At 72.3% G+C, this 112433-nt stretch carries 108 protein-coding genes, 1 tRNA gene and 1 pseudogene (1 of these 110 running past the window's edge); 19 read left to right on the top strand and 91 right to left on the bottom strand.

The window, feature by feature from the left end:
* The first annotated feature begins 202 nt into the window (after positions 1-202).
* The 3 genes from E7Z53_RS10870 to E7Z53_RS10880 all read left to right on the top strand — a co-directional run bounded on the left by E7Z53_RS10870 (position 203) and on the right by E7Z53_RS10880 (position 2086).
* On the top strand, positions 203-844 hold the full coding sequence (locus tag E7Z53_RS10870; protein ID WP_109243779.1) for a 5-formyltetrahydrofolate cyclo-ligase: 642 nt from the start codon (positions 203-205) through the stop codon (positions 842-844).
* Between the two features lie 63 nt (positions 845-907).
* Positions 908-1240, top strand: coding sequence for an FmdB family zinc ribbon protein (locus tag E7Z53_RS10875; protein WP_017833359.1), 333 nt, complete (start codon positions 908-910; stop codon positions 1238-1240).
* 129 nt (positions 1241-1369) lie between these two features.
* Positions 1370-2086 (top strand): SAF domain-containing protein, encoded by a 717-nt coding sequence (locus tag E7Z53_RS10880; protein ID WP_109243782.1) that lies wholly within the window; start codon positions 1370-1372, stop codon positions 2084-2086.
* Here the strand turns inward: E7Z53_RS10880 and E7Z53_RS10885 are convergent.
* The 13 genes and pseudogenes from E7Z53_RS10885 to groES form a co-directional block, all read right to left on the bottom strand.
* Complete coding sequence (locus E7Z53_RS10885) at positions 2055-2336, bottom strand: hypothetical protein (protein ID WP_109243778.1); 282 nt, start codon at positions 2334-2336, stop codon at positions 2055-2057. The genes E7Z53_RS10880 and E7Z53_RS10885 overlap by 32 nt on opposite strands.
* Positions 2326-6120, bottom strand: a complete 3795-nt coding sequence (locus tag E7Z53_RS10890; RefSeq protein ID WP_176337758.1) for a hypothetical protein — start codon at positions 6118-6120, stop codon at positions 2326-2328. Before E7Z53_RS10890 ends, E7Z53_RS10885 begins: the two co-directional genes overlap by 11 nt.
* A 132-nt stretch (positions 6121-6252) precedes the next feature.
* Positions 6253-7860, bottom strand: a complete 1608-nt coding sequence (gene guaA, locus E7Z53_RS10895) for a glutamine-hydrolyzing GMP synthase (protein WP_176337759.1) — start codon at positions 7858-7860, stop codon at positions 6253-6255.
* 23 nt (positions 7861-7883) lie between these two features.
* A complete protein-coding gene (locus E7Z53_RS10900; protein WP_017833355.1) occupies positions 7884-8468 on the bottom strand; it encodes a DUF3817 domain-containing protein in 585 nt (194 codons plus the stop codon).
* Positions 8461-9435 (bottom strand): SURF1 family protein, encoded by a 975-nt coding sequence (locus E7Z53_RS10905; RefSeq protein ID WP_017833354.1) that lies wholly within the window; start codon positions 9433-9435, stop codon positions 8461-8463. The genes E7Z53_RS10900 and E7Z53_RS10905 overlap by 8 nt, the downstream gene beginning before the upstream one ends.
* A 101-nt stretch (positions 9436-9536) precedes the next feature.
* A complete protein-coding gene (locus E7Z53_RS10910; RefSeq protein ID WP_017833353.1) occupies positions 9537-10658 on the bottom strand; it encodes a GuaB3 family IMP dehydrogenase-related protein in 1122 nt (373 codons plus the stop codon).
* A 34-nt stretch (positions 10659-10692) separates the two neighbouring features.
* On the bottom strand, positions 10693-12255 hold the full coding sequence (gene guaB, locus E7Z53_RS10915; RefSeq protein WP_176337760.1) for an IMP dehydrogenase: 1563 nt from the start codon (positions 12253-12255) through the stop codon (positions 10693-10695).
* A 42-nt stretch (positions 12256-12297) separates the two neighbouring features.
* Entirely contained in the window at positions 12298-14397 is a 2100-nt protein-coding gene (locus E7Z53_RS10920) for an acyltransferase family protein (RefSeq protein WP_369597976.1), read from the bottom strand.
* 195 nt (positions 14398-14592) lie between these two features.
* Positions 14593-15177 (bottom strand): annotated as a pseudogene (locus E7Z53_RS20350) (SGNH hydrolase domain-containing protein); the annotation flags it as partial.
* A 12-nt stretch (positions 15178-15189) separates the two neighbouring features.
* Entirely contained in the window at positions 15190-16695 is a 1506-nt protein-coding gene (locus E7Z53_RS10925; protein ID WP_369597977.1) for an acyltransferase family protein, read from the bottom strand.
* A complete protein-coding gene (locus E7Z53_RS10930) occupies positions 16692-18761 on the bottom strand; it encodes an acyltransferase family protein (protein ID WP_109222025.1) in 2070 nt (689 codons plus the stop codon). Before E7Z53_RS10930 ends, E7Z53_RS10925 begins: the two co-directional genes overlap by 4 nt.
* 173 nt (positions 18762-18934) lie before the next feature.
* Positions 18935-20542 (bottom strand): chaperonin GroEL, encoded by a 1608-nt coding sequence (gene groL / locus E7Z53_RS10935; protein ID WP_035924783.1) that lies wholly within the window; start codon positions 20540-20542, stop codon positions 18935-18937.
* A gap of 158 nt (positions 20543-20700) precedes the next feature.
* The gene (groES, locus tag E7Z53_RS10940) at positions 20701-20997 is read right to left on the bottom strand and encodes a co-chaperone GroES (RefSeq protein WP_017834525.1); all 297 of its coding nucleotides are present in this window, start codon (positions 20995-20997) and stop codon (positions 20701-20703) included.
* 431 nt (positions 20998-21428) lie between these two features.
* On the opposite strand from groES, the gene E7Z53_RS10945 reads away from it, so the two are divergent.
* The 7 genes from E7Z53_RS10945 (at position 21429) to E7Z53_RS10975 (ending at position 28868) form a co-directional block, all read left to right on the top strand.
* Positions 21429-22424 carry a siderophore ABC transporter substrate-binding protein gene (locus E7Z53_RS10945; protein WP_095650567.1) on the top strand — a complete coding sequence of 332 codons (996 nt, stop codon included), beginning with the start codon at positions 21429-21431 and terminating at the stop codon, positions 22422-22424.
* An 81-nt stretch (positions 22425-22505) separates the two neighbouring features.
* Positions 22506-23492, top strand: coding sequence for an ABC transporter permease (locus tag E7Z53_RS10950; RefSeq protein WP_035924791.1), 987 nt, complete (start codon positions 22506-22508; stop codon positions 23490-23492).
* Positions 23485-24552, top strand: coding sequence for an iron chelate uptake ABC transporter family permease subunit (locus E7Z53_RS10955; RefSeq protein WP_017834522.1), 1068 nt, complete (start codon positions 23485-23487; stop codon positions 24550-24552). Before E7Z53_RS10950 ends, E7Z53_RS10955 begins: the two co-directional genes overlap by 8 nt.
* Positions 24549-25304, top strand: coding sequence for an iron ABC transporter ATP-binding protein (locus E7Z53_RS10960; RefSeq protein ID WP_017834521.1), 756 nt, complete (start codon positions 24549-24551; stop codon positions 25302-25304). The genes E7Z53_RS10955 and E7Z53_RS10960 overlap by 4 nt, the downstream gene beginning before the upstream one ends.
* Before the next feature lie 42 nt (positions 25305-25346).
* Positions 25347-26618, top strand: coding sequence for a class I SAM-dependent methyltransferase (locus E7Z53_RS10965; RefSeq protein ID WP_176337761.1), 1272 nt, complete (start codon positions 25347-25349; stop codon positions 26616-26618).
* Between the two features lie 49 nt (positions 26619-26667).
* Positions 26668-27813 carry a glutamate--cysteine ligase gene (locus E7Z53_RS10970; protein ID WP_035924797.1) on the top strand — a complete coding sequence of 382 codons (1146 nt, stop codon included), beginning with the start codon at positions 26668-26670 and terminating at the stop codon, positions 27811-27813.
* 59 nt (positions 27814-27872) lie between these two features.
* A complete protein-coding gene (locus E7Z53_RS10975) occupies positions 27873-28868 on the top strand; it encodes a 2-hydroxyacid dehydrogenase (protein WP_095650568.1) in 996 nt (331 codons plus the stop codon).
* 15 nt (positions 28869-28883) lie between these two features.
* Here E7Z53_RS10975 and tsaD read toward each other — a convergent pair whose 3' ends face one another.
* From tsaD to alr, 5 genes are read right to left on the bottom strand one after another with little or no spacing between them, the layout of a single operon-like run.
* Entirely contained in the window at positions 28884-29981 is a 1098-nt protein-coding gene (gene tsaD / locus E7Z53_RS10980) for a tRNA (adenosine(37)-N6)-threonylcarbamoyltransferase complex transferase subunit TsaD (RefSeq protein WP_109268105.1), read from the bottom strand.
* Positions 29978-30457, bottom strand: coding sequence for a ribosomal protein S18-alanine N-acetyltransferase (gene rimI, locus E7Z53_RS10985; protein WP_109268253.1), 480 nt, complete (start codon positions 30455-30457; stop codon positions 29978-29980). The genes tsaD and rimI overlap by 4 nt, the downstream gene beginning before the upstream one ends.
* 32 nt (positions 30458-30489) lie before the next feature.
* Positions 30490-31167, bottom strand: coding sequence for a tRNA (adenosine(37)-N6)-threonylcarbamoyltransferase complex dimerization subunit type 1 TsaB (tsaB, locus tag E7Z53_RS10990; protein ID WP_176337762.1), 678 nt, complete (start codon positions 31165-31167; stop codon positions 30490-30492).
* A 40-nt stretch (positions 31168-31207) separates the two neighbouring features.
* The gene (gene tsaE, locus E7Z53_RS10995; protein WP_017833346.1) at positions 31208-31747 is read right to left on the bottom strand and encodes a tRNA (adenosine(37)-N6)-threonylcarbamoyltransferase complex ATPase subunit type 1 TsaE; all 540 of its coding nucleotides are present in this window, start codon (positions 31745-31747) and stop codon (positions 31208-31210) included.
* Entirely contained in the window at positions 31744-32985 is a 1242-nt protein-coding gene (gene alr, locus E7Z53_RS11000; protein WP_369597978.1) for an alanine racemase, read from the bottom strand. The genes tsaE and alr overlap by 4 nt, the downstream gene beginning before the upstream one ends.
* 70 nt (positions 32986-33055) lie before the next feature.
* On the opposite strand from alr, the gene E7Z53_RS11005 reads away from it, so the two are divergent.
* The gene (locus tag E7Z53_RS11005) at positions 33056-34348 is read left to right on the top strand and encodes a glycosyltransferase (protein ID WP_368826638.1); all 1293 of its coding nucleotides are present in this window, start codon (positions 33056-33058) and stop codon (positions 34346-34348) included.
* Positions 34345-35133, top strand: coding sequence for a phosphatase (locus E7Z53_RS11010; protein ID WP_176337764.1), 789 nt, complete (start codon positions 34345-34347; stop codon positions 35131-35133). The genes E7Z53_RS11005 and E7Z53_RS11010 overlap by 4 nt, the downstream gene beginning before the upstream one ends.
* Positions 35134-35200: 67 nt before the next feature.
* Here E7Z53_RS11010 and E7Z53_RS11015 read toward each other — a convergent pair whose 3' ends face one another.
* The 11 genes from E7Z53_RS11015 to E7Z53_RS11065 form a co-directional block, all read right to left on the bottom strand.
* Entirely contained in the window at positions 35201-36286 is a 1086-nt protein-coding gene (locus E7Z53_RS11015) for an inositol-3-phosphate synthase (RefSeq protein WP_176337765.1), read from the bottom strand.
* Positions 36287-36402: 116 nt separating this feature from the next.
* Positions 36403-37080: a LysE family translocator gene (locus E7Z53_RS11020; protein WP_176337766.1), complete on the bottom strand. Its 678-nt coding sequence runs from the start codon at positions 37078-37080 to the stop codon at positions 36403-36405.
* Between the two features lie 19 nt (positions 37081-37099).
* Positions 37100-38125, bottom strand: coding sequence for an aldo/keto reductase (locus E7Z53_RS11025; protein WP_052132817.1), 1026 nt, complete (start codon positions 38123-38125; stop codon positions 37100-37102).
* 106 nt (positions 38126-38231) lie between these two features.
* Positions 38232-40106, bottom strand: a complete 1875-nt coding sequence (gene treZ / locus E7Z53_RS11030) for a malto-oligosyltrehalose trehalohydrolase (RefSeq protein WP_095650577.1) — start codon at positions 40104-40106, stop codon at positions 38232-38234.
* A 5-nt stretch (positions 40107-40111) separates the two neighbouring features.
* Positions 40112-42469 (bottom strand): malto-oligosyltrehalose synthase, encoded by a 2358-nt coding sequence (treY, locus tag E7Z53_RS11035; RefSeq protein WP_035924827.1) that lies wholly within the window; start codon positions 42467-42469, stop codon positions 40112-40114.
* 84 nt (positions 42470-42553) lie between these two features.
* Positions 42554-44740, bottom strand: a complete 2187-nt coding sequence (gene glgX / locus E7Z53_RS11040; protein ID WP_176337767.1) for a glycogen debranching protein GlgX — start codon at positions 44738-44740, stop codon at positions 42554-42556.
* Positions 44741-44875: 135 nt separating this feature from the next.
* Entirely contained in the window at positions 44876-46444 is a 1569-nt protein-coding gene (locus tag E7Z53_RS11045) for an NAD(P)H-hydrate epimerase (RefSeq protein WP_176337768.1), read from the bottom strand.
* Positions 46441-46812 (bottom strand): holo-ACP synthase, encoded by a 372-nt coding sequence (locus E7Z53_RS11050; protein WP_035924832.1) that lies wholly within the window; start codon positions 46810-46812, stop codon positions 46441-46443. The genes E7Z53_RS11045 and E7Z53_RS11050 overlap by 4 nt, the downstream gene beginning before the upstream one ends.
* A 77-nt stretch (positions 46813-46889) precedes the next feature.
* Positions 46890-48776 carry a glutamine--fructose-6-phosphate transaminase (isomerizing) gene (gene glmS, locus E7Z53_RS11055; RefSeq protein ID WP_095650580.1) on the bottom strand — a complete coding sequence of 629 codons (1887 nt, stop codon included), beginning with the start codon at positions 48774-48776 and terminating at the stop codon, positions 46890-46892.
* A 124-nt stretch (positions 48777-48900) separates the two neighbouring features.
* Complete coding sequence (locus tag E7Z53_RS11060) at positions 48901-50046, bottom strand: mannitol-1-phosphate 5-dehydrogenase (protein ID WP_035924835.1); 1146 nt, start codon at positions 50044-50046, stop codon at positions 48901-48903.
* On the bottom strand, positions 50046-52121 hold the full coding sequence (locus tag E7Z53_RS11065; protein WP_176337769.1) for a PTS mannitol transporter subunit IICBA: 2076 nt from the start codon (positions 52119-52121) through the stop codon (positions 50046-50048). The genes E7Z53_RS11060 and E7Z53_RS11065 overlap by 1 nt, the downstream gene beginning before the upstream one ends.
* A 172-nt stretch (positions 52122-52293) precedes the next feature.
* Between E7Z53_RS11065 and coaA the strand changes: the two genes are divergently transcribed.
* The 3 genes from coaA to mscL are packed head-to-tail and all read left to right on the top strand — an operon-like array spanning position 52294 to position 54494.
* Positions 52294-53250, top strand: coding sequence for a type I pantothenate kinase (gene coaA / locus E7Z53_RS11070; RefSeq protein ID WP_031282962.1), 957 nt, complete (start codon positions 52294-52296; stop codon positions 53248-53250).
* On the top strand, positions 53250-54092 hold the full coding sequence (locus tag E7Z53_RS11075) for a M15 family metallopeptidase (protein WP_176337770.1): 843 nt from the start codon (positions 53250-53252) through the stop codon (positions 54090-54092). Before coaA ends, E7Z53_RS11075 begins: the two co-directional genes overlap by 1 nt.
* 9 nt (positions 54093-54101) lie before the next feature.
* Positions 54102-54494 carry a large conductance mechanosensitive channel protein MscL gene (gene mscL / locus E7Z53_RS11080; protein WP_109268113.1) on the top strand — a complete coding sequence of 131 codons (393 nt, stop codon included), beginning with the start codon at positions 54102-54104 and terminating at the stop codon, positions 54492-54494.
* An 82-nt stretch (positions 54495-54576) separates the two neighbouring features.
* On the opposite strand, the gene glmM is transcribed toward mscL, so the two are convergent.
* The 34 genes from glmM to rpsJ form a co-directional block, all read right to left on the bottom strand.
* A complete protein-coding gene (gene glmM, locus E7Z53_RS11085) occupies positions 54577-55932 on the bottom strand; it encodes a phosphoglucosamine mutase (protein WP_031282958.1) in 1356 nt (451 codons plus the stop codon).
* A 131-nt stretch (positions 55933-56063) separates the two neighbouring features.
* Entirely contained in the window at positions 56064-56570 is a 507-nt protein-coding gene (gene rpsI / locus E7Z53_RS11090; protein WP_031282957.1) for a 30S ribosomal protein S9, read from the bottom strand.
* A gap of 33 nt (positions 56571-56603) precedes the next feature.
* Complete coding sequence (gene rplM / locus E7Z53_RS11095; protein ID WP_017833326.1) at positions 56604-57047, bottom strand: 50S ribosomal protein L13; 444 nt, start codon at positions 57045-57047, stop codon at positions 56604-56606.
* Positions 57048-57342: 295 nt separating this feature from the next.
* Positions 57343-58311, bottom strand: a complete 969-nt coding sequence (locus tag E7Z53_RS11100) for a tRNA pseudouridine synthase A (RefSeq protein WP_035924851.1) — start codon at positions 58309-58311, stop codon at positions 57343-57345.
* A gap of 104 nt (positions 58312-58415) precedes the next feature.
* On the bottom strand, positions 58416-59177 hold the full coding sequence (gene rplQ / locus E7Z53_RS11105) for a 50S ribosomal protein L17, sunset domain variant (RefSeq protein ID WP_035924856.1): 762 nt from the start codon (positions 59175-59177) through the stop codon (positions 58416-58418).
* A gap of 67 nt (positions 59178-59244) precedes the next feature.
* Positions 59245-60252: a DNA-directed RNA polymerase subunit alpha gene (locus tag E7Z53_RS11110; RefSeq protein WP_017833323.1), complete on the bottom strand. Its 1008-nt coding sequence runs from the start codon at positions 60250-60252 to the stop codon at positions 59245-59247.
* 137 nt (positions 60253-60389) lie between these two features.
* On the bottom strand, positions 60390-60794 hold the full coding sequence (gene rpsK / locus E7Z53_RS11115) for a 30S ribosomal protein S11 (protein ID WP_017833322.1): 405 nt from the start codon (positions 60792-60794) through the stop codon (positions 60390-60392).
* A gap of 82 nt (positions 60795-60876) precedes the next feature.
* Entirely contained in the window at positions 60877-61245 is a 369-nt protein-coding gene (rpsM, locus tag E7Z53_RS11120) for a 30S ribosomal protein S13 (protein WP_017833321.1), read from the bottom strand.
* Between the two features lie 168 nt (positions 61246-61413).
* The gene (rpmJ, locus tag E7Z53_RS11125; RefSeq protein ID WP_017833320.1) at positions 61414-61527 is read right to left on the bottom strand and encodes a 50S ribosomal protein L36; all 114 of its coding nucleotides are present in this window, start codon (positions 61525-61527) and stop codon (positions 61414-61416) included.
* Positions 61528-61582: 55 nt separating this feature from the next.
* Positions 61583-61804: a translation initiation factor IF-1 gene (gene infA / locus E7Z53_RS11130; RefSeq protein WP_017833319.1), complete on the bottom strand. Its 222-nt coding sequence runs from the start codon at positions 61802-61804 to the stop codon at positions 61583-61585.
* Positions 61805-62068: 264 nt separating this feature from the next.
* A complete protein-coding gene (gene rlmN, locus E7Z53_RS11135; protein WP_031282953.1) occupies positions 62069-63241 on the bottom strand; it encodes a 23S rRNA (adenine(2503)-C(2))-methyltransferase RlmN in 1173 nt (390 codons plus the stop codon).
* A 50-nt stretch (positions 63242-63291) separates the two neighbouring features.
* Positions 63292-64128, bottom strand: a complete 837-nt coding sequence (gene map, locus E7Z53_RS11140; protein WP_176337771.1) for a type I methionyl aminopeptidase — start codon at positions 64126-64128, stop codon at positions 63292-63294.
* A 117-nt stretch (positions 64129-64245) separates the two neighbouring features.
* A complete protein-coding gene (locus E7Z53_RS11145; RefSeq protein ID WP_017833316.1) occupies positions 64246-64809 on the bottom strand; it encodes an adenylate kinase in 564 nt (187 codons plus the stop codon).
* Positions 64810-64894: 85 nt separating this feature from the next.
* Positions 64895-66205: a preprotein translocase subunit SecY gene (gene secY, locus E7Z53_RS11150; RefSeq protein WP_031282952.1), complete on the bottom strand. Its 1311-nt coding sequence runs from the start codon at positions 66203-66205 to the stop codon at positions 64895-64897.
* Positions 66206-66473: 268 nt separating this feature from the next.
* Positions 66474-66962 carry a 50S ribosomal protein L15 gene (rplO, locus tag E7Z53_RS11155; RefSeq protein WP_017833314.1) on the bottom strand — a complete coding sequence of 163 codons (489 nt, stop codon included), beginning with the start codon at positions 66960-66962 and terminating at the stop codon, positions 66474-66476.
* 2 nt (positions 66963-66964) lie between these two features.
* A complete protein-coding gene (gene rpmD, locus E7Z53_RS11160) occupies positions 66965-67174 on the bottom strand; it encodes a 50S ribosomal protein L30 (protein ID WP_017833313.1) in 210 nt (69 codons plus the stop codon).
* Entirely contained in the window at positions 67174-67905 is a 732-nt protein-coding gene (rpsE, locus tag E7Z53_RS11165) for a 30S ribosomal protein S5 (RefSeq protein WP_176337772.1), read from the bottom strand. The genes rpmD and rpsE overlap by 1 nt, the downstream gene beginning before the upstream one ends.
* Positions 67902-68273, bottom strand: coding sequence for a 50S ribosomal protein L18 (gene rplR, locus E7Z53_RS11170; protein WP_017833311.1), 372 nt, complete (start codon positions 68271-68273; stop codon positions 67902-67904). The genes rpsE and rplR overlap by 4 nt, the downstream gene beginning before the upstream one ends.
* A gap of 2 nt (positions 68274-68275) precedes the next feature.
* Entirely contained in the window at positions 68276-68812 is a 537-nt protein-coding gene (gene rplF, locus E7Z53_RS11175) for a 50S ribosomal protein L6 (RefSeq protein WP_031282950.1), read from the bottom strand.
* 23 nt (positions 68813-68835) lie between these two features.
* Positions 68836-69234: a 30S ribosomal protein S8 gene (gene rpsH, locus E7Z53_RS11180; RefSeq protein ID WP_017833309.1), complete on the bottom strand. Its 399-nt coding sequence runs from the start codon at positions 69232-69234 to the stop codon at positions 68836-68838.
* 85 nt (positions 69235-69319) lie between these two features.
* Entirely contained in the window at positions 69320-69889 is a 570-nt protein-coding gene (rplE, locus tag E7Z53_RS11185; RefSeq protein ID WP_017833308.1) for a 50S ribosomal protein L5, read from the bottom strand.
* Positions 69889-70233, bottom strand: a complete 345-nt coding sequence (gene rplX / locus E7Z53_RS11190) for a 50S ribosomal protein L24 (protein WP_017833307.1) — start codon at positions 70231-70233, stop codon at positions 69889-69891. The genes rplE and rplX overlap by 1 nt, the downstream gene beginning before the upstream one ends.
* Before the next feature lie 2 nt (positions 70234-70235).
* Positions 70236-70604, bottom strand: coding sequence for a 50S ribosomal protein L14 (gene rplN, locus E7Z53_RS11195; protein WP_017833306.1), 369 nt, complete (start codon positions 70602-70604; stop codon positions 70236-70238).
* 355 nt (positions 70605-70959) lie between these two features.
* Entirely contained in the window at positions 70960-71250 is a 291-nt protein-coding gene (gene rpsQ, locus E7Z53_RS11200) for a 30S ribosomal protein S17 (RefSeq protein ID WP_017833305.1), read from the bottom strand.
* Positions 71247-71522 (bottom strand): 50S ribosomal protein L29, encoded by a 276-nt coding sequence (gene rpmC, locus E7Z53_RS11205; RefSeq protein WP_017833304.1) that lies wholly within the window; start codon positions 71520-71522, stop codon positions 71247-71249. The genes rpsQ and rpmC overlap by 4 nt, the downstream gene beginning before the upstream one ends.
* A gap of 2 nt (positions 71523-71524) precedes the next feature.
* Positions 71525-71941 (bottom strand): 50S ribosomal protein L16, encoded by a 417-nt coding sequence (gene rplP, locus E7Z53_RS11210; RefSeq protein ID WP_017833303.1) that lies wholly within the window; start codon positions 71939-71941, stop codon positions 71525-71527.
* Complete coding sequence (gene rpsC / locus E7Z53_RS11215) at positions 71942-72793, bottom strand: 30S ribosomal protein S3 (protein ID WP_017833302.1); 852 nt, start codon at positions 72791-72793, stop codon at positions 71942-71944.
* Positions 72794-73159, bottom strand: coding sequence for a 50S ribosomal protein L22 (rplV, locus tag E7Z53_RS11220; RefSeq protein WP_017833301.1), 366 nt, complete (start codon positions 73157-73159; stop codon positions 72794-72796).
* Between the two features lie 53 nt (positions 73160-73212).
* On the bottom strand, positions 73213-73494 hold the full coding sequence (gene rpsS / locus E7Z53_RS11225) for a 30S ribosomal protein S19 (protein ID WP_017833300.1): 282 nt from the start codon (positions 73492-73494) through the stop codon (positions 73213-73215).
* A gap of 12 nt (positions 73495-73506) precedes the next feature.
* Positions 73507-74346 (bottom strand): 50S ribosomal protein L2, encoded by an 840-nt coding sequence (rplB, locus tag E7Z53_RS11230; protein ID WP_017833299.1) that lies wholly within the window; start codon positions 74344-74346, stop codon positions 73507-73509.
* A gap of 30 nt (positions 74347-74376) precedes the next feature.
* A complete protein-coding gene (gene rplW, locus E7Z53_RS11235; protein WP_017833298.1) occupies positions 74377-74682 on the bottom strand; it encodes a 50S ribosomal protein L23 in 306 nt (101 codons plus the stop codon).
* Positions 74679-75302: a 50S ribosomal protein L4 gene (rplD, locus tag E7Z53_RS11240; RefSeq protein ID WP_017833297.1), complete on the bottom strand. Its 624-nt coding sequence runs from the start codon at positions 75300-75302 to the stop codon at positions 74679-74681. The genes rplW and rplD overlap by 4 nt, the downstream gene beginning before the upstream one ends.
* A gap of 7 nt (positions 75303-75309) precedes the next feature.
* Positions 75310-75966 carry a 50S ribosomal protein L3 gene (gene rplC / locus E7Z53_RS11245; protein ID WP_017833296.1) on the bottom strand — a complete coding sequence of 219 codons (657 nt, stop codon included), beginning with the start codon at positions 75964-75966 and terminating at the stop codon, positions 75310-75312.
* 16 nt (positions 75967-75982) lie between these two features.
* A complete protein-coding gene (gene rpsJ / locus E7Z53_RS11250; RefSeq protein ID WP_003803825.1) occupies positions 75983-76291 on the bottom strand; it encodes a 30S ribosomal protein S10 in 309 nt (102 codons plus the stop codon).
* A 491-nt stretch (positions 76292-76782) separates the two neighbouring features.
* Between rpsJ and E7Z53_RS11255 the strand changes: the two genes are divergently transcribed.
* Complete coding sequence (locus tag E7Z53_RS11255; RefSeq protein ID WP_017833295.1) at positions 76783-77166, top strand: VOC family protein; 384 nt, start codon at positions 76783-76785, stop codon at positions 77164-77166.
* Positions 77167-77253: 87 nt separating this feature from the next.
* Here E7Z53_RS11255 and tuf read toward each other — a convergent pair whose 3' ends face one another.
* The 26 genes from tuf to E7Z53_RS11385 all read right to left on the bottom strand — a co-directional run bounded on the left by tuf (position 77254) and on the right by E7Z53_RS11385 (position 108250).
* Positions 77254-78444, bottom strand: a complete 1191-nt coding sequence (gene tuf / locus E7Z53_RS11260) for an elongation factor Tu (protein WP_017833294.1) — start codon at positions 78442-78444, stop codon at positions 77254-77256.
* A 159-nt stretch (positions 78445-78603) separates the two neighbouring features.
* Positions 78604-80718 (bottom strand): elongation factor G, encoded by a 2115-nt coding sequence (gene fusA / locus E7Z53_RS11265; protein ID WP_031282946.1) that lies wholly within the window; start codon positions 80716-80718, stop codon positions 78604-78606.
* Positions 80719-80787: 69 nt separating this feature from the next.
* The gene (gene rpsG, locus E7Z53_RS11270; protein WP_017833292.1) at positions 80788-81258 is read right to left on the bottom strand and encodes a 30S ribosomal protein S7; all 471 of its coding nucleotides are present in this window, start codon (positions 81256-81258) and stop codon (positions 80788-80790) included.
* Entirely contained in the window at positions 81258-81632 is a 375-nt protein-coding gene (gene rpsL, locus E7Z53_RS11275) for a 30S ribosomal protein S12 (RefSeq protein ID WP_017833291.1), read from the bottom strand. Before rpsL ends, rpsG begins: the two co-directional genes overlap by 1 nt.
* Positions 81633-81945: 313 nt before the next feature.
* Positions 81946-82758: an IclR family transcriptional regulator gene (locus tag E7Z53_RS11280; RefSeq protein ID WP_035924877.1), complete on the bottom strand. Its 813-nt coding sequence runs from the start codon at positions 82756-82758 to the stop codon at positions 81946-81948.
* A gap of 76 nt (positions 82759-82834) precedes the next feature.
* Positions 82835-83512 (bottom strand): 3-oxoacid CoA-transferase subunit B, encoded by a 678-nt coding sequence (locus E7Z53_RS11285; protein WP_095650585.1) that lies wholly within the window; start codon positions 83510-83512, stop codon positions 82835-82837.
* A gap of 1 nt (position 83513) precedes the next feature.
* Positions 83514-84206 carry a 3-oxoacid CoA-transferase subunit A gene (locus E7Z53_RS11290; protein WP_035924883.1) on the bottom strand — a complete coding sequence of 231 codons (693 nt, stop codon included), beginning with the start codon at positions 84204-84206 and terminating at the stop codon, positions 83514-83516.
* A gap of 50 nt (positions 84207-84256) precedes the next feature.
* The gene (locus tag E7Z53_RS11295; RefSeq protein WP_017833287.1) at positions 84257-85450 is read right to left on the bottom strand and encodes a thiolase family protein; all 1194 of its coding nucleotides are present in this window, start codon (positions 85448-85450) and stop codon (positions 84257-84259) included.
* A 71-nt stretch (positions 85451-85521) separates the two neighbouring features.
* Entirely contained in the window at positions 85522-85956 is a 435-nt protein-coding gene (pcaC, locus tag E7Z53_RS11300; RefSeq protein WP_176337773.1) for a 4-carboxymuconolactone decarboxylase, read from the bottom strand.
* On the bottom strand, positions 85953-86786 hold the full coding sequence (locus tag E7Z53_RS11305) for an alpha/beta fold hydrolase (RefSeq protein ID WP_176337774.1): 834 nt from the start codon (positions 86784-86786) through the stop codon (positions 85953-85955). The genes pcaC and E7Z53_RS11305 overlap by 4 nt, the downstream gene beginning before the upstream one ends.
* Complete coding sequence (locus E7Z53_RS11310; protein WP_109222010.1) at positions 86783-88228, bottom strand: lyase family protein; 1446 nt, start codon at positions 88226-88228, stop codon at positions 86783-86785. Before E7Z53_RS11310 ends, E7Z53_RS11305 begins: the two co-directional genes overlap by 4 nt.
* A 91-nt stretch (positions 88229-88319) precedes the next feature.
* Positions 88320-88904, bottom strand: coding sequence for a protocatechuate 3,4-dioxygenase subunit alpha (pcaG, locus tag E7Z53_RS11315; protein ID WP_017833283.1), 585 nt, complete (start codon positions 88902-88904; stop codon positions 88320-88322).
* Positions 88897-89718: a protocatechuate 3,4-dioxygenase subunit beta gene (gene pcaH, locus E7Z53_RS11320; RefSeq protein ID WP_017833282.1), complete on the bottom strand. Its 822-nt coding sequence runs from the start codon at positions 89716-89718 to the stop codon at positions 88897-88899. The genes pcaG and pcaH overlap by 8 nt, the downstream gene beginning before the upstream one ends.
* 158 nt (positions 89719-89876) lie before the next feature.
* A complete protein-coding gene (locus E7Z53_RS11325; protein WP_017833281.1) occupies positions 89877-91076 on the bottom strand; it encodes a 4-hydroxybenzoate 3-monooxygenase in 1200 nt (399 codons plus the stop codon).
* A gap of 135 nt (positions 91077-91211) precedes the next feature.
* Positions 91212-91976, bottom strand: a complete 765-nt coding sequence (locus E7Z53_RS11330) for an IclR family transcriptional regulator (RefSeq protein ID WP_017833280.1) — start codon at positions 91974-91976, stop codon at positions 91212-91214.
* 149 nt (positions 91977-92125) lie between these two features.
* The gene (locus E7Z53_RS11335) at positions 92126-96010 is read right to left on the bottom strand and encodes a DNA-directed RNA polymerase subunit beta' (protein ID WP_176337775.1); all 3885 of its coding nucleotides are present in this window, start codon (positions 96008-96010) and stop codon (positions 92126-92128) included.
* A 61-nt stretch (positions 96011-96071) separates the two neighbouring features.
* A complete protein-coding gene (gene rpoB, locus E7Z53_RS11340) occupies positions 96072-99581 on the bottom strand; it encodes a DNA-directed RNA polymerase subunit beta (RefSeq protein WP_017833278.1) in 3510 nt (1169 codons plus the stop codon).
* A 276-nt stretch (positions 99582-99857) separates the two neighbouring features.
* Entirely contained in the window at positions 99858-102686 is a 2829-nt protein-coding gene (gene gcvP / locus E7Z53_RS11345) for an aminomethyl-transferring glycine dehydrogenase (protein WP_176337776.1), read from the bottom strand.
* Positions 102687-102884: 198 nt separating this feature from the next.
* Positions 102885-103268, bottom strand: a complete 384-nt coding sequence (gene rplL / locus E7Z53_RS11350; RefSeq protein ID WP_017833276.1) for a 50S ribosomal protein L7/L12 — start codon at positions 103266-103268, stop codon at positions 102885-102887.
* Between the two features lie 98 nt (positions 103269-103366).
* On the bottom strand, positions 103367-103891 hold the full coding sequence (gene rplJ, locus E7Z53_RS11355) for a 50S ribosomal protein L10 (protein ID WP_017833275.1): 525 nt from the start codon (positions 103889-103891) through the stop codon (positions 103367-103369).
* A gap of 299 nt (positions 103892-104190) precedes the next feature.
* Complete coding sequence (locus E7Z53_RS11360) at positions 104191-105342, bottom strand: GNAT family N-acetyltransferase (RefSeq protein ID WP_035924897.1); 1152 nt, start codon at positions 105340-105342, stop codon at positions 104191-104193.
* Positions 105343-105487: 145 nt separating this feature from the next.
* The gene (gene rplA / locus E7Z53_RS11365) at positions 105488-106195 is read right to left on the bottom strand and encodes a 50S ribosomal protein L1 (RefSeq protein ID WP_017833273.1); all 708 of its coding nucleotides are present in this window, start codon (positions 106193-106195) and stop codon (positions 105488-105490) included.
* An 89-nt stretch (positions 106196-106284) separates the two neighbouring features.
* Positions 106285-106716, bottom strand: a complete 432-nt coding sequence (rplK, locus tag E7Z53_RS11370) for a 50S ribosomal protein L11 (RefSeq protein WP_017833272.1) — start codon at positions 106714-106716, stop codon at positions 106285-106287.
* Between the two features lie 146 nt (positions 106717-106862).
* A complete protein-coding gene (nusG, locus tag E7Z53_RS11375; RefSeq protein ID WP_176337777.1) occupies positions 106863-107711 on the bottom strand; it encodes a transcription termination/antitermination protein NusG in 849 nt (282 codons plus the stop codon).
* 84 nt (positions 107712-107795) lie between these two features.
* Positions 107796-108068 (bottom strand): preprotein translocase subunit SecE, encoded by a 273-nt coding sequence (gene secE, locus E7Z53_RS11380; RefSeq protein ID WP_017833270.1) that lies wholly within the window; start codon positions 108066-108068, stop codon positions 107796-107798.
* Between the two features lie 109 nt (positions 108069-108177).
* Positions 108178-108250, bottom strand: a tRNA-Trp gene (locus tag E7Z53_RS11385).
* Positions 108251-108533: 283 nt separating this feature from the next.
* Between E7Z53_RS11385 and E7Z53_RS11390 the strand changes: the two genes are divergently transcribed.
* Positions 108534-109739 (top strand): pyridoxal phosphate-dependent aminotransferase, encoded by a 1206-nt coding sequence (locus E7Z53_RS11390; protein WP_176337778.1) that lies wholly within the window; start codon positions 108534-108536, stop codon positions 109737-109739.
* Positions 109736-110083, top strand: a complete 348-nt coding sequence (locus E7Z53_RS11395) for a hypothetical protein (protein ID WP_017834232.1) — start codon at positions 109736-109738, stop codon at positions 110081-110083. The genes E7Z53_RS11390 and E7Z53_RS11395 overlap by 4 nt, the downstream gene beginning before the upstream one ends.
* An 84-nt stretch (positions 110084-110167) precedes the next feature.
* On the opposite strand, the gene ppk2 is transcribed toward E7Z53_RS11395, so the two are convergent.
* Positions 110168-111079, bottom strand: a complete 912-nt coding sequence (gene ppk2 / locus E7Z53_RS11400) for a polyphosphate kinase 2 (RefSeq protein ID WP_035924909.1) — start codon at positions 111077-111079, stop codon at positions 110168-110170.
* A gap of 190 nt (positions 111080-111269) precedes the next feature.
* Between ppk2 and E7Z53_RS11405 the strand changes: the two genes are divergently transcribed.
* Positions 111270-112301, top strand: coding sequence for a 6-phosphofructokinase (locus E7Z53_RS11405; protein WP_017834233.1), 1032 nt, complete (start codon positions 111270-111272; stop codon positions 112299-112301).
* A gap of 95 nt (positions 112302-112396) precedes the next feature.
* Here E7Z53_RS11405 and ygfZ read toward each other — a convergent pair whose 3' ends face one another.
* Positions 112397-112433, bottom strand: partial view of a CAF17-like 4Fe-4S cluster assembly/insertion protein YgfZ gene (gene ygfZ / locus E7Z53_RS11410; protein WP_017834234.1) — the final stretch only. It continues 1052 nt past the right edge of the window; the window shows 37 of its 1089 coding nt (coding positions 1053-1089); the start codon falls outside the window, past its right edge; its stop codon occupies positions 112397-112399.

The following is a 112433-nucleotide window of genomic DNA, read 5'->3' on the forward strand; positions in this document are numbered from 1 at the left end:
GACGGCCTTCCGGACCGTCCGGGGGTTGCTGTTTCCACTCATGCGCTCAGGCTAACGGATCGGCGGCTCCCGCCAGGGGATTCCCGGCCGGGCACGCTTGCCCGCCGCGGTGGTGCGCGGCTAGCCTCGCACCACCGGCCCGGCAGGGTCGGCGCGTCCGGGGCCACCCGGGCCGAGCGTCGGACGAGGAGCGGACACGACGATGACCGACCCCCGCGGTCCCGCCGAGGCCAAGACCCGGTTGCGCCGGCAGCTCGTGGCGGCCCGCGCGCGGCGCTCCCGGGCCGCCCGCGAGCACGCCGCCGTGGCCTTCGACCGGCACCTGACCGAGCTGCTGGCCGACCGCCCGCACCTTGACGTCGCCGCGTACCTGCCGCTGGCCACAGAGCCGCCCCTCGAGCCCGCTCTCGTCACGGCTCACCACCGCGGCCACCGGATCTGGGTGCCCGTGTGCGAGCCCGGGCGCCGGCTCTCGTGGGCGCGGTGGACGCCGGACACCCCCGAGCGGTCCGGCGGCGCGGGCGGACTGCGCGAGCCCGTGGGCGCCCGCCACGGCGCGGAGGTGATGCACGCGGTGGGTCTGCTGCTGGTGCCCGCGCTCGCCGTGGCGCCCGGCGGCGCGCGGCTGGGCTTCGGCGGCGGCTACTACGACCGCTTCCTCGCCACGCTGCCGCGCACGGCGCACCCGGAGCTGCGCACCGTGGTGTGCGTCTTCGCCGACGAGGTCCTCCCGGCCGGGTCCGTGCCGGTCGAGGAGCTCGACGCCCCCGTGCCGCTGGCCCTCACGGAGAACGGGACCGTGCGGCTGGAGGGGCCCCCCGGTCCGGCGCGGGGAACACGGTAGAATCGGCAGTCGACCCCTTCGAGTGCCAACGAGCGCGCTCGTCGACCCTTCCCAGGAGGACCCATGCCCGTCTACGCCTACGCCTGCAAGGACTGCGGCCACGCGTTCGACATCCGCCAGTCGTTCAGCGAGGACGCCCTGACCGTCTGCCCGGAGTGCGACGGGGGCCTGCGCAAGAAGTTCAACACGGTGGGCGTGGTGTTCAAGGGCTCCGGCTTCTACCGCAACGACTCGCGCTCCGGCGGCGCGGACTCGGGCGCCTCCACGTCCTCCACGTCCTCCGCGTCCTCCACCGCCGAGCCGGCGGCGCCGGCGAAGACGGCGACCCCGGCGACCGCCGGCGCGGGCGCGTCCTCCTCGTCCGCCTCCGCGACCGCGGGCGGGTCCTCCGACTGAGCCGGTCCCCGGACGCCGCCCCGGCGTCCGCACTGCACGGGAGGCACCTCCCGGGCGGCGCTGCCCGCCCCTCCCCAGGCGGCCCCGGAACGGCGGGGTCCCGGGCACCCGGCCCGTAGCGTGCCCGGCATGAGCCGCCGCCCCCGGACCGTCCGACGCCGCTACCCGCTGTCCCTGCACCTGCGCTCGGCACTGTCCCGGCGCCGCCGGCTGGTGGCCGCGCTGCTCCTCGGGCTCGCGGCGGCCCTGGTGGTCCTGCGGCTCGGCCCGCCCCAGACCAGGACGGTGCCGGTGGTCACCGCCGCCGAGGCGCTGCCCGCGGGCACGGTGGTCACCCCGGAGCGGCTCGCGGTGGCCGCCTATCCCCACGGGCTGGCGCCGGAGGGTGCCGTGGCCGACCCCGCGGAGCTGTCCGGGCGCGTCCTGGCGGGCGCCGCGGGCCCCGGGCAGCCGCTGACGGAGACCGCGCTCGTGGGCCCGGGACTGCTGACGGGACAGGACGGGGGCGTCACGGCGGTGACGCTGCGCATCGACGACCCCGGTGTGCTGCGGCACGTGCGCGCGGGCGACCACGTGGACGTCGTCCACCTGCCCGACGGCGCCGCGCCGGGCGGGCGTCAGGTCCTGGGCAGGGGCCTGCCCGTGCTGTGGGTCTCCTCCGCGGACCCCGGTGGGGACGGCGGTCTGCTCGCCGGGCCCGGCACCTCCGAGGAGGAGGGACTGCTGGTGGTGGGGGCCCCGCACGAGGGCGCCGCGCAGCTCGCGGGCGCGGGCGGCACCGGGCGCACCACCGTGGTCCTCGTCCCGGCGCCGGTCAGTCCCAGTGCGGAGGCCGCTGGGCCCTGAGCCAGTCCTCGTGGGCCCGATCGGAGGCCTCGTCCGCCCGGTCCGCGTCCGCCGCGGACGCCCGCCCGTCCAGGCCGGGCAGGCGCGGCTCCGCCCCGGTGGACGTGCCGTCGGTGAACGTGCCCCCGGTGGCACGCCTCGGCCCGCGCCGGCGGGGGCGCGGGGCGGCGGGCACGTCCCGCCGGGGGGCGCGGTCCGGCTCGGCGGGCCCGGGGTCCCCGCCGGACGCCGGGCCCGGCTCAGCCGGCACGGTCACCCCGCTGCGGGGCGGCGGGCAGGCCGAGATAGCGCCGGATCAGCTCGGCGACGGTGTCCGGGTCGGTGAAGACCTCGATGGTCCACAACGTGAGGTAGTTCCAGCCGGTGCGCTCGAGCTGCTGGGGCCGCAGCCGCGAGCGCTCCCGCACGGACAGGGCGGCGTTCTCCGGCGAGCCGTCGGACTGCCCGGCCACGGGGATCCGCAGCGGCCGGCCCTCGGCACGGGTGCGGCCCGGGACCACGGCCCCCGCGGACAGCGACTCCGTGCCGGCCCAGGCGACCAGGTCGAGGACGCCCGCGTAGTCCAGCCGCACCGAGGCACCGCGCTCCACCAGCCGGCGGGCGAGGTCGACCACCAGGGCGTCGTCGTGGGTGTCCCGGGCCTCCTCCTCCCCCGGCGGCAGGCCGCCGAGGTGCGCGGCGAGCACACGGGCGAAGTCCCGCGCGCCGTGCTGGAGGCCCTTGCCCTCCATCTCCCCCGGGTGCAGGGAGGTCACGATGCGGGTGCTGTGGCGGGCCCGGGTCATGCCGAGCACGAAGTGCTGGCGGCCGTGCCGCTCCGACAGCGCCCCGAGGTACGGCACGGTGCGCCCGTTGGCCGTCTTGCCGAAGCCCAGCGAGAAGATGACGGTGTCCCGCACGATGCCCGCCGCCCGGTGCAGGTCGACCACCCGGAAGGACTCGGGGCCCGGGGCGAAGAAGGCCGCGGCGGCGGGCTCCTCGCGCATCCGCTGCCGGACGGCCTGCGCGATCCGCGCGGCGTGCACCGCGCTGGCCGTGACCACGGCCAGGGACCGGCGCGGGTGGCGCGCGGCGTGCTCGAAGACGAGCTCCACGACGCGCCGCACCTCGGCGGCGGGCGCCTGGATGCCCTCGATCCCGGCGGTCAGGGCGCCCACGCCGTCCGGGACGTACTCGACGTCGAGGACGGGGGTGGCCCCGGTGACGGATTCGCCGTGCGGGAGCCTGCTCAGGCGCCCGCCGTAGAACTGCTCGTTGAGGTGGCGGAAGACCTGCTCGTCCATGGACCGGTACACGGTCCGCAGCGTCCGCTCCGGCACCACGCGGGAGAGGGCGTCGAAGGCGCTGTCCACCTCGACCACCGGCTGGGCGCCCGGGGCGGGGACCGCGGTGGGCGCCACCGTGAACGGCTGCGGGCGGCCCAGGTGCGGGTCCCCGAACGCGATGACCTGCCGGCACCGGGTCAGCGCCGGCAGCACCGCCGCGAGCGGGGAGCTCTCGGCGTCCAGCACCACCACGGCGTCGAAGTCGTGGTCCTCGGGCAGCGCCGCGGAGAGCACCAGGGGGCTGGCCGTCCAGACGGGCACCAGCGAGCCGATCAGCTCGCCCGCCGAGGCGCTGACCTCCTCGAGCGGGGCGGCCCCGGCCCGGAGCATGCGGCGCAGGGCGGCCGCCGCGCGCGGGGAGCGCCGGACGGTGCGCTGCCAGCGGTCGGCGAGCTCCCAGAGGAGCCGGCCGGCCCCGGAGGCCACGTGCGCCGCGTCGGCGCGGCGGAACACGGACTCCACCTTGCGCAGGGTGTGCCCCTCCGGCATCGCCAGGAAGTCGTCGCCGGTGATCATGGCCTCGAGCGTGGACTGCCACCACGCGAGGTCGAACTCCCCGGAGACCTCCGCGCGGGGCACGGTGCGCCGGACGAGGTCGTCCACGAGCTCGCCGAGGCCCTGGCCGCGCAGCTCGTCGAGCAGGACGGTGCGCTCGGGCAGCACGGCGAGGTTCTCCTCGTCGTTGATGAGCCCGTCCAGGGTCTCGCGCAGCCGGTCGATCGGCAGCCCCAGGAGGTCGGCGCCGGTGGACGAGCCCTCGAGGGCGATGGCCAGGCCCTCGAGGTCCTCCACGAAGCGGGCCTGCACGGCCGCGAGCTCCTCGACCCGCTCGGAGACGACCGGGTGCGTGGACGAGGTGGCCCACTCCCGCCACCGCTCCCGCTCCGACTGCACGCGCAGCAGGGCGGCGTGCAGATCCGAGAGGTGCACCCCGTGCCGGATGTACTCCTTCGCGGCCTTGCGCAGCCGTGAGCGCTGCAGCCCGGTCATCTCGATTCCGTGCTCCCGCCGCCAGCCCGACCCGGCGGTCGCGGCGACCAGGTCCGTCACGGGCCGGTCGTAGATGTCGGGCGTGAAGCGGGTCAGGGAATCCTGGACCTCCTGCAGCAGCCGCAGCTGCCGGCCCCACTCGGGCACGGTCGTGCCGCCGCGCAGCCCGCTGGTGGCCAGGACGTGCCGCATCCCGGTCTCGAGGGTGGTGAGCTCCAGGAGCAGGGACTGGGCCAGCCGGTGCGCCTGCCGGGCCTCGTCCTCGTTGACCAGGCGCGCCCCGGTCCAGGGCCCGGCCAGGGTCCCGGCGTCGAAGGCCCCGAGCTCGGCGGCGCGCTCGAGCCGGGCGACGGCGTCGCCGCGCTCCGTGACCGCGTCGAGCACGGAGCGCGGGAACCGCACGGCCGTGGCGGGCGCCGGCCGGCGGGAGGTCAGCTCGGCGAGCGCCTGCACGGCCCGGTACGGGGAGACGGACCACCGGGGCCGCACGGTGTGCAGGGACCGCAGGTGCTCGGCGAGCTGGTCCCGGCTGGTGCGCAGCGTCTCGTGCAGCTCGGCGAGGTCCGGGCGCTCGGCGCGCTCGTTGCGGGCCACCGCCCGGACGAGCTGCTGGGCCACGTCGGCGTCGCTGAGCTGGGAGGACAGCGGCAGGACGGCGGTGCCCAGGCCCAGCCCGTCCATCCGCCGCCCGAACGCGGCGAGCGTGGTGCGCCGCTCGCCCAGGACCAGGACGGTCCGGCCGGCGGCCACGAGGGTGCCCACCGTGTTGACGGCGGTGTCGAGCTGCCCGGTGCCGGGGGCCGCGGTCACCACGAAGGAGTGGCCCTGGGCGGCGAGGTCGAGGACCTCCTGCTGGGGGCCGTCGGCGTCGAGCAGGAGGAGCTCGTCGGCGGGGTCGCGCTGGTCCAGCGGGGGCGCGTCGTCCGTGATCTCCTCGACCTGGGGGATCCGTCCGACCGCGGAGTCCTTGAGCCGGGCGAGGTCCCGGACCACCGCGGTGCGGGCCACGACCGACAGGTCGGCGGGCCGGTCGTGCAGATCGGCGAACGTGGAGACGAGCAGCTTGTGCTCGACGTGCATCCCGGGCACCGCCCCGGCGAGGGTGCGCAGGGTCTCGAGGGCGGGGGCCGGGTCGAGCCGGCGGGTGCCGTAGGCGAGGCGGGCGAGCTCGCCGGAGGTCAGGTCCACGCCGTGGTCCGCGGCCAGCCGGCGGACCATGGCGGGGTTGAGCCGGGCGGGGCCGACGAGCTGGAGCTCGAAGTCGTCGAGGTCCGGGCGCGGCTTCAGGGCGAGGGGCGCGAGCAGGACGGGGGCGATCCAGCGGCGCTGTCCGGCGCCGGTCGGGTCGGAGCCCCGGGGCCGGGCGAGCCAGGAGGCGGTGCCGGCGGCGAGGTACGCGGCGTCCAGCCCGTGGTTGACCGACAGCTCGTGGGTCTTGGTGCGCAGGGACCGGGCCGCGCGCACGGCGTGCCCGTAGGCCTCGGGGTCGTGCACGATCGTGGACAGGCGGGTGGGGCGGCCCATGAGCAGCTGGGCCTGCCCCGAGGAGTTCGCCTCGGTGAGGTCGATGCAGACGTTGTCGACCTGGTTGAAGTCCAGCAGCGTGTCCGGGCCGGTGTAGGCGTCCATCTGGCGGGTCCAGGGCTGCAGCGAGACGCGCGGGGGCTGCGCCCGGGAGGTGTCCGACTCCTGGGGGGTGCGGTCGGCTCCGATCGACATGGTTCTCCTCCTGCGCCTCGGCCCGGGGGCCGGGCACCGCTCACGCACGGGTCGAGCGGTCCGTGCGGACCGCTCGACCCCGGCTGCTCGTGTACCGCCCGTGCGGGGCGGGCCCTGGGCCCGCCCCCGGGCCTACTCCCACTCGATGGTGCCCGGGGGCTTGGACGTGACGTCCAGGACCACCCGGTTGACCTCTTCGACCTCGTTGGTGATGCGGTTGGAGACGCGGGCCAGCAGGTCGTAGGGCAGGCGCGACCAGTCGGCGGTCATCGCGTCCTCGCTGGACACGGGACGCAGCACGATGGGGTGCCCGTACGTGCGGCCGTCGCCCTGCACGCCCACCGAGCGCACGTCCGCCAGGAGCACGACCGGCATCTGCCACACCTCGTCGTCGAGCCCGGCGCGGGTCAGCTCCTCGCGGGCGATGGCGTCGGCGCGGCGCAGGACCGCGAGGTTGGCCTCCGTGATCTCCCCGATGATGCGGATGCCCAGCCCGGGGCCGGGGAACGGCTGGCGGCCCACGATCTCGTGGGGCAGGCCGAGCTCGCGCCCCACGGCGCGGACCTCGTCCTTGAACAGCGTGCGCAGCGGCTCCACGAGCTCGAACTGCAGGTCCTCGGGCAGCCCGCCCACGTTGTGGTGGCTCTTGATGTTGGCGGTGCCCTCCCCGCCGCCGGACTCCACCACGTCGGGGTAGAGGGTGCCCTGGACGAGGAAGCGCACGGGCTCGCCCTCCCGGGCGGCGGTCTTGGCGACCTCCTCCGCGGCGGCCTCGAAGGAGCGGATGAACTCCCGGCCGATGATCTTGCGCTTCTGCTCGGGGTCGGTGACGCCGGCGAGCGCGGTGAGGAAGCGCTCCTTCTCCTCGGCCACGTAGAGGTTGACGCCGGTCGCGGCCACGAAGTCCTGCTCGACCTGCTCGGCCTCGCCCTCGCGCAGCAGCCCGTGGTCCACGAACACGCAGGTGAGCTGGTCGCCCACGGCCCGCTGGACCAGGGCGGCGGCCACGGCGGAGTCCACGCCGCCGGAGAGACCGCAGATCACGGACGCGGAGCCGACCTGCGCGCGGATCCGCTGGACGTGCTCCTCGATGATGTTGCCGGTCGACCAGGTGGGCTCGACCCGGGCGCCGTCGAAGAGGAAGTGCTCGAGCACCTGCTGCCCGTGCACGGAGTGCTTGACCTCCGGGTGCCACTGCACGCCGTAGAGCCGGCGGGCGTCGTCGGCGAACGCGGCCACCGGGGTGGTCTCCGTGGAGGCGAGCACCTCGAAGCCGGCGGGGGCCTCGACGACCGAGTCGCCGTGGCTCATCCACACGGTCTGGGTGCCCGGGGAGCCCTCCAGGATGGAGGCCGTGGGACCGCCGACGGCGGTGGCGGTGGTGGCCCCGTACTCGCGGGCGCCGGTGTGCGCGACGGTCCCGCCGAGGGCCTGCGCCATGGCCTGGAAGCCGTAGCAGATGCCCAGGACGGGCACCCCGGCCTCGAAGAGCGCCGCGTCCTGCTGCGGTGCGTCCTCGGCGTAGACGGAGGAGGGGCCGCCCGAGAGGATGATCGCCGCCGGGTTCTTGGCGAGGATCTGCTCGGTCGACCAGGTGTGGGGGACGATCTCGGAATAGACACTGGCCTCGCGGACCCGGCGGGCGATCAGCTGCGCGTACTGCGCGCCGTAGTCGACCACCAGGACCGGGCGCTGCTCCAGATCGGTGCGGGTCTCAGCTGTTTCGGTCACGCCCTCCATCCTAGGCCAGGCGCGGGGAGGGCTCAGTACCGCTTCGCGGCCTTCGGGTTGGCGCGCAGCTCGGCGGTGGTGGAGGCGTGGATCTTGCGCTCCACCACGAAGGACAGGAACGGCACCACGCCGCCCAGGGCCATCACCACGAGCTGCGGGAAGGGCCAGCGCATGAGCGTCCAGATCCGGAAGCAGGAGATGAGGTAGACCACGTAGAACCAGCCGTGCACGATGAGGATCCACGTGGAGATGTTGACCCCGCCCGCGAGGTTCTCGAGCTCGAGGTCCTGCCAGCCGAGGGCCACGGTCTCCCCCGTGGCCCGGTCGGTGCCGCCCGCGACGAGGTCGTAGCCCAGTCCGTAGCGGGTAATCATCTCGGCCACGAGCAGCAGCAGGAAGGTCCCGGAGATCCATGCACAGACCATGTAGAAGCCCAGGGCCCCGCGGATCTGGGCCTCGGTGCCCCCGAAGCGGCGGCGCGGCTGCAGGGCGGCCGCCCGGCGCGGGACGCGGCCCGGGGACGCCGCCTCCGCGGGGCGGGCGTCCGGCGGGAGGGAGACCCGCACCCCGTCGGTGCGGTCCTTCGGGGCGGGGGTCGGCTGCGTGGGTTCAGTCATGGTGGGCTCCGGTCCTGTCCTGGGTCCTGTCGTGGGTGCTGGGCTCGCCGGCCCGGGCGCCGGGCTGGTCGTCGAACCAGTAGTACTCCCCCGCCTCGGGGTCGTAGTAGTAGTAGCGCCCGGCCGCCTCGTCGTAGTAGTACTCGCCCTCGAAGTAGAAGTACTCCTCGGGGTTCTGCTCGCGCTGCCACTCGTCGCGCACGAACCGCCACCAGATGTAGAGGGCGAACCCGGCGAAGACCACCCACTCGACCGCGTAGAAGAGGTTGAGCAGGTTCACGGACTCGTCCGTGGGCTGCTGGTCGATGTCGAGCCGGGACAGCCCCGGGCCGAGCAGCGCGGCGTCCGGGGCGAGGGTCCCGTCCCCGGCGAGCTGGAACGGCGCGGACGCGGGGTTCTCGGCGAAGGCGGCCAGGTACCCGGACCACAGCGGGGCGTCCCAGCGGTTGGTGAGCTGCGCCGGGGACACCGTGCCCACCTGCCCCGCGGGCAGGTCCGCGCCGGGCACCGGGCCCTCGGCGGGCAGGTACCGGCCGACGACGTCGACGGCGCCCGCCGGCTCCTCCGGCACGGCGGCGGGGTCGGCGGTCCAGCCGCGGGCCACCGCGAGGGTGAGCTCCCCGCCGGCGTCCGGCCACAGCTGCCCGGTGTCCGGGACGTCGAGGGCGGTGACGGCCCACCAGCCCTCCGTCCCGTCCTGCAGCCGGCCCGGGACCAGGACGGTGGACCCGTCCCGGTAGTCGCCGGTGACGGTGACGAGCTGGTCGGCCTGCGCGGCGGTCACGGGGGCGCCGGCCTCAGCGGCCTCGGTGAGCGGGACGGCCACGTCCTTCGCGGGGTCTGCGACCGTGCGGGACTGCTCGCTGGACTCCAGCTGCCACTGGCTCAGCAGCACGAAGCCCACGGCCAGCCCGAGGCTCACGATCAGGGCGAGGATCGAGCGGGGGCGCAGGGCGGTCGTGAGCACCCGTCAAGGCTAGTGCGCCTTCCTGGGCGTTCGCCAGTTGCGGCGGGGGCCCGTGCCGGGCCGGCGGGGCGCGGCACTGGCCCCCGCGGGGCGGTCGCGGGTCAGCCGCGGATGACCACCTCGGCGCGCTGGAACTCCTTGAGCTCCAGGTACCCGGTGGTGGCCATCGAGCGGCGCAGCGCGCCCACGAGGTTGGAGGTGCCGTCCACGTGGCGGGACGGCCCGAAGAGCACCTCCTCCAGCGGGCCCACGGTGCCCACGCGGGTGCGGAGCCCGCGCGGCAGCTGCCCGTGGTGGGCCTCCGCGCCCCAGTGCCAGCCCTGCCCGGGCGCCTCCTCCGTGCGGGCCAGCGCGGTGCCGAGCATCACGGCGTCCGCGCCCATGGCGAGCGCCTTCACGATGTCCCCGGAGACCCCCACGCCGCCGTCGGCGATGACGTGGACGTAGCGCCCGCCGGACTCGTCGAGGTAGTCCCGGCGGGCGGCCGCGACGTCGGAGATCGCCGTGGCCATGGCCGCGTGGATCCCCAGGGTGTTCTGGATGCGCATGGACGCGCCGCCACCGAAGCCCACGAGCACGCCGGCCGCGCCCGTGCGCATGAGGTGCAGCGCCGGCGTGTAGCCCGCGGCGCCGCCCACGATGACCGGGACGTCGAGGTCGTAGATGAACTTCTTGAGGTCCAGCGGCTCCTGGTTGCGGGAGACGTGCTCCGCGGAGACCGTGGTCCCGCGGATCACGAAGACGTCCACGCCGGCGTCCAGGACGGTGCGGTAGTGCTCCACCGTGCGCTGCGGCGTCAGGGACCCGGCGACGATGACGCCCGCCTCGCGGATCTGCGCCAGCCGGGCCGTGATCAGCTCCGGCTGGACGGGCGCCTCGTAGAGCTCCTGCATCCGGCGCGTGGACGCCGGGGCGTCCTCGCCGGAGAGCGCCGCGATCTCGTCGAGCACCGGCTGCGGGTCCTCGTAGCGGGTCCACAGCCCCTCGAGGTCCAGCACGCCCAGTCCCCCGGCGCGGCCGAGGGCGATGGCCGTCTCCGGGGACGTCGCCGAGTCCATCGGGGCGCCCAGGAACGGGATGGAGAACCGGTAGGCGTCGATCTGCCAGTCCGTGGACACGTCCCGGGGGTCGCGGGTGCGGCGGGAGGGGACGAGGGCGATCTCGTCCAGGGAGAAGGTGCGGCGGGCGCGTTTGGAGCGGCCGATCTCGATGTCGTAGCTCATGGTGTCCTTTCCGAACGGTGCTGCGGACGGTCGCTCAGCGCTGGTAGTTGGGGGCCTCGACGGTCATCGTGATGTCGTGCGGGTGGGACTCCTTGAGCCCGGCCGGCGTGATCCGCACGAACCGGCCCTCGTGCTTGAGCTCCTCGACGGTGTGGGCGCCCACGTAGAACATCGTCTGGCGCAGGCCGCCGTCGAGCTGGTGGACCACGGCCGAGAGCGGGCCGCGGTACGGGACCTGGCCCTCGATGCCCTCGGGGATGAGCTTCTCGTCACTGGCGACGTCGGCCTGGAAGTAGCGGTCCTTGGAGTAGGAGGTGTTCTTGCCGCGGGACTGCATGGCCCCCAGCGACCCCATCCCCCGGTAGGTCTTGAACTGCTTGCCGTTGACGAAGATCAGCTCGCCCGGGGACTCGTCGCAGCCCGCGAGCAGGGACCCGACCATCACGGAGTCCGCGCCGGCCACGAGCGCCTTGCCGATGTCGCCGGAGTACTGGAGGCCGCCGTCGGCGATCAGGGGCACGCCCGCCGGGATCGCCGCCTTCGCCGCCTCGTTGACGGCGGTGATCTGGGGGACGCCCACGCCGGCGATGATGCGGGTGGTGCAGATCGAGCCGGGGCCCACGCCCACCTTCACGGCGTCCGCGCCGGCGTCCACGATGGCCTGCGCGCCGTGGCGGGTGGCCGCCTGCCCGCCGATGACATCCACGTGCGCGGTGGCGGTCTCCGCCTTGAGCCGGGCGATCATGTCCAGCACGCCCTGGGAGTGCCCGTTGGCGGTGTCGATGAACAGGGCGTCCACGCCGGCCTCGACGAGGGTCATGGCCCGCTCGAAGCCGTCGCCGAAGAAGCCGACGGCGGCGCCGACGCGCAGCCGGCCCTCGTCGTCCTTGGTGGCGTGGGGGTACTGCTCGGCCTTGGTGAAGTCCTTGATCGTGATCAGGCCGGTGAGCCGGCCGGCGTCGTCGACGAGCGGCAGCTTCTCGATCTTGTTGGTCGCCAGGAGCCGGTGCGCGTCGTCCTTCGCCATCCCGACCTTGCCGGTGATCAGCGGCATGGGCGTCATGATCTCGTGCACCCGGCGCCGCGGGAACTCGCTCTCCGGCAGGTACCGGGTGTCGCGGTTGGTGATGATCCCCAGCAGCTTCTGCTCGGCGTCCACGACGGGCAGCCCGGAGACCCGGTAGTAGCCGCAGAGCCGGTCCAGCTCCTCGAGGGTCGCCGCCGGGGAGATGGTGACGGGGTCGGTGATCATCCCGGACTCGCTGCGCTTCACCCGGTCCACGTGCTCGGCCTGGTCCTGGATCGAGAGGTTGCGGTGGATCACGCCGATGCCGCCCTGGCGGGCCATCGCGATCGCCATCGAGGACTCGGTGACGGTGTCCATGGCGGCGGACAGCAGCGGCACCTCCAGGTCGATTCGCCGGGACAGGCGGGTGCGCGTCGACGCCTCGGACGGGATGACGTCCGTGTTGCCGGGCAGCAGCAGCACGTCGTCGTAGGTCAGCCCGGTGAACCCGAACGGGTCCTCGGACAGGGCGGTGGGGACGGCGGTATCCGACACGGTGGGGCCTTTCAGCTTCGAGGGAGTCGCGATCATTCTACGGGCCGGGTCCCGGCCGGCGGACGGCTGTGGCCGCGCTCACGACCCCGCGGGGAACCCGGCCCCGTCCGCGCGCAGGGCCTCCTCGACGCGCTCTGCGAACAGGGGCGCCAGGCTCCGCACGTACTCGACGGTGAGGTGGTTGTTGTCCCAGTACGTGAACACGTTGCCGATGACCGGGACGCAGGTGCCGTCCGGGCAGATGAGGTCCCCCATGTCGACCATCGTGACCCGCGGCAGCTCGGCCACCGGGGCCAGCGGGCTGTCCGGGCCCAGGATGACGTGGGAGGCGGCGCACTCGGGGGCGTCGGCCCCGTGGTCCGCGGCGCAGCGCGCGGGGACGAAGTCGAACCGGGCGTTGTCGCGCAGGCCGAGGACCTGGATGCCGCGCTCCGCCAGCCCGCGGATGCGCTGCTCCATCCCGTGGGTGAACTGCTCCTGGTCCTCGTCCGTGCTGCGGGTGCCCTGCACCAGCACCAGGTCCGGGTCCACGGCCTCCACCACGGGGTCGGCGCCCTCGAGCCAGCGCGCGCACGCCTCGTGGTCGGCCACCTGCTCCTCGGGCAGGGCGTACAGGCAGTTGCCGCGGATGTAGGTGACCACCCGCCAGTCGTTGCGCTCGGCCAGGAGCTCGACGGCGGGGATCCACTGGTGCACGTGGCTGTTGCCGATCACCAGCATCGTGGCGGCGGGCTCGGGGTTCGGGACGGTGTCGAAGCACCACTGCCGGAAGCGCTCGCCGACCCCCGTGCCGGGCGGGCAGGGCTCGCCGAGCGACGGCTTGGCGTACGGCTCCCCGGTGATCACGGGGACGGTCTCGGCGTCCGGGTCGCCCTCGTACCGGAAGCCCGGCAGCAGGGCCGCCGCCCCGGGGTTGTTGCGGTCGGCCGACGCCGCGATCTCCACCGCCCGCCGCTCCTCGGCCACCCGGGCCGCGGTCACCGGGACCGCGACCGCCGCCAGGCACACCACAATCACCGCGGCCAGCCGCAGCCGGGACCGCTCGGGCCAGGCCCAGCGCTTGAGCGGGTCCTCGACCAGCCGGGTGGCCAGCACCGCGAGCACCAGGCAGACCAGCACGATCGCGACCCCCGACCGCGGCCCGGCCATGGGCCGGTCCCGCAGCACGAGGTAGGTGACCAGCACGGGCCAGTGGATCAGGTACAGCGCGTAGGCCGAGTCCCCCAGCCGCACCAGCGGCGCCGAGGCGAGGATCCGGTCCAGCCCGAAGCGCGACCCGGACTGCCCGGCCACGATGATCGCCGCGGCCGAGAGCAGCGGCCACAGCGCGATCCACCCGGGGAACGCCCCCTGCACGTCGACCAGCACCCCCACCGAGACCATGCTCACCAGACCGGCCCAGCCCAGGACCACGCGCGCCCTGCGGCCGGGCCGCAGCCAGGGCACCGCGAGGGCCAGCAGGGACCCGAGGGCGAACTCCCACAGCCGGGTGCGGGTGTCGAAGTAGGCGAACTCCTGCTGGACGGCCGTGCTGTGCACCGACCACGCCAGGGAGGCCGCGAAGACCACCCCGAAGACGACCGCCAGCACCGGCACGGGGCTCCACCGGGTCCGCCGGGAGATCAGCCAGGCCGCGGCGAAGACCAGCGGCCACAGCAGAAACACCTGTCCCTGCACCGACAGGGACCAGAAGTGCTGGAACGGCGAGGCGGTCGAGTGGTCGGCGGCGTAGTAGTCCACCGCGTTGAGCGCCAGCGCCCAGTTCTCCGCGTAGAACACCGAGGCCAGCGCCTCGGCGCGCCACTGCCCGGCGTCGTAGCCCGGGTAGAACAGCTCCACCAGCACCAGGGTGCCCAGGATCGTGAGCACCGCCAGCGGCAGCAGCCGCTTGAACACGTGCAGCCAGTACCGCCCCAGGGCCAGCGGCCTCCCCGCCTCGAGCCTGCGCACGAAGGACAGGGTCAGGAAGAAGGCGGAGATCAGCAGGAAGATGTCCACGCCCCCGGAGACCCGCCCGAGGAACACGTGGTAGACCACCACGAGCAGCACCGCCACCGCGCGCAGGCCCTGCACCTCGGGGCGGAAGCCCGAGTACCGTCCTGCCCGCCGCCGGGCCGCGTCCCCACGGTCGGCGGTCCCGGCGGACGGTTGCGGGGCGGCGGCGTGCACGGTGGCCACGGGGGCACCTCCAGGAGGGAGCGTCCCGGACGCGGCCGCGGAGCGGCGCCGGGAGGGGGAGCGGGGGGATGCGGAGCGAGGGGGCGGGGCCGGGGGCGCCCGTCGCGACCCTATCGCACGACCGGCGCCGCGCGGGGCACCCGGCGCTCCGTCACCGGGCGGCGCCGGGGGCCGGCGGCCGGGGACGGGCGGTCGTCAGGGGCGGAGGCCGTCGGTGGCGAGGGCCTCCCGGAACCGCTCGCCGAAGACCGGGGCGGCGCTCTCGGAGTAGACCCGGCTGAGGTGGTCGTCGTCCCAGTACACGTAGACGTTGCCGACGACCGGCGGGCACCGCCCGTCCGGGCAGATCAGGTCGGTGAGGTCCAGGGTCGAGTAGAGCGGCAGCTCGCGGGCGAGCGGGAGCGCGGGATCGGGCGTGCCCACCATGGGGTGCGCGAAGGTGCACCGGGGGTCGTCCTCCCCGTTCGCCACCGCGCACTCGGCCGGCGCCTCCGGGAAGCGGGGGGTGTCGCGGATCCCGACCACGGGGATCCCGCGGTCGGTGAGCTCGCGGACCCGCTGCTCCAGCCCGGGCCGGAGGACCTCCCCCTCCAGGTCGGTGAAGGTCGACTGGACGACGACGAGGTCGGGGTCGGCGGTGCCGATCATCTGCTCGGCGCCCTCGAACCACGCCCGGCAGCTCTCCGAGCCCGGCTGGTCCTCGGCGGCGGCGTAGAAGCAGCCCGGCTGGATCCAGGTCAGCACCCGCCACCGCTCGGCCTCCGCCAGGGGCCGCAGCGCGGGGAGCCAGTGCTACAGGTGGCTGTTGCCGAGCACGAGCACCGTCCGCTCGGGGGCCTCCTGCGCCACGCTCTCGTGGCAGAAGCGGAGGAGCTCCTCCGGCAGGTCGAGGTCCTCGGGGCAGGCCTCGCCGAGGGAGGCCGGCTGCCTCGGCAGGTCCTCCGGCAGGGGCAGGGTCGGGGCGTCCGGGTCGCCGCGGAACTCGAAGCCGGGCTCGAGGACGGCGGCCCCGGGGTTGTTCCGGACGGCCTCGGCCTGGATCCGCTCGGCACGCCGGTCCTCGAGCTGCTGCCAGGCGAGCACGGGGGCTGTGACCAGGGCGAGACAGAGCACCACGACCCCGGCGAGGCGCCGCTTGTTCTGCTCGGGCCAGGCCCACTTCTTGAACCGGTCCTCGACCAGCCGGGTGGCCAGCACGGCGAGCACCAGGGAGACGACGATGATCACCACCCCCGACCGCGGCCCGGCCATGGGCCGGTCCCGCAGCACGAGGTAGGTGACCAGCACGGGCCAGTGGATCAGGTACAGCGCGTAGGCCGAGTCCCCCAGCCGCACCAGGGGCCGCGAGGCGAGGATCCGGTCCAGTCCGAACGGGGACCCGGAGCGGCCGGCCACGATGATCGCCGCGGCCGAGAGCAGCGGCCACAGCGCGATCCACCCGGGGAACGCCCCCTGCACGTCGACCAGCACCCCCACCGAGACCATGCTGAGCAGCCCGGCCCAGCCCAGGGCCACGCGCGCGGTCCGCGGCGGCCTCAGGTAGGGCAGGGCGAGGGCGAGCAGCGACCCGAGGGCGAACTCCCACAGCCGGGTGCGGGTGTCGAAGTAGGCGAACTCCTGCTGGACGGCGGTGCTGTGCACGGACCAGGTCAGGGAGGCCACGAACACGGTGCCGAACATCGCGACCAGGACGGGGACCGGCCGGAGGCTCCCCCGCCGCGTGAGCAGCCAGGCGGCGGCGAAGATCAGCGGCCACAGCAGGAACACCTGCCCCTGGACCGACAGGGACCAGAAGTGCTGGAACGGCGAGGCGGTCGAGTGGTCGGCGGCGTAGTAGTCGACGGAGCTCAGCGCGAGCGCCCAGTTCTCCGCGTAGAGCACCGAGGCCAGCGCCTCGGTGCGCCACTGCCCGGCGTCGGAGCCGGGGTAGACGGCGGCCACCAGGACGAGGGTGCCGAGGATGGTGAGCACCGCCAGCGGCAGCAGCCGCTTGAACACGTGCAGCCAGTACCGCCCCAGGGCCAGGGGCCTTCCCGCCTCGAGCTTGCGCACGAAGGACAGGGTGAGGAAGAACGCGGAGATCAGCAGGAACACGTCCACGCCCCCGGAGACCCGGCCGAGGAACACGTGGTAGACCACCACGAGCAGCACCGCGACGAACCGCAGCCCCTGCACCTCGGGGCGGAACCCCGAGTACCGGGCCACCCGCCGGGCCGTGTCCGGCTCGACGCCCCCGGGGCCGTCCGGGGAGGCGGCCCCCGGGTCCGGGCGCGGGGCGCCGGCCTGCACCGTGCTCACGAGGACACCTCCTGGAGGAGCGTGCCGGGGAGCCGGGTCTCGAGGGCCGGCGCCATCGTCCGCGCGTAGGTCCACGTGAGGTGGTGCGGGTCGAAGAAGACGTGCACGTTGCCCACCACGGGACGGCACAGTCCCTCCGGGCAGATGAGGTCGGTGAGGTCGAGCGAGGCGAAGCCGTTCCGGTCCCGCAGGGCGTCGGCCGGGTTGACGGGCGCCAGGACCTGCTCGACGGGCACGCGGCACCGGTCGGCGTCCTGGCCGTGGCGCACGGCGCACTCGTAGGGGTTGAAGTCGAACCGGGGGTTGTCCCGGAAGCCGACGACGTCGATGCCCTGGCCCGTGAGGCGGTCGACCAGCTCCGGGAACCCCCCGACGAGGGCCTCGGCGGGACCGTCCATCCGGGCCGCGTAGGTCGAGGTCGTCATGACCGCGTCCGGGGCGAGCCGCTCCACGTACTCGATCGCCGCGTCGTTGCCCTCGTGGCACGCGTCCCCCTCCGGGCGCACCGCGAAGGCGCAGCCCGGCTGCAGCACGGCGACGAGCTGCCAGTTGCGCTCCTCCGCGAGGGGGATCACCGCGCCCATGAACTGCTCCATGTGGGAGTTGCCGACCACCGCGATCGTCCGCTCGGGGTCCGGCAGGGCCGGGGTCTGGCGGCAGTACTGCTCGAGGACCTCCTGCTCGGGGGCGAACGCCCCGGAGCAGGGCTCGGGCAGCCCGACCCACTCGTCGCCCAGCGCGGAGGCGAGGGGCAGGGTGGGGGCGTCCGGGTCGCCCCGGAACTCGAAGCCCGGGTCCAGCACCGCCGCCCCGGGGTTGTTGCGGGCGGCGTCCTCCGCCAGCGCGGCCGCCCGCCGTGCGTCGGCCTGCTGCCACACCAGCACCGGCACCGCCACGAGCGCCAGGCTCACCGCCACCGACGCGGCCAGCCGCCGCTTGTCCCGCTCCGGCCACGCCCACCGCTGGAACGGGCGCTCCACCAGCTTCGTGGCGGCCACCGCCAGCAGCAGGGAGACCAGGATGATCGCGACCCCCGACCGCGGCCCGGCCACGGGCCGGTCCCGCAGCACCAGGTAGGTGATCAGCAGCGGCCAGTGCACCAGGTACAGCGCGTAGGAGGCGTCCCCGAGCCGCACCAGGGGCCGGGAGGCGAGGATCCGGTCCAGGCCGAGGGGCGAGCCGGACTGCCCGGCCACGATGATCGCCGCCGCCGAGAGCAGCGGCCACAGGGCGATCCAGCCGGGGAAGGCGCCCTGCACGTCGATCAGCACCCCGACCGAGACCATGCTGAGCATCCCGGCCCAGCCCAGCACCACCCGCGCCGCCCGCGGCGGGTGCAGGTACGGCACCGCGAGGGCCAGCAGGGACCCGAGGGCGAACTCCCACAGCCGGGCCCGGGTGTCGAAGTAGGCGAACGCCTGGTCCGTGGCGGTCGTGTGCACCGACCAGGCGAGGGAGGCCGCGAGGACCAGCCCGAAGAGCACCGCCAGCACCGGCACCGGCCGCCGCCGCCCGCCCCGGCACACGAGCCACGCCGCCCCGAACACCAGCGGCCACAGCAGGAACACCTGGCCCTGCACCGACAGGGACCAGAAGTGCTGGAACGGGGACGCCGTGGAGTCGTCGGCGGCGTAGTAGTCCACCTCGGCCAGCGCCAGCGCCCAGTTCTCCACGTAGAGGACCGAGGCCAGCGCCTCCGTGCGCACCCGGTCGATCCGCGCCTCCGGGAAGAACCACCACGCCAGCAGCAGGGTGCCCAGGATCGTGAGCACCGCCAGCGGCAGCAGCCGCTTGAACACGTGCAGCCAGTACCGCCCCAGCGCCAGCGGCCTCCCCGCCTCGAGCTTGCGCACGAAGGACAGGGTCAGGAAGAACGCCGAGATCAGCAGGAAGATGTCCACTCCCCCGGACACCCGGTCCAGGAACACGTGGTAGACCACCACGAGCAGCACCGCGACGAAGCGCAGCCCCTGCACCTCCGGACGGAACCCGGCGTACCGGGCCACCCGCCGGGCCGTGTCCGGCTCGACGCCGGTGGGCGTGCTCTGCGCACCGAGGGTCGTCATGGGCATCTCCTGGGAACACCGTGCCGCCGGGGGCGCGGCAGTGGTCGTGCGGACCCCCGCACTCTACCGGAGGCGCCGGGGCGGCCCCCGGAGACGGCGACGGACCCGCCCCACCGGTGGTGGGACGGGTCCGCGGGGCGGGCCGGCTCGGCGCCGGCCGTCAGTGCCGGCCGTCAGTGCTGGTGGCCGTGGCCGTGCCCCTCGTCCTCGGCGGGCTTGTCCGTCACGAGCGTCTCGGTGGTCAGCACGAGCGCCGCGATGGACGCGGCGTTCTGCAACGCCGAGCGGGTGACCTTGACGGGGTCGATGATGCCGGCGCCGACCATCTCGACGTACTCGCCGGTGGCGGCGTCGTAGCCGTGCCCGGCCTCGAGCTCGGCGACGCGGGAGGCGACCACGGCCCCGTCCTGACCGGCGTTCTGGGCGATCCAGTACAGCGGCTGCCGCAGCGCGCGGCGGACGATGCCGAGCGCGGTCGCGGCGTCCCCGGTGAGCCCGAGGTCGGACTCGTCGAGGACCTTCGCGGCCTGCACGAGGGCGGTGCCGCCGCCGGCGACGATGCCCTCCTCGAGGGCCGCGCGGGTCGCGGAGACGGCGTCCTCGATGCGGTGCTTGCGCTCCTTGGCCTCGACCTCGGTGGCGGCGCCGACCTTGATCACGGAGACCCCGCCGGCCAGGCGGGCGAGCCGCTCCTGGAGCTTCTCGCGGTCCCACTCGGAGTCGGTGCGCTCCACCTCGGCGCGGATCGTGGCGACCCGGTCCTGGATCTCGGCCGGGGTGCCCCCGCCGTCGACCAGGGTGGTGGTGTTCTTGGTGACCGTGACGCGCCGGGCGGTGCCCAGCTGCTCCAGGGTGACCTGGTCGAGGCTGATGCCCAGCTCGCTGGTGATGAGCTGGCCGCCGGTGAGGACGGCGAGGTCCTGCATGATCGCCTTGCGGCGGTCGCCGAAGCCGGGGGCCTTGAGGGCCACGACGTCGAGGGTGCCGCGCAGCCGGTTGACCACGAGGGTGGACAGGGCCTCGCCCTCGACGTCCTCCGCGATGATGGTCAGCGGCTTCTTGGCCTGGAGGACCTTCTCCAGCACGGGCATGAGCTCGGGCACCGAGGAGATCTTGCCCTGGTACAGCAGCACCAGGGAGTTCTCCATGACCGCTTCCTGGCGCTCGGCGTCGGTCACGAAGGACGGGGACAGGTAGCCCTTGTCGAACTGCATGCCCTCGGTGACGTCGAGCTCCACCTCGGTGCTCGAGCCGTCCTCGATCGTGATGACGCCGTCCTTGCCGACGGTCTCGAAGGCCCGGGCGATGAGCTCGCCGATCGCCGGGTCCTGCGCGGAGATGGTCGCCACGTGGGCGACGTTGGTGCCCTCCACCGGGCGGGCGTTCTCGAGCAGGCGCTCGGAGACGGCCTCGACGGCCTTCTCGATGCCGCGCTTGAGGCTCAGCGGGTCGGCGCCGGCGGCCACGTTGCGCAGGCCCTCCTTGACGAGCGCCTGGGCGAGCACGGTGGCGGTGGTGGTGCCGTCGCCGGCGACGTCGTTGGTCTTGGTCGCCACCTCCTTGGCGAGCTGGGCACCGAGGTTCTCGTACGGGTCGTCGAGCTCGACCTCGCGGGCGATGGTCACGCCGTCGTTGGTGATCGTGGGGGCGCCCCACTTCTTGTCGAGCACCACGTTGCGCCCGCGCGGGCCGAGGGTGACCTTGACGGTGTCGGCGAGCTTGTTGACGCCGTTCTCGAGGGATTTGCGGGCGGCGTCGTCGAACGCCAGCTGCTTGGCCATGGGCGAAGAGCTCCTTCTGGGGTGGCTGGGGTCGCCAGCGGGTTTCGGGGTCTGGATCGGCGAAGGGTGCCCGCCGCGGGCCCGCCGGAACAGCGGGGCGTGCGGCGGGCACCCTTCGTCAGGACTGCGCGGTCTGCGCCGGGTCGGTGCGGCCCGGTCTACTTGACGACGACGGCGAGCACGTCGCGGGCCGGGAGGACCAGGTACTCCTCGCCGTTGTACTTGACCTCGGTGCCGCCGTACTTCGAGAAGATCACGACGTCGCCCTCCTGGACGTCGACCGGGATGCGGTTGCCGGAGTCGTCGACACGACCGGGGCCGACCGCCAGGACCTTGCCCTCCTGGGGCTTCTCCTTGGCGGTGTCCGGGATGACGAGACCGGACGCGGTGGTCTGCTCAGCGGCGAGCGGCTGGACGACGATGCGATCCTCGAGAGGCTTGATGGAGACCGACACGATCTCTCCTTGTCTGTAGGGGTGGAAAACGGTGGGCGACCGCGGGCGGAGCCCGCCGTCGAGCTTCGGGCCGATCGGCGCACCGACCGTCGTCGCGGTGCCGGTCGATCGCCTGGCCCTTAGCACCCTCACCCGGAGAGTGCCAAGGCCAACTGTAGGAGCGGGCTGGCAGTCGGTCAAGGCGAGTGCCAGCGCGCCGACCCCCGCGGGAACGTCCGGCGGGAATTAGGTCACGCCCGTGTTCGCCAATGATTTGCCTCACGCCCGCCCGACCCTCTAGGTTGAGCGGTAAGGCAACCCTTACCTCGGCCGAGCAGCGGTGCCCTCCTCGACGTCCCGGCGCATCCGTGCGCAGGTCCGTCGCGCCCATCGGATCCCGCCGGCGTCCGCCACCCCGGAGCACGCCGGCGTCCTCTGCACGAAGGAAGACCATGAACCGCACCCAGCACCCGGCTGCCCTCCTGGCCGTCGCCGGTGTCCTCGCCCTCACCGCCTGCGGCACGGCCCAGGGCGACGAGGCCGCCTCCGCGGAGTCGTCCGCCCCCTCCGCCGCCACGGTCGAGGTCGAGGACAACTACGGCACGCAGACGGTCGAGGCCCCGCCGGCGTCCGTCGTCGCCACCGACAACCGCACCTTCGAGACGCTCGCCGAGTGGGGCGTCGAACTGGCGGCGGCCCCGCGCGCCCTCATGCCGGACACCATCGCCTACGCCGACGACGAGTCCGTCGTCGACCTCGGCAACCACCGCGAGCCCGACCTCGAGGCCGTCGTCGCCGCGGACCCCGACCTCATCGTCAACGGCCAGCGCTTCGCCGACTACCGCGAGGACTTCGCCGACCTGGTGCCGGAGGCCACCATCGTCGAGCTCGACCCGCGGGAGGACGAGCCCTTCGACGAGGAGCTGAAGCGGCAGACCTCCGTCCTGGGCCAGGTCTTCGACCGCGAGGACGAGGCCGAGCAGATCAACGGCGACTTCGACGCGGCGATGCAGCGCGTCGTCGACGGCTACCGGCCCGGCGACACGGTCATGGCCGTCACCGTCTCCGGCGGCGAGATCGGCTTCATCGCCCCGGGCAACGGACGCACCCTGGGCCCGCTGTTCGAGATCTTCGACTTCGCACCGGCCCTCGAGGTCGAGGGCGCCAGCGACGACCACCAGGGCGACGACATCTCCGTGGAGGCGATCGCCGACTCGAACCCCGACTGGATCCTCGTGCTGGACCGCGACGCCGCGATCTCCGCCGAGGACCCGGAGTACACCCCGGCGCAGGAGGTCATCGAGAACGCCGCGGCCCTGCAGAACGTCACCGCGGTGCAGGAGGGCCAGGTCGTCTACATGCCCCGGGACACCTACACCAACGAGGGCATCCAGACCTACACCGAGTTCTTCGACACCCTGGCCGACGCCATGGGCGCGCAGGACTGACCCATCGTCCGGACGGCGGTGGCGGGGTCCGCCCCACCACCGCCGTCCGCCGGGCACGAGGCCGGAGGAAGGACTGACCCCATGTCGACGATCGTGTCGAGACCCCCCGCGGCGAGCAAGGGCTCGCTGTTCGACTGGAAGCTGCTGCTCGGTGCGCTCGGCGTCCTCGCGCTGCTGGCCGCGTCCCTCCTCACGGGGGTCTACGACGTCTTCGGTGCCGAGGACGGCGACGAGATGTTCGCGATCACGCGGATCCCCCGCACCATCGCCCTGGTGCTGGCCGGCGCCGCCATGTCCATGTCCGGCCTGGTGATGCAGCTGCTCACGCAGAACCGCTTCGTGGAGCCCACCACCACGGGCACCACCGAGTGGGCGGGGCTCGGGCTGCTGCTCGTCGTGCTCCTGGTGCCCACCGCCACGGTCCTCACCCGGATGCTCGGCGCCGTGACCGCGGCCTTCATCGGGACCATGGTCTTCTTCCTCTTCCTGCGCCGCGTCTCCCTGCGCTCCTCCCTCATCGTGCCCATCGTCGGCATCATGCTGGGCGCGGTGGTCGGGTCCGTCTCGACGTTCCTGGCGCTGCAGACGGACATGCTGCAGAACCTCGGCGTCTGGTTCGCCGGCAGCTTCACCTCGGTGCTGCGCGGTCAGTACGAGGTGCTGTGGATCGTGCTCCTGGTCGGGATCGCGGTGTTCCTCGTGGCGGACCGGCTCACCGTCGCCGGGCTCGGCGAGGACGTCGCCACCAATGTCGGGCTGAACTACCACCGCACCGTCCTGCTCGGGACCGGGCTGATCGCGGTGGCCACCGGCGTCGTCACCGTCGTCGTCGGCAACCTGCCCTTCCTGGGCCTCATCGTGCCGAACATCGTCTCGATGGTCCGCGGCGACGACCTGCGCAGCAACCTGCCGTGGGTGTGCCTGCTCGGCATCGCCATCGTGACGCTGTGCGACCTCATCGGAAGGATCATCATCATGCCGTTCGAGATCCCCGTGTCCGTGATCCTCGGGATCGTCGGCGCCGTGGTGTTCGTCTGCCTGCTCCTGAGGCAGCGTCGTCGTGTCTGAGGCCGTGCTCAGCACTCCCGCACCCGCACCGGCCGCGGCGCCGGCGGCCCCCGCCGCACGGGGCCGCGCCGGGGCCTTCCCCACCCCGCGGGCCCGGCGGCGGTACTGGACGGTCGTCGCCGTGCTGGCCCTCGCCTCCGCGGGCTTCGCCTTCGGCCTGCTGGCCTGGGACAACCCGATGCCGGTCGGCTCGGACGGCTTCTGGCGGATCGCGGACCGCCGGGTGACGAGCGTGGTCATCATGGCGGTCGTGGCCTTCTGCCAGGCGATCGCGACCGTGAGCTTCCAGACGGCCACGAACAACCGGATCATCACCCCCTCGATCATGGGCTTCGAGTCCCTCTACGTGGCGATCCAGACGTCCACGGTGTACTTCCTGGGCGCCGCGGGGATCCTCGTCCTGCAGGGCGTGCCGCAGTTCCTGCTGCAGGTGGCCCTCATGGTCGCGCTCTCCCTCGCGCTCTACGGCTGGCTGCTCTCCGGCCGGTACGGGAACCTGCAGGTGATGCTGCTCGTGGGCATCATCATCGGCGGGGGCCTCGGCTCCGTCTCGACCTTCATGCAGCGTCTGCTGTCCCCCAGCGAGTTCGACGTGCTCTCCGCCCGGCTGTTCGGCTCCGTGACGAACGCCCAGGCCGACTACCTGCCGGTGGCCGTCCCGCTGTGCCTGCTGGCCGGCGGCGCCCTGTGGCTGAGGTCCTCGCGCCTGAACGTGGTCGCCCTCGGACGGGACGTGAGCCTGAACCTCGGCCTGCGGCACCGCGCCGAGATCATGGGCACCCTCTTCCTCGTCTCCGTCCTGATGGCCGTCTCCACCGCCCTGGTGGGCCCCATGACGTTCCTCGGCTTCCTGGTGGCGACGCTCGCCTACCAGTTCGCCGACACGTACGACCACCGCCACCTCTTCCCCGTGGCGGTCCTCACCGGGTTCCTCGTCCTGACGGGCGCCTACTTCGTCCTGAACCACGTCTTCTACGCCCAGGGCGTCGTCTCGATCATCATCGAGCTCGTCGGCGGCTCCGTCTTCCTCTACGTCATCCTCCGAAAGGGCCGGCTGTGATCACCCTGACCAACGTGCGCAAGGACTACGGCGGTGAGGTCACGGTCGGACCCGTCGACCTCGAGATCCCGTCGGCCGGCATGACCGCCCTGGTCGGCCCCAACGGGGCGGGCAAGTCCACGCTGCTGACGATGATCGGACGCCTGCTCGGCCTCGACGACGGCAGCATCGACATCGCCGGCTACGACGTGGCCCGGACCCGGTCCAAGGACCTCGCCCGGATCGTCTCCGTCCTGCGCCAGGAGAACCACTACATCACCCGGCTCACCGTGCGGCAGCTGGTGGGCTTCGGCCGCTTCCCCCACAGCCGCGGCCGGCTCACCGCCGTGGACGACGAGATCATCGGCAGGTACATCGACTTCCTCGGCCTGGCGCCGCTGGAGCACCGCTATCTCGACCAGCTGTCGGGCGGCCAGCGCCAGCGCGCGTACGTCGCCATGGTCCTCGCCCAGGAGACCGACCACGTGCTGCTGGACGAGCCCCTCAACAACCTCGACATGCGGCACGCCGTGTCGATGATGCAGCACCTGCGGCGGGCCTGCGACGAGATGGGGCGCACCATCGTCATCGTGCTCCACGACATCAACTTCGCCAGCCACTACGCGGACCGGATCTGCGCCGTCAAGGACGGCCGGGTCGCCGAGTTCGGCGAGCCGCACGAGATCATGGACGGCGCGGTCCTCACCCGGGTCTTCGAGACCCCGGTGACCGTCATCGACGGCCCCCGGGGCCGTCTCGCCGCGTTCTACTGACCGGTGCCCGCCCGGACGGGCGGGGGCGGATAGGGTGGACCGATGCAGAACGAGGCGACCGACATCGCACCCCTGCTCACCGCCGAGGGGAGTCGCCTGCTGGAGGCCGTGGGCCCCTACGACGCCGACGACGCCCTGGGGGCCGCGACCCGCCTGCGCGCCGCGGGGCACGATCCCCGGCTCGTCTCCGCGGTGCTCACCCAGGCCCGGCTCCGCGCCAGGGCGCGGGAGAAGTTCGGCGACTTCGCCGACCGCATGCTCTTCACCCGGGCCGGCCTCGAGCAGGCCACCCGGCTGCGGGTGGCCGCCCTGCACGCCCGGCGCTTCGCCGACGCGGACCTGGTGCACGTGGCCGACCTCGGCTGCGGCATCGGCGCGGACGCGCTCGCGCTGGCCTCCCTGGACCGCCGGGTCACCGCCGTGGAGCTCGACGAGACCACGGCCGCGGTGGCCACGCTCAACCTCCTCCCCTTCCCCGAGGCCACGGTGCTGCAGGCCGACGTCGAGCGGCTGGACCTCACTACCCTGCCCGGCGGACCGCCGGACGGGGTGTGGCTGGACCCGGCCCGGCGCACCACGTCGTCGTCGGGCACCCGCCGGATCTTCGACCCCGAGGCGTTCTCCCCGCCCCTGTCCTTCGTCGAGGCGCTGGCCGGGCGCGGACTGCCCGTCGGGGTGAAGCTAGGGCCGGGCATCCCGCACGAGGCGGTCCCCGCCGGGTGCGAGGCGCAGTGGGTCTCCGACCGGGGCGACGTGGTCGAGGCCGTGCTGTGGTTCAACGCGGTGGCCCGCCCCGGCGTGCGGCGGGCGGCGCTCGTGCTCTCCGAGCACGGGTCCGCGGAGCTCACCAGCCCCGAGGACCACGACCCCGCCCACGCCGACGCCGTGGTCGGCCCCGTGGGCGCGTACCTCTACGAACCGGACGGCGCGGTGATCCGGGCGGGGCTCGTCACGGACCTCGCCCGGCAGCTGGGCGCGCGGCTGATCCACCCCCGGATCGCCTACCTCACCTCCGACGAGCTCGTGCGCACCCCGCTGGCCCGGGCGTACCGCGTGCGGGAGGTGCTGCCGCACACCGTCAAGGTGCTCAAGCGGTGGGTCCGGGAGCACGAGGTCGGCACGCTCGAGATCAAGAAGCGCGGCACGGACGTCACCCCGGAGGAGCTGCGCCGCCGGCTCGCGCCGAAGGGCCCCGGACGGGCCACGCTCGTGGTCACCCGGACGGCTCCGGGCCCCGGCCCGGAGGGCCCCGGGCGGGGCGGCGCGGGCCCCGCGGAGCAGCGCGTCGTGATCGTCGTGGAAACCGTAGACTGATGGCTCCGCGGGCCGACCGGCCCGCCCCAGAGCACGGAGGACCTGCCGCGTGGAGATCTCGTTCGCCCGCTCCCACCAGTCGACGCTGGGCGTCGAGTGGGAGATCGCCCTCGTGGACGGCACCACCGGGGATCTCGTCCCCCGGGGCCGGGAGACGTTCGAGGCCGTCCTGGACGCCCACCCCGCCTGGGGCACGGACGGCGACCACCCGCACCTGACCGGGGAGTTCCTGCTCAACACCGTCGAGCTGGTCACCGGGGTGTGCCGGGACGTCGCCCACTCCACCGAGCAGCTGTCCACCATGCTGGACGAGATCCGCAAGGTCACCGACCCGCAGGGCCTCGAGGTCTTCGCCGCCGGCACCCACCCGTTCGCCCGCTGGCAGGACCAGCAGGTCACCGACAAGCAGCGCTACCACAAGCTCGTGGACCGCACCCAGTACTGGGGCCGGCAGATGGTCATCTACGGGGTGCACGTGCACGTGGGCCTCGACTCCCGGGCGAAGGCGCTGCCCGTGCTCGACGGGCTGCTGACCTACTACCCGCACCTGCTGGCGCTGTCCGCGAACTCGCCCTTCTGGGCGGGCGAGGACACCGGCTACGCGTCCCAGCGCTCCATGATCTTCCAGCAGCTGTCCACGGCGGGGCTGCCGTACCACTTCCCGTCCTGGGACGCCTACGAGCAGTGCATCACGGACATGATCGCCACCGGCATCATCGAGGAGATGAGCGAGGCCCGCTGGGACGTGCGCCCCGTGCCCCGGCTGGGCACCGACGAGGTGCGCTTCTGCGACGGGCTCTCGACCCTGTGGGAGGTCGGGGCGCTCACGGCGCTCACCCAGTGCCTCGCGGAGTCCATCTCCCGGGATGTGGAGGCGGGCCGGCCCCCCGCCCGCCTGAAGCCCTGGCACATCCAGGAGAACAAGTGGCGCGCCGCCCGCTACGGCCTCGACGCCGAGGTCATCACCGACCCGCGCAACGTCGAGCGGGACCTGCGCACGGACCTGACCGCGCTGCTCGACCGGCTGGAGCCCGTGGCCGCGCAGCTGGGTTGCTCCCGGGAGCTCGCCGACGTGGAGCGGATCCTGGAGCAGGGCGCCGGCTACCAGCGCCAGCGCGCGGTCGCCCGGGCCCACGACGGGGACCTGCACGCCGTCGCCCTCGACATCGTCCGCCGCACCCGGGAGAACGACTGACCCGCCCGCCCGGCACGCCCCGCTGGACGCGGGGACCTGTTCGTCCCTAGGTTGCAGGCATGACGAACACGACCGGCACCGGCCCGGACCCCTCCGCCCGCCACGCCCCGCAGGACCACGGGGTGCTGCAGCTCGGCGCCCTGCACCCCCTGCTGGAGGAGGCGCTGGCCGCCGAGTTCTCCGCCCTGCGCCTGCCCGAGGACCCCGCCGAGCAGGACCGCTTCCTCGAGCGGCACGCCGGCGACGTCAGGGTGGCGGTCGGCTCCGGGCGCACCGGCGTGGGCGCGGACCTGATGCGGCGGCTGCCCCGGCTCGAGGCCGTCGTCCACTTCGGCGTGGGCTACGACGGCACGGACGCCGCCGGGGCCGCCGCGCGCGGCATCGTGATGAGCAACACCCCCGACGTCCTGACCGACGCCGTGGCGGACACCGCGCTGGCCCTCTACCTGGACGTGCTGCGCCGCTTCTCCGCGGCGGACCGCTACGTCCGGCGCGGGCAGTGGGAGAGCACGGGGAACTTCCCGCTGGGCCGGCACGCCTCCGGACGGCGGGTGGGCGTGCTGGGCCTCGGCAGGATCGGCCGGGCGGTCGCCGTCCGGCTGGAGGCGCTGGGCTGCGAGATCCACTACCACAACCGGCGCCCGGCCACCGGCAGCGGGTACGCCTACCACGGGTCCGCGGCGGAGCTGGCGGCCGCCGTCGACGTGCTCGTGGTCGCCGTCCCCGGCGGCCCGGACTCCGCCGGGACGGTCGGCGCGGAGGTGCTGGACGCCCTCGGCCCGGACGGGTTCCTCGTCAACGTCGCCCGCGGCTCGGTCGTCGACGAGCGGGCCCTGGTGGCGGCGCTGCAGGAGGGCCGGCTCGGCGGGGCCGGCCTGGACGTCTTCGCCGACGAGCCCCGGGTGCCGGCCGCCCTGCGCGAGCTCGACACGGTGGTGCTCCTGCCGCACGTGGGCAGCGCGACCGTGGAGACCCGGCGGGAGATGGCCGAGCTCACCCTGCGCAACCTCCGCAGCTGGCTGGCCGACGGCACCCTGGTCACCCCCGTGCCGTGAGCGGCCCCGGCCGGCTCAGACGGAGACGGTGGTGACCGGCAGCGACGAGTCGGCGGCGAAGTCCAGCCCGGAGGGCGCACGGCCCTCGGCCACGACCCGGGCGGCCAGCGCGGCGACCATCGCCCCGTTGTCCGTGCACAGCGGCAGCCGGGGGATCACCAGCTCGATCCCGTGCGCGGCGCAGCGCTCGGCGGTGAGCTCGCGCAGCCGGGAGTTCGCGGCCACTCCCCCGCCGAGCAGCAGCGTCCCGAGCCCCTGCTCCGTGCACGCGAGCACGGCCTTGCGGGTGACCACGTCGGCCACCGACTCCTGGAAGGACGCCGCGACGTCGGCGACCGGCACCGGCTCGCCCCGCGCCTCGTAGCCCTCGACGACCCGGGCCACGGCGGTCTTGAGCCCGGAGAAGGAGAAGTCGTAGCGGTGCGGGCCGGGCCGCTCGGCGGAGCCCATGTACTTGCCCGCGCTCAGCCCGCGGGGCAGGCGGAAGGCGGTGGGGTCCCCGTCCCGGGCGGCGGCGTCGATGGCCGGGCCGCCGGGGTAGTCGAGGCCCAGGACGCGGGCCACCTTGTCGTAGGCCTCACCGGCCGCGTCGTCGATCGTGGCCCCGAGCAGGCGCACGTCCCGGGAGAGGTCCTCGACGGCGAGGATCTCGGTGTGCCCCCCGGAGACCAGCAGCGCCCCGAGGCCGGGCGGCAGCCCGTCGTCGAAGTCGCCCTGGAAGCCTTCGACCCCGGAGTCCTCGAGCAGGCCCACGCTGACGTGCGCCACGAGGTGGTTGATCGCGTAGAGGGGCTTGCCCGTGGCCACGGCGAGGGCCTTCGCGGCGGCCGTGCCCACCATCAGGGCCCCGGCCAGGCCGGGTCCGGAGGTCACCGCGAGCGCGTCGAGGTCCGCCAGGCCCACGCCCGCCCGGTCCAGGGCCTCGCGCAGGGCGGGGACGATCGCGTCGAGGTGGGCGCGGGAGGCGATCTCGGGGATCACGCCGCCGAAGCGCACGTGCTCGTCCATCGAGGAGGACACCACGTTGGCGAGCAGGGTGCGTCCCCGGACGATGCCCACGCCGGTCTCGTCGCACGAAGACTCGATGCCCAGCACGAGGGGTCCGTCGGTCATGGGGTCTCCTCCGTCGGGGCGGCCGGGGTGTCGGTGGCGGCCGGGGTGTCGGTTCCGGTGAGGTCGAGGCGCATGATCAGCGCGTCGGCGCCGTCCCGGTAGTAGCGGGGGCGGGTGTGGATCTGTTCGTAGCCGAAGCGGCGGTAGAGCTGCTGGGCGCGCGGGTTGTCGGCGCGGACCTCGAGCAGCACCTCGGTGGCCCCGAGCTCCCGGGCCTGCGCGTGCAGGGCGCGAAGCAGGGCGGAGCCGATCCCGCGGCCCTCGTGCTCGGGGACCACCGCGATGGTCTGCACGTCGCCCACGGGGCGGAGGCACATGAGCCCCGCGTAGCCGACGATCACGCCGTCCTGCTCGGCGACCCAATACCAGCACACGGGCTGGGCGAGCTCCGCGAAGAACATCTCGAGCGGCCAGGCGTCGACCGGGAAGAGCCGCCGCTCGAGCGCGTGCACCGCCGCGACGTCCGCGGGGACCATCCGGCGCAGCGTCCAGGAGCCGGGGGCGGGGCTCACGCGCCCGCCCGCTTCCGGGGGCCGGGGACCTTCGCGTCGGACTCGCGCAGGTACAGGGGGGTCGTGTCCGGGGACAGCGCCTCCCCGCGGGCCGTGCGGCGCGCGGCGGCGAGGCCCAGGGACGACGCCGTGGGCTGCGCCGCGGCGAACTCCGGCACGGGCCGGGCCAGCCGGTCCGCGTAGATCCCCGCCCCGCGGCCGTAGGCGGGCAGCTCCGGGAGCTGCTCGGCGGCGGCCACGCCCGGGCCCCCGGTGCGCCGCGGGCCGTCCTCGGCCGCGGCGAAGCGGGCCCAGTAGACCTCCCGGCGCCGGGCATCGGTGAGCACGAGGAACTCCTCGTGCCCGGCCGCCCGGGCGGGGCCGGCCGCGTCCTGGGCGAGGGCCTCGAGGCTCATGAGACCGTGCAGCGGCACGTCCCACGCGAAGGCCAGCGCCCGCGCCGTCGCTATCCCCGCGCGCAGGCCGGTGAAGGGCCCGGGGCCGGTGCCGACGAGGACCCCGTCGAGGTCGGCGCCGGTGACGCCGCGGTCGGCCAGCAGGTCGCGGACCGCGGGGGCCAGGACCTCGGCGTGGGAGCGGGTGTCCGGGCTCGCGTAGGAGCCGAGGACCTCGCCCGCACCGGTGACGAGGGCGGCGGAGGCGACGGCGGAGGAGTCCAGGCACAGGAGGAGCACCCGACCAGTGTAGTGCCCGCCCCCGGGGGCGCCTCCCGGCTCAGTCGAGCCGCGGGGGCCCGTCCGCCCAGCGCGGGCCGATCCCCGTGAGGGTGATGCGGCGGGGCTCGTCGTCCTCGTCCGGGTCCTCGTCCCCGGCCGCGCCGGGGACGAGGGGGTCGGTACCCACGGCGCGCTCCAGCACGATCTCGAGGCGGGAGTCGGCCAGGTGCTCGACCTTCCCGGCCCCCCACTCGACCACGGTGACGGCGGTGTCGGCCGTGTCCTCCAGGTCGATGTCGTCGACCTCCGCCGCGGAGCCCAGCCGGTAGGCGTCGACGTGCACCAGGTCCGGGCCGCCGGGCCGGGGACCGTCCGGGACGTTGGGGTGCCGGCGGACCAGCACGAACGTGGGCGAGATGATCCCCGCGCGCACCCCCAGGCCCCGGCCCAGCCCCTGGGTGAACGTGGTCTTGCCCGCGCCGAGCTCGCCGGTGAGGACCAGCAGGTCCCCGGCGCGCAGCTGGGCGCCCAGCCGCTCGGCCAGGGCCTGGGTGCGCCCGGGCCCGTCCACGGTCACGGTCCGGGTCCACTCGCTCATGCCTGCTCCTCCGCCGCGCCCGCCGGGCCCTCCGCGGCGTGCAGGTGCACCCGGGGCACGCGGGGCGAGACGCGGGTGACGATCTCGTAGTTGATGGTGCCGGCGGCGTCCGCCCACGCGCTCGCCGAGGGGTTCTCCCCCGCCCCGAACAGCACGGCCTCCGCCCCGAGCAGCCCGTGCTCGGGGGCGGAGCGTCCCGGCGCGCCGAGGTCGACCACGATCTGGTCCATCGCGACCCGGCCGACCTCCGGGTAGGTGCGACCCTGGATCCGCACGGGTCCGCCGGTGCCGGAGCGCGGGACGCCGTCCGCGTAGCCGAGCGGGACGAGCGCCAGGGTGGTGGGGCGGTCGGTGACGTAGCTCAGCCCGTAGGAGACGCCCTGGCCCGCCGGCACCTCCTTGACCGCGCTGACCGTGCTCCGCAGCGTCATGGCGGGCACGAGACCGAGCTGCTCCGGGGTGCGGTCCGCGAACGGGGAGAGCCCGTAGAGGGACACCCCCACCCGGACCATGTCCAGGAGCATGTCCCCGGGGCGCTCGAGCCCGGCGGCGGAGAGGAGACCGGGCGAGTTCGCCGCGTGCCGCAGCCCGGGCCGGAGCCCGGCGGCCCGCGCCGTGGCCACGGCCGCGCGGAAGCGCTCGAGCTGCTCCCGGGTCTCGGGCCGGGACGGCTCGTCGGCGACGGCGAGGTGGGTGAAGACGCCGACCACCCGCACGAGCCCCTCGGTCTCGGCCTGCGCGGCGGCCCGCACGAGCTCGGGCCAGAGGGCCTCCGGCGCGCCGTTGCGGCCCAGGCCGGTGTCGATCTTGAGGTGGATCCGGGCGGTGGTCCCGAGCGCGCGGGCGGCCGCGGCGATCGGGGCGAGCTCCCAGCCGCTGACGCCCAGCTCGACGTCGGCGGCGAGCGCCGCCCGGAAGTCGGTGTCGACGGTGTGCAGCCACGCGAGCACGGGCGCCCCGATCCCCGCGGCGCGCAGGGCGAGGGCCTCGCCGACGTGGGCGACGCCCAGGGCGTGGGCGCCGGCCTCGAGTGCCGCCCGGGCCACGGGCACCGCACCGTGGCCGTAGGCGTCGGCCTTGACCACGGCCATGAGCCGGGCGGGGGCGGCGAGGTCACGGAGCCGGCGCACGTTGGCGCGGACGGCGGCGAGGTCGACCACGGCGCTGCGCTCGCAGCGGGGCGGAGGGGGGAGGGAGGATCCGGACGGGGCGGCCGGGACGGGGTCTGGACGGTTCACGGCTCCCATTGTGGCACCGCCGCCCCCGGGCCCGGACCGGGGCCCCGGGCCCGGCGGCTAGAGTTGAGCCGTGTCCGCCGCGCCCCGCCACGTCCTGCTGATCAGCCTGCACACCTGTCCCCTCGAGCAACCGGGGTCGGGGGATGCGGGCGGGATGAACGTCTACGTGCGCCACCTCGCCGAGGCCCTCGTGGACGCCGGCCACACCGTGGACATGGCCACCCTCGACCGGGGCCGCGGCGCCCCGGCCGTCGCCGGCGTGCGGCGCACCCGCATCCGCGAGGGGCTGCGGCTGCTCACCGTCTCGCTGCCGGGTGCCGCCGGGGCGAGCAAGGAGGACCTGCCCGGGTTCACCGCGGCCTTCGCGGAGGTGCTCCGCGCGGAGGCCGACCGGCCCGACGTCGTGCACGCCCACTACTGGCTCTCCGGTGCCGCGGGCCGGGAGCTCGCCGACGGCTGGGGCGTCCCCCTCGTCCTGACCCTGCACACCACGGCGCTCGGGAAGAACCTGCGCGCCCGGACCGGGGAGGGCCTCGAGCCGGCCTCCCGCGCCGAGGCCGAGGCCGGGCTGATCGCCCGGGCCGAGGCCACGGTGGTGAACACCCGGACCGAGGCGCTGCAGATGATCGAGCTCTACGACGCCGACGCGGGGCGCCTGACCGTGATCACCCCCGGAGTCGACCTCTCGGCCTTCTCCCCGGACCCCGCCCCCGGCGAGCCGCGCCGCGCCGACGAGCCGCCCCCCGGCTCGCCGGGGCGCCCGCTGCGGATCCTGTTCGCCGGGCGCCTGCAGGCGCTCAAGGGCCCGCACGTCCTCGTCGACGCGCTCGCGCGGATCCGGCGGACCGACCCGGGCCTGCCCGTGGAGCTGGACGTCGTGGGGGTCGGCACCCGGGGCTTCACGGCCGCGCTCCGGGAGCGCGTGCGGGAGCTGGGGCTGGAGGACGTCGTGCGCTTCGGTCCCGCCCTGCCGGCCCCGCAGCTCGCCGCCCGGATGCGCCGGGCCGACGTCGTGGCCGTCCCCTCCTCCTCCGAGACGTTCGGCCTCGTGGCCCTGGAGGCGCAGGCCTGCGGCACGCCGGTGCTCGCCACGGACGTGGACGGGCTGCGCACCGCGGTGCTCGACGGGCTCACCGGCCGGCTCGTGCCCGACCGCGACCCCGGCTCGTGGGCGCGGGCCGTGGTCGAGCTCGCCGGCGACCCGGCCGCCCTGATGCGCATGGGCCGGGCCGCCGCCCGGCGCGCCGAGGGCCACTCCTGGGACCGCACCGCCCTGGCCACCGCGGAGGTCTACGCCCGGGTCCGCGCCCGGGCGGGGGTACGCGACGGTAGCGGCCGGCGCCTGAATACACTCGAACGGTGACGACCTCCCCCCTCTCCCCCGCAGACCTCGCCCGCCACCTCGACGACCACCGCATCACCGGAGCGGTGGCGACCTCCCGGGAGGCGAACCTGCGCAACGTCCAGGGCTTCCTCGACGGCGACCAGCACCAGCACATGGGCGTGGTGCGCACCCGGGACTGGAGCTTCGACGACGTGTTCGCGCTGATGCGCGACCGCGTCGGCATCTCCCCCGACCGGGCCCACGCCGAGGGCCAGGACACGATCTCCGCGGAGCTGGCCGTCGCCGGGCTGGAGCGCTACGCGCGGGTCCTCGGCGAGGTGGTCGCCGCCGGCGGGCGCGTGCTCTTCGCCACCGGCCACCCGGCCGGCCTGTTCCCGGTCTACGCGCAGCTGGCCCGGGTGGCCCGCCGCGCCGGGGCGCACGTGGTGCAGGTCCCGGACGGCTTCCCGTTCGAGGACGGCGACGTCCGGCAGATCGAGAGCGTCGTGATGGTCGAGCAGTACGGCGGGCTGCGGCACACCCACTTCCCCGGGCCGATGTCCCTGACCCTGGAGAAGCTGCGCCGGGACGGGCAGAACCCGCCCGACCTCGTGGTCGCCGACCACGGCCTCGCCGGGGCGGCCGGGTCCCGGGGGCTGCGGACCATCGCGGTCGCCGACTGCAACGACCCGGGCGTGTTCGTGGCGGAGGCGCAGGGCCAGGTCGAGGTCGCCGTGCCGCTCGACGACAACCTCCCGCCGCGCGTCTACGAACCGGTCACGGCGTTCGTGCTCCACCGCGCCGGCCTGGCCGACTACCTCTGAGCCCCCGGAGCACGGGACCCCCGCACCGGCAACGGTGCGGGGGTCCCGTGCTCCGGGGGCGGCGGGCTCAGCGCTCGCGGTCGCCGCGGATGAAGGCCTCCAGGTCCGCCCTGGCCACGTCGTCGGGCAGCTGCAGGTGCGGGGACTTCATGAAGTACGCCGACGCGGAGGTCAGCGGGCCCCCGATCCCGCGGTCCGCCCCGATCTTCGCGGCCCGGATCGCGTCGATGATCACCCCGGCCGAGTTCGGGGAGTCCCACACCTCCAGCTTGTACTCCAGGGAGATCGGGGCGTTGCCGAAGCCGTGGCCCTCCAGGCGCACGAAGGCGAACTTCCGGTCCTCCAGCCACGGCACGTGGTCCGAGGGCCCGATGTGCACGTCCTTGGTGCCGAACTCCTTCTCCACGTTGGAGGTCACCGCCTGGGTCTTGGAGATCTTCTTCGACTCCAGCCGGGTGCGCTCGAGCATGTTCATGAAGTCCATGTTCCCGCCCACGTTGAGCTGATACGTCCGGTCCAGCACGTAGCCGCGGTCCTCGAACAGCTTCGCCAGCACCCGGTGGGTGATCGTCGCCCCGATCTGGGACTTGATGTCGTCGCCCACGATCGGCACTCCGGCGTCGGTGAACTTCTGTGCCCACTCGTCGGTGGAGGCGATGAACACGGGCAGCGCGTTGACGAAGGCCACCCCGGCGTCGATCGCGGCCTGGGCGTAGAACCGGTCGGCCTCCTCCGAGCCCACCGGCAGGTAGGACACCAGCACGTCCACCTGCGCCTCGCGCAGGGCGGCGGCCACGTCCACCGGGGGCGCAGCCGACTCCTGGACCATCTCCCGGTAGTAGGATCCGAGTCCGTCCAGGGTGGGCCCGCGCTGGACGGTGACCCCGGTGTGCGGGACGTCGGCGAAGACCAGGGTGTTGTTCTCCCCGGCGCCGATCGCCTCGGAGAGGTCGTACCCGACCTTGGCGGCGTCGACGTCGAAGGCGGCCACGAACTCGATGTCGGACACGTGGTAGTCGCCGAAGACCACGTGCATCAGCCCCGGCACGGTGGCGGCCGGGTCGGCGTCGGCGTAGAAGTGCACGCCCTGGATCAGTGAGGAGGCGCAGTTGCCGACACCGGCGACGGCCACGCGAATGGGATGGTGGGACACGGGACTCCTTTGTCTGGTCGTCTGGGTCCCGTCCCCGGCGCCCGGCCGGGCAGGACCCAGCGCTCCAGTCTAGTGCCCGCCGCGGGCGGGTTCGGCCCCGGGGCCGGCCGGCGGGCTCACAGCGCACTGAGCAGCAGGCCGAGGGCCAGCACGAGGAACAGCACGCCGGCGGCGAGCTCCACGGCCGCCCCGTGCCGCCGGAAGCCCGCGGCCAGCCGCTCGACCGAGCCGACCCACGCGACGGCGGTGAACCAGGCGAGGCCCACGGCCACGAGCAGCGCGAAGACCAGGGCCGCCTCCCACCACAGCGCGCCCACGGGGACCACGTTGGCGAACAGCGCCACGAAGAAGATGATGGCCTTCGCGTTCGAGAGGTTCGTCACGAGTCCGAGCACGAAGGCCCGGCCGGGGGTGACGGAGCGCCCCGGCGGGGCCTGCGGCTCCCCCGGGACGCTGCCGAGCCCTCCGCCCGCCGCGCTCGGCACCCGGTCCGGCACGGCCCGGGCGACGAGACCCGCCCGGATCCCGCTCACGCCCAGCCAGCCGAGGAACAGCGCCCCGGCCACCTGGATCAGTCGCTGGAGCGTGTCCGCCTGGCCGATCAGGACGGTCACCCCGGTGAGGGAGAGCGTGATCCACACGAGGTTGCCGGTCATCACCCCCACCGCGGTGAGCACGCCGGCCGCCCGGGAGCCCAGCGACGCGTTGCGCAGGATCACCAGGACGTCCGGACCGGGGGCGACGATCCCTGCGATCCACAGCCCGAGCAGGGCGAGGTACTGCGAGGCCTCCACGGCTACCGGGCCCCGCCGCTCACGCGGTCTTGGAGTCGCGGGCGCCCGCCCAGATGTTGATGTCGGAGTCCGTGGCCAGCCGGTCGATCGACTCCAGCTCCTCCGGGGTGAAGGAGAGGTGGTGCACGGCGCCCACGCTGTCCTCGAGCTGCTGCGGCGAGGACGCGCCGACGAGCGCGGTGGTGACCTGGCCGTCCGCCTGCTCGCGCAGCACCCACGCGATCGCCATCTGGGCCAGGCTCTGCCCGCGGGCGGCGGCGATCTCGTGCAGACCGCGGACCTTCTCCAGGGTCGTGCCGGTCAGCCACTCCGGGTTCAGGGACTTCTCCGCGGCGGCCCGGGAGCCCTCCGGGACGCCGTCCAGGTACCGGTCCGTGAGCATGCCCTGGGCCAGGGGGGAGAACACGATCGAGCCCATCCCCGCCTCCGTCAGGGCGCCCAGCAGGGAGGTCCCCGACGGTCCGGGGGACTCGATCCACCGGTTGAGCATCGAGTAGGACGGCTGGTGGATCAGCAGCGGCGTGCCCAGCTCCCGCATGATCTGCTGGGCGCGCAGGGTCAGCTCGGCGTTGTAGGAGGAGATCCCCACGTACAGGGCCCGCCCGGAGCGCACGATGTGGTCGAGGGCCCGCATCGTCTCCTCGAGCGGGGTGTCCGGGTCCGGGCGGTGGTGGTAGAAGATGTCCACGTGGTCCAGGCCCATCCGCTGCAGGGACTGGTCCAGGGAGGACACGAGGTACTTCCGGGAGCCGCCGAAGTGGTACGGGCCCGGGCCCATGGTCCAGCCGGCCTTGGAGGAGATCACGAGCTCGTCCCGGTACGGCGCGAGGTCCTGCGCCAGGATCCGCCCGAAGTTCAGCTCCGCGGCGCCGGCCGGCGGGCCGTAGTTGTTGGCGAGGTCGAAGTGGGTCACGCCGAGGTCGAAGGCCCGGCGCAGCGTGGCGCGCTGGGTGGCGAGCGGCTTGTCGTCGCCGAAGTTGTGCCACAGCCCGAGCGAGATCACGGGCAGCTTCAGCCCGGAGTCGCCCACGCGGCGGAAGGGCATGGTCTCGTAGCGGTCGTCGGCCGGGAGGTAGGGGACGTCGGGTCCGTAGGTGCGCACGGGGGCCTTTCGAGGGTCGGTGAGGTCGTTCGGGGGACGGCGGAGGGGCTCAGTAGCGCACCACGGCGGCGCCGTGGGCGGGCAGCGCGGCGACGCCGCCGCCGCCGGAGCCCGCGGTCAGCGACACGTCGCCGGAGCGGTAGAGCACCTCGGCGTCCGGGCGGCCGGGGAAGGGCACCTGCGCGGGCCCGGCGCCGAAGTTCAGCAGCACCGCGACCCCGTGGTCGGAGCCCGGGGCCGTGGCACGGCGCAGCACGAACCAGCGGGCGTCCTCGTCGAGGTCGGTGCCGATCGTGTCGAAGCGCGGGTCGGTGAGCTCGGGCACGGCGCGCCGCAGCGCGATGAGCTCGCGGTAGGCGCTCAGCACTCGGGCGTGGTCGTCCCGGCCGAGCTCGTCCCAGTCGAGCTTCGAGTTCGTGAACGTGCTCGGGTCCTGGGGGTCCGGGACCGTGTCCTCGTCCCAGCCCATGGACGCGAACTCCGCCTTGCGGCCCTTGGCCACGGCCTCCCCGAGCTCGGGCTCGGGGTGGGCGGTGAAGAACTGCCACGGCGTGGACGCGCCCCACTCCTCCCCCATGAACAGCATGGGGGTGAACGGCTGGGTGAGGAGCAGTGCGGCGCCCAGCACGAGCTGGTCCGGCGTGAGGCTCGCGCTGATCCGGTCCCCCGCGGCGCGGTTGCCGATCTGGTCGTGGTTCTGGATGCACGTGACGAACTGCCACGGGCGCACCCGCTGCTTGTCGACCGGCCGCCCGTGGTGGCGGCCGCGGAACACCGACATGGTGCCGTCGTGGTAGAACGCGTCCCGCATCACCTTGTCGAGGGTGCCGAGGGCGGCGAAGTCTGCGTAGTAGCCCTGCGTCTCCCCGGTGAGGGCGACGTGCGCGGCGTGGTGGAAGTCGTCGAGCCACTGCCCGGTCATGCCGAGGCCGTGGGCCGTGGTCGGCGTGATCATCCGGTGGTCGTTGAGGTCGGACTCCGCGACGGTGAACAGGGGCTTGCCGGTCTCCACGCCCACGCGCTCCACGAGCTCGGCGATCTCCTCGAGGATGTGCACGGCCCGGTGGTCCTGCAGGGCGTGCACCGCGTCGAGGCGGAACCCGTCCACGTGGTAGTCGCGCAGCCACATCTCGACGTTGTCGAGGATGTAGTCCCGCACGCCGTCCGAGCCCCAGCCGTCGAGGTTGATGAGGTCGCCCCAGGTGCTGGAGCCGGGCTTGAAGTAGTCGGCGAACAGGGGCAGGTAGTTCCCGGACGGGCCCAGGTGGTTGTAGACGACGTCCTGGATCACGCCGATCCCGCGCTGGTGGCACGCGTCCACGAAGCGCTGGTAGGCCGCGGGCCCGCCGTAGGACTCGTCCACGGTGTACCAGAGGACACCGTCGTAGCCCCAGTTGTGCTCGCCGTTGAAGCCGTTGACGGGCAGCAGCTCCACGAAGTCCACGCCGAGCTCCACGAGGTGGTCGAGCCGCTCGACCGCCGAGTCGAGGGTGCCCTCCGGGGTGAACGTGCCGGGGTGCAGCTCGTAGACGACGGACCCGGCCAGGGTCCGCCCGGTCCACGCGGCGTCCCCCCACCGGTGCGCGGAGGGCTCGAACGTGCAGGAGAGGTCGTGCACGCCCTGCGGCTGGCGGCGGGAGCGCGGGTCCGGCAGGACCTCGGAGACCTGCGAGCGCTCCTGCGCCGTGCCCTCGTCGAAGGTCTTGCCCAGGAGGTAGCCGTAGCGCACGGTGCCCTCGGGGACGTCCGCGCCGTCGGGCAGGGTCCACCAGCCGTCGCGGCGTGCCGCCGTGCCCGCCGGGGAGTCCTCGGGCAGGTCCGCGGCGGGGATCATGTCGTGGTCGTCGCCCTCGATCCGCACGGTCACCGTCCTGGCGTGCGGGGCCCAGACGTCGAAGCGGTTCAGGTGCTCGCGGGTGTTCATGGAGGTCAGGAGTCCTTCCGGCGCAGCAGCGCCACGGGGTAGTCGGCGAGCAGCCGGGACAGCGCCACGGTGCCCGAGTGCGTGCGGCGGGTCAGCAGGTCCTCGAACCCGCCCGCGGGCAGCTCGAGGGTCTCGCCGTCGAAGCCGCCCGCGGCGGCGAGGCCGAGGGGCAGGCGGGTGGCCACGGTCACGGCGCCGCCGCGGTCGAACGCGAACACGTGCCCGGCCAGCGGGCCGGACGCGGTCAGCGGGGTGTAGCCGGTGAACAGCTCGGGATGGTCCCGGCGCAGCCGCAGGGCGCGGCTGGTGACGAGCAGCTTGGCCGCGCCGTCCGGTCCCACGGCGGGGATCCCGTCGGCGGTGCCGCCCACGGGGGTGTCCAGTCGGGCGAGCCCGGCGGCCCGGGCCCCGAAGTCGACGGGACGGCGGTTGTCGGGGTCCACGAGGGACTCCGCCCACAGCTCGGAGCCCTGGTAGACGTCCGGGACGCCGGGCATCGTGAGCTGGACGAGCTTGGCGGCGAGCCCGTTCGCCCAGCCGGCCGCGGTGACGTGCTCGGCGAAGCCCTCGATGACGGCCCGCATCTGCGGGTCGTGGTGGACGAGCTCGACGAACCGGGTGAGCCGCTGCTCGAACCCGGCGTCCCCGTCGACCCAGGCGGTGGAGTTGCCGGCCTCGCGAGCGGCCTTGAGGGCGTAGTCCAGCACGCGCTCCTGCGAGATGGGCCAGGCGCCCACCACGGCCTGGAGCACGAGATTCACGAGCGGGCCGTCGCCCACGAGGGCCCCGGCCTGCTCGGCGAGCTTCTTGACGGTGCCGACCACGCCGGCCCACTGCTCCCCCGCCTCGGCGAGCACGGTGATCCGTGCCCGCACCGCCTCGGAGCGCTTGGTGTCGTGCGTGGACAGCGTCGTCATCGCGAGGGGCTCCTCGGCGGCCCGGCGGGCGAGCTCGGCGTGCGCCTCCTCGGGGGTCACGGCGAAGTGCGACGGGTCGCCGCCCACCTCGGTCAGCGAGGTCAGGCGGGGGAAGCGGTAGAACGCGGTGTCCTCGACGCCCTTGGCCATCACCATCCCGGAGGTCTGCTGGAAGCGGCGGGCGAGCTCCCCGAGCCCGGCCTCGTCCGTGGCGTCGACCCCGAGCAGCCCGCCCAGGGTCCCGATCGCGCCGGCGAGGTCCGGGCGCTGCTCCCGGGCGGCGTCGAGGGCAGCCCGCAGGTGCTCGGCGCCCTCGGGCAGGTAGCTGCGGTAGACGGGGAAGTTCGCGAGGATCTCCGCCAGGGCGTCCTCGGCGACGGCCCGGTCCAGGCCGGCGTCCTCGGGCACGAGGCGGGCGAGGCGCCGGACCTCGGCCAGCAGCGCGCCGTCGGCCATGGCGCGCTTGGTGCCGTGGATCATCTCGTCCCAGTGCACGGGCTCCCCGCCCCGCAGCCGGGCGTCCAGGCTGGTGAGCGCGTACTCCCCGGCCGGGTCGGTGAGCAGCCGGTCGATCACGCCGAGGGCGTCGTAGCCGGTGGTGCCCGCGGTGGCCCAGTCGCGGGGCAGCCGCTCGCCGGGCTCGAGGATCTTCTCGACGACGACGTAGGCGCCGCCCGTGAGCTCCTTCAGCTGCTCGAGGTACTGCCGCGGGTCGCGCAGCCCGTCGGGGTGGTCGATGCGCAGGCCGTCGACGAGGCCCTCGTCGATCCACCGCTTGATCTCCGCGTGGGACTCCTCGAAGACCTCCGGGTCCTCGACGCGCACGCCCGCGAGCGTGGCGACGGTGAAGAACCGGCGGTAGTTGAGCTCGGCGTCGCCGCGGCGCCAGTTCACCAGCTCGTAGTGCTGCCGGTCGTGGACGTCTTGCGGGTCATCGCCCTCCGCCCAGGTGCCCTCGGCCAGCGGGTAGACGTTGTCGTAGTAGCGCAGCGTGCCGTCCTCGACCCGCAGCTGCGCGAGCTCGTCGTCACCGTCGCCCAGCACGGGGATCAGCACCCGGCCGCCGCCGGACGCCCACTCGACGTCGAAGGCCTTCGCGTACGGCGAGGCCTGGCCCTGCGCGAGCAGCGACCACCACCAGGGGTTCTGCTCCGGGGCGGCGACGCCCTGGTGGTTGGGGACGATGTCCACCAGCACGCCCATGCCGCGGGCGTGGGCGGCGTCGGCGAGCGCCTTGAGCCCGGCGGCGCCGCCCCGGACGGGGTCCACCTCGGCGGGGGACGCGACGTCGTAGCCGTGGTCGGAGCCGTCGACGGCCCGGAGGATCGGCGACAGGTAGACCCAGTCCGCGCCGAGGTCGTGGAGGTAGTCCACGAGCCCCGCGGCGCGGTCGAGCGTCAGGTCGGAGGTGATCTGGAGTCGGTAGGTCGAGATAGGTGTGCGCACCGCTCCAGTCTGTCGGCCCGGCCCCGGAAACGCCAGCAGGCTGTCGACCCGTGTCCGGGTCGACAGCCTGCCGGGGCCATCAGCTCACTGGTCCTGCGGCGTCTTCGCGTACGCGGCCACGGAGGCGGCGACCGACGCGTCGGGCTCCTCCTCGGGGGCCTCGTAGGCGCGCAGCACGACCATCGACTTGCCCTCGAGGACGATCGAGGTGCGGGCCTTGCGGATCTGGCCGTCGGCGTACTTGCCCGCGGTGTCGATGACCTCCTCCCACTGCCGGCCGTAGCGCACCGGCGGGAGCTTGCACTTCACGGCCTCCGGGTTGGAGTTGAAGTACACGATGAAGTTCACGTCCGTGATGGGCCGCCCGCGCATGTCCACGCCGGCGATGCCGTTGCCGTTGAGCCACATCCCGAAGGACCGGGACAGCGGCTCGTCCCAGTCGGCGGGCTTCAGGGGCGCCCCGTCCGTGTTCAGCCACGCGATGTCGGGCATCGGGCGGCCGGTGTCGTCCGCGTCCATCTCGACGGGCCGGCCGTCGAAGAACTCGGAGCGGCGGAACGTGGGGTGGTCGTGGCGCAGGTGGGTCACGGCGGCGACGAACTCGGTGAGCGGGCCGTCCATGGTGTCCCAGTTGATCCACGACAGCTCGTTGTCCTGGCAGTACGTGTTGTTGTTGCCGTCCTGCGTGCGGCCCAGCTCGTCGCCGTGCAGCACCATGGGCGTGCCCTGGGACAGCAGCAGCGTCGCCAGGAAGTTGCGCTGCTGGCGGGAGCGCAGGGCGAGGACCTCGGGGTCGTCGGTGGGTCCCTCCACGCCGCAGTTCCAGGAGCGGTTGTGGGACTCGCCGTCGTTGTTGCCCTCGCCGTTGGCCTCGTTGTGCTTCTCGTTGTAGGAGACCAGGTCCCGCAGCGTGAAGCCGTCGTGGGCGGTGACGAAGTTGATCGAGGCGAACGGCCGGCGGCCGCTGTGCTCGTAGAGGTCCGCCGAGCCGGTGATCCGGGAGGCGAACTCGCCGAGGGTCGCGGGCTCCCCGCGCCAGAAGTCGCGCACGGTGTCCCGGTACTTGCCGTTCCACTCCGTCCACTGGGGCGGGAAGTTGCCCACCTGGTAGCCGCCGGGGCCGACGTCCCACGGCTCCGCGATGAGCTTGACCTGGGAGACCACCGGGTCCTGCTGGACGAGCTCGAAGAACGTGGCCAGCTTGTCCACGTCGTAGAACTCGCGGGCCAGGGCGGAGGCGAGGTCGAAGCGGAAGCCGTCCACGTGCATCTCGGTCACCCAGTAGCGCAGGGAGTCCATGATGAGCTGCAGCGAGTGGGGGTGGCGGACGTTGAGGGTGTTGCCGGTGCCCGTGTAGTCCATGTAGAACTTCTGGTCGCCCTCCACCGTCCGGTAGTAGGCCTGGTTGTCGATGCCCTTCATGGACAGCGTGGGGCCCATGTGGTTGCCCTCGGCCGTGTGGTTGTACACCACGTCGAGGATGACCTCGATGTCGGCCTGGTGCAGGGCGCGCACCATGGCCTTGAACTCCTGGACCTGGCCGCCGAGGTCGTTGGTGGAGTGGTACTCGTTGTGCGGGGCGAAGAAGCCGATGGTGTTGTAGCCCCAGTAGTTGCGCAGCCCCTGGTCGAGCAGGGTGCTGTCCTGCACGAACTGGTGCACGGGCATGAGCTCGATGGCCGTGACCCCCAGCTTCTGCAGGTGCGTGATCACCGCGGGGTGGGCCACGCCGGCGTACGTGCCGCGCTGCTCCTCCGGCACCTCGGGGTGCTGCTGGGTGAGGCCCTTGACGTGGGCCTCGTAGATCACCGACTTGTGGTACGGGGTGCGGGGGGTGCGGTCGCCCTCCCAGTTGAAGAACGGGTTGATCACCACGCCCATCATCATGTGGGGGGCGGAGTCCTCGTCGTTGAACGAGTCCTCGTCGCCGAAGTCGTAGGAGAACAGCGCCTGGTCCCAGTCGATCTGGCCGGAGACGGCCTTGGCGTAGGGGTCGAGCAGCAGCTTGGCGGAGTTGAAGCGCTGGCCCTCGGCGGGGTTCCACGGTCCGTGCACGCGGTAGCCGTAGCGCTGCCCGGGCTGGACGGTCGGGAGGTAGCAGTGCCAGACGTAGCTGTCCTGGGCCGCGACGTCGATGCGGGTCTCGGTGCCGAGCTCGTCGAACAAGCACAGCTCGACCTTCTCGGCGCCCTCGCTGAAGAGGGCGAAGTTCGTGCCGGTCCCGTCGAAGGTGGCTCCGAGGGGATAGGGCTGACCTGGCCAGACTTCCATGGGGGATCTCCTGTCGTACCGCCGGGCAGGGGTCACCGTCAGCGGGCTGGGTGTTGGGGCAAGTGGGATCGATCTTAGCCCGGACCGGAGGCGCCCGTGTCCCCGGGGCGGTCCGCCGGGGCCGGGACCGCCGGCTCAGCGGTCCCGGCGCAGGACCGTGCGCACGTTCGCGGACAGCGCCGTGGGGGGCACGGGGCCGAGGCCCTCCAGCCGGGAGGCGTAGCCGTGCACGGCCACGGCGAGGGCGGCGGCCACCGCGCGGCGGGTGTCCCCGCGGGCCCAGTCCCCCGCGGCGGCGAACGCCTCAGGGTCCTCGGCGCTGCCGGCGAGCGCTGCGCCCATGATGCCCGCGAGGGTGTCCCCGCTGCCGGCGGTCGCCAGCCACGGGCTGCCGTCGGCCTGGGAGAACATCGTCCCGTCGGGGGACGCCACCAGGGTGGTGGCGCCCTTGAGGACGACGACGGTGCCGGTCGCCTCCGCGGCCGCGCGCGCCCACCGGGCGGGCTCGGCCTCGATCGCCGCCCGGTCCGGCGCCTGCCCGCCGCCGCCGAGGGCGGCGAGCCAGGCGAGCACCTGCTCGAGCTCCCCGGCGTGCGGGGTGAGGACCTTGCCGGGGCCGAGGGCGCCGTCGGCGGCCGCCCGGGCCGCCGCGTCGAGGGCGCCGGCGTCGACGACGGCGGGGATCGGGCCCGCGAGCACGGCGCCGATCCGGGACTCCTGGGCCGCGTCGCCCACCGCGCCGGGGCCCACGACCCACGCCTGGACGTGGACGTCGTCGGGGTGGTCCTCGGAGGCGACCACTTCGGGGCTGGTCAGGCACACCAGGGAGCGGGTGGCGGCGTCGCCGAGGTGGCGGACCATGCCGGCGCCGGCGTCCACGGCGGCGCGCGTGCACATCAGCGCCGCCCCGGGGTAGGTCGGGGAGCCGGCCACGACGCCCACCACGCCCCGGGAGTACTTGTGGGAGGCCGCCCCCGGCCGCGGCCACAGCGCCGCGACGTCGCCGGGCTCCAGGCGCCGCAGCGCGGGGGCGGGCAGGGCGTGCTCGATCCCGAGGGGCACGGTCCGCACCTCGCCGCACCACCGGTCCCCCGGCGGCAGGAACAGCCCGGCCTTGGCCCCGCCGAACGTCACGGTGACGTCCGCGGCCAGGACCGGCCCGGCCACCGCGCCCGTGTCCGCCGAGACGCCCGAGGGGACGTCGCACGCCACGACCGCGGGGGCCCCCTCCGGGGGCCACCGGTCCAGGACCGCGCGGACGAGCTCCGCCGCCGGCCCGCGCAGCCCGCCCCGGGCGCCGGTGCCCAGCACGGCGTCGAGCACGAGGTCGGCGCGGAGCACCTGCTCGGCCGCCTCCTCGAGGGCGGGCCCGCCGTCCCCGGCGCGCAGCACCCGTCCCCCCGCGGCCCCGAGGGCGGCCCCGCCCTCGGGGTGCAGCCGGTCGCCGAGCGCCACGGCGAGCACGGAGGCGCCGCGGCCCGCCAGCTCCGCCCCCGCCCACAGCCCGTCCCCGCCGTTGTTGCCGGTGCCGGCGAGCACGACCACGCGCGCTCCGGCGACCCGCCCCCGGCGCCCGCGCAGGCGCTGCGCGCCGACGAGGGCCAGGCCGTGGGCGGCGCGCCGCATCAGCGCGGGGCCCTCCCCGCGCTCGAGGAAGGGCGTCTCGGCCGCGCGCACCTGCGCCCCGGTCCAGGCGGCGATCACGCCTGCCCCCCGTCCCCGGTGCGCTCGGCGATGACCATGGCCATGGCGATCCCGCCGTCGTGCGTCATGGTGAGGTGCCACCGGTCGATGCCCTGCCGGCGCGCCTCCTCCGCCACCGTTCCCTCGGTGCACAGCAGCGGGGCACCGGAGGGGTCCTTCTCGATCCAGCAGTGCTGCCAGATCATCCCGGGCGGCGCCTTGAGCGCCTTCGCCGCCGCCTCCTTGGCGGCGAAGCGCGCGGCGAGCGAGCGCACGTGCAGATCCCGCTCGAGCGGGGTGAACAGCCGGGCCACGAGGCCGGGGGTGCGGGCGATCTGCTCCTCGAAGCGGGCGATGTCCACCACGTCGATGCCGGTGCCGATGATCATGGTCCCCAGCCTAACGACCGCCGGCCCGCCGCCCGGGAGGAACCGGGGCGGCGGGCCGGCGCAGCGGCGGGCGCGGACTACTCGACGGTGACGGACTTCGCGAGGTTGCGGGGCTGGTCGACGTCGTAGCCCTTCGCCGTGGCCAGCTCGCACGCGAAGATCTGCAGCGGGACCGTGGTCAGCAGCGGCTGGAGCAGCACCGGGGACTGCGGCACGCGGAAGATGTGGTTCGCGTAGTCGGCGACGGCCTCGTCCCCCTCCTCCGCGATGACGATGGTCACGGCCCCGCGGGCACGGATCTCCTGGATGTTGGAGACCACCTTCGCGTGCAGCGAGTCCCGCCCGCGCGGGGAGGGGACGATGACGAACACCGGCTGGCCCTCCTCGATGAGGGCGATCGGCCCGTGCTTGAGCTCGCCGGCGGCGAAGCCCTCGGCGTGGATGTAGGCGATCTCCTTGAGCTTGAGCGCGCCCTCGAGGGCCACCGGGAAGCCGACGTGGCGGCCCAGGAAGAGCACGGACGAGGCGTCCTTCATGGACTGCGCGAGATCCTTGACCGCGGCCTGCGCGTCGATGACCTGCTGGATCTTGGCCGGCATGGCCTCCAGCTCGGCGAGGATCTCCCCGATCTCGTCCTTGTACTTGTTGCCGCGCAGCTGGGCCAGGTAGAGGCCCAGGAGGTAGGCGGCGGTGATCTGGGCCAGGAACGCCTTGGTCGAGGCGACGGCGATCTCGGGTCCGGCGTGCGTGTAGAGCGCGGCGTCGGCCTCGCGCGGGATCGTGGAGCCGTTGGTGTTGCAGATCGCCACGACCTTGGCCCCCTGCTCCTGGGCGTGCCGGACCGCCATGAGGGTGTCCATGGTCTCGCCGGACTGGGACAGGGCGACCACCAGGGTCCGCTCGTTGACGATCGGGTCCCGGTAGCGGAACTCGTGGGCGAGCTCGACCTCGGTGGGGATCCGGCACCAGTGCTCGATCGCGTACCGGGCGACCTGCCCCGCGTAGGCGGCGGTGCCGCAGGCCACGACGACGATCTTGTCCACGGCGCGGAGCACCGCCTCGTCGATCCTGAGCTCGTCGAGGACCAGGTTCCCGTCCGGGTCGGTGCGGCCCATGAGGGTCTGCTCCACGGCGGCGGGCTGCTCGTTGATCTCTTTCTCCATGAAGGACGGGAAGCCGCCCTTCTCGGCGGCGGCCGCGTCCCACAGCACCTGGAAGGGCTTGCCGTCCGCGTGGTTGCCGTGGAAGTCGGTGATCTCGTAGTCGTCGGCCGTGATGGACACGACCTGGTCCTGTCCCAGCTCCACGGCGCTGCGGGTGTAGTCGATGAACCCGGAGACGTCGGAGCCGAGGAAGTTCTCGCCCTCGCCCAGCCCGAGCACCAGCGGCGAGTTGCGGCGGGCGGCGACCACGCGGCCGGGGTGGTCCACGTGCACGGCGAGGAGCGTGAACGCGCCCTCGAGCCGGCGGCACGCGACCTGCATGGCCGCGGTCAGGTCCTGGTCGCCGAGGTCGTTGTAGGTGTCGGCCAGGAGCACGGCGGCGACCTCGGTGTCGGTCTCCGAGCGGAACTCGTGGCCCTTCTCGATCAGCTCGCGCTTGAGCTCGGCGAAGTTCTCGATGATGCCGTTGTGGATCACGGCGAGCCGGCCGCCGTCGACGACGTGCGGGTGGGCGTTGACGTCCGACGGTCCGCCGTGGGTGGCCCAGCGGGTGTGCCCGATGCCGGTGGTGGAGCGGGGCAGCGGGCTGTCGCGCAGCTCCTGCTCGAGGTTGAGCAGCTTGCCGGCCTTCTTGCGGAAGCCGACGGTGCCGTCCGCGACGACGGCCACGCCCGCGGAGTCGTAGCCGCGGTATTCGAGGCGCCGGAGGCCCTCGACGAGGACGTCCAGGGCGTCGTGCCCGGAGCCGGGCACGTCCGAGCGCTGGGAGGAGGGGCCCACATATCCAACAATTCCACACATGCGCTTCACAGTACCGCATGGATCTCGCCCGGCCGGGTGCGCCGGACCCGGCGGGCCGGGCCGTGTTCTCGCCTCTTCTGGGGACACGGCCCGGCCCGCCTGTGGGCCCTTCCGTGGGGCTCGGTCAGCCCCGGCGCTCCCGGACGGCGTCGGCCACCAGCGCCTCGAGCGGTGGGAAGAGCGGGTGCCCGGCGTCCAGCCCCGTGATCTCCCGGACGGCGTCGGCCGGCTCCAGCGTGTCGAGGAGCTCGCCCAGCCGGACGGCCTCCGGGTCGTCGGCCGGGTCGAAGCGCAGGGCGGCCCCCACGGCCGCCTGCAGCCCGTCGGTGCCCAGGCCCCGTTCGGCCAGCTCGGCCGCCGGGCCCACGAACCGCTCGTGCCGGCCGAGCTTGCGCAGCGGGGCGCGGCCCACGCGCTCCACGGTGTCGGGGAGGTGCTCGTTGGCGAAGCGGTCGAGGATCTTCGCGACGTAGCGTCCGTGCTCCTGCTCGTCGAACCCGTGCTTCGCCACGAGCAGCGCCTGCGTCTCCGCGAGCGCTGCCGCGACCCGTTCCCGGATCCCGGGGTCGGCGATCGCCTCCGCGATGCGGTGCCGGCCGGCCCGGTAGCCGAAGTACGCGCACGCGGCGTGGCCGGTGTTGACCGTGAACAGCTTGCGCTCGATGTAGGGCACGAGGTCGTCGACGTAGGTCGCCCCCTCGATGGCCGGCTCGCCCCCCGCGAACGGGGTGCGGTCGATGACCCACTCGTGGAACTGCTCCACGACCACGTCGAGCCCGCCGCCGTCCTGCTGGGGCACGATCCGGTCGACGGCGGTGTTGGCGAACACCGCCCGGCGGTCGAGGTCCTCGCCGCCGTACTCGGCGCGGACGGCCTCGGCGAGCAGGTCCGTGGCGGACAGGGCGTTCTCGCACGCCATGACCGCCACGGGGGATGCGCCGTCCGGGCGCGCGGCGATGCCGCGCGCCACGAGCGGCGCCACGAACTTGAGGATGTGCGCGCCCACGGCCGTGGTGACCACGTCCGCCGTGGCGATCTCGGCGACCACGGACTCCGGGGCGTCCGCCGAGTTGAGCGCCCGGTACCCCTCGACGACCGTGTCGCGGGAGCCGGCGCCGACCTCGTGGACGGTGTAGCTGGGGGTCGACGCCAGCGCGTCGATCAGCGGGGCCGCCACGTCGGCGAACACGACCTCGTAGCCCGAGCGGTGCATGAGCAGGCCGACGAAGCCGCGGCCGATGTTGCCCGCCCCGAAGTGGACGCACTTCATCAGTCGTTCACCTTCCCCAGCAGGTCGAGCACTTCGTCGGCGGTCCTCGCCTCGTCCAGCTGGCGCACCTTCTCCTTGTTGCCGAAGATCTTCGCGACCCGGGAGAGGATCGCGAGGTGCTCGTTGTCCTTGCCGGCGATGCCGATCACCCAGGTGACGGGCTTGCCGTTCCAGTCCAGGCCCTCGGGGTAGCGCACGACCGACAGGGCCGAGGAGCGGATGCTGTCCTTCGCCTGGTTGGTGCCGTGCGGGATGGCCAGGCCGTTGCCCATGAAGGTGGACACCGACTCCTCGCGCTCGTGCATGGAGGCCACGTACGCGTCGGTCACGGCACCGGCCGCCACCAGCAGGCCGCCGGCCTCGTCGATGGCCTGCGCGGCGTTGCGCGCGCCGCCGTCCATGACGATCCGATCCCTGGTGAGGATGGTGGCGTCCCCGGACGTCCCGGCGCCCTCGCCCGGGTCCGCGGCCACGGTGTCGCCGCCGGAGGCCGCTCCCCCGCCGCCGGCCGTGGCCGCCGCCGCGCCGCCGCCCGCCGGGACGGCGGCGCCGTTGCGCTGCTGCACGGCCTCGACGATCTCGTCGTAGCGGGGGCTGCCCATGAAGTTGTCGACGGTCACCACCGCGGCGCTGGGCACCTTCGGCCGGGCCCGCGTGGCCAGGTCCTGGTGGGTGACCACGATGTCGAAGTCGTCGGTGAGGTTGGCGATCGCCGCGTTGGTGACCTTGACGTCGGCGAATCCGGCCGCCTTGACCTTGTTCCGCAGCACGGAGGCGCCCATCGCGGAGGAGCCCATGCCGGCGTCGCACGCGAACACGATGCGCTGCACCGGTCCGCCGTCGGCCAGCTCACGGGCGGGGGTCCCGCCGGTGTCCGCGCCGCCGCTGGTGCCGACGATCGCGGAGGACACGGAGCTCTTCTTGCCCTTCATCCCCTCCATCCGGGAGGTGGCCTCGGTGAGGTCTCCCTCGCCCTTGTCCTTGGAGGCCTTGAGGATGATCGAGGCCACGAAGAAGGACACGGCGGTCGCGGCCGTCACCGCGAGGGCCACGCCCACGTAGCTGTCGGTGGTGGCCTGGGCGAAGATCGCGATGATCGAGCCCGGGGCGGCCGGGGCGCGCAGGCCCGCGTCGAAGAGGGTCAGCGTGAAGATGCCCGTCATGCCTCCCGCGATCGCCGCCAGGATCAGCGCCGGCTTCATCAGCACGTACGGGAAGTAGATCTCGTGGATGCCGCCCACGAAGTGGATCAGGGCCGCGCCGGGAGCCGAGGCGCGCGCGGCGCCGCGGCCGAAGACCGTGTAGGCCAGCAGGATGCCCAGACCGGGGCCGGGGTTGGCCTCGAGCAGGAAGAGGATCGACTTGCCCTCCTCCAGGGCCTGGGCGGTGCCCAGGGGGGTGAGGATGCCGTGGTTGATCGCGTTGTTGAGGAACAGCACCTTCGCGGGCTCGATGAGGATCGAGGTCAGCGGCAGCAGCCCCCGGGTGACCAGGAAGTCCACCGCCGAGGCGGCCGCGTTGGAGAAGGCCAGCACGGCGGGGCCGATCAGGAAGAAGCCGAAGATGGCCATGGCCGCGGCCAGGATGCCGGCGGAGAAGTTGTTCACGAGCATCTCGAAGCCGGGCTTGATCTTCCCGTCCCAGATGGCGTCGACCTTCTTCATCACCCACGCGGTCAGCGGGCCCATGAGCATCGCCCCGATGAACATGGGGATGTCGGTGCCCACGATCACGCCCATCGTGGCGATCGCCCCGACCACGCCGCCGCGGACGTCGTAGACCATCCGCCCGCCCGTGTAGGCGATCAGCAGCGGCAGGAGGTAGGTGATCATCGGGCCGACCAGGCCCGTGTACGGCTCGCCCTCGGCGTTCTCGCCGAACCCGCCCAGCGGGCCGAAGGGGGTGAAGCCCGCCTCGATGAAGAACGCGGTGATCAGCCCCCAGGCGATGAACGCCCCGATGTTGGGCATGATCATCCCCGAGAGGAACGTGCCGAAGCGCTGCACGTGCGCGCGGGCCGCCGTCGACCGCCCTCCCACCGGTGCTGTGGTCTCTGAGGTCGTTGCCGTCGCCATGGTCCTGTCCTGACTCTCGAGCGGGGTGGTCCTCCACCGGCGGAGCGCACGCGCCGTGCACTGCTGTGAGTTCTCTCACGGCGAATACCGGATCGAGACCAAATCTACACCCGGGTACGGGGCCTGTCTCCGGTACACCTCGGGCGCCGGGGTGCGGTCTAGACTGTGGTCGATGACCGCATCTACGCTGAGCGAACGCGCCTCGCCCTTCGTGGAGCTCGACCGGCAGACCTGGTCGAGACTCTCCCACGAGATCGACGTTCCCCTCACCTCTCGGGAGATCGAGAACCTGCGCGGCCTCGGCGACCGGCTCGACGTCGCGGAGGTCCGCGAGGTGTACCTCCCCATCTCGCGGCTGCTGACCCTCTACGACGAGTCGTCGAACCGGCTCAACGCCTCGACCAACGCGTTCCTCGGCGAGGAGCACGCCCGGACCCCGTTCGTGATCGGCATCGCCGGCTCCGTGGCCGCCGGCAAGTCCACCACGGCCCGCCTCCTGCGCGAGCTGCTGTCCCGGTGGCCGTCCACCCCCCACGTGCAGCTCATCACCACCGACGGTTTCCTGTACCCCAACGCGGAGCTGCAGCGCCGCGGGCTCATGGACCGCAAGGGCTTCCCGGAGTCCTACGACCGCCGCGCCCTGCTGCGCTTCGTCGCCAAGATCAAGTCGGGCGCCCCCGAGGTGCGGGCGCCCAAGTACTCGCACCACAGCTACGACATCCTGCCCGGCGAGGAGGTCGTGGTGACCCGCCCGGACGTGGTCATCATCGAGGGGCTCAACGTGCTCGCCCCCGCCAAGGTGGGCCCCGGGGACCGGGCCGCCCTCGCCCTGAGCGACTTCTTCGACTTCTCGATCTACGTGGACGCCCGGCCCGCGGACATCGAGCGCTGGTACGTGGAGCGGTTCCAGGCCCTGCGCTCCTCCGCGTTCGCCGACCCCGGCTCCTACTTCCACCGCTACGCCGACCTCTCCGACGAGAAGGCCGTGGCCACCGCCACCGGCATCTGGCGGCGGATCAACGAGCCCAACCTGATCGAGAACGTGCAGCCGACGCGCGGCCGCGCCCGGCTGATCCTCTCCAAGGACTCCGACCACTCGATCCGGCGCGTGCTGCTGCGCAAGAACTGATGGACGCCCTGCGCGCCGGCGCCCTCCTGCTCGCCGCCGCGGTGCTCGTGGCCGGGTGCGCACCTGATCCCGGGGCCGCTCCCCCGGCCCCGCCGGAACCCTCCGGCACCACCGCGGCACCGGCCGCGCCCGCCCCGCCCGGGTCCGGTCCTGCGTCCGTGCCGGCTCCGGCGTCCCCGTCCGGGCCGGCGTCCGCCTCCGGCACGGCGTCGCCGGCACCGGCGCCCACCACCGGCCGGGGGCCGGGACCGCGCCCGGAGCTGGACGACCCCGCCTCCCTCGCCGTGGTGGTCAACAAGCGGCGGCCCCTGGACCCGCAGGACTGGGCTCCCGCCGCCCTCGAGGACCTCGAGGGGCACCTGCTGCGCCCCGAGGCGGCCGCCGCGGCGCGCACGCTGCTGGCCGCGGCCCGGGCGGACGGCGTGCCGGTCCGGATCGTGTCGGGCTACCGCTCCTTCACCGAGCAGTCCCGCACGTACGCCGGGTGGGTGGCGCAGAAGGGCCCGGAGGCCGCCGACACGGCGTCCGCCCGCCCGGGTCACTCGGAGCACCAGACCGGGCTGGCGGTGGACGTCGGCGAGGGCTCCGGGTGCGACCTGCGCGTGTGCTTCGACGGGACGGCCACCGCCGCGTGGGTGGCCGAGCACGGGCCGGAGCACGGCTTCGTGGTCCGCTACCCCTGGGGCGAGCACGGCACCACCGGCTACTGGTACGAGCCGTGGCACCTGCGCTACCTCGGGACGGAGCGGGCCCAGGAGCTCGCGCGCTCGGGCGCCGCGACGCTCGAGGAGTTCTCCGGCCTGCCGCCGGCCCCGGACTACGGACCACCCGCGCCCGGCTAGCCTGTGGCCATGCTCAAGGGATTCCGGGAATTCATCATGAAGGGCAACGTGCTCGACCTGGCCGTCGCCGTGATCATCGGCGCGGCGTTCGCCCAGGTCGTCAACGCCATGGTCGAGGCGGTGCTCATGCCGCTCATCTCCGCGCTGGTCGGCTCGCCCAACTTCGACTCGTTCGCGGTGCTCACCGTCAACGGCAACGACATCAGGTTCGGCGTGCTGCTCACCGCGCTCGTCAACTTCCTGCTCGTGGCCGCCGCCGTGTACTTCGCCATCGTGCTGCCGATGAACAAGATGATCGAGGCCCGCAACCGCCGGCTCGGCATCGATCCCACCGAGGAGGAGGCCGACGCCCAGGTGCAGCTGCTCACCGAGATCCGCGACGCCCTGCGCCGACGCACCTGATCCCGGTCCCGCCGGACCCGCCGGACGCCGGAGGCCCGCACCGTGCACACGGTGCGGGCCTCCGGCGTCCGGCAGGGCCGGCTCAGACGGTGAGGGCCAGCTCGCGCTCCACGACGGACGCGAGGAACTCCGTCTCGGCCCGGGCGATCTCCTCGGAGGCCGCCTCGACCATCACGCGGACCACCGGCTCGGTCCCCGAGGGGCGCAGCAGCACGCGGCCCGTCTCGCCGAGGCGCTGCTCGACCTCCGCGACGGCCGCCTGCACCCCGGGGTTGGAGCCCACCGCGGTGCGGTCCACCCCGCGCACGTTGAGCAGCACCTGCGGCAGCCGCGTCATCACGCGGGCCAGCTCCGCGAGCGGTGCGCGGGTCTGGGCCACGCGCGAGGCCAGCATCAGCCCGGTCAGCAGCCCGTCGCCGGTGGTGGCGTAGTCGGACATGATCACGTGGCCGGACTGCTCGCCGCCCAGGTTGTACCCGTGCTCGGTCATCGTCTCGAGGACGTAGCGGTCCCCCACGGCGGTCTCCCGCACGTCGATGCCCGCGTCCCGCAGGGCCAGCTTGAGGCCGAGGTTGCTCATCACGGTGGCCACGAGCGTGTCCTCGACGAGCCGGCCCGCGTCCTTGAGCGCCAGGGCGAGGATCGCCATGATCTGGTCCCCGTCGACCTCGCGGCCGGTGGCGTCCACGGCGAGGCAGCGGTCGGCGTCGCCGTCGTGGGCGATCCCGAGGTCGGCCCCGAGCTCGACGACGGCCCGCTGGAGGGGCTCCAGGTGGGTCGAGCCGCAGCCGTCGTTGATGTTCAGGCCGTCGGGCTCCGCGCCGATGACGTGCACCTCGGCGCCCGCGCCGCGGAAGGCGTCCGGCGAGACCCCGCTGGCGGCGCCGTTGGCGCAGTCCAGGACCACGCGCATCCCCTCGAGCCGGTGCGGGATGGCCCCCACCAGGTGCAGGACGTAGCGGTCCTCGGCGTCCGTGAGCAGGTGGATGCGCCCGACCCCGGCGCCGGTGGGGCGCCGGAAGTCGCCGGACTCGAAGACCTGCTGGATCTCGTCCTCCACCCGGTCCGGGAGCTTCCGCCCGCCGTGGGCCAGGAACTTGATCCCGTTGTCGGGGGCCGGGTTGTGCGAGGCGGAGATCATCACGCCGAAGTCGGCGTCGAGGTCGGCCACCAGGTAGGCCAGCGCGGGGGTCGGCAGGACCCCGGCGTCGTGGACGTCCACGCCCGAGCCGGCGAGACCGGCGGTCACGGCGGCGCTGAGGAACTCCCCGCTGGCCCGCCCGTCCCGGGCGACGACCGCCGTGGGGCGCCGCCCCTCGCGTGCGTGGCCGTGGCCGAGCACGATCGCGGCGGCCTGGGCCAGGTCCAGGGTCATGTTGGCTGTGAGGAGGTCGTTCGCGAGCCCGCGCACGCCGTCCGTTCCGAATAATCTAGACATCGCCCCCATCCTACGTTCCCCGCGGCCCGGACACCGGCAGGCGGGCAGAAACGAAGGGACCCCGTCCGACACCGGTGTGCACCGGGTCGGACGGGGTCCGTGACGCTGGGGCGGGCCGGGAGGCCCTCCGATCAGCGCTTCGAGTACTGCGGAGCCTTGCGGGCCTTCTTGAGACCGGCCTTCTTGCGCTCGATGACGCGCGGGTCGCGGGTCAGGAAGCCGGCCTTCTTGAGGGTCGGGCGGTTGTTCTCGAGGTCGATCTCGTTCAGGGCACGCGCCACGCCGTGGCGCAGGGCACCGGCCTGGCCGGAGGGGCCACCGCCGTGGATGCGGGCGATGACGTCGTAGGCGCCCTCGAGCTCCAGCACCTTGAAGGGGTCGTTGACCTCCTGCTGGTGCAGCTTGTTCGGGAAGTAGTTCTCCAGGGTGCGGCCGTTGACGGTCCACTGGCCGGAGCCGGGGACGACGCGCACGCGGGCGACGGCCTCCTTGCGGCGGCCGACGGCCTGGCCGGAGACGGTGAGGGCCGGGCGCTCGGCGGCGGCCTCGGTCTCCTCCGCGGGGGAGGACTCGGAGGTGTAGCTGCTCAGCTGCTCCTCGCCGTCCACGATGTTCTGCTCTTCAGTATTCTGAGCCACGATTTTCCTCGCTCGTTTCTGTCGTAGGCCCGGTTACTGGGCGACCTGGGTGAACTCGAAGGTCTGCGGCTGCTGGGCACCGTGGGGGTGCTCCGGGCCGGCGTAGACCTTGAGCTTGGACATCTGCTGGGCGGCCAGCTTGTTCTTCGGGAGCATGCCACGGATGGCCTTCTCCACGGCGCGGACCGGGTGCTTCTCCAGCAGCTCGGCGTAGGAGCTGGACTTGAGCCCGCCCGGGTAGCCGGAGTGGCGGTAGGCCCGCTTCTTCTCGAGCTTGGAGCCGGTCAGGGCCACCTTCTCGGCGTTGATGATGATGACGAAATCACCGGCGTCCACGTGGGGAGCAAAGGTCGGCTTGTGCTTTCCGCGCAGCAGCGTTGCGGTCTGGCTGGCAAGGCGACCCAGGACGACGTCGGTGGCATCGATGACGTGCCACTGGCGCTGGATGTCACCGGGCTTCGGGGTGTACGTACGCACGTTAGTTTGCCTTCGTTCGGGTTATCTCGGTGGCGCTAGTTGGGATCACGCCGTTTCTCGGTGTGCCGTCCGGGGCTCGGGTGAGGGCCGAGCTGCATCCGGTGCCCGAGACCCCGGTGCACCGGACCGCCAGGCGTCCTGCAACGGGACAGCGGATCCGGGTACACGTGAACCGAGGCGGGACACGCACAACAGCACCCCACGGTACCGGATGGGGCGGCCAAAGACCACTCGGGCCATACACCCGGAGGGTGCGGCGGTCAATCTCCCCGCGGGCGCCCGGGCCCGCGGAGGCTCACGCTCCGCCGTGCCGGGGCGTCCCGGGAGCGTCGCGGGGATCTCCTCGGAGCTCCTCGCGGGCGGGGTCGCCGAGCGGGGCGCGCCGCGCCCGGGTGCGCTCGGCCCGCTCCCCCAGGGCGGCGTCCCCGGGATAGCGGACCTCCTCGAGCACGAGGGCGTGCGGCGGGGCCATCAGCGCCTTGGCGTCCCGGACCCGCTCCGCGAGCCGGCGGCCGAGCCAGTCGGGGTCCTCGCGGCCCGCGCCCACGCGGGCGGCCGCGCCCACGACCGAGCGGACCATGTGGTGGCAGAAGGCGTCCGCCTCGATGCCCAGCAGCACGAGCCCGTCCCGGTCCCGCTCGACGGACACGTCCAGGACCTCCCGCACCGTCGTGGCGCCCTCCCGGGGGCGGCAGAAGGACAGGAAGTCGTGCAGCCCCACCAGCTCCTGCGCCGCCCGGGCCATGACGGGGACGTCGAGCACGTCCTTCGACCACCACGTCAGGTGCCGGGTCAGCGGGTCCCGGCCCGCCGCGCCGTCGTCGATCCGGTAGCTGTAGCGCCGGGAGACGGCGGAGAAGCGGGCGTCGAAGCCGGCGGGGGCGGCGCCCGCGCGGCGGACCACCACCGCGCCCGGGCACTCGGGCAGGCCCTGCGCGCGGCGGCCGCGGCCCAGGACGTGGGCCAGGGCCCCGGTGAGGCGGCGTTCGAGCGCCCGTCCCGGGTCCTCGTCCCGGCCGCGGGCGAGACCGGTCCACTCCGCGGGGGCCAGGTCCAGGTGCGCCACCTGGCCGCGGGCGTGCACCCCGGTGTCCGTCCGGCCGGCCACCGCGACCCGCACGTCCCGGCGGACCAGCACGGCGAGGGCGTCCTCCACGGCCCCCTGCACGGTCGGCAGGCCCGGCTGACGGGCCCACCCGGCGAACGGCGCGCCGTCGTAGGCCAGGTCGATCCGCACGCGCACGGGGGAATCGGACGGGCTCATGGTCAGCTCCTGGGAGGGGGTGGTGGGGGGTGCGGCGGGCACGACGACGCCGCCGGGGACCTGGTCCCCGGCGGCGTCGCGGTGTCCGTCCGTGCGTCGTCCGGTCAGCGCAGCTTCTGCGCGGCGGCGCCGCCGGCCGGCTGGAAGCCGGCGGCCTCGGCGTTGGCCGGCGAGTCGAACCAGATCTCGGCGGTGGTGCCCGCGTACCAGCGCGAGCCGGGCACGTGGTACTTCATCGAGTTCTTGTTGCCCTTGACCTCGAAGCCCTCGGGGGCCTCGCCGGACTCGAGCGGGGCGTGCGAACCGGGGAACTCGGCGTCGGAGTTCTCGGCGGCGACCTCGGCGGCCTGCTCGGAGCCGACCTCGGGGGCCTGCTCGTCGGCGGGGATCTCCTCGGCGGCGACCTCACCGGCGGTGGTGTCCGCCGGGGTGTCGACCGGGGCGGCGGGGGCCGGGGCGGCCTTCTCGGTGGCGCGCTCGGCCTCGGCCACGGTGGCCTTGGTCGCGACGGGCTCCATCACGAGCTCGATGACGGCCATGGGGGCGTTGTCGCCCTTGCGGTTGCCGATCTTGGTGATGCGGGTGTAGCCGCCGTTGCGGTCCTCCATCGCCGAGGCGATGGTGGTGAACAGCTCGTGCACCACGGACTTGTCGGTCAGCTGCGCCAGCACGCGACGGCGGGCGGCCAGGTCACCGCGCTTGGCGAAGGTGATCAGGCGCTCGGCGTAGGGACGCATCCGCTTCGCCTTGGTCACGGTGGTGGTGATGCGCTTGTGCTCGAACAGCTGCTGCGACAGGTTCGCCAGCATCAGGCGCTCGTGCGCGGGTCCGCCTCCGAGGCGGGGTCCCTTGGTGGGAGTAGGCATGGTTGTTGATCTCCTGGAAGTGTGTCCCGGCCCGGGCGGGCACCCGTCGGGACGTCAGCGGGAAGGACTAGTGGTCGTCGTCGTCGAACGGGTTCTCGTCGTCGATCGCGGCGGCGCGAGCGGCGAGGTCGAAACCGGGGGGCGAGTCCTTGAGGGACAGCCCGAGGTCGACGAGCTTGGCCTTGACCTCGTCGATCGACTTGGCGCCGAAGTTGCGGATGTCCATCAGGTCCGCCTCGGAACGGCCCACGAGCTCACCCACGGTGTGGATGCCCTCGCGCTTGAGGCAGTTGTAGGACCGCACGGTGAGCTCGAGGTCCTCGATGGGCAGCGCCATGTCGGCGGCCATCGCGGCGTCCGTCGGCGAGGGCCCGATCTCGATGCCCTCGGCGGCCGTGTTGAGCTCCCGGGCGAGACCGAACAGCTCGACCAGGGTGGTGCCGGCGGAGGCCACGGCGTCACGCGGGGTGATGGCCTCCTTGGTCTCCACGTCCAGGACCAGCTTGTCGAAGTCGGTGCGCTGCTCCACACGGGTGGCCTCCACACGGAAGGTCACCTTCAGGACGGGCGAGTAGATCGAGTCGACCGGGATGCGGCCGATCTCCGCGTCCCCGGCCTTGTTCTGGGCGGCGGAGACGTACCCGCGCCCGCGCTCGATGGTCAGCTCGAGCTCGAGCTGGCCCTTCGCGTTGAGGGTCGCGATGTGCAGGTCCGGGTTGTGGATCTCCACACCGGCCGGGGCCGTGATGTCCGCGGCGGTGACGACGCCGGGGCCCTGCTTGCGCAGGTAGGCGACGACGGGCTCGTCCTGCTCCGAGGAGACGGCGAGCTTCTTGATGTTGAGAATGACCTCGGAGACGTCCTCCTTCACGCCCTCCACGGTGGAGAACTCGTGGAGCACCCCGTCGAGCCGGATGCTGGTCACGGCGGCACCGGGGATCGAGGACAGGAGGGTGCGGCGGAGGGAGTTGCCGAGGGTGTAGCCGAAGCCGGGCTCGAGCGGTTCGATCACGAAGCGGGACCGGTTGTCGGCCACGACCTCTTCAGAGAGGGTGGGGCGCTGTGCGATGAGCACTGATGTTTCCTTTCAGCGGGCATCCGCTATATGACGCGCGCAAATGGTGGAAAACAGTTGATGGGTGCGGACCGGTGCCCGGTCCGTTGTCGGCATGCGCACCGGGACCCCGCAGGGTCCCGGTGGGCGTGCTCACATCAGACGCGGCGGCGCTTCGGCGGGCGGCAACCGTTGTGCGCGCTCGGGGTGACGTCCGAGATGGAGCCGACCTCGAGGCCGGTGGCCTGCAGGGAGCGGATGGCGGTCTCGCGCCCGGAGCCGGGGCCCTTGACGAACACGTCGACCTTGCGCATGCCGTGCTCCTGCGCGCGCTTCGCGGCGGCCTCGGCGGCCATCTGGGCCGCGAAGGGGGTGGACTTGCGAGAGCCCTTGAAACCCATCTCTCCGGCGGACGACCAGGAGAGGACGGCGCCGGAGGGGTCGGTGATGGTGACGATGGTGTTGTTGAACGTCGACTTGATGTGGGCCTGGCCCTGGGTGACGTTCTTCTTGTCCTTGCGGCGGGGCTTGCGGGCAGCCGCTGCGCGAGTCTTCGGGGGCATGGAGATCTCCTACAAAGTTCGGGAAGAGTGGTGGTGGGCCGCTCGGGGGACCGCGGGGTCCTGGCGCACGAGCGGCAGCGGGCTACTTCTTCTTGCCGGCGACCGTGCGCTTCGGACCCTTGCGGGTGCGGGCGTTGGTCTTGGTGCGCTGACCGTGCACGGGCAGGCCGCGGCGGTGCCGGATGCCCTGGTAGCTGCCGATCTCGACCTTGCGGCGGATGTCGGCGGCCACCTCGCGGCGGAGGTCACCCTCGACCTTGTAGTTGTCCTCGATGTAGTCGCGCAGCTCCACGAGCTGGGCATCGGTGAGTTCGCGCACGCGCAGGTCGCCCGAGATGCCGGTGGCGTCCAGGGTGGCGAGCGCGCGGGTGCGACCCACGCCGTAGATGTAGGTGAGCGCAATTTCCAGCCGCTTTTCGCGGGGGAGGTCGACGCCTGCGAGACGAGCCATATCGGCGGTTCTCCTTGTGGTGTTCCAGAGGTCTGGAGCATCGCTGTCCGGTCGGGAACGTCATGTCCCCTCCGGTCCCCGGCCTCTGTACCGGGGGCGCCCGCCTGGATCTCTCCGGTCGGGAGCGGTGCCTTTGTGGATCCACTTGCGTGGGCAGCTCGGGGCGGGTCAGCCCTGACGCTGTTTGTGGCGCGGGTTCTCGCAGATCACCATGACCCGCCCGTTGCGGCGGATCACCTTGCACTTGTCGCAGATCGGCTTCACGCTCGGTTGGACCTTCATCGCATTCCTTCGCGTCGTTCTCTCGAGTGGTGTGCGGCCCGGACGGCCGCCGGTCCTACTTGTAGCGGTAGACGATACGACCGCGGGTGAGGTCGTACGGGCTCAGCTCCACCACCACGCGGTCCTCGGGGAGGATCCGGATGTAGTGCTGTCGCATCTTCCCGGAGATGTGGGCGAGGACCAGGTGACCGTTGTTCAGCTCAACGCGGAACATCGCGTTGGGCAGAGCCTCGACCACAGTGCCTTCGATCTCGATGACTCCGTCTTTCTTGGCCATATCCTCCGCTAACTTCAGGTGCCCCCCGCCGGGGCGGCGAGCAGGGTTTCGGGTGTACATCGTCGTTAAACGCCGCAGCGGACCTGTACGCGCGCACCATCACCGTTCGTGGTGCACGGTGAGGGTCGGCGTGGTCCGAAGTGTGCGGAATCGCTGGAGCACAGACAACCAACAGGACACTCTACGGGATCGGGGGCGCCTCCCGCAACGCGGGAGGCGCCCCCGGGGAACGGTGCCGGAGAACGGTGCCGGGGACGACGGCGCTCAGACGGTCGCGGCCAGCTGCCCGCAGGCCCCGTCGATGTCGGAGCCGCGGGTGTCCCGCACGGTGGTGGGGATGCCGTGGGCCCGGAGCCGCTCCACGAAGTTCTGCTCCACGCCGGGCCGGGACGCGGTCCACTTGGAGCCGGGGGTCGGGTTGAGCGGGATGGGGTTCACGTGCACCCATCCCCCGCCGCGGGCGTTTAGCTTCTCGCCGAGGAGGTCGGCCCGCCACCCGTGGTCGTTGATGTCGCGGATCAGGGCGTACTCGATCGAGACCCGCCGGCCGGTGGCCTGGTAGTAGTCGTAGGCGGCGTCGAGGGCCTCGTCGACCTTCCAGCGGGTGTTGATCGGGATGAGCTCGTCGCGCAGCTCGTCGTCCGGGGCGTGCAGGGACAGCGCCAGGGTGACCGGCAGCTTCTCCTGCGTGAACTTCCGGATCCCGGGCACCAGGCCCACCGTGGACATGGTGATGCCGCGGGCCGAGATGCCGAGGCCCTCCGGGGAGGGGTCGATGAGGCGGTGGATCGCCCCGATCGAGGCCTTGTAGTTGGCGAGGGCCTCCCCCATGCCCATGAACACGATGTTGGAGATGCGCAGCGGCTCCTGCTCGGCCCGGCCCACCCTGCCGCCGCGGAGCATCCGGGCGCCCTGCACGACCTGCTCGACCATCTCCGCGGTCGAGAGGTTGCGGGTCAGGCCCGCCTGGCCGGTCGCGCAGAAGGGGCAGTTCATCCCGCAGCCGGCCTGGGAGGAGATGCACATGGTCACCCGGTGGGTGTAGCGCATGAGCACGGACTCCACGGTGGCGCCGTCGAAGCAGCGGTGCACGTTCTTGACGGTGTCCCCCTGGTCGGCCTCGAGGCTGCGCACGGTCGTCAGCAGCGTGGGCAGGGCCTGGGAGACGAGCTCCTCCCGGCCGGCCGCGGGCAGGTCGGTCATGTCCTCGGGGGCCGTGGCGAACCGGTCGAAGTAGTGGCGGGAGAGCTGTCCCGCCCGGAAGGGCTGGTGCCCCAGCTCGGCGAGGAACTCCCGGCGGCCCGCCATGTCGAAGTCGGCGAGGTGGCGCGGGGGCTTGCCGCGCCGCGGCGCGGCGAAGGTCAGCTGACCGGGCCGGGGTTTCACGGTGAGCTCGACGGGTGTGCTGGTGGTGCTCTGCTGCGGCTGCTGGGCCACGGTGTTCTCCTCGCGGTGTCGCGGGTCCGGGGTGGTGGAGGGCCGGCCGGTCACGGCAGGTCCTCCGGGATCGGGACGGGGCGCACGCCGAGGGGCTCGAGCTCGGAGGCCCCGCCGTCCTCGGCGGTGAGCACCCAGACGCCGTCGGCGTGCAGGGCCACGGAGTGCTCCCACTGGCTGGAGCGGGCGCCGTCGGTGGTGACCACGGTCCACTCGTCGTCGAGCACGCGGGTGCCGATCCCGCCGCGGACGAGCATCGGCTCGATGGCCAGCGCCATGCCGGCGCGCAGGCGGGGCCCGCGGTCGGTGCTGCGGAAGTTGAGCACGTCGGGGGCCATGTGCATCTTGGACCCGATGCCGTGGCCCACGTACTCCTCGAGGATCCCGAAGCGGTGCCCGGAGGCCTTGCGCACGTAGTCCTCCACGGCCGCGCCGATGTCGCCGACGTGCGTGCCGGTGGCCGCCGCCGCGATGCCGTGCCACATGGCGTTGCGGGTGACGTCGGAGAGCTCGGCGTCCGCGGGGTCCGGGCGGCCCAGGAGCACCGTGCGCGCGGAGTCCCCGTGCCAGCCCTCGACCACGGCCCCGCCGTCCACGGAGAGGATGTCCCCCTCCTGCAGCACCTGCTCCCCCGGGATGCCGTGGACGACCACCTCGTTGACGGACACGCACACGGCGGCGGGGTAGCCGAAGTAGCCGAGGAAGTTGGAGCTCGCCCCGTGCGCGTCGAGGACGGAGCGGAAGACGTCGTCGAGGGACGCGGTGGTCGCGCCGGGCACGGCGGCCGCCACGGCGGCGTCGAGGGCGCGGGAGGTCACCACCCCGGCGCGCTGCATGGTGCGCAGCTGGGCGTGGGTCTTGTACTCGATCCGGCGGCGGCCGAACATGCGGTCTTCCTTCCGAGCCGCTCCCCCGGTCGGGGAGCTCGCGGCTGTCGTGGGTTAAACGTGAGACCCCCGGGGGTGTCCGGGGGTGTCACGGCGTGCGCGGTGCGGGACGGTGCGTCAGGACAGCGCTGTCATGATCCGCTGGGAGACCTCGTCGACGGTCCCGAGCCCGTCGACCTCGCGGACGATGCCGCGCCGGTCGTAGACGTCGACGACCACGGCGGTCTCGGCGTCGTACACGTCGAGGCGGTGCCGGATGACCGCCTCCGTGTCGTCGGTGCGCCCCTCCTTCTGGGCCCGCCCGAGGAGCCGCTGGACGAGCTCGTCGCGGTCGGCGGTCAGCTTCAGCACCACGTCGAGCTCCTGCCCCAGCTCGTCGAGGATGGCGTCGAGCTCGTCCACCTGCGCGGCGTTGCGCGGGTAGCCGTCGAGCAGGAAGCCGTCGGCGGTGTCCGTCTCGGCGAGGCGGTCGCGGACCATCCGGTTGGTCACGGAGTCCGGGACGAGGTCGCCGGCGTCGATGTAGCTCTTGGCCTCCTGCCCCAGAGGGGTCCGGCCCTTGATGTTGGCCCGGAAGATGTCACCGGTGGAGATCGCCGGGATGCCGAGCCGCTCCGAGATGCGCACGGCCTGCGTGCCCTTGCCTGCGCCGGGGGGTCCGATGATGAGCATGCGGGTCATGAAGTCTCCTTGCGGTCGGTGGTGGCTGCGGTCACAGTCTACCGGGGCGTGCCCGCCGTCCCCGGCGGGGGACGGCGGGGTGGGGTCAGCGCAGCAGGCCCTCGTAGTTGCGCTGCTGCAGCTGGGCCTCGATCTGCTTCACCGTGTCCAGGCCCACGCCCACCATGATCAGCAGCGACGGACCGCCGAAGGGGAAGTTCTGGTTCGCGTCGATCAGCACGAGCGCCACGAGGGGGATCATGGACACGATGCCCAGGTAGAGGGCGCCCGGGAACGTGATCCGGCTGAGCACGTAGGCGAGGTACTTCTCGGTGGGCCGGCCCGCGCGGATCCCCGGGATGAAGCCGCCGTAGCGCTTCATGTTGTTGGAGACCTCCTCCGGGTTGAACGTGATCGACACGTAGAAGTACGTGAAGAACACGATCATCAGGAAGTACATCGCCATGTACACGGGGTGGTCGCCGGTGACGAGGTAGGTGTTGATCCAGTTGACCCAGCCGGGGATGTCCGTGCCGTCGTCCGGCATGCCGAACTGGGCGAGCATGCCGGGGAGCATCAGCATCGAGGACGCGAAGATGATGGGGATGACACCGGCCATGTTGACCTTGAGCGGGATGTAGGTGGTGGTCCCGCCGATCGTGCGCCGGCCCACCATCCGCTTGGCGTACTGCACGGGCACACGGCGCTGGGACTGCTCCACGAACACCACGCAGGTGATCACCACGAGCCCCACGGCCAGCACGGAGAGGAACACGCCCCAGCCGCGGGTGCGGAGGATCTCGCCCAGCGCGGAGGGGAAGGTCGCGGCGATGGACGTGAAGATGAGCAGCGACATGCCGTTGCCCACGCCCTTCTCCGTGATCCGCTCCCCCAGCCACATGATGATCGCCGTGCCGGCGGTCATCGTGATGATGATGATCAGCACGGTCAGCCAGGTGTCGTTGGGGATGATCGGCAGGGGGCAGTCCCCCAGCAGGGCGCCGGACCGGGCGAGCGAGACCACCGTGGTGGCGTTGAGCAGCGCGAGGCCGATGGTGAGGTAGCGGGTGTACTGGGTCAGCTGCGTCTGCCCCTGCGCCCCCTCCTCGTGCAGCTCCTGGAAGCGCGGGATGACCACGCGCAGCAGCTGCACGATGATGCTCGCGGTGATGTAGGGCATGACGCCCAGGGCGAAGACCGACAGCTGCAGCAGCGCGCCGCCGCTGAAGAGGTTCACCATGTCGTACACGCCGCCCGTGGTGGTCCCGAGGGCCAGGCACTGCTGCACGTTGCCGTAGTCGACGCCCGGCGCCGGGATGAACGTGCCCAGGCGGTAGAGCACGATGAGGGCGAGGGTGAACCCCAGCTTGCGTCGCAGGTCGGGGGTTCGCAACGCCCGTCCGAAAGCGCTGAGCACATGTCCTCCTAGAGACTGGGTCCGACCGGCATCCGGTGGCGGGGGGTGTGGTGGTGCGGGAGCTCGGTCCGGGGTCCCCGCGCCCGGTGGGCGCGGGCGACTCCGGCAAGTCTAGCGAACGCGGCCCGCCCGGGACTCACCGGGGGCGCGCGCCGACGGGGCGGGCTCGTGCCCGCCGACGGATCAGGCCCCGCCCACGCTGGCGTGGACGGGGCCTGATCCGTGGGTGCCGCGGGGCCGGGCGTGCGCCCGGCCCCGCGGCCCGCGCTCACAGCGCGGTGGTGCTGCCGCCGGCGGCGGCGATCTTCTCCGCGGCGGAGCCCGAGAAGGCGTGCGCCTTCACGTCGACCGCGACCGCGATGTCGCCGGAGCCCAGGACCTTGACGGGCTGGTTCTTGCGCACGGCGCCGCGGGCCACGAGCGACTCCACGGTCACCTCGCCGCCCTCCGGGAAGAGCTCGGTGAGCTTGTCCAGGTTGACGACCTGGTACTCCACGCGGAACGGGTTCTTGAACCCGCGCAGCTTGGGCAGGCGCATGTGCAGCGGAAGCTGCCCGCCCGCGAAGCCCGCCTTGACCTGGTACCGGGCACTGGTGCCCTTGGTGCCGCGGCCGGCGGTCTTGCCCTTGGAGCCCTCACCGCGACCCACGCGGGTCTTGGCGGTCTTCGCGCCCGGGGCCGGACGCAGGTGGTGCACCTTGAGCGCGTGCACCTTCTCGTTGCTCTGAGCGGTGTTCTCAGCAGTGTTCTCTGCCATGGTTACTTGGCCTCCTCGACCTTGACCAGGTGGGCGACGGTGTTGACCATGCCCGCGGTCACGCCGTCGGCCTTGCGGACCACGACGTTGCCCGGCCGCTTGAGGCCGAGGGACCGCAGGGTGTTGCGCATGTTCTGCTTCTGGCCGACCACCGACCGGACCTGCGTGATGCGCAGCTCCGTGCCGTCGGGCTGGATACGCTTGCCGGACATCAGGCACCTGCCTTCTGGATCGAGCGCAGCAACGGACCGGGGACGACCTCGTCCATCGGGAGCCCACGACGGGCCGCGACGGCCGCCGGCTCCTCGAGCTGGCGGAGCGCCTCGATGGTTGCGTGCACGATGTTGATCTGGTTCGACGAGCCGAGGGACTTCGACAGCACGTCGTGGATGCCGGCGCACTCGAGCACGGCGCGGACCGGACCACCGGCGATCACACCGGTACCCGGGGTCGCCGGGCGCAGCATGACGACGCCTGCGGCGGCCTCGCCCTGCACGCGGTGCGGGATCGTGCGGTCCTCGATGCGCGGGACGCGGAAGAAGTTCTTCTTCGCCTCCTCGACGCCCTTCGAGATCGCCGCCGGCACCTCCTTGGCCTTGCCGTAGCCGACGCCGACCATGCCGTTGCCGTCACCGACGACGACGAGGGCGGTGAAGCTGAAGCGACGACCACCCTTGACGACCTTGGAGACACGGTTGATGGTCACGACGCGCTCGAGGAACTTGTCCTTCTCCTCGTCGCGGCCGCCGCGGCCACCGCGGCCGCCGCGCTCGCCACGGCCCCCGCGCTCACCGCGGCCGCCGCGCTCGCCGCGGCCCCCGCGGTCGCCGCGGGAGTCCTGGGAGCGGTAGGCCTCGGTGGTCTGCTGGGCCCCGGTCGCCTCCGTGGAGGCAGTGCTGGCTTCGGTCACCTGGGTTTCCTTCTCGTTGTTCTGCTCGCTCACAGTGCCAGACCTCCTTCACGGGCGCCGTCGGCGACAGCCGCCACGCGACCGTGGTACTTGTTGCCGCCGCGGTCGAACACGACGGACTCGACACCGGCGGCCTTGGCGCGCTCGGCCACGAGCTCACCCACGCGCTTGGCCTTGGCGGTCTTGTCCGCGTCGGCGCCGCGCAGGTCGGCCTCCATGGTGGAGGCCGAGGCGACGGTGACACCCTTGGTGTCGTCGACGACCTGGACGAACACGTGGCGGGCGGAGCGGTTGACGACCAGGCGCGGGCGCGCGGCCGTGCCGGCCAGGTGCTTGCGCACCCGGACGTGGCGGCGGCTGCGGGCGGCGGCCTTGGACTTGCCCTTGATCTTCAGAGCCATGGTTACTTACCAGCCTTTCCGGCCTTGCGGCGGATCTGCTCGCCGGCGTACCGCACGCCCTTGCCCTTGTAGGGCTCGGGGGCGCGGAGCTTGCGGATCTTGGCGGCGACCTCGCCGACCTGCTGCTTGTCGATGCCGTTGACCGAGAGCTTGTTGACGCCCTCGACGGCGAACGAGATGCCCTCCGGCGCCTTGAAGGTGATCGGGTGGCTGTAGCCGAGGGCGAACTCGAGGTCCTGGCCCTTGGCCTGCACGCGGTAACCGGTGCCGACGATCTCGATGCCCTTGGTGTAGCCCTGGGTGACGCCCTGGATCATGTTGGCGATCAGGGTGCGGGTGAGACCGTGCAGCGAGCGGGACTCGCGCTCGTCGTCGGGTCGGGTGACGGTGAGGGTGCTGTCGTCGAGCGCGACGGTGATCGGGCTGGCAACAGTGTGCTGCAGCTCGCCCTTGGCGCCCTTGACGGAGACGACGTTGCCGTCGATCTTGATCTCCACACCGGCCGGCACAGAGATGGGGAGACGTCCGATACGTGACATGTTCTCTTCCTTTCTGTTCCGGGTTACCAGACGTACGCGAGGACTTCGCCGCCCACGCCCTTCTTCGCGGCCTGCTTGTCGGTCAGCAGCCCGGAAGAGGTGGACAGGATGGCGATGCCCAGGCCGCCCAGGACCTTGGGGAGGTTGGTGGACTTGGCGTAGACGCGCAGGCCCGGCTTGGAGATGCGCCGGACGCCCGCGATGGAGCGCTCCCGGTTGGGGCCGAACTTCAGGGAGAGCGTGAGGGTCTTGCCGACCTCCGCCGCCTCCTCCTTGTAGTCCGCGATGTAGCCCTCGGCCTTGAGGATGTCCGCAACGCGAGCCTTGAGCTTCGAGTACGGCATGCTCACGGAGTCGTGGTAGGCGGAGTTGGCGTTGCGCAGACGCGTCAGCATGTCCGCTACAGGATCTGTCATTGTCATTTTGGGGGCACGTGCCCTTCCTCGTCCCGGTTTCCGCACCTGGCGGCGCCCGTGGGCGCCCGGCCGGACCTGGAACGTAGCGAGATTAGTTGGTCTTGAAGGGGAAGCCGAGCGCCTTCAGCAGCGCGCGGCCCTCGTCGTCGGTCTTCGCGGTGGTGACCACCGTGATGTCCATGCCGCGGACCCGGTCGATGCGGTCCTGGTCGATCTCGTGGAACATGGACTGCTCGGTGAGGCCGAAGGTGTAGTTGCCGTTGCCGTCGAACTGGCGGTCGGACAGACCGCGGAAGTCGCGGATGCGCGGCAGGGCCAGGGTCACCAGGCGGTCGAGGAACTCCCACATGCGGTCGCCGCGCAGCGTGGTGTGCGCGCCGATCGGCATGCCCTCGCGGAGCTTGAACTGCGCGATGGACTTCTTCGCCCGGGTCACGAGCGGCTTCTGGCCCGTGATGGCGGTGAGGTCGCGGACGGCGCCGTCGATGAGCTTCGAGTCCTTCGCGGCGTCACCGACACCCATGTTCACGACGACCTTGACGACGCGCGGGATCTCCATGACGTTGCCGTAGCCGAACTGCTCCTGCAGCGCGGGCACGACGGTCTCCTGGTACTTGTCCTTGAAGCGCGGGGACACGCTGATCTCGGTGGTTTCGGTCATCACAGGTCCTTGCCGGTGCTCTTGGAGACGCGGACGCGGACGGTCTTCTGGCGTCCGTCGCGCTCCACGGTCTCGGTGCGGTGGCCGACGCGGGTCGGCTTGTTGGTCTCCGGGTCCACGAGCGCCACGTTGGACACGTGGATCGGCGCCTCGACCTTGTCGATGCCGCCGGCTTCGCCCTGCATGGAGGCCTTGCGGTGGCGGGTGATCACGTTGATGCCCTCCACGACCACGCGGGAGGTCTCGGGGATCACGCGCAGGACCTTGCCCTGCTTGCCCTTGTTGTCCCTGCTGCCGGAGATGACCTGCACCAGGTCGCCGGTCTTGATCTTGAACTTCGCCATGGTCAGAGCACCTCCGGGGCCAGCGAGATGATCTTCATGAACTTCTTGTCGCGCAGCTCACGGCCCACGGGGCCGAAGATGCGGGTACCACGGGGGTCACCGTCGTTCTTCAGTATCACTGCGGCGTTCTCGTCGAACTTGATGTAGGAGCCGTCCGGACGACGGCGCTCCTTCTTGGTACGGACGATCACGGCCTTGACCACGTCGCCCTTCTTCACGTTCCCGCCGGGGATCGCGTCCTTGACGGTGGCGACGATGATGTCGCCGATGCCTGCGTAGCGACGTCCGGATCCACCGAGAACACGGATGGTGAGGATTTCCTTCGCACCCGTGTTGTCGGCGACCTTCAGTCGCGACTCCTGCTGAATCACTGATTACTCCTGTCGTCACGCCGGTTCCAACACCGATCGAGAGCACGGTGCGGGCCTTGCGGAACAGCTTGTCGGATGATGTGCCCTCCCCCGGCGCGCACGCCGGACCGGGCCCAGCCCTCCATGCCAGGAGCATCTGAACCCGCCACCAGGTGGCACGGGGGCGCCCTGCACGCGGTCATTATGCGCTGGCACGAAGAGCTGTGGATTGCACGGACAGAGATTTCCGCCCATACAAGCTCACCAGCCTAGCACAGGCGGGGCGCCGTCCGTGCGGGCGGTGAACAGGCGACGGCCCGCCCCCTCCAGGAGGGGGCGGGCCGTCGGGGCCGTGGCCGGCTCTAGCGAGCTCGGGTCACTTGGCCTTCTCGAGGATCTCCACGATCCGCCACCGCTTGGTCGCGGACAGCGGGCGGGTCTCGGAGATCAGGACGAGGTCGCCGACGCCGGCGGCGTTCTGCTCGTCGTGGGCCTTGACCTTCGAGGAGCGGCGCATGACCTTGCCGTACAGCGAGTGCTTGACGTTGTCCTGCAGCTGCACCACGACGGTCTTGTCCATCTTGTCGGAGACCACGTAGCCACGACGGCTCTTGCGGTCACCGCGCTCGTCGGCCTGCTCGGCCTCGTTGTTGATCTGCTCGGTCACTTGGCGTCCTCCTCGGAGGTGGTCTCGGCGGTGGTCTCGGCGGAGCCCGCCTGGGGCCGGATGCCGAGCTCGCGCTCGCGCAGCACCGTGTAGATGCGCGCGATGTCGCGCTTGACGGCCTTGAGGCGGCCGTTGTTCTCGAGCTGACCGGTTGCGGACTGGAAGCGGAGGTTGAACAGCTCCTCCTTGGCCTTGCGCAGCGCCTCACCCAGAGAGTCCTTGTCGAGGGCCGCGAGGTTCTCGATGCTCAGATCCTTGGATCCAACAGCCATTCTCATTCACCACCTTCGCGACGCACGATGCGTGCCTTCATCGGGAGCTTGTGGATCGCCAGGCGCAGGGCCTCGCGGGCGACCTCTTCGGAGACACCGGAGAGCTCGAACATCACGCGCCCGGGCTTGACGTTGGCGACCCACCATTCGGGGGAGCCCTTGCCGGAGCCCATGCGGGTCTCGGCGGGCTTCTTGGTCAGGGGGCGGTCCGGGTAGATGTTGATCCAGACCTTGCCGCCACGCTTGATGTGGCGGGTCATGGCGATACGGGCGGCCTCGATCTGACGGTTCGTCACGTAGGCCGGCGTGAGCGCCTGGATGCCCCACTCGCCGAAGGCGACAGTGGTGCCGCCCTTGGCAGCGCCCGACCGCTTCGGGTGGTGCTGCTTGCGGAACTTCACACGACGTGGGATGAGCATTTACTTACCACCCTCTGCGTTGGTCGCTCCCGCGGCCGGAGCCGGGGAGGCGGCGGAGTCGTTGCGCTCACGGCGTCCGCCACGGTCGTTACGGTCGGGACGACGACGGTCGCCGCCGCCGCCTCCGCGACGCTCGCCCGGACCGCCGCGACGGTCACGGTCGCCGCCGCGGCCGCGCGAGGGAGCGGCGGCCTGCTGGGCCGCCAGTTCCTTGGCGGTGAGGTCGCCCTTGTAGATCCAGACCTTCACGCCGATGCGGCCGAAGGTGGTCTTGGCCTCGAAGAAGCCGTAGTCGATGTTCGCGCGCAGGGTGTGCAGGGGCACACGGCCTTCGCGGTAGAACTCCGAGCGGCTCATCTCGGCGCCGCCGAGGCGGCCGGCGCACTGGATGCGGATGCCCTTCGCGCCGGCGCGCTGCGCCGACTGGATGGCCTTCTTCATGGCGCGGCGGAAGGCCACGCGGGAGGCGAGCTGCTCGGCGACACCCTGGGCGACCAGCTGGGCGTCCACCTCGGGGTTCTTGACCTCGAGGATGTTCAGCTGGATCTGCTTGCCGGTGAGCTTCTCGAGCTCGCCGCGGATGCGGTCGGCCTCGGCGCCGCGGCGGCCGATGACGATGCCGGGGCGGGCGGTGTGGATGTCCACGCGCACGCGGTCCCGGGTCCGCTCGATCTCGACCTTGGAGATGCCGGCCCGCTCCATGCCCGTGGACATGAGCTTGCGGATCTTGATGTCCTCGCGGACGTAGTCCTTGTAGCGCTGGCCCTCCTTGGTGGAGTCCGCGTACCAGTGCGACACGTGGTCGGTGGTGATGCCCAGCCGGAACCCGTGCGGGTTGATCTTCTGTCCCACTTAGCGGACCTCCTCGCTGTCAGGGCTCGCCACGATCACGGTGATGTGGCTCGTGCGCTTGTTGATGCGGTAGGCGCGGCCCTGGGCCCGCGGCTGGAACCGCTTCATGGTCGGACCCTCGTCGACGAAGGCCTCGCTCACGACGAGCTCCTCCTCCTTGAACGGCAGGCCGTCGCGGTCCGCCAGCTGGCGCGCGTTGGCGACCGCCGACTGGAGGACCTTGAACACCGGTTCCGAAGCACCCTGGGGGGCGAACTTCAGAATCGCCAGAGCCTCATTCGCCTGTTGGCCACGAATCAGGTTGACGACGCGCCGGGCCTTCATAGGCGTCACGCGGATGTAGCGCGCAGATGCCTTGGCTTCCATTGCTTTCCTTCTCTCGTCTTCTCGAAGTGCTCACGCTGCGGGATCCCGGAGGATCAGCGGCGCTTGCCCTTCTTGTCGTCCTTCACATGGCCGCGGAAGGTCCGCGTGGGGGCGAACTCGCCGAGCTTGTGCCCGACCATCGACTCGGTGATGAACACGGGGATGTGCTTGCGTCCGTCGTGCACGGCGATCGTGTGCCCGAGCATGTCGGGGACGATCATCGAGCGGCGGGACCACGTCTTGATGACGTTCTTGGTGCCCTTGTCGTTCTCCTTGGCGACCTTCAGGAAAAGGTGCTGATCGACGAAAGGGCCCTTCTTCAGGCTGCGTGGCATGTGTCAGGCTCCTTAGCGCTTGTTCTTGCCGGTGCGACGACGGCGGACGATGAGCTTGTCGCTCTCCTTGTTGGGGCGGCGGGTGCGGCCCTCGGGCTTGCCGTTCGGGTTGACCGGGTGACGGCCACCGGAGGTCTTGCCCTCGCCACCACCGTGCGGGTGGTCGACGGGGTTCATGACCACACCGCGGACGGTCGGGCGGACGCCCTTCCAGCGGTTGCGGCCGGCCTTGCCCCAGTTGATGTTCGACTGCTCGGCGTTGCCGACCTCGCCGACCGTCGCGCGGCAGCGCACGTCGACGTTGCGGATCTCGCCGGAGGGCAGCCGGAGCTGGCCGTACTTGCCCTCCTTGGCGACGAGCTGCACCGACGCGCCGGCGGAGCGGGCGAGCTTGGCGCCGCCGCCCGGACGGAGCTCGACGGCGTGGATCACGGTGCCGACGGGGATGTTGCGCAGCGGCAGGTTGTTGCCGGGCTTGATGTCGGCGCCGGGGCCCGACTCGACGACGTCGCCCTGGGACAGCTTGTTCGGCGCGATGATGTAGCGCTTGGAGCCGTCCACGAAGTGCAGCAGCGCGATGCGCGCCGTGCGGTTCGGGTCGTACTCGATGTGCGCGACCTTGGCGTCGACGCCGTCCTTGTCGTGGCGACGGAAGTCGATGACGCGGTACTGGCGCTTGTGCCCGCCACCCTTGTGCCGGGTGGTGATGCGGCCGGTGTTGTTCCGCCCGCCCTTCTTGGGCAGCGGCCGGACCAGCGACTTCTCGGGGGTCGTGCGCGTGATTTCTGCGAAGTCGGCAACGGAGGAGCCGCGACGGCCCGGGGTTGTCGGCTTGTGCTTACGGATAGCCATGTGTCAGTTCCTCGTTAAAGTGGTCTCCGCTCAGGCGAGCGGACCGCCGAAGATGTCGATGGTGCCTTCCTTGAGGGTCACAACGGCACGCTTGGTGCCCTTGCGCTGACCCCAGCCGAAGCGCGTGCGCTTCCGCTTCCCGGCACGGTTGATGGTGTTCACGGACTCGACCTTGACGCCGAAGATCTGCTCGACGGCGTACTTGATCTGGGTCTTGTTCGAGTCGGGCGCCACGAAGAACGTGTAGCGGCCCTCGTCGATGAGCCCGTAGGACTTCTCGGAGACGACCGGCGCGATGATGACGTCCCGGGGGTCCTTGATGGTGGTCGCGCTCACTTGGCGTCCTCCTGCTTCTTCTTGCTGGCGGCCGCCACGAAGGACTCGAACGCGTCCTTGGTGAAGACCACGTCGTCGGAGACCAGCACGTCGTACGTGTTGAGCTGGTCCGCGTAGAGGGTGTGCACGTCGTCGAGGTTGCGCACCGACAGCGCGGCCACGTCGTCCGAGCGGTGCAGGACGACCAGCAGGTTCTTGCGGTCGGAGAGCCCGCGCAGCGTCGCCTGGGCGGCCTTCGTGTTGGGGACGGTGCCCTCGACGAGTGCCTCCACGACGTGGATGCGGTTGTTGCGCGCCCGGTCCGAGAGGGCTCCGCGCAGGGCGGCGGCCTTCATCTTCTTGGGGGTGCGCTGGCTGTAGTCGCGCGGGGTCGGGCCGTGCACCACGCCGCCGCCGGTCATGTGCGGAGCGCGGATCGAGCCCTGGCGCGCGCGGCCGGTGCCCTTCTGCTTGAAGGGCTTGCGGCCGGCGCCGGAGACCTCGGCGCGGTTCTTGGTCTTGTGCGTGCCCTGGCGGGCCGCGGCCAGCTGAGCGACGACGACCTGGTGCAGTAGGGGCACGTTGGTCTGGACGTCGAAGATCTCGGCGGGCAGGTCGACGTTGACGGTCTGAGTTGCCATGGTCTGATCAGGCTCCCTTCACTGCGGTGCGGACGAGGACGACCGAACCCTTGGGGCCCGGCAGGGCGCCCTTGATGAGCAGCAGGGAGTTCTCGGCGTCCACGGCGTGAACGGTGAGGTTCTGCGTCGTGTGACGGACGGCGCCCATGCGGCCCGCCATGCGCATGCCCTTGAACACGCGAGCGGGGTAGGACGCGCCGCCGATGGATCCCGGCTTGCGGTGGTTCTTGTGGGCACCGTGGGAGGCGCCGACGCCGGAGAAGCCGTGACGCTTCATCACACCGGCCGTGCCCTTGCCCTTGGTCTTGCCGATCACGTCGACCTTCTGGCCGGCCTCGAAGAGCTCGACGGAGAGCTCCTGGCCCAGCTCGTAGGTGTCGGCGTCGGCCGTGCGCAGCTCCACGACGTGGCGGCGCGGCGTGACGCCGGCCTTCTCGAAGTGGCCGGCCAGCGGCTGGGTGACCTTGCGGGGGTCGATCGCACCGAACCCGATCTGGACGGCCGAGTAGCCGTCACGGTCCTGGTTGCGCAGCTGGGTCACGACGTTGGAGTCCGCCTTGACGACGGTCACCGGCACGAACTTCCCGTTCTCGTCCCAGACCTGGGTCATGCCGAGCTTCGTGCCCAGCAGGCCCTTCACCTGGCGTTCGAAAGTGGTAGTCATTGGGATGCGATCCTCTTTACAGCTTGATTTCGATGTTCACGTCAGCCGGCAGGTCGAGGCGCATGAGCGAGTCGACGGCCTTCGGCGTGGGGTCGATGATGTCGATCAGCCGCTTGTGCGTGCGCATCTCGAAGTGCTCACGGCTGTCCTTGTACTTGTGCGGCGAGCGGATGACGCAGTACACGTTCTTCTCCGTGGGCAGCGGCACGGGGCCGACCACCGTGGCGCCTGCGCGCGTCACCGTCTCAACGATCTTCCGGGCCGAGACGTCGATGACCTCGTGGTCATAAGACTTCAGCCGGATGCGGATTTTCTGTCCCGCCATGGCGTCGTGACTCTCTTTCTTGAACGATCTTCCCTGTGACGGAGCCGAGGGCTCCTTGTGCATGGCGCCACCTGGTGGGCGCCCCTCCACGCAGACTGAATCCGGAAGGTTCCGGGTTCCTCACCCTGCTGGAGCTCCGACCCCCGAACTCGGGCGTGTCGTCCCGTGCTGGCACGGGGGCACACCGATTCCGTTTCTCGGGGCGGGCTGTATGTGGTCCGTGCGTGGCAGCTTCCAGGAGCTGCTGACCCCGGTTCTGCTTCGGAACCCGATGGTGTCCTGGGGTCTGCCGGTTCGAACCGTTGGGAGCACGCGTCGGCGCTTGAACAACGTCCTCCATCCTGCCAGAGATGGCAGACCGGTGCAAACGCACGGCCGGGGGCAGGCCGTGCGCAACCGTGCCGGAACCGTGAGCCGACCGCGACCGGCGCCGGCACCCGCGGTCGTATCCTGGCCTCGTCCGCACCCCGACGTCCCAGGAGATGGGTCCCATGCTGTCCACCGCGAGACTGGTCGCGATCGTCCCCGTCCGGGAGCTCGACCGCGCCCGCCGGTTCTACCAGGAGACGCTGGGGCTCTCCCCCGCCCACGCCCCCGAGCCGGACAGCGTCCTGTTCAGCGAGGACGGGCACACCGGCCTGCAGCTGCTGCTGCGCCCGGACGCGCCGGCGTCCGGGCTGACGCAGGTCAGCTTCGAGGTCCCCGACGTCGAGGCCGCGGTCCGGGAGCTCGAGGGCCGGGGCGTGCGCTTCGAGGACTACGACCTGCCCGGCCTGCGCACCGTCGACCACGTCCTCACCGCCGACGGGATGCGCGCGGCGTGGTTCACCGACTCCGAGGGCAACGTCCTGTGCCTGCACCAGCTCACCGGCTGAACCCCGTCGTGGTTGCCCCGGAACGCACGGAACCCCCCGCCGCTGCAGGAGCGACGGGGGGTTCTGCGCAGATCGGCAGTCCGGGGACTACTTGATGATCTTGGTGACGCGGCCGGAGCCCACGGTGCGGCCACCCTCACGGATGGCGAAGCCGAGGCCCTCCTCCATGGCGATCGGCTGGATCAGCGCGACCGTCATCTCGGTGTTGTCGCCGGGCATGACCATCTCGGTGCCCTCGGGCAGCGTGATGACGCCGGTGACGTCGGTGGTCCGGAAGTAGAACTGCGGACGGTAGTTCGAGTAGAACGGGTTGTGACGCCCGCCCTCCTCCTTGGAGAGGATGTAGACGTTGGCCTCGAAGTCGGTGTGCGGGGTGATGGAACCCGGCTTGCACACGACCTGGCCGCGCTCGACGTCGTCACGCTTGAGACCGCGCAGCAGCAGGCCGCAGTTCTCGCCCGCCATGGCCTCGTCCATCTGCTTGTGGAACATCTCGATGCCGGTGACCGTGGTCTTCTGGACCGGACGGATGCCGACGATCTCGACCTCGGAGTTGATCGGCAGCGTGCCGCGCTCGGCACGGCCGGTCACCACGGTGCCGCGACCGGTGATGGTGAAGACGTCCTCGATGGGCATGAGGAACGGCTTGTCCATCTCACGGATGGGGTCGGGCACGTTCTCGTCGACGGCCTCCATGAGCTCCTCGACCTTGGCGACCCACTCGGGGTCGCCCTCGAGGGCCTTCAGCGCCGAGACGCGGACGACCGGCGCGTTGTCGCCGTCGAAGCCCTGGTCGGAGAGGAGCTCGCGCACCTCCATCTCGACGAGGTCCAGCAGCTCCTCGTCGTCGACCATGTCGGACTTGTTCAGGGCCACCAGCAGGTAGGGCACGCCCACCTGGCGGGCGAGCAGCACGTGCTCGCGGGTCTGGGCCATGGGGCCGTCCGTGGCGGCGACCACGAGGATGGCGCCGTCCATCTGCGCCGCACCGGTGATCATGTTCTTGACGTAGTCCGCGTGACCCGGGGCGTCGACGTGCGCGTAGTGGCGCTTCTCCGTCTGGTACTCGATGTGCGCGATGTTGATGGTGATGCCGCGCTGCTTCTCCTCCGGAGCGGAGTCGATGGCACCGAAGTCGCGCTGCTCGTTCAGGTCCGGGTACTTGTCGGCCAGGACCTTGGAGATGGCAGCCGTGAGCGTCGTCTTGCCGTGGTCGACGTGGCCGATGGTGCCGATGTTGACGTGCGGCTTGGTGCGCTCGAACTTGGCCTTCGCCATGGTTGTTCCTCCTAGAACATTTGTCGAAACTTGCTCAGCACTACCCCACCGCGTGTTTCCGGGGGGAGCTTGAGGCGCTCAGCAGTACTGAAACCTCTGCAAGTCTACTTTGGCTGTGCGTGATTGATGAAATTCCCGGCCGGGGCCGAGGGGTGGTGCCTACTCGCCGCGGTTCTTCTGGACGATCTCCTCGGCGACGGCCTTGGGGACCTCCGAGTAGCTGTCGAACCGCATCGAGTACACGGCGCGGCCCTGGGTCTTGGACCGGAGGTCGCCGATGTAGCCGAACATCTCGGACAGCGGGACGAGGGCGTTGACCAGCTTGATGCCGCTCACGTCCTCCATCGACTGGATCTGACCGCGGCGGGAGTTCAGGTCGCCGATGACCTCGCCCATGTACTCCTCGGGGGTGCGCACCTCGACCGCCATGAGCGGCTCGAGGAGGACGGGCTGCGCCTTGCGGGCACCCTCCTTGAACACCATCGAGCCGGCGATCTTGAACGCCATCTCGGAGGAGTCGACGTCGTGGTAGGCGCCGTCGAGCAGGGTGGCCTTGACGCCCACGACCGGGTACCCGGCGAGGACGCCGAGACGCATGGCGTCCTGGATGCCGGCGTCCACGGAAGGGATGTACTCGCGCGGGACGCGGCCGCCGGTGACCTTGTTGTCGAACTCGTAGAGCTCCTCGGCGTCCAGCGGGATCGGCTCGAACGCCATCTGCACCTTGGCGAACTGGCCGGAGCCGCCGGTCTGCTTCTTGTGCGTGTAGTCGATCTTCTCGACGGCCTTCTTGATCGTCTCGCGGTAGGCCACCTGCGGCTTGCCGACGTTCGCCTCGACCTTGAACTCGCGCTTCATGCGGTCCACCAGGATGTCCAGGTGGAGCTCGCCCATGCCGCCGATCTCGGTCTGGCCGGTCTCCTCGTTGAGGGACACGGTGAACGTGGGGTCCTCGGCGGAGAGCTTCTGGATCGCGATGGAGAGCTTCTCCTGGTCGCCCTTGGTCTTCGGCTCGATGGCCACCGAGATGACCGGGGCCGGGAAGGACATGGACTCGAGCACGATCGGCTTCTGCAGGTCGCACAGGGTGTCGCCCGTGGTGGTGTCCTTGAGCCCGATCGCGGCGTAGATGTGCCCGGCCTGGACGGTGTCGACCGGGTTCTCCTTGTTGGAGTGCATCTGGAACAGCTTGCCGATGCGCTCCTTCTTGCCCTTGGTGGAGTTGAGCACCTGGTCGCCGTTGGACGCCTTGCCGGAGTACACGCGGATGTAGGTGAGCTGCCCGTAGAACGGGTGGTTGGCCACCTTGAAGGCGAGCGCGGAGAACGGCGCGGTCGAGTCGACCGGGCGGGAGAGGATCTCCTCCTCGTTGTTCAGCGCGTGGCCCTCGACGTTCGGGACGTCCAGCGGGGACGGCAGGAAGTCGATGACGGCGTCGAGCATCGGCTGCACGCCGCGGTTCTTGAACGCGGAGCCGCACAGCACGGGGTACGCCTGCGAGGTGATGGTGAGCTTCCGGATGCCGGCCTTGAGCTCCTCGAGGGTGAGCTCCTCGCCGCCCAGGTACTTCTCCATGAGCTCGTCGTCGGCCTCGGCGACGGACTCCACCAGCTGGTTGCGGTACTCCTCGGCCCGCTCCTGCAGGTCGGCGGGGATCTCCTCGATCTCGTACTTGGCGCCGAGGGAGACGTCGCCCTTGGAGTCGCCCGGCCAGACGAAGGCCTTCATGGTGAGCAGGTCGACCACGCCGGTGAACTCGGACTCGGAGCCGATCGGCAGCTGCATGACCAGCGGCTTCGCGCCGAGGCGGTTGATGATGGTGTCGACGGTGAAGTAGAAGTCGGCGCCCAGCTTGTCCATCTTGTTGACGAAGCAGATGCGGGGGACGTCGTACTTGTCGGCCTGGCGCCAGACCGTCTCCGACTGGGGCTCGACGCCCTCCTTGCCGTCGAAGACCGCCACGGCGCCGTCGAGCACGCGCAGGGAGCGCTCGACCTCGACCGTGAAGTCCACGTGGCCCGGGGTGTCGATGATGTTGATCTGGTTGTCGTGCCAGTAGCAGGTCGTCGCGGCGGACGTGATCGTGATGCCGCGCTCCTGCTCCTGCGCCATCCAGTCCATGGTGGAGGCACCATCGTGGGTCTCGCCGATCTTGTGGGAGATACCGGTGTAGAACAGGATGCGTTCGGTGGTGGTGGTCTTCCCGGCATCGATGTGCGCCATGATGCCGATGTTGCGGACCTTCTTGAGGTCGGTAAGCACGTCAAGTGCCACGGTGGTTCCCTTTCGGAGATGGTGCCGGCGGCCTGTCGGCCCGGGTGGGGCCGACAGGCCTGGAAGATTCTACCAGCGGTAGTGGGCGAAGGCCTTGTTGGACTCCGCCATCTTGTGGGTGTCCTCCCGGCGCTTCACGGCGGCACCGAGACCGTTGGACGCGTCCAGGATCTCGTTCTGCAGACGCTCGGTCATGGTGTTCTCACGGCGGATCTTCGAGTAGCCGACGAGCCAGCGCAGGGACAGCGCCTGGGCGCGGCCCGGCTTGACCTCGACGGGCACCTGGTAGGTGGCGCCGCCGACGCGGCGGGACTTCACCTCGAGGGCCGGCTTGACGTTCTCCAGGGCCTTCTTGAGGGTGGCGACGGGGTCGGCACCGGACTTGGCGCGGACACCCTCGAGGGCACCGTAGACGATGCGCTCGGCGGTGGACTTCTTGCCGTCCTGGAGGACCTTGTTGATCAGCTGCGTGACGACCGGGGAGCTGTAGACCGGGTCGACGACGAGCGGGCGCTTGGGAGCGGGACCCTTACGAGGCATTACTTCTTCTCCTTCTTGGCGCCGTAACGGGAACGGGCCTGCTGGCGGCCCTTGACACCCTGGGTGTCGAGCGCGCCGCGGACGATCTTGTAGCGGACACCGGGGAGGTCCTTCACGCGACCGCCGCGGACGAGCACGATGGAGTGCTCCTGCAGGTTGTGGCCCTCACCGGGGATGTAGGCCGTGACCTCCACGCCGCCGTTGAGCTTCACGCGGGCGACCTTGCGCAGCGCGGAGTTCGGCTTCTTGGGGGTGGTGGTGTAGACGCGGGTGCACACGCCGCGCTTCATGGGGCTGCCCTTGAGTGCGGGCGCCTTGGTCTTGACGACCTTCGGGGTCCGGCCCTTGCGGACCAGCTGCTGGATTGTAGGCACAGTGTCTCCTGATCGGACGGGACGCGTCAGCGGCCCGCTGGGTGTTCGGCTCCCCCGCGACCGGCCGGGGCCGGGAGCGGGTGCGGCGCCTGTCGTGGGCCCGGCGGGCGGGCACCACGGTCGCCGCGCCGAAGGTAGCTGGGCAGACGAAAAGGATGGCATTTCGGTACACAACGCGTACCGGAGGACCGAGTCCGTTCTGCCATGATTTCTTCGGCCTCCAGGGGCGCGGGCGCCGAGGGATGACCGTTCAATTCCTCGACAGCCTATCAGACCCCGGCCGGGGCGGGGAAGCGGGGCCGGGCCGGCCCGCTCAGCGCCCGGTCGCGGCGAGGTCGGCGGAGATCCTCCGGGCGCACTCGAGCAGGGGCGGCACGACGTCGTCCACGGGGTCACCGGCGCTGGCGCCGGGCATCCCCACGCGCATGGAGACGTTCACGGCCGCGACCACGCGCCCGGTGCCGTCGGTGACGGGGGCGGCGACCGAGCGCAGCCCGACCTCGAGCTCCTGGTCGACGAGCGCCCAGCCCTGGGCGCGGACCCGGCGCAGGTCGGCCTCGAGGGCCGCGCGGTCGGTGAGGGTGTGCTCGGTCAGGCGCTCGATCCGCGCCGTGCGGAAGTACTCGTCGAGCTCCTCCGGGTCCAGCCCGGCCAGCAGCACCCGGCCCATGGACGTGGCGTGGGCGGGGAACCGGGTGCCCACGGCGATCGCCACGGTCATGATCCGGTGCGTGGAGACGCGGGCGACGTAGACGATGTCGGCGCCGTCCAGCACCGAGGCGGACGTGGACTCCTCGACCTGCGCCGAGAGGGTCTCGAGGTGCGGGGCGGCCAGGGCGGGCAGCGGCTGCGAGGAGAGGTAGGAGTAGCCGAGCTGGAGGACCACGGGGGTGAGCTCGAAGAGCCGCCCGTCGGTCCGGACGTAGCCCAGCTCCTCGAGCGTGAGCAGGAACCGGCGCGCGGTGGCGCGGGTCAGCCCGGTGCGCCGGGCCACGTCGCTGAGGGTCATCCGGGGGTGCCGGGCGTCGAAGGCCGTGATCACGCCGAGCCCGCGCGCCAGGGACTGCACGAACTGTCCGGGGGTGCCCCGCTCCCCCGCCGGGACGGTCGGGTCCTGCTCGGTCATCGGTGGCCTCCTGCGGGCCTCGTCCGGGGTGCGGCGGCCGGTGCCGGCCCGCCGCGCCCCGTGAGCGGTGCTGGGCTCAGCGGGCGGGCCGCAGCGGGACGTCGACGATCTGCTGGAGCTCCTCGAAGCTCGTGCCGAAGGTCTCGCGCACCGTCACGCCGTCCTCCTCGAGGAGGAACACGGCCTGGTCGGTGTAGATCCGGGAGACGCAGCCGACGCCGGTGAGCGGCATGGTGCACTGCTCCACGAGCTTGGACCGGCCCTTCTTGGTCAGCAGGGACATCATCACGAAGGTCATCTTCGCACCCGTGGCCAGGTCCATGGCCCCGCCCACGGCGGGGATCGCGTCCGGGCTGCCGGTGTGCCAGTTGGCGAGGTTGCCCGTCCGGTCCACCTGGAAGGCGCCGAGCACGCAGTAGTCCAGGTGCCCGCCGCGCATCATGGCGAAGGAGTCCGCGTGGTGGAAGTAGGAGCAGCCCGGCGTCTCGACCACGGGGATCTTGCCGGCGTTGATGAGGTCGGCGTCGACCTCATCGCCGTGGGCCTCGGGGCCCATGCCGAGCATCCCGTTCTCGGTGTGCAGGGTGACGTCGTCCTCGGCGCTCAGGTAGTTGGAGACCAGGGTGGGCTGGCCGATGCCGAGGTTGACGTAGGAGCCGGCGGGGATGTCGCGGGCCACCACGCGGGCCAGCTCCTCCGGGGCGAGGGGCGTCTCGGAGGTCCTGGGCACGGTGTCCACGGTGTTCTCGCTCATCTCAGATGTCCTCTCGGGGGTCGGTCTGGGCGGGTGCGTCGATCCGCACGACGGTGTCCACGTAGATGCCGGGGGTCACGACGGCCTCGGGGTCCAGCCCGCCGCGCTCCACGACCTCCGCGACCTGCACGATGGAGGTGGCGGCGGCGGCGGCCATGATCGGGCCGAAGTTGCGGGCCGTCTTGCGGTAGACGAGGTTGCCGGCCCGGTCGGCGACGTGCGCCTTGGTCAGCGAGAAGTCGGCCTTGATGGGGTGCTCGAGCACGTAGTGGCGGCCGTCGATCTCACGGACCTCCTTGCCCTCCGCGAGCAGGGTGCCGTAGCCGGTGGGGGTGAAGAACCCCCCGATGCCGGCGCCGGCGGCGCGGATCCGCTCGGCGAGGTTGCCCTGGGGGACGACCTCGAGCTCGATCTGCCCGGCGCGGTACTTCTCGTCGAAGTGCCAGGAGTCGGACTGGCGCGGGAAGGAGCAGATGATCCTCCGCACGCGGCCGAGCTGGATCAGCCGGGCCAGGCCCACGTCGCCGTTGCCGGCGTTGTTGTTCACGACCGTCAGGTCGGTGGCCCCGTGCTCGATGAGCGCGTCGATCAGCTCGACGGGCTGGCCGGCCACGCCGAAGCCGCCGATCATGACGACGGCGCCGTCGTGGATCGGGGCCACGGCCTGCGCGCAGCTCTCTGCGATGTTCAGCATGCGTTGTGCCTTCCTTCGGTGGTCTTCTCCGCCCGGGTCCCGCGCGGGTCTCAGGCGTTCTGGTTCTCGAGCACGACGGCGAGGCCCTGGCCCACGCCGATGCAGATGGCCGCCACGCCCCAGCGGGCCCCGGAGGCCTGCAGGGACTTCGCGAGCGTGCCGAGGATGCGGGTGCCCGACGCCCCGAGGGGGTGGCCGATGGCGATGGCGCCGCCGTGCCGGTTGACGATCGCGGGGTCGATCCCCCACGCGTCGACGCAGGCGAGGGACTGGGCCGCGAAGGCCTCGTTGAGCTCGACGGCGGCGACGTCCTCCCACGTGATCCCGGCGCGGCGCAGCGCCAGGTTCGCGGCCTCGACCGGGGCGAAGCCGAAGAACTGCGGCTCGTTGGCCGCGGCGGCCCGCCCGGCGATGCGGGCGAGGGGCTGCAGACCGGTCAGCTCGGCTGCCTTCTCGGAGCCCAGCAGCGCCGCGGAGGCGCCGTCGTTGAGGGGCGAGGCGTTGCCGGCGGTGACGGTGCCGCCCTGGTCCGCGGGGCGGAAGACGGTCTTGAGCCCGCCCAGCTTCTCGACCGTCGAGGACGCACGGACGGACTCGTCCCGGGTCAGCTCGGTGCCGGGGACCGGGACGGTGAGGTCGTCGTAGAAGCCCTCGTCCCACGCCTGCTGGGTGAGCTGGTGGGAGCGGAACGCGAACTCGTCCATCCGCTCGCGGGTGATGCCGTGGCGCTCGGCGAGCTGCTCGGTGGCCTCGCCCAGGGACACGGTCCACTCCGGGTTCATCGCCGGGTTCACGAGGCGCCAGCCCAGCGTGGTGGAGGCGAGGGTCAGGTCGCCGGCCGGGTAGGGCTTCTCCGTCTTCGGGAGCACCCAGGGGGCACGGCTCATGGACTCGACGCCGCCGACGAGCATCAGGTCGGCCTCGCCCGCGTTGATCTGCCGGGACGCGATGATCGCGGCGTCCAGGGACGACCCGCACAGGCGGTTGACGGTGGTGCCGGGGAGCTCGACGGGCAGGCCGGCCAGCAGCGTGCCCATGCGGGCGACGTTGCGGTTCTCCTCGCCGGCGCCGTTGGCGTTGCCGAGGATCACCTCGTCGATCGCGGCGGGGTCCAGCGCGGACGCGCGCCGGACCTGCTCGCCGATCACCAGGGCGGCCAGGTCGTCGGGGCGCACGCCCGCCAGGGCGCCGCCGAAGCGGCCGAAGGGGGTCCGCACGGCGTCGTAGATGTAGGCCTCGGTCATGGTGTTCCTCACTTGCGTCGTTGCACGTCGGTCACGGGGTGCCGGAATGGGGTGGTCGGAGGGCCGGCAGGTCAAGGGGCCGGGGGCGCCGCGGGGTCCTCGGCGTCGAGGGCGTCGAGGGCGTCGAGGACCTGCTTGGCGTGCTTGAAGGCGTTGTTGGCGGAGGGCACGGAGAGGTAGATCGCCGACTGGAGCAGGATCTCCTTGATCTCGTCCCGCTCCAGGCCGTTGCGCAGGGCGGCGCGCACGTGCATCTCGAACTCCTCCCAGTGCCCGGCGGCGATCAGCGCGGTCAGGGTCACGGCGCTGCGCATCCGCCGGTCCAGTCCCGGCCGGGTCCAGATCTCGCCCCACGCGTAGCGGGAGATGAAGTCCTGGAACTCGGCGGTGAAGGCGTCCTTGCCGGCCTCGGCGCGGTCCACGTGGGCGTCGGAGAGCACCTCGCGGCGCACGGCCATGCCGTCCGCGTGGGCCTCCTGCTCGGTGCGCCGGGGGTTGCCGCTCATGCTCGTGCTCCTTCGTGGTGGGGTGGGTGGGCGCCGATGTGCTCGTCCAGCAGGCGCGCCACGTCCTGCGGGGCCTCGGCGGGCACGAGGTGGCCCGCGCCCTCGACGACCACGAGGCGGCCGCCGGTCGCCCCGGCCAGCTCCGCCACGGCGCCGGGCGGCGTGGCGGCGTCCTGCGCGCCGACCACGGCGAGCACGGGGACGTCGACGGCGCCGAGGCGCCCGGTCGCGTCGAAGCCCGCGAGGGCCTCGCAGGCCCGGGCGTAGGAGAACCGGTCCGCGTCCTGGAGGGCGTGCAGCAGCCCGGTGGTCGTGACCGCGTCCCGCTCGATGAAGCCCGGGGCGAACCACCGCTGCGCGGAGCCGACGATCTGGGTGGGGGTGCCGGCGGCGGCCACGAGCCGGGCGCGCTCGGACCACGCGGCGGGCTCCCCCACCCGGGCGGCGGTGCCCACCAGCACGGCCGCCGCCGGCCGGTGCGGCGCGTCGAGCAGCAGCTGGAGGCCGACGCAGCCGCCGAGGGAGGTGCCCGCGTAGTAGAACGGACCTCCGGTTTCGAGGCCGGCGGCCTCCTGGTACCGGTCCACGGCGTCGAGCACGCCCCGGGCCAGCTCGGCGGTGCCGAACGGCTCGTCGGCGGGCGCAGAGCCGCCGTGGCCGGGGAGGTCCCAGCCGACCACGCGCAGGTCGGCCTCCAGCAGGTGCGCCGCGGCGGACCACAGCGAGGCGGCGGAGGTGCCGAGCCCCGGGCCCAGCACCAGCAGGGGCGCCCGCGGCGACGGGGCCCGGCGGGTCGAGAACTCGACGAGGGTGAGGACGGGGACGGTCATGCGGATGCTCCTGGGCTGGTCCGGGTGCTGGACGGACGGTCGTTCGCGGACCGGCGGTGCTGCGCGAGCACGCGGTCGATCAGCAGGTCGTTGGCCCCGAGGTACCCGGCGGGGTCGAGCAGCCCGGCCACGACGTCCCGGTCCACGGGGGTGCCGTCGGCCAGGGCGGTGCCGGCGGCGAGGCCCACGAGGGCGTCGAGCATGCCCGGTCCGTCGGTCGCGTGCTCGCGCACGACCTCCTGCACCCGCTGCCGCCCCGTGGCGCCGTCGGCGGCGGGCGGCAGCAGGGGCGCGAGCTCCGCGCTGATCCGCTCGGCGAGCACGGCGGGACCCGACGCGTCCAGGTTGGCCCGCATCCGGGCGCTCTGCACGGTGAGCCCGGCCGTGAGCTCGGCCGCGTGCGACGACGCCGCGACGGCGAGCCGGGCGAGCTCCCGCAGTGCCGGCCACTCCGTGTGCCAGGCGCCGTCGGGGCGCTCGTCGACGAACTGGGCGGCGGCGACGTGGAGCTGGGCCACGAGCTGCGGCGCCGTCAGGGCGGTGCGCTTGAGCAGCACGGACAGCACCGGGTTCTGCTTCTGCGGCATCGCCGAGGACACGCCGCGCCCTTCGACGGCCGGTTCCCGCAGCTCGCCGAGCTCGGGGCGGGACAGCAGCAGGACGTCGTTGGCGATCCGGCCGAGGGCCGCGCAGACCGCCGCGAAGGTCTCGCCGGTGCGCAGCACCGGCCGCCTGGTGGCGTGCCACACGTGCGGCGGCAGGCTCAGGCCGAGCTCGTCGGCCCAGCGGCGGGCGAGCTCGAGGGCCTGCTCGGCGGCGTCGGGGGCGCCCGGGAAGAGCGCGAGGCTGCCGGCGAGGGTGCCGGCGGCGCCGCCGCAGGACACCGGGAGCCGGGCGAGCCCGGCGAGGTCCGCCTCGAGGTCCTGCAGCCCGGCCAGCCAGCCGGCGGCCTTGAGCCCGAAGGTGGTGGGCAGCGCGTGCTGGGTCAGGGTGCGGGCGGCCTGGACGGTGCCGCGGTGGGCGTCCGCCAGCCGGGCCAGGGCGTCTGCCGTGTCGGACAGCTGCTCGGCGAGGGGGACGGCGGCGCGCCGGGCCAGCAGCATCATGGCGGTGTCCATGACGTCCTGGCTGGTCAGGCCGCGGTGCACGAAGCGCACGGCGCCGGGATCGAGCTCCCCCAGCCGGCGCCGGTAGTCGGCGAGGAGCGGGATGACGGGGTTGCCGCCGCCCTCGGCGCGCCGGGCGATGTCCCCGGCGTCGTAGTCGGCGGCGCGGGCGGCCGCACGCGCGGACGCCGCGGCGGCGCGCGGGGCGAGCCCGGCGTCCGCCTGCGCGGCGACCCAGGCGGCCTCGACGTCGAGCAGCGCCTGGAGCACCGCGGTGTCGTCCGTGTGCGCGTCACCCCGGTGGGCTCCGGGGCGGAGCAGCCCGGCGTCGGTCATGCGCGTCCTCCTTCGGTGGTCGTCGGGTCGTCCGTGGCGGGGTGGTGCCGTGCGGGGGCCCCGGGGCGGCCGGGGCCCGCGCACGGAACGGTCACGCCTGGAGGTTCGGGTAGGTGAGGAAGACGGTCTCGCCCTCGCCCTGGAGCCGGAGGTCGAAGCGCAGGGAGCCGTCGGCCTCCCGCTCGGCGACCAGGGTGCGGCGGCGGTCCTCGGGCAGGGAGCGCAGCAGCGGGTCGTTCGCGAGGGCCTCGGTGTCCTCCGGCAGGTAGATGCGGGTGAACAGCCGGTTCGTCACGCCCCGGGCGAAGACGGTCAGCGTGATGAACGGCGCCTTGCCGGGCTCGGTCGGCCCCGGGTCAACGGTGGTGAAGGTGTAGTGGCCCTCGTTGTCGACGGACGCGCGGCCGAAGCCGGTGAAGGTGTAGCCGTCGCGCACGAGCGAGCCGGTCGCGGTGGGGACGTCGCCGTTGCCGTCGGCCTGCCAGATCTCGAGCATGGCGTCCGGCACGAGGTCGCCGTGGCCGTCGGTCACCGTGCCGTGCAGGCGCACCGCCTGCGGGTGCCCGAGCGGGACGAGCAGCTCGCCCTTGTCGTAGGGCAGCGCGTAGCCGAAGAACGGCCCGATGGTCTGGCCGGGGGTGGCCGGGAGTGCGGGGGTCGCGGGGGTCTCAGACATTGGAGTCGCCTTCCGTCCAGGTGCGGTTCGAGCCGCTGAGCACGATGTCCCAGGTGTAGCCGAGCAGCCACTCGTGCTCGGACGCCTCGTGGTCGTAGTCGGCCACGAGCCGGCGGCGGGCCTCGGGGTCCACGATCGACTGGAAGATCGGGTCCAGCGCGAACAGCGGGTCCGAGGGGAAGTACATCTGGGTGATCATCCGCTGGGTGAAGTCCGTGCCGAACAGGGAGAAGTGCACGTGCGCGGGCCGCCAGGCGTTGTGGTGGTTCTTCCAGGGGTACGGCCCGGGCTTGATGGTGACGAACTCGTAGGATCCGTCGTCGCCGGTCAGGCAGCGCCCCACGCCGGTGAAGTTCGGGTCGATGGGAGCCGGGTGCTGGTCCCGCTTGTGGATGTACCGCCCGGCCGCGTTGGCCTGCCAGATCTCCACGAGCTGGCGGCGCACGGGCCGGCCGTCGCCGTCGAGGACCCGGCCGCGGATCTTGATCCGCTCGCCGATGGGCTCCCCGCCCGACTGGATGGTCAGGTCCGACTCGAGCCGGTGCACGTCCCGCTCGCCGAAGGCGGGCGCGTGCAGCTCGATGGTCTCCGGGTCCGCGTGGTGCAGGTCCTTGGTGGGGTGCCGCAGGATCGAGCTGCGGTAGGGCGCGTAGTCCAGCCGCGGCTGCGTCTCGGTGCGGCCGGACGCGCTGTAGTCGGCGCTGATGCCGGCCATCTCGCGGTCGAGGTCGGCCTGCGTGTCCGCCGCGTCGTCGGGGCCCTTCGGGGTGAGGTGCACGAAGGACTCCTCCGGCCCCTGGTCCTGGTCGGTCATGGTTCAGCTCCTTTGTTGCGAGGTGGCTGCCGCACCGGCGGGCGTGGTGCCCGCGGCGAACTCTCCGAGGCTAGCGCATTCGGTGCAGCATTCGCACATGTGTTCACTGTGCGAACTTATTGTGGGGTCACAGTGGGGAGGTCCGGCGGGGCCGGGGGTCAGCGGTCGTCGGGCCAGCCGGTGTAGGACTCCGCGAAGTAGGCGGCGCCGCGCTCGGAGCCGGTGATCGCCTTGAACTCGCCGCGCCGGCGCTTCTGGTTGAAGGGGTTCTCCCCCGGCTGGGTGTGCATGAGGTGGGTGGCCCAGTAGGAGAAGTTCTGCGCCTTCCACACCCGCTCCAGCGCCGTGGCCGAGTACCCGGCCAGCCCGGTGCCGTCGCCCGTGCGGAAGAACTCGACGATCGCCGGGGCGAGCACGCGGACGTCGCAGAACGCGAGGTTCAGGCCCTTGGCGCCGGTCGGGGGGACGGTGTGGCCGGCGTCGCCGACGAGGAACAGGTTGCCGTGGCGCAGGGGCTCGCAGACGTAGGAGCGGAACTTCAGCACGGTCTTGTCGAAGATGGGGCCCTCCTGGAGCCGGAGCCCGTCGGGGCCCTCGACCCGGCGCTGGAGCTCGGCCCAGATCCGCTCGTCGCCCCAGTCGTCGACGTCCTCCTCCGGGTCGCACTGGAAGTACATCCGCTGGACGGTCCCGCTGCGCTGGGAGATGAGGGCGAAGCCGTGCTCGGAGTTCGAGTAGATGAGCTCCGGGGCGCTCGGCGGGGCCTCGGCGAGGATGCCGAACCAGGCGAAGGGGTACTCGATGAAGTTGTCGGTGCGCTCCTGCTCCGGGATGGCGCGGCGGCAGATGCTCTGCGAGCCGTCGGCGCCCACGAGGATCTCGCAGCGGACCTCGAAGTCCTCGCCCGCGGCGTCGGTGAAGCGGATGCCCGGCCGGTCGGTGGTCAGGTCGACCACCTCGGTTTCCGTGACGGACCAGCGGACGTCGCCGCCGTCGCGCTCCCGGGCGTCGGCCAGGTCCAGGAACACCTCGTTCTGCGGGTAGAGCCACACGGACTCGCCGACGAGCTCCTTGAAGTCGATCCGGTGGCTCTCCCCCTCGAAGCGCAGCACGGTGCCCTCGTGCTCGTGGCCCTCCGTGAGCACCCGCCCGTCGACGCCGGAGTCGGTCAGCATCCGCACCGTGGGCGCCTCGAGGATGCCCGCCCGGTGGGTGGCGTGGATGGTGTCCTTGTCGCGCTTCTCGACCACGATGCTGTCGATGCCGGCGCGGCCGAGCAGGTGGGCCAGCATCAGCCCGGCGGGGCCGCCGCCCACGATGCCGACCTGCGTGCTGAGAACGGTGCGCTGTGCGCTCATGAGTGCTCCTGGTGATACGACGGGAATCGTGTCCAGTGTCTCAGCGGCCTGTGGGCGGCACCACAGTCGTCCCGTTGAACGGGATGCTGGAGGCGACGGGCGCGGTGTGCCCGGGAGCCGGTGCCGCGGCCCGTCTCAGCGGGGGGCGTCCCGCAGGGTCCGGCGGATGCCGTGCGCCGCGGTGTGCAGCGCCTGGACGATCGCCCCGGCCCGCGCGGCCGGGTCGCCCGCCGGGGTGATGACGCCCAGGCCCGCCACCACCTGGTCGCCGCGCCCCCGCACGGGGACGGCGATCCCCGCCGTGCCGGCCTCGAGATAGCCGGTCTGCAGGGCGTGGCCCGCGCCGCGGATCCGCTCGAGCTCCGCGGCCAGCACCGCGGGCTCGGTCGGCGAGAGCTCGGTGAACGCGGTGAGGGGCCCCTGCAGGTACTCCTCCTGGTAGTCCTGGGGGGCGTGCGCCAGCAGCACGAGGCCCGTGGCCGACAGGTGCAGGGGCAGCCGGCCGGCCACCTCCGACCGGACGGGCACCGCCCGGGGGTGGGAGAGCCGCTCCACGAGCAGCACCTCGCGGCCCTCCACGATGCCGAGCTGCACGTGCTGGCGCAGCACCGCGTGGATGTCGCCCATGAAGGGGCGGGCGGCGCGCGCCAGGCCGAGCTCGCGCGAGGAGCGGTTGACCAGCTCCCACAGCCGGGTGCCGACCACGTAGTGCCCGCCCTCCACCCGCTCGAGCCAGCCCTGGCGGGCCATGTCCCGGGCGAGCCGGTGCGCGGTGGCGGTGGGCAGCCCGGTGAGGGCCGCGATCCGGCCCCCGGTCAGCCGCGAGTCCTCCGCCGTGAACGCCGCGAGGATCCGGTCCGCCCGCTCGAGCACGGACTCCCCGGTGGGTGAGTTCGCCATGGTGACTCCTGGGGCTCCTTCCTGGTCCGCGGCCCGGCCCCGTGACCGGCCGCGGGACGGGGGCAGCCCCGCCCCGGAAGACGCTACTTCCGGAACGGGGCTGCCGTGGTGACCACGAGGGTGATCACGTCCTGCGCGGGACGCCGACCTCAGTTGGAGCCGAAGTCGTAGTCCTCCAGCGGGATCGCCTGGAACTCGGCGGGCGAGGAGTTCTCCTCCGCGTAGCTGAAGTCCGAGAACGAGCCCGGCTCCGTGAACAGCGAGGCCTTCGCCTCGTCCGTCGGCTCCACGTCGATGTTGTTGTACCGCGCGAGCCCGGTGCCGGCCGGGATCAGCTTGCCGATGATCACGTTCTCCTTGAGGCCCACCAGCGGGTCGGACTTGCCCTCCATGGCCGCCTGCGTGAGCACGCGGGTGGTCTCCTGGAAGGACGCGGCCGACAGCCACGAGTCGGTGGCCAGCGAGGCCTTGGTGATGCCCATCAGCTCCGGGCGGCCGGCGGCCGGCCGGCTGCTCTCGGCCACGGCCTTGCGGTTGGCCTCCAGGAAGCGCACGTTCTCGACGAGCTCGCCCGGCAGCAGGTCCGTCTCGCCCGACTCGATGATCGTCACGCGGCGCAGCATCTGCCGCACGATGACCTCGACGTGCTTGTCGTGGATGCCCACGCCCTGGGAGCGGTACACGCGCTGCACCTCGTCCACGAGGTGCTTCTGCGCCTGCCGCGGACCGCGGATGCGCAGCACCTCCTTGGGGTCGACGGCGCCCGAGACCAGCTGCTGGCCGACCTCGACGTGGTCGCCCTCGGTCACGAGCAGCTTGGCGCGGCGCAGCACCGGGTACCCGATCGCCTCGTCCCCGTTGTCCGGGGTCACGACGAGCTTCAGGGCCTTCTCGGTGTCCTCGATGCTGACCCGCCCGGCGACCTCCGAGATCGGCGCGACGCCCTTGGGCGTGCGGGCCTCGAAGAGCTCCTGGATACGGGGCAGACCCTGGGTGATGTCGCCGTCCGAGGACGCCACACCACCGGTGTGGAAGGTGCGCATCGTGAGCTGCGTGCCCGGCTCGCCGATGGACTGCGCGGCGATGATGCCGACGGCCTCGCCGATGTCCACCAGCTGGTTGGACGCCAGCGAGCGGCCGTAGCAGGCCGCGCAGACGCCCACCGCGGACTCGCAGGTCAGCACGGAGCGCACGCGCACCGTGTCGGCCCCGCCCGCGAAGAGGGCGCTGATGAGCCCGTCGGAGAGGTCCGTGCCGGCCTCGGCCAGGATCTCGCCGTTGGCGTCCACGACGTCCACCGCGAGCACCCGGCCGTGCACCGTGTTCTCGATGTCCTCGTGCAGCACGCGGGACCCGCTCTCCTGCACGTCGGCGAGCGGCAGGTTCAGGCCGCGCTCCGTCATGCAGTCCGCCTCCCGCACGATGACGTCCTGGGAGACGTCGACGAGACGACGGGTCAGGTAGCCCGAGTTCGCCGTGCGCAGCGCGGTGTCGGCCAGGCCCTTGCGGGCACCGTGGGTCGCGATGAAGTACTCCAGCACCGACAGGCCCTCGCGGTACGAGGACTTGATCGGGCGGGGCATGATCTCGCCCTTGGGGTTGGACACGAGCCCGCGGATGCCGGCGATCTGGCGGACCTGCATCCAGTTGCCTCGGGCGCCGGAGGACACCATGCGGTTGATGGTGTTCAGCGGCGACAGGTTCGCCTGCATGGCCTGGGCGACCTCGTCCGTGGCCTTGGTCCAGATGTCGATGAGCTCCGAGCGGCGCTCGTCGTCGTCGATCAGACCGCGGTCGTACTGGCCCTGGATCTTCGCGGCCTGCGCCTCGTAGCCCTCCATGATGGCGGGCTTCTCCGGCGGGGTCGCGATGTCCGAGATCGCCACGGTCACGCCCGAGCGGGCCGCCCAGTGGAACCCGGCGTCCTTGAGCTCGTCCAGCGTGTGCGCCACGGTGACCATCGGGTACCGCTCCGCGAGATCGTTGACCAGCGCGGACAGGTGCTTCTTGTCCGCGACGGCCTCGTCCCAGGGGTAGTCCTCGGGCAGCGTCTCGTTGAACAGCACGCGGCCCAGCGTGGTCTGCACCAGCACCGGCTGACCCGGCTCCCAGCCCTCGGGGGCCTCCCAGCCCTCGAACGGCACGAAGTCGTCCAGCTCGATCCGGCACAGCGCGTTGAGGTGCAGCCGGCCGGCGTCGTGGGCCATGATCGCCTCGGCCACGGAGGAGAACGAGCGGCCCTCCCCCTCCTCGCCCTCGCGGACGGTGGTGAGGTGGTACAGCCCGATGATCATGTCCTGCGAGGGCAGGGCGATCGGCTTGCCGTCCGAGGGCTTCAGGATGTTGTTCGAGGACAGCATCAGGATGCGCGCCTCGGCCTGGGCCTCCGGGGACAGGGGCAGGTGCACGGCCATCTGGTCGCCGTCGAAGTCGGCGTTGAACGCGCCGCACACGAGCGGGTGGAGCTGGATGGCCTTGCCCTCGACGAGCTGCGGCTCGAACGCCTGGATGCCCAGACGGTGCAGGGTGGGGGCACGGTTGAGCAGCACGGGGTGCTCGGTGATGACCTCCTCGAGCACGTCCCACACCTGGGGGCGGTAGCGCTCGACCATGCGCTTGGCCGACTTGATGTTCTGCGCGTGGTTGAGGTCCACCAGCCGCTTCATCACGAACGGCTTGAACAGCTCCAGCGCCATCTGCTTCGGCAGACCGCACTGGTGCAGCTTCAACTGCGGGCCGACCACGATGACCGAGCGGCCGGAGTAGTCGACGCGCTTGCCGAGCAGGTTCTGCCGGAACCGGCCCTGCTTGCCCTTGAGCATGTCGGACAGCGACTTCAGCGCACGGTTGCCCGGCCCGGTGACCGGGCGGCCGCGGCGGCCGTTGTCGAACAGCGAGTCCACGGCCTCCTGCAGCATCCGCTTCTCGTTGTTGACGATGATCTCCGGGGCGCCCAGGTCCAGCAGGCGCTTGAGCCGGTTGTTGCGGTTGATCACGCGCCGGTAGAGGTCGTTGAGGTCCGACGTGGCGAAGCGGCCGCCGTCGAGCTGGACCATCGGGCGCAGCTCCGGCGGGATCACCGGGACGGCGTCCAGGACCATGCCCAGCGGCGAGTTGTCCGTGGTCAGGAACGCGTTGACGACCTTGAGCCGCTTCAGGGCGCGGGTCTTGCGCTGGCCCTTGCCGGTGGCGATGGTCTCCCGCAGGGACTCGGCCTCCGTCTCGAGATCGAAGGTCTCGAGGCGCTTCTTGATCGCCTCGGCGCCCATCGAGCCCTCGAAGTACATGCCGTAGCGGTCCACCATGACGCGGTAGAGCGCCTCGTCTCCCTCGAGGTCGTTGACCTTGAGGTTCTTGAAGCGGTCCCAGACCTGCTCGAGGCGGTCGATCTCCAGGTTGGCGCGCTTGCGCACGTTGGCCATCTGGCGGTCGGCGGAGTCGCGGAGCTTGCGCTTCTCCGCGGCCTTGCCGCCCTCCTCCTCGACCCGGCCGAGCTCGGTCTCGAGGTCGCGGGCGATCGCGGCGATGTCGGAGTCGCGGGTGGACTCCATCTGCGCCTTCTCCCGGTCCACGGCGGCCTGCAGGTTCGGCAGGTCGTCGTGGCGGGCGTCCTCGTCCACCGACGTGATCATGTACGCCGCGAAGTAGATGACCTTCTCCAGGTCCTTCGGGGCGAGGTCCAGCAGGTAGCCGAGCCGCGAGGGCACGCCCTTGAAGTACCAGATGTGGGTCACGGGAGCGGCGAGCTCGATGTGGCCCATGCGCTCACGGCGCACCTTGGCGCGGGTGACCTCCACGCCGCAGCGCTCGCAGATGATGCCCTTGTAGCGCACGCGCTTGTACTTGCCGCAGTAGCACTCCCAGTCCCGGGTGGGACCGAAGATCTTCTCGCAGAACAGGCCGTCCTTCTCGGGCTTGAGCGTGCGGTAGTTGATGGTCTCCGGCTTCTTGACCTCGCCGTAGGACCAGGTCCGGATGTCCTCCGCGGTCGCAAGACCGATCCGCATGAGGCCTAGTGAAGATTCGTTGGACATGAGGGTCCTTTATCTCTTTCTCTGGAAAAGTTGACGTCTCGTCGGGGTGGACCGAGCGGGATCAGACCTCTTCGACCGAGCTGGGCTCGGAGTGCGAGAGATCGATGCCCAGTTCCTCGGCCGCCCGGAAGACCTCGTCATCCGAATCGCGCATCTCGATGGTGTTGCCGTCCGCCGAGAGCACCTCGACGTTCAGGCACAGCGACTGCATCTCCTTGATGAGGACCTTGAAGGACTCGGGGACACCCGGCTCGGGGATGTTCTCGCCCTTCACGATGGCCTCGTAGACCTTCACGCGCCCGTGCACGTCGTCGGACTTGACCGTCAGCAGCTCCTGCAGCGTGTAGGCGGCGCCGTACGCCTCGAGCGCCCAGACCTCCATCTCGCCGAAGCGCTGGCCGCCGAACTGCGCCTTACCGCCCAGCGGCTGCTGGGTGATCATGGAGTACGGGCCGGTGGAGCGCGCGTGGATCTTGTCGTCCACGAGGTGGTGCAGCTTCAGGATGTACTGGTAGCCGACCGACACCGGGTCCGGGAACGGCTCGCCGGAGCGGCCGTCGAACAGCCGGGCCTTGCCGGACCGGTCGATCAGCCGCACGCCGTCGCGCGTCGGGTTGGTGTGGTCGAGGAGGTCGAAGATCTCCTCCTCGCGCGCGCCGTCGAACACCGGGGTGGCCACGTTCGTGGGGCCGGACTGCTTCGGGAAGTTCGGCAGCCGGTCGAGCCACTCGGGGTCGCCCTCGATGTTCCAGCCCTGCTTCGCGAGCCAGCCGGTGTGCACCTCGAGGACCTGCCCCAGGTTCATGCGGCCGGGCACGCCCAGCGGGTTGAGGATGATGTCCACGGGGGTCCCGTCCTCGAGGAACGGCATGTCCTCCAGGGGCAGGATCTTCGAGATGACGCCCTTGTTGCCGTGGCGGCCGGCGAGCTTGTCGCCGTCCGTGATCTTGCGCTTCTGCGCCACGTACACCCGGACCACCTGGTTGACGCCCGCGGGCAGGTCGTCGTCCTCGTCGTCGCGGTCGAAGACGCGCACGCCGATGACGGTGCCGGACTCGCCGTGGGGCACCTTCAGGGACGTGTCGCGCACCTCGCGGGACTTCTCGCCGAAGATCGCCCGCAGCAGGCGCTCCTCCGGGGTCAGCTCGGTCTCGCCCTTCGGGGTGACCTTGCCCACGAGGATGTCGCCGGCCTGGACCTCCGCGCCGATGTGGATGATGCCGCGCTCGTCGAGGGCGGACAGCACCTCCTCGGACACGTTCGGGATGTCCCGGGTGATCTCCTCGGCGCCCAGCTTCGTGTCGCGGGCGTCGATCTCGTGCTCCTCGATGTGGATCGAGGTGAGCACGTCCTCCGAGACCATGCGCTGGGAGAGGATGATCGCGTCCTCGTAGTTGAGGCCCTCCCAGGACATGTAGGCGACCAGCAGGTTCTTGCCCAGGGCCAGCTCTCCCTGGTCCGTGGAGGGGCCGTCGGCGATGACCGAGCGCTCCTCGACGCGATCGCCCTCGGAGACGATGACGCGCTGGTTGTAGGTGTTGCCCGGGTTGGAGCGCGTGAACTTGTTGATCGGGTAGACCGTGGTCGTCCCGTCGTCGTTGAGCACGCGCACGAGGTTCGCCGAGACCTCCTCGACCACGCCGGCCTTGCGGGCCAGCACGGAGTCCCCGGCGTCCAGGGCCGCGTAGCGCTCCATGCCGGTGCCCACGAGCGGGGCCTCGGACTCGAGCAGCGGCACGGCCTGGCGCTGCATGTTGGCGCCCATGAGCGCGCGGTTGGCGTCGTCGTGCTCCAGGTACGGGATGAGCGCGGTCGCCACGGACACCATCTGGCGCGGGGAGACGTCCATGAACTGCACGGCGGTCGGGTCGACCAGCACGGCCTCGCCCGAGCCGTCGGCGGCGCGCGCGAGGACGGCGTCCTCGGCGAACCGGTTGTCCGGGCCCAGCGGGGCGTTGGCCTGGGCGATCGTCACGCCGCGCTCGTCGTCGGCGGTGAGGTACTCGACCTCGTCGGTGACGAGGCCGCCGACGACCTTGCGGTACGGGGTCTCGATGAAGCCGAACGGGTTGATCCGCCCGTAGGTCGCCAGCGAGCCGATGAGGCCGATGTTGGAGCCCTCGGGGGTCTCGATCGGGCACATGCGGCCGTAGTGCGACGGGTGGACGTCACGGACCTCCATGCCGGCGCGGTCCCGGGAGAGACCGCCCGGGCCGAGCGCGGACAGGCGGCGCTTGTGAGTCAGGCCCGCGAGCGGGTTGTTCTGGTCCATGAACTGCGACAGCTGCGAGGTGCCGAAGAACTCCTTGATCGCCGCCACGACGGGACGGATGTTGATCAGGGTCTGCGGGGTGATCGCCTCGACGTCCTGGGTGGTCATGCGCTCGCGCACCACGCGCTCCATGCGGGACAGGCCCGTGCGGATCTGGTTCTCGATCAGCTCGCCCACGGCGCGGATGCGGCGGTTGCCGAAGTGGTCGATGTCGTCGACGTCCACGACGACCTCGCGGGGTTCGCCGTCGCGCACGCCCTTCATGGTGCCGCCGCCGGCGTGCAGGGTGACGAGGTAGCGGATCATCGCGACGATGTCGTCGACCGACAGCACGGAGGCGTCCTCGTCCTCGAACGCCTTGTCGAGGCCCAGCTTCCGGTTGATCTTGTACCGGCCGACCTTCGCGAGGTCGTAGCGCTTGGAGTTGAAGTACATGTTGTCGAGCAGCGCCTGCGCGGCGTCGACCGTGGGCGGCTCCCCCGGGCGCAGCTTGCGGTAGATGTCCAGCAGCGCGTCCTCGCGGGACTCGACGGTGTCCTTCTCGAGGGTCGCCCGGATGGAGTCGAACTCCCCGAACTCCTCGAGGATGCGGGACTCGCTCCAGCCGAGGGCCTTGAGCAGCACGGTGACCGACTGCTTGCGCTTGCGGTCGAGGCGCACGCCCACCTGGTCGCGCTTGTCGATCTCGAGCTCGAACCACGCGCCGCGCGAGGGGATGATCTTCGCGGAGTAGATGTCCTTGTCCGAGGTGCGGTCCTGGCCGCGCTCGAAGTATGCGCCCGGCGAGCGGACGAGCTGGGACACGACGACACGCTCGGTGCCGTTGATGACGAAGGTGCCCTTCTCGGTCATCAGCGGGAAGTCGCCCATGAACACGGTCTGCTGCTTGATCTCGCCCGTGTTGTTGTTCATGAACTCGGCCTTGACGTACAGGGGCGCCGAGTACGTGGCGTCCCGGTCCTTGCACTCGTCCATGGTGTACTTCGGGTCGTAGAACTCCGGCTCCGAGAAGGACAGGGACATGGTGCCCTGGAAGTCCTCGATCGGGGAGATCTCCTCGAAGATGTCGGACAGCCCGGAGGTGCGGGCGATGCCCTGCTCCCCGGTCTCGATGGCCTGCTGGACCCGGGCCTGCCACCGCTCGTTGCCCACGAGACGGTCGAAGCTGTCCGTCTGGAGGGCCAGCAGGTTCGGCACGTCCAGCGGTTCATGGATCTTGGCGAAGGAGATGCGGCGCGGGATGTTCCCGTCGGCCGGTCGGTTAGCGGTTACGTTCGAATCGGTGCTCGAGGCGACCAAGATGGATTCCTTCCACAGACCTGCAGTTGAATCGCGCAGTTCCCGAATCGGGGATACGGGTGGGCGAGGGCCAGCGGACTCGAGATGCTGGTTCGCTCCCCGGGGGCGCCCACCGCTATATGAAGGCACGCAGAATGAGGGACAACGCAAAGATCCAGCATAGACGCGAAGTGCGGCTCTGTCCACACGACCGGTGGACGCGGGCGTCCACCGGTCGTAGGATGGGAAATTTCGTGCTCCGGGTCTCACCGGCACCGGGGGCGCCGGGCCCGCGGGTCAGCCCGCGGCCGCGAACGCCTCGACCGGCGGGCAGCTGCAGACCAGGTTGCGGTCCCCGGCGGCGTTCTCCACCCGGCCCACGGGCGGCCAGAACTTGGCGCGGCGCAGCTCGGGCAGCGGGTAGGCGGCCCGGGACCGGGGGTAGGCACGGTCCCACTCGTCGGCCGTGAGCACCTCCGCGGTGTGCGGCGCGCGGCGCAGGACCGAGTCCTCGAGTGCGACCTCGCCGTCGGCCACGGCGGTCATCTCCGCGTGGATCGCGCGCATCGCGGCCACGAACCGGTCGAGCTCCGCGAGGTTCTCGGACTCCGTGGGCTCCACCATGAGCGTGCCCGCCACCGGGAACGCGAGGGTGGGGGCGTGGAAGCCGTAGTCGACGAGCCGCTTGCAGACGTCCTCCGCGGTCACCCCGGAGGCCTTCGTGAGCGCGCGCAGGTCGAGGATGCACTCGTGGGCCACGAACCCGCCCGGGCCGGTGTAGAGGGTCGGGAAGACGTCGGCCAGCCGGGCGGAGACGTAGTTCGCGCTGAGGATCGCGGTGCGCGACGACGCGGTGAGCCCCTCCGCGCCGGTCATGGCGATGTACATCCAGGAGATCGGCAGCACCCCGGCCGACCCGTGGCGGGCCTGGGACACGGGGAAGGAGTCCTCCCCGCCGTCCGGGGCCGCGGGGTCCCCGGGCAGGAACGGCACGAGGTGCTCCGCCACGGCCACGGGCCCCACGCCGGGCCCCCCGCCGCCGTGCGGGATGCAGAAGGTCTTGTGCAGGTTCAGGTGGGAGACGTCCCCGCCGAAGCGGCCCGGCCGGGCGAGGCCCATGAGCGCGTTGAGGTTGGCGCCGTCCACGTAGACCTGGCCCCCCGCCGCGTGCACGGCCTCGCACACGGCCGTGATCTGCTCCTCGAACACGCCGTGCGTGGAGGGGTAGGTGACCATGATGCCCGCCAGCTCCTCCCCCACGCTCCCGATCTTCGCGGCGAGGTCGTCCAGGTCCACGGAGCCGTCCCCGGCGGTGGCCACGACCACCACCTTGAGGTCCGCGAGCACCGCGGAGGCGGCGTTGGTGCCGTGGGCCGAGGACGGGATGAGGACGGTGGTGCGCTGCCGGTCGCCCCGGGAGAGGTGGTAGCGGCGGATCGCGAGGAGCCCGGCGAGCTCGCCCTGGGAGCCGGCGTTGGGCTGGACGGAGACCGCGGCGTAGCCGGTGATCTCCGTGAGCCAGGACTCGAGCTGGGCGATGAGCTCGCGCCAGCCGAGGGTCTGGTCCTCGGGGGCGAGCGGGTGGATCGAGGCGAACTCGGGCCAGCTGATGGGCTCCATCTCCGCGGCGGCGTTGAGCTTCATGGTGCAGGAGCCGAGCGGGATCATGGTCCGGTCGAGGGCCAGGTCCTTGTCCGCGAGGGAGCGCAGCCAGCGCATCATCGCGGTCTCGGAGCGGTGCAGCGTGAACACGGGGTGGGTCAGGTAGGAGTCGGTGCGCAGCAGCTCGGCGGGCAGGTCCCACGCCCCGCCCGCGTCGTCCGTAGCCGCGGCGCCGAAGGCCGCGAGCACGGCGTCGACGTCGCGCTCGTCGTGGGGCTCCCCCACCGACACGGAGACGTGGTCCGCGCCGGCCCGGCGGACGTTGATCCCACGCTCCGCGGCGGCGGCCACGACGGCGTCGGCGCGGCCGGGGACCTCGGCGAGCACGGTGTCGAAGAACCGGTCGTGGACCACGCGCACGCCCGCCGCGGCGAGCCCGGCGGCCAGGCGGGCGGCCAGCCCGTGCACGCGCTCGGCGATGGCGCGGAGCCCGTCCGCGCCGTGGTAGGCGGCGTAGGCGCCGGCCACGACGGCCAGCAGCGCCTGGGCGGTGCAGATGTTCGAGGTGGCCTTCTCGCGGCGGATGTGCTGCTCGCGGGTCTGCAGGGCCAGCCGGTAGGCGGGCCGGCCGGAGGAATCGGTGGAGACGCCCACCAGGCGACCGGGCAGGTTCCGCTCGAGGCCCTTGCGGCAGGCGAGGAACGCGGCGTGGGGCCCGCCGAAGAACAGGGGCACCCCGAAGCGCTGGGCCGAGCCCACGGCGATGTCCGCGCCCTGCTCCCCCGGGGAGCGCAGCAGGGTCAGGGCCAGCAGGTCGGTGGCCACGGCCACGAGCGCCCCCCGCGCGTGCGCCTCCTCGGCGCGCTCGGCGAGGGGGACGACCTCGCCGTCGACGCCCACCTGGGTCAGGACCACCCCGAAGAGCTCGCCCTCGGGCAGCCCCTCGGCGAGGTCGGCGACGACCAGCTCGATGCCCACGGCCCGGCAGCGCCCGCGCAGCACGGCGAGGGTCTGCGGGAGCGTCCGGGCGTCGACGACGACGCGCCGGCTCGTGGCCTTCCGGTTGGCCCGGCGCATCATGAGCACGGCCTCGGCCACCGCGGTGGCCTCGTCCAGGAGGGAGGCGTTCGCCAGGTCCAGGCCGGTGAGGTCCATGACGGCGTTCTGGAACGTGAGCAGGGCCTCGAGGCGGCCCTGCGAGATCTCGGGCTGGTAGGGGGTGTAGGAGGTGTACCAGGCGGGGTTCTCGAGGATGTTGCGGCGCAGCGCGGGCGGGGTGACGGTGTCCGCGTAGCCCTGCCCGATCATCTGGGTCATCACCCGGTTCTTCGCCGCGACCCGGCGCAGCGCCGCGAGGGCCTCGTGCTCGGACATCGGGGCGGGCAGGCCCAGCGGCTCGGAGGAGGCGATGGTCGCGGGGACGGCGCGGGCGACGAGCTCGTTGAGGTCGGCCGCGCCGACGGTCTCGAGCATGATCGCGGTCTCGGCGGCGTCCGGGCCGAGGTGGCGTGGCAGGAAGGACAAGGTGAGCTCCTCGTGGTCCGAGGCCCGGTGGGGCCCGTCCGCCCTCCCCCGCCCGGACTCTCCCGCTGCGCGTGGGCGGCCGATGTGGTCGTGCCCCCAGTCTCCCACAGACCGTCCGGGCCCGGCACGGCACGAGGCCCCGGACGCCGTGCGTCCGGGGCCTCGCAGGAGCGTCCGTGAAGGGACGCGTCCGGGGTCCTACTTGAGGGTGACGGTGGCGCCGGCGCCCTCGAGGGCCTCCTTGGCCTTGTCCGCGGCCTCCTTGGTGGCGCCCTCGAGGACGGCCTTGGGGGCCGAGTCCACGAGGTCCTTGGCCTCCTTGAGGCCGAGGGAGGTCAGCGCGCGGACCTCCTTGATGACCTGGATCTTCTTCTCGCCGGCGGCCTCGAGGACGACGTCGAACTCGGTCTGCTCCTCGGCCTCCTCGGCGGCGGCGGCCGGAGCGGCGGCACCGGCGACGGCCACGGGGGCGGCGGCGGTGACGTCGAAGGTCTCCTCGAAGGCCTTCACGAACTCGGAGAGCTCGATGAGGGAGAGCTCCTTGAACGCGTCGATCAGTTCAGCGGTGGTGAGCTTGGCCATGGTTGTGGCTCCTTTTCGATGGTGTGCCCCGGCCGGGTTCGTCGGCGCGGGACGGTCTGGTTCCGTGGTGAGAATGTGCCTCGCGGCGGGGATGCTGGTCAGGCGTCCTGCTCCTCGACCTTGGCGCGCAGCGCCTCGGCCGTGCGGACGGTCTTCGACAGCGGTGCCTGGAACAGCGCCGCGGCCTGGGACAGGGACGCCTGCGCGGCACCGGCCACCTTGGCCAGCAGCACCTCGCGGGACTCGAGGTCCGCGAGCTGCTTGATCTCCGCGTCGCTCAGGGCCTTGCCCTCGAGGTAACCGCCCTTGACGACGAGCTGCGGGTTCGCCTTGGCGAAGTCACGCAGGCTCTTGGCGGCCTCGACGGGGTCCCCCGAGATGAAGGCGATCGCGCTCGGGCCGGCGAGCTGGCCGTCGAACGCGTCGATCCCCAGCTCCTTGGCCGCGATCGCGGTCAGCGTGTTCTTCACCACGGCGTATTCGGCGTTCTCACCGAGCGAGCGGCGCAGCTCCTTGAGCTGGGCCACGGTGAGGCCGCGGTACTCAGTCAGGACAGCGGCGTCCGAGTTGGAGAACAGTTCCTTCAACTCGGCGACCGCGGCTGCCTTTTCCGGGTTCGCCATGGTACTCCTTCCGGTCTTCGATGCCGGTCGCTGCCGCAAGGGCCCGGGCACAGAAAAAGCCCCGCGCAGATGCCCGGGGCTCGGCGTCGCACCCCGTGCAGGACGGGCGGTGCTCGCTGTGCTGGTTCACCTGCGCTGGCGGTTCCTGGCGGAACTCTTACGGCTGTCCTTCCGCTTCGCGCACTCCGAAACGGGGCGCACGGGGCAGGGGGACCACGACCGGCGGTCTTTGGTGTCTCCCAGGCTACCGGAGGCCCCCGCCGCGGCCAAATCGGCTCCGGGGCGGCCCCGGACCCGGCTCAGGCGGAGGGGAAGTCGCGGGCCCACACGCCGCTGCGCCCGGCCACGCGGAAGCCCAGCCGGGCGTTGACCCGGCTCATCCGGTCGTCGCCGCTGTGGCTCCAGGAGTAGACGGTGCGCACGCTCGGGGCCAGCCGCTCGAGCTGCTGCAGGTTGGCCAGCTTCAGCCGGGTGGCGAGCCACCGGCGGCGGTGCTCGCGCAGGACCACGGTCTCGTCCTGCATCCCGATCGGCGGCTCCTCCCCCGCCAGGACGATCTCGGTCATCCCGACGAGGCGTCCGGTGGGCTCGTGCTCGGCGACGGCCACGAGCGAGAGGTTGCCCGCCTCGGCGCGCAGCTGCTCGGTGCGCCGCACGCGCTCGGCGTCCCAGGGCTCTGGCTCGGCGGCGGCCACGGGGGCCAGGAACGAGTCGGTCGCCATGCGCGAGTGCAGGGCGGCGAGCTCGTCGAGCCGGTCCTCGGGGGCCGGGCCGCTCCAGACGTGGATCCGGTACGGCTCCTGCGCCGGCGAGGCCGCGACCTCGTCCAGCAGGGCCGCGACGCGCTCGGGCGGCAGGGGGACGTCCAGCACCCCGAAGTCGCTGACCGACTCGAGCCGGTAGCCGGCGCTGAGGGCGAAGCGGGTCTGCCGGTTGGACACGGGCAGCCGGCCCGAGCCGTCGGCGGCGTCCACCCACTCGACCATCCCGGGCGTGACCAGCGGGAAGACCCCGGTGACGCTGCCGTCGCCCTGGATCTCCTCGGGCCCGGGGTGCTCGGTCTGGATCCGCAGGTGCCGGCGGGACTCGCCCACGGCGAGCTGCTCGGCGGCGGCCAGCAGTTCGCTGCCGGTGCCCTGCGAGGTGACGTCGGGGTCCACGTCGACGGTGATGTGGGCGGAGTCGGTGAGCGTGACCAGGGGCATCCGCACCTCGGCCCGTCCCGCCAGCCGGTCCCCGGCCCACGCCAGCAGGACGACCACGCGCTCGAAGGGGTCCAGCAGGTCCCGGTAGAGCTCCTGGGCGTCACCGGTGAGGTCCGAGATCCCCCACACGTGCTGCCGGGACCGGCGCACGAGCTCCGCGACGCGCCCCAGCAGCTCCTGCGCGGCGTCGTCGAACTCGTCGGGGATGCGCATCTGCTCGATGCGCACCGGGGGGTGCTCGCTCACGTGGGGGGTCTCCGTTCCGTGGGCGCCGGCGGACGCCCGCCGGCTGCTGGGTCGTGGGAGGAATGGTCCCGTCGGACGGGAAGGGGCCCGGCCGCATCGGCCGGGCCCCCACCCGTCGGAGCCCCGCGGGCTCCGGTGCACGGCGTCAGGCGCCGACGACGACCTCGGTGGCGTTCGGGTCGACCGGGATGCCCGGCCCGAACGTGGTCGAGACGGTCGCCTTCGTGATGTAGCGGCCCTTCGACGCGGAGGGCTTCAGGCGCAGGATCTCCTCGAGGGCGGCGCCGTAGTTCTCCGCCAGCTTCTCGAGCTCGAAGGACGTCTTGCCCACGATGAAGTGCAGGTTCGAGTGCTTGTCGACGCGGAAGTCGATCTTGCCGCCCTTGATGTCGTTGACGGCCTTGGTCACGTCCATGGTGACGGTGCCGGTCTTGGGGTTCGGCATCAGGTTGCGGGGGCCGAGGACCTTGCCCAGCCGGCCGACCTTGCCCATCATGTCCGGGGTGGCCACGGCGGCGTCGAAGTCGGTCCAGCCGCCCTGGATGCGGGCGATCAGGTCGTCGGAGCCGACGTAGTCCGCTCCGGCCTCCTCCGCGGCGGCGGCCTTGTCGCCGGTCGCGAAGACGACGACGCGGGCGGTCTTGCCGGTGCCGTTGGGCAGGTTCACGGTGCCGCGGACCATCTGGTCGGCCTTGCGGGGGTCGACACCGAGGCGGAGGACGACCTCCACGGTGGAGTCGGTCTTCGCGGTGTCGAGCTCCTTGGCCAGGGCCACGGCCTCGGCCGGGGCGTACAGCGTGCCCGCGTCGATCTTGGCGGCGGCCGCCTGGTATGCCTTGCTGCGCTTTGCCATCTGCTTCTTCTCCTTGTGCAGTTGTGGTCTGCGGGCCGCGCTCGGCCCTGCCACGTCAATAACGGTGGGTGGTGATCAGCCGAGGCTGGTCACTCGACCTCGATGCCCATGGAGCGGGCGGTGCCGGCGATGATCTTCGCGGCGGCGTCGATGTCGTTGGCGTTGAGGTCTTCCTTCTTGGTCTCGGCGATCTCGCGGACCTGGTCCATGCTGAGCTTGCCGACCTTCTGGGTGTGCGGGACACCCGAGCCCTTGGCGACGCCGGCGGCCTTCTTGATCAGCTGCGCGGCGGGCGGGGTCTTCGTGACGAAGGTGAACGAGCGGTCCTCGTAGACCGTGATCTCCACGGGCACGATGTTGCCGCGCTGGGACTCCGTGGCCGCGTTGTAGGCCTTGCAGAATTCCATGATGTTGACGCCGTGCTGACCGAGGGCCGGACCCACGGGAGGAGCCGGGTTGGCGGCGCCTGCCTGGATCTGCAGCTTGATCAGGCCGGAGACCTTCTTCTTCTTGGGAGCCATGTGCTGGTCCTTCTTCTGCTGGACGTACCGGCGCACAGGAGCGTACGACGGCGGGTGGCCGCCGTGGCGCGGCGGCCGGGCGGCCCGGCGGCGAAGCATGCACCGCGGGGCCGGGAACTGGGGCGGGCCGGAGCGGCCCGCGGGGCTCAGATCTTGGAGACCTGATTGAAGCCGAGGGTGACGGGGGTCTCGCGCTCGAAGATCGACACGAGGACGACCAGCTGCTGGGACTCCACCTTGATCTCGGAGATCGTGGCGGGGAGGGTCTCGAAGGGGCCCTCCTTGACGATGACGGACTCGCCGACCTCGAAGTCGACGTCGATCTGCGGCTGCGCGCTGGGCTGGGCGGAGGACTCGGCCCCCGCGCCCTGCGGCGCCTCGAAGACCGGGTTGAGCATCTCGAAGACCTCGTCGAGGCGCAGCGGCACCGGGTTGTAGGCGTCCTGGCCGACGAAGCCGGTGACGCCCGGGGTGTGGCGGACCGCGCCCCAGGAGGCGTCGGTGAGGTTCATGCGCACCAGCACGTAGCCCGGGATCCGCACCCGGCGCACGATCTTGCGCTGGGCGTTCTTGATCTCGACGACCTCCTCCATCGGCACCTCGATCTGGAAGATGTCGTCCTCCATGTTGAGGGACTGGATGCGGGTCTCGAGGTTCGTCTTCACGCGGTTCTCGTAGCCGGCGTAGGTGTGGATGACGTACCAGTCACCCTCCTGGCGGCGCAGCTTCGACTTGAACTCCTCGACGGGGTCCACGGCGGGCGCCTCGTCCTCGGCCGCGGGGGCCTCCTCGTCGGCCGGGGCCTCCGCCTCGAGCGGGGCCTCCTCGTCGGCGGGCGCGGCGGGAGCCTCGTCGGCGACCGGGGCGTGCTCCGGGTCGTGGGCGGCCGCGAAGTGGTCCTCCTGCACGGAGGTCTCGGCCTCCGGCAGCTCCGGAGCCTGCTGGTCGACCTCGGCCGGTGCCTCGGTGCCGTTTTCGAGCTCGTGCTCGGTCACTGGATCTCCCTCAAAGTTCTTTCGTGGATGTCGTGCTCTGCTGGGTCACGGTGGCCGGCCGCGCCGGTCCGTGCGCCGCCCGGATCAGCCGGCGGCGTCCCCCTGCCCGAAGATCCACAGGGCGGCCTGGCCGAACGCCAGGTCCAGGACCGAGATGAGCACCATCATGAACGCGACGAACACGAGGACGACCAGGACGTAGTTGACCAGTTCGCGCCGGGTGGGGGTGACCACCTTCCGGAGCTCGCCGACGACCTGGCGCAGGAACAGGAACAGGCGCCCGAAGACGCCGCGGGGGCTCTCCGCGCCCTGCTCCGGGGGCTGGCCCGACGCGCGGCCGGCGGTGGTCTGCGACATCGGCTCTCCCTGTGTGGACTCGTGCGGGCCGCGCAGTGCTGCCGGCCCGCCGTCGCCGCGGCGGCTCCCGGCACCCCGTGGGGGTGCCGGGGACCACCCCGGACTGGAGCAGGGCAGACAGGACTCGAACCTGCAACCTGCGGTTTTGGAGACCGCTGCGCTACCAATTGCGCCACTGCCCTACGTGCCTCGCGGCCTCGGCCGGCGTGGGGACGCCGGTCTCGATCGCTCGGACCCGGTCACCGACTCTACCATCCGGTCCCGCCGTGACGGCGCGGCCGAGCAGGCGCCGATGACACCAGTCGTCCATCCTAGGCGACCCGGGCGGCGGGGTGCAATCCGGGCGGGCGCGGCCGCCGGGGCGCCGGGCCCGCGGTGCGGACGCCCGAGTAGCATGGGGGCGTCCGCACCGCCGTCCCCGCACCCGGCGGAGACCGCCCGTTCCCCTCCAGGAGGCCCCCGGTCATGACCACGTCCCGCATCTCCCGGCGCGTCGGCGCCATCGCAGAGTCCGCGACGCTCGCCGTGGACGCGAAGGCGAAGGCCCTCAAGGCCGCCGGCCGGCCCGTGATCGGCTTCGGCGCCGGGGAGCCCGACTTCCCGACCCCCCAGTACATCGTGGACGCCGCCGCGGCCGCCCTGCAGGACCCGGCGAACTTCCGGTACACGCCGGCCGCGGGCCTGCCCGAGCTGCGCAGGGCGGTGGCCGAGCAGACCGCCCGGGACGCCGGCTACGCGGTGGAGCCCTCCCAGGTGCTCGTCACCAACGGCGGCAAGCAGGCCGTGTTCCAGGCCTTCGCGACGGTCGTGGACGAGGGCGACGACGTCCTGCTGCCCGCCCCGTACTGGACCACCTACCCCGAGGCCATCAAGCTCGCCGGGGGCAACCCGGTCGAGGTCTTCGCCGGACCGGAGCTCGGCTACAAGGTCACCCCCGAGCTGCTCGAGGCGGCGTGGACCGAGCGCACCAAGGCCCTGCTGTTCTGCTCGCCGTCGAACCCCACGGGCGCCGTGTACTCCCCCGAGGAGACCGCGGCCGTGGGCCGCTGGGCGGCGGAGAAGGGGATCTTCGTGCTGACCGACGAGATCTACCAGCACCTCACCTACGACGGCGTGCCGTTCACCTCGATCGCCGCCGCCGTGCCGGAGCTGGGCGAGAACGTGGTCGTCCTCAACGGCGTGGCCAAGACGTACGCGATGACCGGCTGGCGGGTGGGCTGGATGATCGGTGCCCCCGACGTCATCAAGGCGGCCACGAACCTGCAGTCCCACCTGACCTCCAACGTCAACAACGTGGCCCAGCGGGCCGCGCTGGCGGCCGTGTCCGGCCCGCTCGACGAGGCCCACCGGATGCGGGAGGCCTTCGACCGCCGCCGCCGGGTCATGGTCGAGGCCCTCAACGCCATCGACGGCGTGGAGTGCCCCACCCCGACCGGCGCGTTCTACGCCTACGCGGACGTGCGCGGCCTGCTCGGCCGGCGCTTCGGCGACGCGACGCCGCAGACCTCCGCCGAGCTGGCCGAGCTGATCCTGGAGCAGGCGGAGGTGGCCGTGGTGCCCGGCGAGGCGTTCGGCCCCTCCGGCTTCCTGCGCCTGTCCTACGCCCTCGGCGACGACGACCTCGCGGAGGGCCTGCGCCGGCTCCAGGAGTACCTGGGCGGCGCCGCGTGAGCGCCGCGACGGACGCCCGGGACACCGCCGTGGCCGCGGCGGAGCAGGTGCCCGCGGCGGCGCTCGTGAGCGCCGGGCTGATCGGCGGGTACGCCACCGCCCGGGCGACCGGCGTCCGCCCCCTGGGCGGGGCGGTGCTGGCCGCGGCCGGCGCGGCGGCCGCCCACACGTGGTGGCACCGCGGCGGGCCGGGCACCACGGCGGCGCTCGGCGCGCTCTACGTCCTGGGCTTCGGGCTCTCCCACCCGCTGGCCCGGCGGATCGGGGCCTGGCCGTCGGTCCTGGCCGTGACCGCCGTCAACGCCGCCGCCAACACCGTCCTGGTGGACCGCCCCGGCCGCTGAGCCGCGACCGCCGCGCACCGGCGCCGCCCGCCCCCGGAAGGGGACGGGCGGCGCCGTCGTCGTCCCGCGTCCCCGGGCCGCACCTCAGTCGCCGACGGCCTCCAGGCCGCGGCGCACGATCAGCGGGTCGGGGGGATAGACCACGTCCGGGTCCTTGTCCTCGTAGTCGAACTGGTCCAGGAAGAAGCGCATCGCGTTGAGCCGGGCGCGCTTCTTGTCGTTGGACTTCACCGTGATCCACGGGGCGTGGTCGGTGTCCGTGCGCAGGAACATCTCCTCCTTCGCCTCGGTGTAGTCCTCCCACCGGTCCAGGGACGCCAGGTCCATGGGCGAGAGCTTCCACCGGCGCACGGGGTCGATCTGGCGGATCGCGAACCGGGTGCGCTGCTCGTGCTGGGTCACGGAGAACCAGAACTTGGTGAGGTGGATGCCGGAGTCCACGAGCATCTTCTCGAAGACGGGCGCCTGGGCCATGAACTGCTCGTACTGCGGGTCCGTGCAGAAGCCCATGACGCGCTCGACGTTGGCGCGGTTGTACCAGGAGCGGTCGAACATCACGATCTCCCCCGCCGTGGGCAGGTGCTGGATGTAGCGCTGGAAGTACCACTGGCCCCGCTCCCGGTCCGAGGGCTTCGTCAGGGCCACCACCCGGGCGGCGCGCGGGTTGAGGTGCTCGGTGAACCGCTTGATCGTCCCGCCCTTGCCGGCGGCGTCCCGGCCCTCGAACACGATGACGTGCTGGAGGTCGTGGTCCTGGCCCCAGTACTGGAACTTCAGCAGCTCGATCTGCAGCTGGTACTTCTCGAGCTCGTACTCCTCGCGCGACAGCCGCTCGTCGTACGGGTAGTCCTCCCGCCAGGTCTCCACGGCCGATCCCCCGGGATCGATGAGATCCGGGTCCGGGGACTGCCCGTCCCGCACCGTGTACCCCTGGTCGACCAGCTTGTCGATGAACTCCCGCAGGTTCTCCCGGGCCGGTTCCTTGTCCGTGTTCAACGCCACCCCTCCTTCCGGGCCCGTCGGGGCCCTCTTCCCGGAAGTCTAGGCCGCGGGCGGGCGGGCGGCGCCGGGGGCCAACACGGCCGGGCCCGGCCCTGCCGTGTTGGCCCGGACTCACTAGACTGGGCCTGCCGGCGCACGTCCGGCCCGCCACGCACGCCCCGCCCACCCGGAGGAGACTGTACGAATGAAGATCGGACTGCTGACCAGCGGCGGGGACTGCCCCGGACTCAACGCGGTGATCCGCGGCGCCGTGCTGCACGGGATCAAGACCTACGGCCACGAGTTCGTGGGCTTCCGCGACGGCTGGCGCGGGGTGCTCGAGGGCGACATCATGGACCTGCCCCGCACCCGGGTCCGCGGCCTCGCCCGGGAGGGCGGGACCATCCTCGGCACCTCCCGCACGAACCCCTACTCCGGGCCCGGAGGCGGGCCGGAGAACATCGGGGTGATGCTCGAGCGCCACGCGGTGGACGCGATCGTGGCCATCGGCGGGGAGGGCACCCTGGCCGGCGCCAAGCGCCTGGCCGACGCCGGGCTGCCCGTGGTGGGGGTGCCCAAGACCATCGACAACGACCTGCAGGCCACGGACTACACCTTCGGCTTCGACACGGCCGTGTCCATCGCCACCGACGCCATGGACCGGCTGCGCACCACCGGGGAGTCCCACCACCGGTGCATGGTCGCCGAGGTCATGGGCCGCCACGTCGGGTGGATCGCGCTGCACTCGGGCATGTCCGCCGGCGCCCACGCGGTGCTGATCCCCGAGCAGAAGGTCTCGATGGACCAGGTCTGCGCTTGGGTGCAGGAGGTCTACGACCGCGGCCGCTCCCCGCTGGTGGTCGTCGCGGAGGGGTTCATCCCCGAGGACCGGGAGGACGTGCTCGCAGGGAAGGGCACCGAGGCCGACGGCCGTCCGCGCCTGGGCGGGATCGGGGAGTACGTCACGCAGGAGATCGAGCGCCTCACCGGCATCGAGACCCGCAACACCACGCTCGGGCACATCCAGCGCGGGGGCGCCCCCACGGGCTTCGACCGCGTGCTCGCCACCCGCTTCGGGATGTCCGTGGTCGACCTCGTGCACGAGAAGCAGTGGGGGCGGATGGTCGCCATCCGCGGCACCGACATGGTCCGCGTCGACTTCGCCGAGGCCCTCGAGGGGCTCAAGACCGTTCCCCAGGACCGCTGGGACGAGGCCCGCGTCCTCTTCGGCCGCTGAGGCGGGCGGCGGCCCCGGTCGGTCAGGCCTGCGGGTCCGCGCCGCCCGGGGCCCGGGGCGGACGTCGGTGACGGGAGTCCCGGGGTCCGGCGAGGTCAGGGGCGGGGCCCGCGGAGGAAGCCCGTCTGCCGG

This window comes from Kocuria salina, assembly GCF_013368965.1.
GTDB lineage: Bacteria > Actinomycetota > Actinomycetes > Actinomycetales > Micrococcaceae > Kocuria > Kocuria rosea.

Excerpts from the sequence above, each read along its gene's own strand:
- E7Z53_RS11290 (WP_035924883.1), bottom strand. The coding sequence starts at position 84,206 with ATGCTGAACATCGCAGAGAGCTGCGCGCAGGCCGTGGCCCCGATCCAC.
- E7Z53_RS11325 (WP_017833281.1), bottom strand. The coding sequence starts at position 91,076 with ATGAGCGCACAGCGCACCGTTCTCAGCACGCAGGTCGGCATCGTGGGC.
- rplC (WP_017833296.1), bottom strand. The coding sequence starts at position 75,966 with ATGACTACCACTTTCGAACGCCAGGTGAAGGGCCTGCTGGGCACGAAG.
- E7Z53_RS10910 (WP_017833353.1), bottom strand. The coding sequence starts at position 10,658 with ATGAGCTACGACATCGAGATCGGCCGCTCCAAACGCGCCCGCCGCACC.
- rplD (WP_017833297.1), bottom strand. The coding sequence starts at position 75,302 with ATGGCAACTCAGACCGTCAACGTCGACCTGCCCGCCGAGATCTTCGAC.
- E7Z53_RS10870 (WP_109243779.1), top strand. The coding sequence starts at position 203 with ATGACCGACCCCCGCGGTCCCGCCGAGGCCAAGACCCGGTTGCGCCGG.
- E7Z53_RS11145 (WP_017833316.1), bottom strand. The coding sequence starts at position 64,809 with ATGACCCGCATGCTCATCATCGGACCCCCCGGCGCAGGCAAGGGCACG.
- pcaH (WP_017833282.1), bottom strand. The coding sequence starts at position 89,718 with ATGACCGACCAGGACCAGGGGCCGGAGGAGTCCTTCGTGCACCTCACC.
- rpmJ (WP_017833320.1), bottom strand. The coding sequence starts at position 61,527 with ATGAAGGTCCAACCGAGCGTGAAGCCGATCTGCGACAAGTGCAAGGTG.
- E7Z53_RS11060 (WP_035924835.1), bottom strand. The coding sequence starts at position 50,046 with ATGAAGTGCGTCCACTTCGGGGCGGGCAACATCGGCCGCGGCTTCGTC.
- rpsH (WP_017833309.1), bottom strand. The coding sequence starts at position 69,234 with ATGACAATGACAGATCCTGTAGCGGACATGCTGACGCGTCTGCGCAAC.
- E7Z53_RS11330 (WP_017833280.1), bottom strand. The coding sequence starts at position 91,976 with ATGGCGAACTCACCCACCGGGGAGTCCGTGCTCGAGCGGGCGGACCGG.
- E7Z53_RS11295 (WP_017833287.1), bottom strand. The coding sequence starts at position 85,450 with ATGACCGAGGCCTACATCTACGACGCCGTGCGGACCCCCTTCGGCCGC.
- rplV (WP_017833301.1), bottom strand. The coding sequence starts at position 73,159 with ATGGAAGCCAAGGCATCTGCGCGCTACATCCGCGTGACGCCTATGAAG.
- infA (WP_017833319.1), bottom strand. The coding sequence starts at position 61,804 with ATGGCCAAGAAAGACGGAGTCATCGAGATCGAAGGCACTGTGGTCGAG.
- E7Z53_RS11285 (WP_095650585.1), bottom strand. The coding sequence starts at position 83,512 with ATGAGCGAGAACACCGTGGACACCGTGCCCAGGACCTCCGAGACGCCC.
- coaA (WP_031282962.1), top strand. The coding sequence starts at position 52,294 with ATGACCGCATCTACGCTGAGCGAACGCGCCTCGCCCTTCGTGGAGCTC.
- rpsK (WP_017833322.1), bottom strand. The coding sequence starts at position 60,794 with ATGCCCCCGAAGACTCGCGCAGCGGCTGCCCGCAAGCCCCGCCGCAAG.
- groL (WP_035924783.1), bottom strand. The coding sequence starts at position 20,542 with ATGGCCAAGCAGCTGGCGTTCGACGACGCCGCCCGCAAATCCCTCGAG.
- rplJ (WP_017833275.1), bottom strand. The coding sequence starts at position 103,891 with ATGGCGAACCCGGAAAAGGCAGCCGCGGTCGCCGAGTTGAAGGAACTG.
- E7Z53_RS10880 (WP_109243782.1), top strand. The coding sequence starts at position 1,370 with ATGAGCCGCCGCCCCCGGACCGTCCGACGCCGCTACCCGCTGTCCCTG.
- E7Z53_RS10900 (WP_017833355.1), bottom strand. The coding sequence starts at position 8,468 with ATGACTGAACCCACGCAGCCGACCCCCGCCCCGAAGGACCGCACCGAC.
- rplO (WP_017833314.1), bottom strand. The coding sequence starts at position 66,962 with ATGGCAGAGAACACTGCTGAGAACACCGCTCAGAGCAACGAGAAGGTG.
- rplL (WP_017833276.1), bottom strand. The coding sequence starts at position 103,268 with ATGGCCAAGCTCACCACCGCTGAACTGATCGACGCGTTCAAGGAGCTC.
- rplX (WP_017833307.1), bottom strand. The coding sequence starts at position 70,233 with ATGGCGAAGTTCAAGATCAAGACCGGCGACCTGGTGCAGGTCATCTCC.
- E7Z53_RS11025 (WP_052132817.1), bottom strand. The coding sequence starts at position 38,125 with ATGCCCTTCCGCCGCGTGGGCGACTCCGGGCTGAAGCTGCCCGTGATC.
- tuf (WP_017833294.1), bottom strand. The coding sequence starts at position 78,444 with ATGGCGAAGGCCAAGTTCGAGCGCACCAAGCCGCACGTCAACATCGGC.
- rplR (WP_017833311.1), bottom strand. The coding sequence starts at position 68,273 with ATGGCTCTGAAGATCAAGGGCAAGTCCAAGGCCGCCGCCCGCAGCCGC.
- rpmD (WP_017833313.1), bottom strand. The coding sequence starts at position 67,174 with ATGTCCGGCAAGCGTATCCAGCCCGACGGCACGGAGCTGCGCATCACG.
- rplQ (WP_035924856.1), bottom strand. The coding sequence starts at position 59,177 with ATGCCTACTCCCACCAAGGGACCCCGCCTCGGAGGCGGACCCGCGCAC.
- pcaG (WP_017833283.1), bottom strand. The coding sequence starts at position 88,904 with ATGTCTGAGACCCCCGCGACCCCCGCACTCCCGGCCACCCCCGGCCAG.
- guaA (WP_176337759.1), bottom strand. The coding sequence starts at position 7,860 with ATGGAGGGCGTGACCGAAACAGCTGAGACCCGCACCGATCTGGAGCAG.
- secE (WP_017833270.1), bottom strand. The coding sequence starts at position 108,068 with ATGTCGCAGACCACCGCCGGCCGCGCGTCGGGCCAGCCCCCGGAGCAG.
- E7Z53_RS11065 (WP_176337769.1), bottom strand. The coding sequence starts at position 52,121 with ATGGCGACGGCAACGACCTCAGAGACCACAGCACCGGTGGGAGGGCGG.
- E7Z53_RS11280 (WP_035924877.1), bottom strand. The coding sequence starts at position 82,758 with ATGACCGAGCAGGACCCGACCGTCCCGGCGGGGGAGCGGGGCACCCCC.
- rplK (WP_017833272.1), bottom strand. The coding sequence starts at position 106,716 with ATGGCTCCCAAGAAGAAGAAGGTCTCCGGCCTGATCAAGCTGCAGATC.
- E7Z53_RS11405 (WP_017834233.1), top strand. The coding sequence starts at position 111,270 with ATGAAGATCGGACTGCTGACCAGCGGCGGGGACTGCCCCGGACTCAAC.
- rpmC (WP_017833304.1), bottom strand. The coding sequence starts at position 71,522 with ATGGCTGTTGGATCCAAGGATCTGAGCATCGAGAACCTCGCGGCCCTC.
- rpsM (WP_017833321.1), bottom strand. The coding sequence starts at position 61,245 with ATGGCTCGTCTCGCAGGCGTCGACCTCCCCCGCGAAAAGCGGCTGGAA.
- glmS (WP_095650580.1), bottom strand. The coding sequence starts at position 48,776 with ATGTGTGGAATTGTTGGATATGTGGGCCCCTCCTCCCAGCGCTCGGAC.
- glgX (WP_176337767.1), bottom strand. The coding sequence starts at position 44,740 with ATGGAAGTCTGGCCAGGTCAGCCCTATCCCCTCGGAGCCACCTTCGAC.
- glmM (WP_031282958.1), bottom strand. The coding sequence starts at position 55,932 with ATGTCTAGATTATTCGGAACGGACGGCGTGCGCGGGCTCGCGAACGAC.
- E7Z53_RS11100 (WP_035924851.1), bottom strand. The coding sequence starts at position 58,311 with ATGAGCCCGTCCGATTCCCCCGTGCGCGTGCGGATCGACCTGGCCTAC.
- pcaC (WP_176337773.1), bottom strand. The coding sequence starts at position 85,956 with ATGAGCGGCAACCCCCGGCGCACCGAGCAGGAGGCCCACGCGGACGGC.
- map (WP_176337771.1), bottom strand. The coding sequence starts at position 64,128 with ATGTTCGGCCGCCGCCGGATCGAGTACAAGACCCACGCCCAGCTGCGC.
- E7Z53_RS11310 (WP_109222010.1), bottom strand. The coding sequence starts at position 88,228 with ATGACCGACGCCGGGCTGCTCCGCCCCGGAGCCCACCGGGGTGACGCG.
- treZ (WP_095650577.1), bottom strand. The coding sequence starts at position 40,106 with ATGAACACCCGCGAGCACCTGAACCGCTTCGACGTCTGGGCCCCGCAC.
- tsaD (WP_109268105.1), bottom strand. The coding sequence starts at position 29,981 with ATGACCGACGGACCCCTCGTGCTGGGCATCGAGTCTTCGTGCGACGAG.
- E7Z53_RS10965 (WP_176337761.1), top strand. The coding sequence starts at position 25,347 with ATGCAGAACGAGGCGACCGACATCGCACCCCTGCTCACCGCCGAGGGG.
- rplA (WP_017833273.1), bottom strand. The coding sequence starts at position 106,195 with ATGGCAAAGCGCAGCAAGGCATACCAGGCGGCCGCCGCCAAGATCGAC.
- E7Z53_RS11075 (WP_176337770.1), top strand. The coding sequence starts at position 53,250 with ATGGACGCCCTGCGCGCCGGCGCCCTCCTGCTCGCCGCCGCGGTGCTC.
- E7Z53_RS10945 (WP_095650567.1), top strand. The coding sequence starts at position 21,429 with ATGAACCGCACCCAGCACCCGGCTGCCCTCCTGGCCGTCGCCGGTGTC.
- rplF (WP_031282950.1), bottom strand. The coding sequence starts at position 68,812 with ATGTCACGTATCGGACGTCTCCCCATCTCTGTGCCGGCCGGTGTGGAG.
- E7Z53_RS10890 (WP_176337758.1), bottom strand. The coding sequence starts at position 6,120 with ATGTCGATCGGAGCCGACCGCACCCCCCAGGAGTCGGACACCTCCCGG.
- E7Z53_RS10930 (WP_109222025.1), bottom strand. The coding sequence starts at position 18,761 with ATGACGACCCTCGGTGCGCAGAGCACGCCCACCGGCGTCGAGCCGGAC.
- rplB (WP_017833299.1), bottom strand. The coding sequence starts at position 74,346 with ATGGCTATCCGTAAGCACAAGCCGACAACCCCGGGCCGTCGCGGCTCC.
- E7Z53_RS11255 (WP_017833295.1), top strand. The coding sequence starts at position 76,783 with ATGCTGTCCACCGCGAGACTGGTCGCGATCGTCCCCGTCCGGGAGCTC.
- E7Z53_RS11050 (WP_035924832.1), bottom strand. The coding sequence starts at position 46,812 with ATGATCATCGGCACCGGCATCGACGTGGTGGACATCGCCCGCTTCGAG.
- rpsS (WP_017833300.1), bottom strand. The coding sequence starts at position 73,494 with ATGCCACGCAGCCTGAAGAAGGGCCCTTTCGTCGATCAGCACCTTTTC.
- guaB (WP_176337760.1), bottom strand. The coding sequence starts at position 12,255 with ATGATCGCGACTCCCTCGAAGCTGAAAGGCCCCACCGTGTCGGATACC.
- E7Z53_RS11335 (WP_176337775.1), bottom strand. The coding sequence starts at position 96,010 with ATGTCCAACGAATCTTCACTAGGCCTCATGCGGATCGGTCTTGCGACC.
- mscL (WP_109268113.1), top strand. The coding sequence starts at position 54,102 with ATGCTCAAGGGATTCCGGGAATTCATCATGAAGGGCAACGTGCTCGAC.
- rplP (WP_017833303.1), bottom strand. The coding sequence starts at position 71,941 with ATGCTCATCCCACGTCGTGTGAAGTTCCGCAAGCAGCACCACCCGAAG.
- rimI (WP_109268253.1), bottom strand. The coding sequence starts at position 30,457 with ATGGTCCCCGCGGACGTCGCGGCGGTGCACGCGCTCGAGCGGCGGCTC.
- tsaE (WP_017833346.1), bottom strand. The coding sequence starts at position 31,747 with ATGAGCGAGTGGACCCGGACCGTGACCGTGGACGGGCCCGGGCGCACC.
- E7Z53_RS11305 (WP_176337774.1), bottom strand. The coding sequence starts at position 86,786 with ATGACCGTCCCCGTCCTCACCCTCGTCGAGTTCTCGACCCGCCGGGCC.
- rpsJ (WP_003803825.1), bottom strand. The coding sequence starts at position 76,291 with ATGGCGGGACAGAAAATCCGCATCCGGCTGAAGTCTTATGACCACGAG.
- E7Z53_RS10875 (WP_017833359.1), top strand. The coding sequence starts at position 908 with ATGCCCGTCTACGCCTACGCCTGCAAGGACTGCGGCCACGCGTTCGAC.
- E7Z53_RS10975 (WP_095650568.1), top strand. The coding sequence starts at position 27,873 with ATGACGAACACGACCGGCACCGGCCCGGACCCCTCCGCCCGCCACGCC.
- E7Z53_RS10950 (WP_035924791.1), top strand. The coding sequence starts at position 22,506 with ATGTCGACGATCGTGTCGAGACCCCCCGCGGCGAGCAAGGGCTCGCTG.
- rpsG (WP_017833292.1), bottom strand. The coding sequence starts at position 81,258 with ATGCCTCGTAAGGGTCCCGCTCCCAAGCGCCCGCTCGTCGTCGACCCG.
- E7Z53_RS11390 (WP_176337778.1), top strand. The coding sequence starts at position 108,534 with ATGACCACGTCCCGCATCTCCCGGCGCGTCGGCGCCATCGCAGAGTCC.
- rplE (WP_017833308.1), bottom strand. The coding sequence starts at position 69,889 with ATGACCGAAACCACCGAGATCAGCGTGTCCCCGCGCTTCAAGGACAAG.